At 51.7% G+C, this 115343-nt stretch carries 111 protein-coding genes and 1 tRNA gene (2 of these 112 cut by a window edge); 60 read left to right on the top strand and 52 right to left on the bottom strand.

The window, feature by feature from the left end; all coding sequences use genetic code 11:
* From ftsY to trmB, 6 genes are all read left to right on the top strand, one after another.
* Positions 1-659, top strand: partial view of a signal recognition particle-docking protein FtsY gene (gene ftsY / locus ACJJIM_RS19805; protein WP_282934620.1) — the 3' portion only. The gene continues 292 nt to the left of window position 1, outside the view; 659 of the gene's 951 nt are visible here — the last part of the coding sequence; its start codon lies beyond the left edge, outside the window; the stop codon is at positions 657-659.
* Between the two features lie 36 nt (positions 660-695).
* Entirely contained in the window at positions 696-1382 is a 687-nt protein-coding gene (gene ftsE, locus ACJJIM_RS19800; RefSeq protein WP_282930649.1) for a cell division ATP-binding protein FtsE, read from the top strand.
* Positions 1363-2379 (top strand): permease-like cell division protein FtsX, encoded by a 1017-nt coding sequence (ftsX, locus tag ACJJIM_RS19795; RefSeq protein ID WP_444911806.1) that lies wholly within the window; start codon positions 1363-1365, stop codon positions 2377-2379. The genes ftsE and ftsX overlap by 20 nt, the downstream gene beginning before the upstream one ends.
* Positions 2380-2601: 222 nt before the next feature.
* Entirely contained in the window at positions 2602-3456 is an 855-nt protein-coding gene (gene rpoH / locus ACJJIM_RS19790) for an RNA polymerase sigma factor RpoH (RefSeq protein ID WP_282930650.1), read from the top strand.
* A gap of 108 nt (positions 3457-3564) precedes the next feature.
* Complete coding sequence (locus ACJJIM_RS19785; protein ID WP_444911805.1) at positions 3565-3942, top strand: DUF423 domain-containing protein; 378 nt, start codon at positions 3565-3567, stop codon at positions 3940-3942.
* Positions 3943-4026: 84 nt separating this feature from the next.
* A complete protein-coding gene (trmB, locus tag ACJJIM_RS19780) occupies positions 4027-4812 on the top strand; it encodes a tRNA (guanosine(46)-N7)-methyltransferase TrmB (RefSeq protein ID WP_444906859.1) in 786 nt (261 codons plus the stop codon).
* A gap of 73 nt (positions 4813-4885) precedes the next feature.
* Here trmB and ACJJIM_RS19775 read toward each other — a convergent pair whose 3' ends face one another.
* Entirely contained in the window at positions 4886-5896 is a 1011-nt protein-coding gene (locus ACJJIM_RS19775) for a hypothetical protein (RefSeq protein WP_444911804.1), read from the bottom strand.
* Between the two features lie 203 nt (positions 5897-6099).
* On the opposite strand from ACJJIM_RS19775, the gene ACJJIM_RS19770 reads away from it, so the two are divergent.
* A complete protein-coding gene (locus ACJJIM_RS19770; RefSeq protein WP_282930654.1) occupies positions 6100-7038 on the top strand; it encodes an outer membrane beta-barrel protein in 939 nt (312 codons plus the stop codon).
* 86 nt (positions 7039-7124) lie between these two features.
* Here ACJJIM_RS19770 and ACJJIM_RS19765 read toward each other — a convergent pair whose 3' ends face one another.
* Positions 7125-9044 carry an ATP-binding cassette domain-containing protein gene (locus ACJJIM_RS19765; RefSeq protein ID WP_444911803.1) on the bottom strand — a complete coding sequence of 640 codons (1920 nt, stop codon included), beginning with the start codon at positions 9042-9044 and terminating at the stop codon, positions 7125-7127.
* 108 nt (positions 9045-9152) lie between these two features.
* On the opposite strand from ACJJIM_RS19765, the gene ACJJIM_RS19760 reads away from it, so the two are divergent.
* Complete coding sequence (locus ACJJIM_RS19760; protein WP_413663807.1) at positions 9153-9647, top strand: TIGR02444 family protein; 495 nt, start codon at positions 9153-9155, stop codon at positions 9645-9647.
* A gap of 115 nt (positions 9648-9762) precedes the next feature.
* Here the strand turns inward: ACJJIM_RS19760 and ACJJIM_RS19755 are convergent, their stop codons facing one another.
* A complete protein-coding gene (locus ACJJIM_RS19755) occupies positions 9763-10725 on the bottom strand; it encodes a histidine kinase (RefSeq protein WP_444911802.1) in 963 nt (320 codons plus the stop codon).
* A 457-nt stretch (positions 10726-11182) separates the two neighbouring features.
* Here ACJJIM_RS19755 and ACJJIM_RS19750 point away from each other — a divergent pair, with 457 nt between their 5' ends.
* On the top strand, positions 11183-11971 hold the full coding sequence (locus ACJJIM_RS19750; RefSeq protein ID WP_444906864.1) for an FKBP-type peptidyl-prolyl cis-trans isomerase: 789 nt from the start codon (positions 11183-11185) through the stop codon (positions 11969-11971).
* A gap of 134 nt (positions 11972-12105) precedes the next feature.
* Here ACJJIM_RS19750 and rsd read toward each other — a convergent pair whose 3' ends face one another.
* The 9 genes from rsd to rpmE form a co-directional block, all read right to left on the bottom strand.
* Complete coding sequence (gene rsd, locus ACJJIM_RS19745; protein WP_413663804.1) at positions 12106-12573, bottom strand: sigma D regulator; 468 nt, start codon at positions 12571-12573, stop codon at positions 12106-12108.
* 169 nt (positions 12574-12742) lie between these two features.
* Positions 12743-13429: an LrgB family protein gene (locus ACJJIM_RS19740; protein WP_413663803.1), complete on the bottom strand. Its 687-nt coding sequence runs from the start codon at positions 13427-13429 to the stop codon at positions 12743-12745.
* Positions 13426-13812 (bottom strand): CidA/LrgA family protein, encoded by a 387-nt coding sequence (locus tag ACJJIM_RS19735; RefSeq protein ID WP_413663802.1) that lies wholly within the window; start codon positions 13810-13812, stop codon positions 13426-13428. The genes ACJJIM_RS19740 and ACJJIM_RS19735 overlap by 4 nt, the downstream gene beginning before the upstream one ends.
* Before the next feature lie 36 nt (positions 13813-13848).
* Positions 13849-14340, bottom strand: coding sequence for a disulfide bond formation protein B (locus ACJJIM_RS19730; RefSeq protein ID WP_282930663.1), 492 nt, complete (start codon positions 14338-14340; stop codon positions 13849-13851).
* The gene (locus ACJJIM_RS19725) at positions 14337-14939 is read right to left on the bottom strand and encodes an acyl carrier protein phosphodiesterase (protein ID WP_413663801.1); all 603 of its coding nucleotides are present in this window, start codon (positions 14937-14939) and stop codon (positions 14337-14339) included. The genes ACJJIM_RS19730 and ACJJIM_RS19725 overlap by 4 nt, the downstream gene beginning before the upstream one ends.
* A gap of 34 nt (positions 14940-14973) precedes the next feature.
* A complete protein-coding gene (gene gshA / locus ACJJIM_RS19720) occupies positions 14974-16602 on the bottom strand; it encodes a glutamate--cysteine ligase (protein WP_413663800.1) in 1629 nt (542 codons plus the stop codon).
* A gap of 40 nt (positions 16603-16642) precedes the next feature.
* Positions 16643-17074, bottom strand: a complete 432-nt coding sequence (locus ACJJIM_RS19715; protein ID WP_444911801.1) for a hypothetical protein — start codon at positions 17072-17074, stop codon at positions 16643-16645.
* A gap of 130 nt (positions 17075-17204) precedes the next feature.
* A complete protein-coding gene (locus ACJJIM_RS19710; RefSeq protein ID WP_108734997.1) occupies positions 17205-18458 on the bottom strand; it encodes a malic enzyme-like NAD(P)-binding protein in 1254 nt (417 codons plus the stop codon).
* Between the two features lie 382 nt (positions 18459-18840).
* Positions 18841-19053 (bottom strand): 50S ribosomal protein L31, encoded by a 213-nt coding sequence (rpmE, locus tag ACJJIM_RS19705; protein WP_108734996.1) that lies wholly within the window; start codon positions 19051-19053, stop codon positions 18841-18843.
* Between the two features lie 597 nt (positions 19054-19650).
* On the opposite strand from rpmE, the gene ACJJIM_RS19700 reads away from it, so the two are divergent.
* From ACJJIM_RS19700 to ACJJIM_RS19670, 7 genes are all read left to right on the top strand, one after another.
* Entirely contained in the window at positions 19651-21864 is a 2214-nt protein-coding gene (locus ACJJIM_RS19700) for a primosomal protein N' (RefSeq protein WP_444911800.1), read from the top strand.
* An 82-nt stretch (positions 21865-21946) separates the two neighbouring features.
* A complete protein-coding gene (locus ACJJIM_RS19695) occupies positions 21947-22525 on the top strand; it encodes an SPOR domain-containing protein (RefSeq protein WP_413663797.1) in 579 nt (192 codons plus the stop codon).
* A gap of 165 nt (positions 22526-22690) precedes the next feature.
* The gene (gene hslV, locus ACJJIM_RS19690) at positions 22691-23230 is read left to right on the top strand and encodes an ATP-dependent protease subunit HslV (protein ID WP_108734993.1); all 540 of its coding nucleotides are present in this window, start codon (positions 22691-22693) and stop codon (positions 23228-23230) included.
* Positions 23231-23303: 73 nt separating this feature from the next.
* Positions 23304-24620, top strand: a complete 1317-nt coding sequence (gene hslU / locus ACJJIM_RS19685; RefSeq protein WP_282930670.1) for an ATP-dependent protease ATPase subunit HslU — start codon at positions 23304-23306, stop codon at positions 24618-24620.
* A 5-nt stretch (positions 24621-24625) separates the two neighbouring features.
* On the top strand, positions 24626-25000 hold the full coding sequence (locus ACJJIM_RS19680; RefSeq protein WP_413663796.1) for a gamma-butyrobetaine hydroxylase-like domain-containing protein: 375 nt from the start codon (positions 24626-24628) through the stop codon (positions 24998-25000).
* 265 nt (positions 25001-25265) lie between these two features.
* Complete coding sequence (locus ACJJIM_RS19675; RefSeq protein WP_413663795.1) at positions 25266-26801, top strand: alkaline phosphatase; 1536 nt, start codon at positions 25266-25268, stop codon at positions 26799-26801.
* 16 nt (positions 26802-26817) lie between these two features.
* Complete coding sequence (locus tag ACJJIM_RS19670; RefSeq protein WP_444911799.1) at positions 26818-28380, top strand: alkaline phosphatase; 1563 nt, start codon at positions 26818-26820, stop codon at positions 28378-28380.
* A gap of 55 nt (positions 28381-28435) precedes the next feature.
* On the opposite strand, the gene ACJJIM_RS19665 is transcribed toward ACJJIM_RS19670, so the two are convergent.
* Complete coding sequence (locus tag ACJJIM_RS19665; protein WP_444911798.1) at positions 28436-29248, bottom strand: CHAD domain-containing protein; 813 nt, start codon at positions 29246-29248, stop codon at positions 28436-28438.
* A 123-nt stretch (positions 29249-29371) separates the two neighbouring features.
* Between ACJJIM_RS19665 and ubiE the strand changes: the two genes are divergently transcribed.
* From ubiE to tatC, 8 genes are all read left to right on the top strand, one after another.
* The gene (gene ubiE / locus ACJJIM_RS19660) at positions 29372-30121 is read left to right on the top strand and encodes a bifunctional demethylmenaquinone methyltransferase/2-methoxy-6-polyprenyl-1,4-benzoquinol methylase UbiE (protein ID WP_108734987.1); all 750 of its coding nucleotides are present in this window, start codon (positions 29372-29374) and stop codon (positions 30119-30121) included.
* 55 nt (positions 30122-30176) lie between these two features.
* On the top strand, positions 30177-30806 hold the full coding sequence (locus ACJJIM_RS19655) for a ubiquinone biosynthesis accessory factor UbiJ (protein ID WP_444911797.1): 630 nt from the start codon (positions 30177-30179) through the stop codon (positions 30804-30806).
* 2 nt (positions 30807-30808) lie between these two features.
* A complete protein-coding gene (gene ubiB / locus ACJJIM_RS19650) occupies positions 30809-32419 on the top strand; it encodes a ubiquinone biosynthesis regulatory protein kinase UbiB (RefSeq protein ID WP_444911796.1) in 1611 nt (536 codons plus the stop codon).
* Between the two features lie 51 nt (positions 32420-32470).
* Complete coding sequence (gene hisI / locus ACJJIM_RS19645) at positions 32471-32863, top strand: phosphoribosyl-AMP cyclohydrolase (protein ID WP_282934621.1); 393 nt, start codon at positions 32471-32473, stop codon at positions 32861-32863.
* 7 nt (positions 32864-32870) lie between these two features.
* Positions 32871-33203 carry a phosphoribosyl-ATP diphosphatase gene (locus ACJJIM_RS19640; protein WP_282930677.1) on the top strand — a complete coding sequence of 111 codons (333 nt, stop codon included), beginning with the start codon at positions 32871-32873 and terminating at the stop codon, positions 33201-33203.
* An 88-nt stretch (positions 33204-33291) separates the two neighbouring features.
* Positions 33292-33555 carry a Sec-independent protein translocase subunit TatA gene (gene tatA, locus ACJJIM_RS19635; RefSeq protein WP_444892350.1) on the top strand — a complete coding sequence of 88 codons (264 nt, stop codon included), beginning with the start codon at positions 33292-33294 and terminating at the stop codon, positions 33553-33555.
* Between the two features lie 29 nt (positions 33556-33584).
* Positions 33585-34172 (top strand): Sec-independent protein translocase protein TatB, encoded by a 588-nt coding sequence (tatB, locus tag ACJJIM_RS19630; protein ID WP_444911795.1) that lies wholly within the window; start codon positions 33585-33587, stop codon positions 34170-34172.
* A complete protein-coding gene (gene tatC, locus ACJJIM_RS19625) occupies positions 34169-34918 on the top strand; it encodes a twin-arginine translocase subunit TatC (RefSeq protein ID WP_413663789.1) in 750 nt (249 codons plus the stop codon). The genes tatB and tatC overlap by 4 nt, the downstream gene beginning before the upstream one ends.
* A gap of 311 nt (positions 34919-35229) precedes the next feature.
* Here the strand turns inward: tatC and ACJJIM_RS19620 are convergent, their stop codons facing one another.
* Both ACJJIM_RS19620 and ACJJIM_RS19615 read right to left on the bottom strand, forming a co-directional pair.
* Positions 35230-35403 (bottom strand): DUF3149 domain-containing protein, encoded by a 174-nt coding sequence (locus ACJJIM_RS19620; RefSeq protein WP_282930681.1) that lies wholly within the window; start codon positions 35401-35403, stop codon positions 35230-35232.
* A 110-nt stretch (positions 35404-35513) separates the two neighbouring features.
* Positions 35514-35747: a hypothetical protein gene (locus ACJJIM_RS19615; RefSeq protein ID WP_413663788.1), complete on the bottom strand. Its 234-nt coding sequence runs from the start codon at positions 35745-35747 to the stop codon at positions 35514-35516.
* A gap of 71 nt (positions 35748-35818) precedes the next feature.
* Here ACJJIM_RS19615 and ACJJIM_RS19610 point away from each other — a divergent pair, with 71 nt between their 5' ends.
* Together ACJJIM_RS19610 and ACJJIM_RS19605 are read left to right on the top strand one after the other, a co-directional pair.
* The gene (locus tag ACJJIM_RS19610) at positions 35819-36958 is read left to right on the top strand and encodes an aminopeptidase (protein ID WP_444911794.1); all 1140 of its coding nucleotides are present in this window, start codon (positions 35819-35821) and stop codon (positions 36956-36958) included.
* A gap of 302 nt (positions 36959-37260) precedes the next feature.
* Positions 37261-39246 (top strand): hypothetical protein, encoded by a 1986-nt coding sequence (locus tag ACJJIM_RS19605; protein ID WP_444911793.1) that lies wholly within the window; start codon positions 37261-37263, stop codon positions 39244-39246.
* Between the two features lie 125 nt (positions 39247-39371).
* On the opposite strand, the gene gap is transcribed toward ACJJIM_RS19605, so the two are convergent.
* Together gap and tkt are read right to left on the bottom strand one after the other, a co-directional pair.
* Complete coding sequence (gap, locus tag ACJJIM_RS19600) at positions 39372-40382, bottom strand: type I glyceraldehyde-3-phosphate dehydrogenase (protein WP_444911792.1); 1011 nt, start codon at positions 40380-40382, stop codon at positions 39372-39374.
* Between the two features lie 109 nt (positions 40383-40491).
* Positions 40492-42492: a transketolase gene (gene tkt / locus ACJJIM_RS19595; RefSeq protein WP_444911791.1), complete on the bottom strand. Its 2001-nt coding sequence runs from the start codon at positions 42490-42492 to the stop codon at positions 40492-40494.
* A 258-nt stretch (positions 42493-42750) separates the two neighbouring features.
* Between tkt and ACJJIM_RS19590 the strand changes: the two genes are divergently transcribed.
* The 4 genes from ACJJIM_RS19590 to metF all read left to right on the top strand — a co-directional run bounded on the left by ACJJIM_RS19590 (position 42751) and on the right by metF (position 47388).
* A complete protein-coding gene (locus tag ACJJIM_RS19590) occupies positions 42751-43707 on the top strand; it encodes a metalloregulator ArsR/SmtB family transcription factor (protein WP_444911790.1) in 957 nt (318 codons plus the stop codon).
* A gap of 72 nt (positions 43708-43779) precedes the next feature.
* Positions 43780-45000, top strand: a complete 1221-nt coding sequence (gene metK / locus ACJJIM_RS19585; RefSeq protein WP_282930687.1) for a methionine adenosyltransferase — start codon at positions 43780-43782, stop codon at positions 44998-45000.
* Between the two features lie 107 nt (positions 45001-45107).
* Positions 45108-46484, top strand: coding sequence for an adenosylhomocysteinase (gene ahcY, locus ACJJIM_RS19580; protein ID WP_369974263.1), 1377 nt, complete (start codon positions 45108-45110; stop codon positions 46482-46484).
* Positions 46485-46548: 64 nt separating this feature from the next.
* Positions 46549-47388 carry a methylenetetrahydrofolate reductase [NAD(P)H] gene (metF, locus tag ACJJIM_RS19575; protein ID WP_413663783.1) on the top strand — a complete coding sequence of 280 codons (840 nt, stop codon included), beginning with the start codon at positions 46549-46551 and terminating at the stop codon, positions 47386-47388.
* 538 nt (positions 47389-47926) lie between these two features.
* Here the strand turns inward: metF and ACJJIM_RS19570 are convergent.
* Together ACJJIM_RS19570 and ACJJIM_RS19565 are read right to left on the bottom strand one after the other, a co-directional pair.
* A complete protein-coding gene (locus ACJJIM_RS19570) occupies positions 47927-49888 on the bottom strand; it encodes an alpha/beta hydrolase family protein (RefSeq protein ID WP_413663782.1) in 1962 nt (653 codons plus the stop codon).
* Between the two features lie 64 nt (positions 49889-49952).
* On the bottom strand, positions 49953-53186 hold the full coding sequence (locus tag ACJJIM_RS19565) for a TonB-dependent receptor domain-containing protein (RefSeq protein WP_413663781.1): 3234 nt from the start codon (positions 53184-53186) through the stop codon (positions 49953-49955).
* Between the two features lie 605 nt (positions 53187-53791).
* On the opposite strand from ACJJIM_RS19565, the gene ACJJIM_RS19560 reads away from it, so the two are divergent.
* Entirely contained in the window at positions 53792-54457 is a 666-nt protein-coding gene (locus ACJJIM_RS19560; RefSeq protein WP_444911789.1) for a pseudouridine synthase, read from the top strand.
* A 64-nt stretch (positions 54458-54521) separates the two neighbouring features.
* Here ACJJIM_RS19560 and ACJJIM_RS19555 read toward each other — a convergent pair whose 3' ends face one another.
* Positions 54522-56876 carry a Tex family protein gene (locus tag ACJJIM_RS19555; protein WP_444913407.1) on the bottom strand — a complete coding sequence of 785 codons (2355 nt, stop codon included), beginning with the start codon at positions 56874-56876 and terminating at the stop codon, positions 54522-54524.
* A gap of 294 nt (positions 56877-57170) precedes the next feature.
* Between ACJJIM_RS19555 and ACJJIM_RS19550 the strand changes: the two genes are divergently transcribed.
* The 6 genes from ACJJIM_RS19550 to ACJJIM_RS19525 all read left to right on the top strand — a co-directional run bounded on the left by ACJJIM_RS19550 (position 57171) and on the right by ACJJIM_RS19525 (position 64163).
* Positions 57171-58421 (top strand): efflux RND transporter periplasmic adaptor subunit, encoded by a 1251-nt coding sequence (locus ACJJIM_RS19550; protein ID WP_444911788.1) that lies wholly within the window; start codon positions 57171-57173, stop codon positions 58419-58421.
* The gene (locus tag ACJJIM_RS19545; protein ID WP_444911787.1) at positions 58421-61552 is read left to right on the top strand and encodes an efflux RND transporter permease subunit; all 3132 of its coding nucleotides are present in this window, start codon (positions 58421-58423) and stop codon (positions 61550-61552) included. The genes ACJJIM_RS19550 and ACJJIM_RS19545 overlap by 1 nt, the downstream gene beginning before the upstream one ends.
* A gap of 131 nt (positions 61553-61683) precedes the next feature.
* Positions 61684-62430: a 16S rRNA (uracil(1498)-N(3))-methyltransferase gene (locus tag ACJJIM_RS19540; RefSeq protein WP_444911786.1), complete on the top strand. Its 747-nt coding sequence runs from the start codon at positions 61684-61686 to the stop codon at positions 62428-62430.
* 43 nt (positions 62431-62473) lie between these two features.
* Positions 62474-62839 carry a hypothetical protein gene (locus ACJJIM_RS19535; RefSeq protein ID WP_282930692.1) on the top strand — a complete coding sequence of 122 codons (366 nt, stop codon included), beginning with the start codon at positions 62474-62476 and terminating at the stop codon, positions 62837-62839.
* Between the two features lie 14 nt (positions 62840-62853).
* A complete protein-coding gene (locus tag ACJJIM_RS19530) occupies positions 62854-63501 on the top strand; it encodes an HAD family hydrolase (RefSeq protein WP_282930693.1) in 648 nt (215 codons plus the stop codon).
* Between the two features lie 86 nt (positions 63502-63587).
* Complete coding sequence (locus tag ACJJIM_RS19525; protein WP_413663775.1) at positions 63588-64163, top strand: OmpA family protein; 576 nt, start codon at positions 63588-63590, stop codon at positions 64161-64163.
* 43 nt (positions 64164-64206) lie between these two features.
* On the opposite strand, the gene ACJJIM_RS19520 is transcribed toward ACJJIM_RS19525, so the two are convergent.
* On the bottom strand, positions 64207-65910 hold the full coding sequence (locus tag ACJJIM_RS19520; RefSeq protein ID WP_413663774.1) for a phytoene desaturase family protein: 1704 nt from the start codon (positions 65908-65910) through the stop codon (positions 64207-64209).
* Positions 65911-66061: 151 nt separating this feature from the next.
* On the opposite strand from ACJJIM_RS19520, the gene ACJJIM_RS19515 reads away from it, so the two are divergent.
* Together ACJJIM_RS19515 and map are read left to right on the top strand one after the other, a co-directional pair.
* Positions 66062-66268, top strand: a complete 207-nt coding sequence (locus ACJJIM_RS19515; protein WP_413663773.1) for a ParD-like family protein — start codon at positions 66062-66064, stop codon at positions 66266-66268.
* Complete coding sequence (gene map / locus ACJJIM_RS19510; RefSeq protein WP_444892341.1) at positions 66261-67046, top strand: type I methionyl aminopeptidase; 786 nt, start codon at positions 66261-66263, stop codon at positions 67044-67046. Before ACJJIM_RS19515 ends, map begins: the two co-directional genes overlap by 8 nt.
* An 84-nt stretch (positions 67047-67130) precedes the next feature.
* Here map and ACJJIM_RS19505 read toward each other — a convergent pair whose 3' ends face one another.
* On the bottom strand, positions 67131-68093 hold the full coding sequence (locus ACJJIM_RS19505; protein ID WP_444911785.1) for a right-handed parallel beta-helix repeat-containing protein: 963 nt from the start codon (positions 68091-68093) through the stop codon (positions 67131-67133).
* 303 nt (positions 68094-68396) lie between these two features.
* On the opposite strand from ACJJIM_RS19505, the gene ACJJIM_RS19500 reads away from it, so the two are divergent.
* Positions 68397-68645, top strand: coding sequence for a hypothetical protein (locus ACJJIM_RS19500; RefSeq protein ID WP_444911784.1), 249 nt, complete (start codon positions 68397-68399; stop codon positions 68643-68645).
* 14 nt (positions 68646-68659) lie between these two features.
* Positions 68660-69307 carry an SOS response-associated peptidase family protein gene (locus tag ACJJIM_RS19495; RefSeq protein ID WP_444911783.1) on the top strand — a complete coding sequence of 216 codons (648 nt, stop codon included), beginning with the start codon at positions 68660-68662 and terminating at the stop codon, positions 69305-69307.
* Here the strand turns inward: ACJJIM_RS19495 and ACJJIM_RS19490 are convergent, their stop codons facing one another.
* From ACJJIM_RS19490 to ACJJIM_RS19475, 4 genes are all read right to left on the bottom strand, one after another.
* Entirely contained in the window at positions 69308-69961 is a 654-nt protein-coding gene (locus ACJJIM_RS19490) for a DUF6058 family natural product biosynthesis protein (RefSeq protein ID WP_444911782.1), read from the bottom strand.
* 106 nt (positions 69962-70067) lie between these two features.
* The gene (locus ACJJIM_RS19485; RefSeq protein ID WP_444911781.1) at positions 70068-70865 is read right to left on the bottom strand and encodes a prolyl hydroxylase family protein; all 798 of its coding nucleotides are present in this window, start codon (positions 70863-70865) and stop codon (positions 70068-70070) included.
* A 34-nt stretch (positions 70866-70899) separates the two neighbouring features.
* Positions 70900-72231 (bottom strand): aldehyde dehydrogenase family protein, encoded by a 1332-nt coding sequence (locus ACJJIM_RS19480; RefSeq protein WP_444911780.1) that lies wholly within the window; start codon positions 72229-72231, stop codon positions 70900-70902.
* Positions 72232-72296: 65 nt separating this feature from the next.
* Positions 72297-73211 carry a CmcJ/NvfI family oxidoreductase gene (locus tag ACJJIM_RS19475; protein ID WP_444911779.1) on the bottom strand — a complete coding sequence of 305 codons (915 nt, stop codon included), beginning with the start codon at positions 73209-73211 and terminating at the stop codon, positions 72297-72299.
* 1 nt (position 73212) lies between these two features.
* Here ACJJIM_RS19475 and ACJJIM_RS19470 point away from each other — a divergent pair, with 1 nt between their 5' ends.
* The 3 genes from ACJJIM_RS19470 to ACJJIM_RS19460 all read left to right on the top strand — a co-directional run bounded on the left by ACJJIM_RS19470 (position 73213) and on the right by ACJJIM_RS19460 (position 76820).
* On the top strand, positions 73213-74244 hold the full coding sequence (locus ACJJIM_RS19470; RefSeq protein ID WP_444911778.1) for a LysR family transcriptional regulator: 1032 nt from the start codon (positions 73213-73215) through the stop codon (positions 74242-74244).
* Positions 74202-75293: a YHYH protein gene (locus ACJJIM_RS19465; RefSeq protein ID WP_444911777.1), complete on the top strand. Its 1092-nt coding sequence runs from the start codon at positions 74202-74204 to the stop codon at positions 75291-75293. The genes ACJJIM_RS19470 and ACJJIM_RS19465 overlap by 43 nt, the downstream gene beginning before the upstream one ends.
* Positions 75294-75482: 189 nt before the next feature.
* Positions 75483-76820, top strand: coding sequence for a dicarboxylate/amino acid:cation symporter (locus tag ACJJIM_RS19460; RefSeq protein WP_444911776.1), 1338 nt, complete (start codon positions 75483-75485; stop codon positions 76818-76820).
* A 37-nt stretch (positions 76821-76857) separates the two neighbouring features.
* Here ACJJIM_RS19460 and ACJJIM_RS19455 read toward each other — a convergent pair whose 3' ends face one another.
* The 12 genes from ACJJIM_RS19455 to ACJJIM_RS19400 form a co-directional block, all read right to left on the bottom strand.
* On the bottom strand, positions 76858-76986 hold the full coding sequence (locus ACJJIM_RS19455) for a DUF1810 family protein (RefSeq protein ID WP_444911775.1): 129 nt from the start codon (positions 76984-76986) through the stop codon (positions 76858-76860).
* A 172-nt stretch (positions 76987-77158) separates the two neighbouring features.
* Positions 77159-77782, bottom strand: coding sequence for a GDSL-type esterase/lipase family protein (locus tag ACJJIM_RS19450; RefSeq protein ID WP_444911774.1), 624 nt, complete (start codon positions 77780-77782; stop codon positions 77159-77161).
* Between the two features lie 378 nt (positions 77783-78160).
* Positions 78161-78598 (bottom strand): DUF1810 domain-containing protein, encoded by a 438-nt coding sequence (locus tag ACJJIM_RS19445; protein WP_413663762.1) that lies wholly within the window; start codon positions 78596-78598, stop codon positions 78161-78163.
* Between the two features lie 419 nt (positions 78599-79017).
* Positions 79018-79377, bottom strand: coding sequence for a hypothetical protein (locus tag ACJJIM_RS19440; protein WP_444911773.1), 360 nt, complete (start codon positions 79375-79377; stop codon positions 79018-79020).
* 333 nt (positions 79378-79710) lie between these two features.
* Positions 79711-80136, bottom strand: coding sequence for a hypothetical protein (locus ACJJIM_RS19435; RefSeq protein WP_444911772.1), 426 nt, complete (start codon positions 80134-80136; stop codon positions 79711-79713).
* Positions 80137-80153: 17 nt separating this feature from the next.
* Positions 80154-80639 carry a hypothetical protein gene (locus tag ACJJIM_RS19430; RefSeq protein WP_444911771.1) on the bottom strand — a complete coding sequence of 162 codons (486 nt, stop codon included), beginning with the start codon at positions 80637-80639 and terminating at the stop codon, positions 80154-80156.
* A gap of 619 nt (positions 80640-81258) precedes the next feature.
* Positions 81259-81334, bottom strand: a tRNA-Phe gene (locus tag ACJJIM_RS19425).
* A gap of 126 nt (positions 81335-81460) precedes the next feature.
* The gene (locus ACJJIM_RS19420; protein ID WP_282930759.1) at positions 81461-81736 is read right to left on the bottom strand and encodes an oxidative damage protection protein; all 276 of its coding nucleotides are present in this window, start codon (positions 81734-81736) and stop codon (positions 81461-81463) included.
* A 15-nt stretch (positions 81737-81751) separates the two neighbouring features.
* Positions 81752-82837: an A/G-specific adenine glycosylase gene (mutY, locus tag ACJJIM_RS19415; protein ID WP_413665899.1), complete on the bottom strand. Its 1086-nt coding sequence runs from the start codon at positions 82835-82837 to the stop codon at positions 81752-81754.
* Between the two features lie 79 nt (positions 82838-82916).
* Positions 82917-85076 (bottom strand): AsmA family protein, encoded by a 2160-nt coding sequence (locus tag ACJJIM_RS19410; RefSeq protein WP_444911770.1) that lies wholly within the window; start codon positions 85074-85076, stop codon positions 82917-82919.
* 165 nt (positions 85077-85241) lie between these two features.
* Positions 85242-87347, bottom strand: coding sequence for a TonB-dependent receptor (locus tag ACJJIM_RS19405; RefSeq protein ID WP_444911769.1), 2106 nt, complete (start codon positions 87345-87347; stop codon positions 85242-85244).
* Positions 87348-87430: 83 nt separating this feature from the next.
* Positions 87431-87745, bottom strand: coding sequence for a hypothetical protein (locus tag ACJJIM_RS19400; RefSeq protein WP_444892326.1), 315 nt, complete (start codon positions 87743-87745; stop codon positions 87431-87433).
* 100 nt (positions 87746-87845) lie between these two features.
* Here ACJJIM_RS19400 and hisB point away from each other — a divergent pair, with 100 nt between their 5' ends.
* The 4 genes from hisB to hisF are packed head-to-tail and all read left to right on the top strand — an operon-like array spanning position 87846 to position 90627.
* Complete coding sequence (hisB, locus tag ACJJIM_RS19395; protein ID WP_282930763.1) at positions 87846-88433, top strand: imidazoleglycerol-phosphate dehydratase HisB; 588 nt, start codon at positions 87846-87848, stop codon at positions 88431-88433.
* Positions 88433-89086 (top strand): imidazole glycerol phosphate synthase subunit HisH, encoded by a 654-nt coding sequence (gene hisH, locus ACJJIM_RS19390; RefSeq protein WP_444911768.1) that lies wholly within the window; start codon positions 88433-88435, stop codon positions 89084-89086. The genes hisB and hisH overlap by 1 nt, the downstream gene beginning before the upstream one ends.
* Before the next feature lie 48 nt (positions 89087-89134).
* Complete coding sequence (gene hisA / locus ACJJIM_RS19385; protein ID WP_413663754.1) at positions 89135-89866, top strand: 1-(5-phosphoribosyl)-5-[(5-phosphoribosylamino)methylideneamino]imidazole-4-carboxamide isomerase; 732 nt, start codon at positions 89135-89137, stop codon at positions 89864-89866.
* Entirely contained in the window at positions 89866-90627 is a 762-nt protein-coding gene (gene hisF / locus ACJJIM_RS19380) for an imidazole glycerol phosphate synthase subunit HisF (RefSeq protein ID WP_282930766.1), read from the top strand. The genes hisA and hisF overlap by 1 nt, the downstream gene beginning before the upstream one ends.
* A 46-nt stretch (positions 90628-90673) precedes the next feature.
* On the opposite strand, the gene ACJJIM_RS19375 is transcribed toward hisF, so the two are convergent.
* From ACJJIM_RS19375 to gpmI, 3 genes are all read right to left on the bottom strand, one after another.
* Positions 90674-92032, bottom strand: coding sequence for a S41 family peptidase (locus tag ACJJIM_RS19375; protein WP_444911767.1), 1359 nt, complete (start codon positions 92030-92032; stop codon positions 90674-90676).
* Between the two features lie 372 nt (positions 92033-92404).
* Positions 92405-93532, bottom strand: a complete 1128-nt coding sequence (locus ACJJIM_RS19370) for a murein hydrolase activator EnvC family protein (RefSeq protein WP_444911766.1) — start codon at positions 93530-93532, stop codon at positions 92405-92407.
* Complete coding sequence (gpmI, locus tag ACJJIM_RS19365) at positions 93532-95079, bottom strand: 2,3-bisphosphoglycerate-independent phosphoglycerate mutase (protein ID WP_444911765.1); 1548 nt, start codon at positions 95077-95079, stop codon at positions 93532-93534. Before gpmI ends, ACJJIM_RS19370 begins: the two co-directional genes overlap by 1 nt.
* Positions 95080-95295: 216 nt before the next feature.
* Between gpmI and ACJJIM_RS19360 the strand changes: the two genes are divergently transcribed.
* The 6 genes from ACJJIM_RS19360 (at position 95296) to smrA (ending at position 98703) form a co-directional block, all read left to right on the top strand.
* Entirely contained in the window at positions 95296-95712 is a 417-nt protein-coding gene (locus tag ACJJIM_RS19360) for a rhodanese-like domain-containing protein (protein ID WP_282930770.1), read from the top strand.
* A 30-nt stretch (positions 95713-95742) separates the two neighbouring features.
* Entirely contained in the window at positions 95743-96003 is a 261-nt protein-coding gene (gene grxC, locus ACJJIM_RS19355; protein WP_282930771.1) for a glutaredoxin 3, read from the top strand.
* Positions 96004-96163: 160 nt separating this feature from the next.
* Complete coding sequence (gene secB, locus ACJJIM_RS19350; RefSeq protein ID WP_282930772.1) at positions 96164-96655, top strand: protein-export chaperone SecB; 492 nt, start codon at positions 96164-96166, stop codon at positions 96653-96655.
* Positions 96656-96788: 133 nt separating this feature from the next.
* Positions 96789-97241, top strand: coding sequence for an acyl-CoA thioesterase (locus tag ACJJIM_RS19345; protein ID WP_444911764.1), 453 nt, complete (start codon positions 96789-96791; stop codon positions 97239-97241).
* The gene (locus ACJJIM_RS19340) at positions 97234-98097 is read left to right on the top strand and encodes an SDR family oxidoreductase (protein WP_444911763.1); all 864 of its coding nucleotides are present in this window, start codon (positions 97234-97236) and stop codon (positions 98095-98097) included. Before ACJJIM_RS19345 ends, ACJJIM_RS19340 begins: the two co-directional genes overlap by 8 nt.
* An 18-nt stretch (positions 98098-98115) precedes the next feature.
* On the top strand, positions 98116-98703 hold the full coding sequence (gene smrA, locus ACJJIM_RS19335) for a DNA endonuclease SmrA (RefSeq protein WP_444892318.1): 588 nt from the start codon (positions 98116-98118) through the stop codon (positions 98701-98703).
* Between the two features lie 90 nt (positions 98704-98793).
* Here smrA and ACJJIM_RS19330 read toward each other — a convergent pair whose 3' ends face one another.
* Together ACJJIM_RS19330 and ACJJIM_RS19325 are read right to left on the bottom strand one after the other, a co-directional pair.
* Positions 98794-99354 carry an META domain-containing protein gene (locus ACJJIM_RS19330; RefSeq protein ID WP_282930776.1) on the bottom strand — a complete coding sequence of 187 codons (561 nt, stop codon included), beginning with the start codon at positions 99352-99354 and terminating at the stop codon, positions 98794-98796.
* Between the two features lie 64 nt (positions 99355-99418).
* Positions 99419-99892, bottom strand: coding sequence for an META domain-containing protein (locus tag ACJJIM_RS19325; protein ID WP_413663749.1), 474 nt, complete (start codon positions 99890-99892; stop codon positions 99419-99421).
* A gap of 177 nt (positions 99893-100069) precedes the next feature.
* Between ACJJIM_RS19325 and pyk the strand changes: the two genes are divergently transcribed.
* Positions 100070-101506, top strand: coding sequence for a pyruvate kinase (gene pyk / locus ACJJIM_RS19320; RefSeq protein ID WP_444911762.1), 1437 nt, complete (start codon positions 100070-100072; stop codon positions 101504-101506).
* Positions 101507-101546: 40 nt separating this feature from the next.
* Here pyk and ACJJIM_RS19315 read toward each other — a convergent pair whose 3' ends face one another.
* The 6 genes from ACJJIM_RS19315 to hutC form a co-directional block, all read right to left on the bottom strand.
* Complete coding sequence (locus ACJJIM_RS19315) at positions 101547-101723, bottom strand: hypothetical protein (RefSeq protein ID WP_413663747.1); 177 nt, start codon at positions 101721-101723, stop codon at positions 101547-101549.
* A gap of 240 nt (positions 101724-101963) precedes the next feature.
* Positions 101964-102464 (bottom strand): hypothetical protein, encoded by a 501-nt coding sequence (locus ACJJIM_RS19310; RefSeq protein WP_282930780.1) that lies wholly within the window; start codon positions 102462-102464, stop codon positions 101964-101966.
* A 95-nt stretch (positions 102465-102559) separates the two neighbouring features.
* A complete protein-coding gene (locus ACJJIM_RS19305; RefSeq protein ID WP_444911761.1) occupies positions 102560-102892 on the bottom strand; it encodes a hypothetical protein in 333 nt (110 codons plus the stop codon).
* Positions 102893-103172: 280 nt separating this feature from the next.
* Positions 103173-104843 (bottom strand): histidine ammonia-lyase, encoded by a 1671-nt coding sequence (gene hutH, locus ACJJIM_RS19300; RefSeq protein ID WP_444911760.1) that lies wholly within the window; start codon positions 104841-104843, stop codon positions 103173-103175.
* Between the two features lie 147 nt (positions 104844-104990).
* Positions 104991-106667, bottom strand: coding sequence for a urocanate hydratase (gene hutU / locus ACJJIM_RS19295; RefSeq protein WP_413663745.1), 1677 nt, complete (start codon positions 106665-106667; stop codon positions 104991-104993).
* Positions 106668-106756: 89 nt separating this feature from the next.
* Positions 106757-107467: a histidine utilization repressor gene (gene hutC, locus ACJJIM_RS19290; protein ID WP_108734924.1), complete on the bottom strand. Its 711-nt coding sequence runs from the start codon at positions 107465-107467 to the stop codon at positions 106757-106759.
* 187 nt (positions 107468-107654) lie between these two features.
* Here hutC and hutI point away from each other — a divergent pair, with 187 nt between their 5' ends.
* From hutI to ACJJIM_RS19265, 5 genes are all read left to right on the top strand, one after another.
* A complete protein-coding gene (gene hutI, locus ACJJIM_RS19285) occupies positions 107655-108884 on the top strand; it encodes an imidazolonepropionase (protein WP_413663744.1) in 1230 nt (409 codons plus the stop codon).
* A gap of 481 nt (positions 108885-109365) precedes the next feature.
* Entirely contained in the window at positions 109366-110481 is a 1116-nt protein-coding gene (locus ACJJIM_RS19280) for a heparan-alpha-glucosaminide N-acetyltransferase domain-containing protein (RefSeq protein WP_444911759.1), read from the top strand.
* Between the two features lie 287 nt (positions 110482-110768).
* A complete protein-coding gene (gene hutG, locus ACJJIM_RS19275) occupies positions 110769-111731 on the top strand; it encodes a formimidoylglutamase (protein WP_108734921.1) in 963 nt (320 codons plus the stop codon).
* Positions 111732-111861: 130 nt separating this feature from the next.
* Positions 111862-112761, top strand: a complete 900-nt coding sequence (locus tag ACJJIM_RS19270) for a LysR family transcriptional regulator (RefSeq protein ID WP_444911758.1) — start codon at positions 111862-111864, stop codon at positions 112759-112761.
* A 91-nt stretch (positions 112762-112852) separates the two neighbouring features.
* The gene (locus ACJJIM_RS19265; protein ID WP_282930788.1) at positions 112853-113254 is read left to right on the top strand and encodes a RidA family protein; all 402 of its coding nucleotides are present in this window, start codon (positions 112853-112855) and stop codon (positions 113252-113254) included.
* A 43-nt stretch (positions 113255-113297) separates the two neighbouring features.
* On the opposite strand, the gene ACJJIM_RS19260 is transcribed toward ACJJIM_RS19265, so the two are convergent.
* The 3 genes from ACJJIM_RS19260 to ACJJIM_RS19250 all read right to left on the bottom strand — a co-directional run.
* On the bottom strand, positions 113298-114317 hold the full coding sequence (locus ACJJIM_RS19260; RefSeq protein WP_444911757.1) for an alpha/beta hydrolase: 1020 nt from the start codon (positions 114315-114317) through the stop codon (positions 113298-113300).
* 30 nt (positions 114318-114347) lie between these two features.
* The gene (locus ACJJIM_RS19255) at positions 114348-114770 is read right to left on the bottom strand and encodes an organic hydroperoxide resistance protein (protein WP_444911756.1); all 423 of its coding nucleotides are present in this window, start codon (positions 114768-114770) and stop codon (positions 114348-114350) included.
* 266 nt (positions 114771-115036) lie between these two features.
* On the bottom strand, positions 115037-115343 hold the 3' portion of the coding sequence (locus ACJJIM_RS19250) for a MarR family winged helix-turn-helix transcriptional regulator (RefSeq protein ID WP_444911755.1). Its footprint extends 137 nt past the window's final position; the window shows 307 of its 444 coding nt (coding positions 138-444); the start codon falls outside the window, past its right edge; it ends in the stop codon at positions 115037-115039.

Raw genomic sequence — 115343 nt, 5'->3', positions numbered from 1 at the left:
GTGTTGATGCTCCTCTGGAAATCGATATCAGCAAAAAGCCTTACGTCATCCTGGTAGTGGGCGTAAACGGTGTGGGTAAAACCACAACAATCGGCAAGCTGGCCCACCGCTTTCTCGGTGAAGGTAAGTCGGTGATGTTGGCTGCCGGTGATACATTCCGTGCCGCAGCAGTTGAGCAGCTGCAGGTTTGGGGGCAGCGCCACGATGTACCGGTTGTAGCGCAGCATACCGGTGCCGATAGTGCGTCAGTTATTTTCGATGCGGTTCAGTCTGCCCAGGCGCGCGGCGTCGATGTGGTAATTGCCGATACCGCCGGGCGCCTGCACACCAAATCCAACTTGATGGAGGAGTTGTCCAAGGTGCGCCGGGTGATGGGCAAACTGGACCCCAGCGCGCCCCACGAGGTGCTGTTGGTTCTGGATGCTGGCACTGGCCAAAATGCGATTAACCAGGCCTCTCAGTTCCGTGAGGCGGCCGGCGTTACTGGCTTGGTGCTGACCAAATTGGATGGTACTGCCAAAGGCGGCGTTATCTTTGCCCTGGCTCGTCGTTTCGGCATCCCGGTGCGTTTTATCGGTGTGGGTGAGCAGGCGGAAGATCTACAGCCATTCCGCGCTCGCGAGTTCGTATCCGCCCTGTTTGGCCGCGATAAGGCCTGATAGTTCGCCTAGGAAATAACAAGAACAACAGAAGCCGTGATCACTTTCGATAATGTGAACAAGCGTTACGCATCGGGGCAGGATGCCCTGGTGCGAGTCAGCCTGGAAATCCCCCGTGGCGATATGGTGTTTCTCACCGGTCACTCCGGTGCGGGTAAAAGTACTTTACTGAGACTCCTGACCGCGATTGAGCGCCCTACTAAGGGCAGTATTCTTGTCGCCGGACAGAATCTCAACCGCCTGCGCAATGGCCAGATCCCCTACTACCGCCGCAACCTGGGTATTGTCTTCCAGAATCACCAGCTGCTATTCGACCGCAGCGTTTTTGACAATATTGCCCTGCCCCTGTCTGTTGCTGGTTGCAATAAGCGCGAGGTGGGGCGTCGGGTTCGCGCAGCTCTGGATAAGGTCGGCTTGCTGCACAAGGAAAAACAAAACCCCATTATGTTGTCTGGTGGTGAGCAGCAGCGGGTAGGGATTGCCCGCGCAGTCGTTAACAAACCCGCGATATTGGTTGCCGATGAGCCCACCGGCAACCTGGACCCAACACTCTCGCAGGAAATCATGCAGTTATTCGCCGACTTTAACGCAGTGGGAGTTACGGTGCTGGTGGCGAGCCACGACTTGGAACTGATTGCAAGGATGCGCCGACGGGTATTGACCCTACAGGCTGGCCAACTGATATACGACGGAGTTCCGAGCCGTGAAGTACACCCAAGCTAAAGCGCAACGGCAGGCCAACCCTGCCGCCGACAAACGCGTGCGCAGCACCGGTGCTGTTGTTGCGCAAACAGGGCTGGGCGATCGATGGAATAGCTGGTTGGGGCATCACCGTGAGATGGCTGCCGACTCTGTCAATCGATTTTTTAGCGCACCCATGGCCAGTGCAATGACGGCGCTGGTGATTGCTATTGCCCTGGCCCTGCCGGCGGCATTGCAATTGGGATTGTTGAATTTCCAGCGCGCGGTGGCCGGTTGGGATGGGCAGCCACAAATTTCTGTTTTTCTACACAAAGATGCGAGACAGGCTGCGGTTAATTCCCTGGCCGACAAATTGCGCAGTGACCCCGCTATCGCGGAGGTAACTTATGTCTCCCCGGAAGATGCACTGGCAGAGTTTGAACAGGCCTCGGGGCTTGGGGATGTATTGGTTGGCCTGGATGCCAACCCCCTGCCGGCAGTGCTGTTGCTGCGGCCAAGGGATGCGAAGGACGGCGATAAACTTCAGGCTTTGGTGGAGAACCTGAGAGCCCAGGCACTGACGGATTCAGTGGTCTTGGATCTCGCCTGGGTCCAGCGCCTCGCCCAGATCACCGAACTGGGACAGCGTCTCTCCGCAGGTCTAGCCCTGTTATTGGCACTGGGAGTGGTATTGGTGGTGATCAATACCATACGACTGCATATCGAAAGTCGCCGGGAGGAGATCCTGGTAGTAAAGCTCGTCGGCGGCACTAACGCGTTTGTGCGGCGGCCGTTCCTTTACAGTGGCATTTGTTATGGACTATTTGGCGGGCTGTTGGCGTGGCTGTTGCTTGCAGGTGGTGTGGCTATGTTGTCTGGGCCAGTTGAGAGTCTGTCATCAAGTTATGGCAGCAGCTTCGAGCTGAGAGGGCCGGGCGCCAGCTACTTCTTTCAATTAACTTTGGGGGCCTCCTCGCTGGGCCTATTAGGGGCTTGGCTTGCGGTAGCGCGACACACTCGCAAGATAGAACCCCGCTGACCGTTCAGTCTGATCAAGAAGGGTAAAGTGTTCTGGCAAAGGGAACCTGAGGCGTAAAAAGCCCCTCTAATTCCGCGAAATACAACAGAATACGGTAGTTGTTGGCGGGCTTTCTTATCTGCCCGTGCAAGTGCTACACTGAGTCCAGCTTGTCGCCGGATACAGTATCCGCCGGCAGCGGCCGGTAAGATCGGCCGACTAATAATGACAGGAGAGACCTGAATGGGAACCAGCCTACAGCCAGTGCATACGCTGTCTCCGGGCGCCAACCTGGGAGCTTATATCCAGACCGTCAGTGGTTTTGACGTACTGACCGCTGAACAGGAAAAGCACCTGGCAGAAGACCTCTATTACCGCGAAAATCTCGATGCTGCACGCCAGCTGGTCATGTCACACCTGCGCTTTGTAGTGCATATCGCCAAATCTTATTCCGGCTACGGGCTCAATGAAGCCGACCTGATTCAGGAAGGTAATGTCGGTTTGATGAAGGCCGTCAAACGCTTCAATCCCGAAAAGGGAGTGCGCCTGGTATCCTTTGCGGTACATTGGATTAAAGCTGAAATCCACGAATTTATTCTGCGTAACTGGCGTATTGTCAAAATTGCCACCACCAAGGCGCAGCGCAAATTATTCTTCAACCTGCGCGGTCAGAAGAAAAAACTCGCTTGGTTGACCAATGCAGAAGCTAAGGCCGTCGCCAAAGACCTGAATGTGGATGTCACCCAGGTCCATGAAATGGAAGGCCGCCTGGCTGCACACGATGCGGCTTTTGATGCGGGTGTCGATGACGATGACGATACCGCCTGGCAGGCTCCGGCTCACTATCTGGAAGACCGCAGTTTTGATCCGGCCGCCCAGCTTGAGCGGGATAACTGGCAGGAAACCAACTTGACCAGCCTCGCCAGTGCCATGGCACAACTGGATGATCGCAGCCGCGATATTATTCAGGCCCGCTGGCTCAGTGAGGAGAAATCCACATTGCATGAGTTGGCTGATAAGTATGGTGTTTCCGCTGAGCGAATTCGCCAGCTGGAAAAAAATGCCATGAAGAAAGTGCGTGCTGCTATGGAAGCCTAAATCGGCGTTCTGGTACACGGGTAGAAAACCGCGCAGTAGCGCGGTTTTTTTTGTCCCGCCTGTTACAGGCATACCTGTCACCACTGGGTAAAACAAAAAGGGAAGGTAATGGCCAAACTCTATCTGCTGCTGTGCGCACTCTTTGGCGCCAGTGGTGTGGCTCTGGGGGCGTTTGGGGCTCACGGCCTGCGCGGTAAAGTGGCAGAGAACCTGCTAGAGGCCTATAAAACCGGAGTCCAGTACCAGATGATCCACGCCCTGGCGCTGTTTGGTGTGGTACTACTCATGCAAAACTGGGGAAACCGTTTATCGCTGACCCTGAGCGGTGCTCTTTTTACTTTCGGTATTATCTTCTTCTCCGGCAGTCTCTATGCCCTGGTACTGGGAGGCCCCCGATGGTTAGGTCCAATCACCCCTCTCGGTGGGCTGATGATGATTGCCGGTTGGGTAGTCCTGTTTTTTGCCGCATTTAATTTCTCTAAGTAGCCAGCTTTTCAGGGCTTACACTCAGATACCGAGCCCGAACAAAACATCAAGATATAAACCGTTTCGCATAAGAGGTCGCGAACAATGCAAGACGAATCTGCGGAAGATTTTCCCTACCGCACAGAATTTAAGAAGAAATCTATCCGCAGCTATGTGATTCGCGCGGGGCGAATGACAGAGGGGCAGCGCAATGCCTTTGACAATTATTGGGGGCAGTATGGACTCTCCCTATTTGATGGACCTCTGGATCGCCAACAGGTCTTTGGCCGCGAGGCGCCACTGGCGTTAGAGATCGGTTTCGGTATGGGGGATTCCCTGTTGGCCATGGCTGAAGCCGAGCCAGATAAGGATTTTATTGGTATTGAAGTACACCCGCCGGGGGTTGGCCGGTTGATCAATAATGCCGGCAAGGCAGGTATCAAAAACCTGCGTGTTTACATGGCCGATGCGGTCGATGTCCTAAACGATTGTATTGCCGATGGGAGCCTGGATCGTTTCCAGCTGTACTTCCCTGACCCCTGGCACAAGAAGAAGCACCACAAGCGCCGGATAGTGCAGCCGGAATTTGTTCGCCTGATTTGCAGCAAGTTAAAAACCGGCGGCCTTATGCATATGGCGACAGATTGGGAGAATTATGCCGAGCATATGCTGGAAGTATTGCAGGGTGAAAACCTGCTAGAAAATACCGCCGGTGAGGGTGATTATGTTGCCCGGCCAGAATGGCGCCCAGAGACCAAGTTTGAGCGTCGAGGGCAGAGGCTGGGGCACGGTGTTTGGGATCTGGTATACCGCAGGTTACCTGGTGAAGCGCTGCCGCTAACTACCACTGACCTAGATGCGTCAACTGTTGAAGAGTCCAAAGGCGAATAATTCGCACTGACGATCGATGTTTGCCACCGGTGCTAACATGGCACCAGTGGTATGCAACAGCCCACCTCTATTGTTAGAAAAACTCATTCCAGTTTTTCTTGGCCGCTTCCCATCGGCGCTTGTCTTCGACAACATTCAGGTTGCGGATGGTGTTACTGTCATAGGGCATCCAGTCCGACAGTTCAATATTATTTTGGGTGCCCGCAAAATAACGCATGCGAAAGCGGCGAATAAATTGGTTGGGAATAGCCATAAAGGCAACTTCACGTCCCTGGGTGACAGTGGAAACCTCTACGCATTGGTGGTTTCTTTTATCGAGCTCATAGATAAAACCGGTAGTGGCTAAGTCACCCTCATTTGTTCCATGCACAAAATAATACCTTTTTGGGCAATAAGTTTTGTTGTGCCAGGCAAAGCGCGCAACAATATTTGCATTGGTAGTGGTTGAGATGACTTGGTTAGATGCTCCGGTACCCAGGTGCGGATCAAAGCGGCCATTTTGATTCATCCAGGGAAAGAATCCCCCGGCTTGCCACAGCTTCTGTGGTGGGCGGGTATCGCCACGGTATAACAGTGTTGTCACTGTGTGCAGGTTAAAACCACTGCGGCTAAATCGGTAATTAAATAGTGAGAAAGGGACGTCCAAGTGGGCCTCGATGTTGGATATTGCTCTCCTCTCAGAGCTGAAAGCTTCACTGGCCTGTCGATACCAGCAGTAAGCTCCACCGAGTAAAGCTAAAACGGCATCTTTACGGCGTGTTATTCCATCGCTATCGAGTAGCTTGGTGGGTGTAGAGGGATCAAATCCAGTAAGCCAGGTATATAGGGTTTCTACTAGTACTTTGGCGACACGGGTAATCCTTCCATAATCATTTGTTTGAATTTGTACTGCCTGGCTTACTAATTGGTCGATCCGGGTTAGTCCATCTCTACTGCGCTTGTGATACCACTTACTGTTGCTATTGGAATTATTTTGGAAATCCTGTGCGTACTCACGGATACTTTTGGGGACATAGCAGGTGGTTTGTATGTTTTGTGGGTGAACCAAGTTCCTAACATAGTTATCGATATTGGGTGCCAGCAAGGGTTAACTCTCCTGTCTTTATTACTGTTTTTCGCCACTAGCCGTCTATGCTTCTAGTGGTGCTGTGATTATCGAATTTTATTTCCAATAAGAACCGGATTCAGGAAGCATCGCGAAAACAAAACCGAATTATTTTTATTAATAGATATTGATGTTAATAATAATTTGGGGGGTTGATCAAGGAAGGAATCTTGGTGTTTCTAATGAGAAGGCGTGACCCTCTGCTTTCATTTCTCTATAGCCTGCCGTTTATCTTACTCTTTACAGTTTCTGAAGTCCGTGCTGATTTTGTTGGAACTTTAAACCTCTATGTTAATGGGGGTAAGCATTGGTTTGATGGTGACCGCCTACAAGGCACGCCATTTCGCGGTTTTGAAATGCGAGATACCTCAGGTGTCGGTGCCGGTTTTGGCTTTAACATGACAAATCATTGGGCGATGGAAGGGGTTGTCGACTATTTCGTCGTGAGTGTTGCGGATACGCCCGAGAAAGTAGATGTGTATAACTACCGCATAGATCTCCTATATCAATTTGGAGGGCAGTTCTGCGGTAATTTTTGTTGGCAGCCCTATGTCGCGTTTGGCCTGGGTGAAATGCGTATTAATTACGACCGGCGTTACCGTAAAAAACACTGGCATCCAGATGACCCAAAGTATGTCTATGATCCGGATCATCCCTACGACCCATACTATCCCTATCCTTGGGATTGTCGTAAGAAATTCTATGTCCCTGAGGATCGGCCAGACGGCCACCATTATCCCTACCCGCCTTACCATTGTGACTGGCATGACCGGCAAAATATGGTGAATGTGGGAATGGGAATTAAATATCACCTGGGGCCCCGTTGGCAGGCCCGCGCAGATATACGGCTTTTCCAGGGGGTCGAAGAAGGTGGTGTCGATGGTTTTGCCAGCTTGGCGGTCGGCTATCAATGGCTTGAATATCCGGATTTTTGGTATGACGAAGATGCCGATGGTGTTATTGATGCCACTGATCAATGTCCGCAGACCCCAGTGGGAATCGATGTGCAATTAGATGGCTGCCCGCTGGATACAGATTTTGATGGTGTACCCAGCTATATCGATCAATGCCCAAATACACCGATTGGTATTGCAGTGGATGAATACGGTTGTATTCGTTAAGGGCAACTAAAATCGATTTCTTCAGCGGGCGGCAGAAAAGTTCTGAAGCCCGCTGAAGATATTGTTTAAAATGATTTTCTATAAAATTACTCGCTGCGAATTTCTTCGAGCTTCTCAGAAATTTCCAGCCATTCCATTTCCAGTTCTTCCATTAATTCCTGCTGCTCCGACTGCTCTTTATTAAGTCGAGCTATTTCTTCCTGCTGGCCGCCGCTATATAGCGCTTCATCGGCAAGTTTTTCCTGTACTGCGGCCAATGCCTTTTCTGCCGTAGCCATCTGTCGCTCAATATTCTTGAGTTTGTTGGTCAGGGGCTTCAGTTGTTCGCGTAGAGCGGCGGCGGCGCGCCTTTGGGCCTTCTTATCCTCAGGGGCTTTTTCCTCTGTGCCAGTAACAGTGGAGGGGCTCTCCTCTTTGCGTTTCTTTTCCCGGTTAAAGCCGAGCAGCCACTGTTTGTAGTCATCAAGGTCGCCGCTATAGGGTTCGGCGCGGCCATTGGCCACCAGAATAAATTCGTCGGCAGTATTGGCCAGTAGATGACGATCGTGGGAAACCAATATGACGGCACCGGGAAACTCCGCCAGCGCCAGGGTCAGGGCGTGGCGCATTTCCAAATCAAGGTGGTTTGTCGGTTCATCGAGAAGCAACAGGTTAGGTTTTTGCCAGGCCAGTAGTGCCAGGGCTAAACGGGCTTTTTCACCGCCGGAAAAGCCCCCTACCGTTTCGAAAACCCGATCGCCGATAAAACCGTAGCCGCCGAGAAAATCCCGCAGCGATTGCTCCGAGGCATCGGGGCTCAGCCTTTGCAGGTGCAGCAATGGGGAACCGTTGCTATCCAGTGCTTCCAGCTGATGCTGGGCGAAGTAGCCGATGGCCAAGTGTTCGCCACATTGGCGCTCGCCGCTGAGGGGGGCGAGTGTGCCAGCCAGGGTTTTGATTAGAGAAGACTTGCCCGCACCATTGGGGCCGAGCAGGCCGATACGGCGTCCCGGTTGAATGCCCAGCTGAACGTTCTTCACCACTATTTTTTCGGCATAGCCGATATCCGCCTCGCGCAGGTCGATTAACGGATTAGAGGTTTTCTCGGAAGATGGCAAGGTGAAATGAAAAGGGGAATCCACATGGGCCGGGGCAATCAGAGCCATCCGGTCCAGGGCTTTCAGGCGGCTTTGTGCCTGCTTGGCCTTGCTCGCCTTGGCGCGAAAGCGCCGCACAAAGTCTTCCATATGTGCGCGTTCGGCCTGCTGTTTTTCAAACTGTATTTGCTGCTGGGCCAGGCGCTCAGCGCGAGCGCGCTCGAAGGCACTGTAATTGCCGCTGTACAAGACCAGTTTTTGCTGTTCAAAACTGACAATGCCGTCGACCACTGCATCGAGAAAGTCGCGGTCGTGGGAAATAATCAGCAAGGTACCGGGGAAGCGTTGCAGCCACTGTTCCAGCCAAAGGGTGGCATCCAGATCCAAGTGGTTGGTGGGCTCGTCCAACAGCATAAGATCTGCGGGGCACATCAGGGCGCGGCCCAAATTGAGGCGAATACGCCAGCCACCTGAGAAGCTGCGAACGGGGCGCTGTTGCTCTTCGTGGGAAAAGCCGAGCCCGTCGAGGAGTTGCGCGGCGCGCGCAGGGCCACTGTAGCCATCAATACTGGCCATGCGTTCGTGCAGTTCTGCCAGTTTGTGACCGTCGGTATCGTCGCTTGTTTCGGCCTCTGCCAGTTGCTTTTGCAATAGTCGCAACTCGCTATCGCCGTCTAAAACGTAATCCAGTGCTGACTGCTCACTAGCTACTACCTCTTGAGCCATATGGGAGATACGCCAGGTGCTGGGGAGGTCTACCTGCCCTGCATCGGTTTCCAGTTGTCCAAGCAGCAGTTTGAACAGAGTTGACTTGCCACAGCCGTTGGCGCCGATAATTCCCACTTTGTGGCCGGGGAAGATTCTGCAATCTGCGCTGTCAAGCAAGTCGCGCTCACCTCGGTGCAGAGAAACCCCTTGTAAATTGATCACTGGAAAAACCTCATATGAATAGGCCGATGAATGCTAGGCTATTGAACAGGCCCGGACTCCACAGAGACTGGGGCACTATGCCGATCAGCAAAGGGTCGGGATTTTAACGTGACAAATACTTCACCTCCATCTTCCCCCAAGGAAAACCCCCTCTGGCAGTTCAGCTTGGACTTTTATGCCTACCAGGATGTTGAGAAGTTCCTACTCGACTGCCAAGACAGAAATGGCGCTGACGTGTGTCTTCTGCTGTGGGCGAGCTATACAGCCGTTTGTGGCAAGGAAATCAGTGAAGAGGGATGGAGAGTCGCAGATCGAGGCGTTGCGCCGCGCAGGCGAATGATTCGCAGTGTGCGACACCTGCGTCGTTGGTTGGGGAGTTTGCGCCCCCATACCCAGCGGGCCTACGCACTGTGTAAACGCTATGAATTGAAGCTGGAGCAGTTACAGTTGGCTGCGCTGTGGAAAATTTATGCTGAGGACTGGCCGGGGGATCGTTCTGCACTGGAGCTAGCATCCCAGCAATATGGTTTGCAGCAAAAAGATCAGGCCCGCTGGGCGGGCCTGATCGAAAGCTACTTGGCTCACAGGGGGGCAGCGGGTTAAGCCACTGTTACACCCCTCTGGGCACTGTACTTTTCTGGGGTCGCCGGTAATACAGTCGTGAAAAGTACAGAGCTCAATTAAGCAGCAGCGTATTTGGCTGCGAGGAGTCCCGAGACTACTCGCCGCTGGGTTGCTCCGAAGAAAACAGGCTGTTTGCCGGGGTGCTAGGAGTAATCGTTGCTGCTGGGCGCGGAGTATCCATCGGTTTCTGCTGTTCAGCTGGAGCCATGGTTTTTGAATCGTCTTTGGGCTTCTCTACGGTTTCTGGCTTGCTGGCAGCCTTCACCTTCGGAGTTTCTGCGCTTGGCTTGACTGTTGCAGGCTTGGCTTCCGTAGATGGTTTGCTCGCCGCTGGTTTTTTGGCAGCAGTAGTTTTAGCTGGAGCTTTCTTCGCTGGAGTTTTTTTCTCGGCAGTAGAAGCTTTCTTGGCTGGTGCTTTTTTCGCAGCAGTGGAGGCTTTCTTTGCGGGAGTTTTCTTTACAGCTTTAGTGGCGGCGGCGGTTTTTGCCGGCGCTTTCTTGGCACTAGTTTTCTTTTCTGTGGCTTTTTTTGCCACTGTTTTTTTTGCTGTTTTGGTGGTGCTGGTAGTGCTTGCTTTAGTGCGGCTCTTTGCTGCGGTTGCTTTAGGAGCGGCTACTTTTTTTGAGGTGGTAGCTTTACGGGCTTTTGGCTTGGATTTGTTTAGCAGTTTTTCTGCTTTTACACCGGCCTTACGTACAGCTTCGGCAGCTTTCAGCTCGGCTTTTGCCTGGGACTCAGTACCCTTTGCTTCGGCGTGTGATGCCTTTGCTTGCTGGAGTACTTCGTTATGCTTTTCTACATTGGCCTTGGCGGTTTCTACACGCTTTTGAGTGGCAGCTGTCTTTCGTGTCTTGGCTGCAGTTCTAGCGTCTACTAGTTTGGTTTTCGCTTTAGCTAATTTTTCTTTTGCGGAAGTCAGTGCTTTTCCGGCTTTTAAAACACTTTTGCCGGCATCGGTAACTTTCTTGTTGCGGGCTTTGTCCAGCTTGACGGTTAGCTTGGAAATTTGTGCTTCCAGTTCTGCGACTGAATTGACAGCTCTTTGTTTGGCAGCCATGAGTAAATGTCCTGACGTTTATTATCAATTGGAACATCCGGACAGTGTACGGATCAGATCTATATGTAATAGACATATTTAAATCGGGGATCTGAACACTGTAAATTGTTCTGAAACTGAAAAGCACCTCAAACAGTCCGGAACAATAACCGGCGACTGGTCGATAATAGCGCTGTTTTTAAAAAAAATGTATGCCGTAAGCAGCGAAAATAGTGCTGTAAATGTATTTTTTTCTCGCTGGTCCCTGGAACCTTAAGGTGGAATGTGGTGTCCTGCACAGTGTGCGCGTCATCGGTATGCACTTGCAGTCGCCTTAGGTTAGACTTGAGCGGACTGGCGGAAAAGGTGCGCCTGGAGGCTAAGGGCCGAGTCAGGATTACTTGATAAGCCGCCGCAGGCATTGACCCAGGGTCAAGCGCGAATCATTCAACGCAATACGGACAAAGAGACAACACCCATGAATAAATACCCTTTGGCTGCAGCAATTGCCCTTGGCCTGGCGCTGACCGGCTGTAACGAACAGGGATCTAAGCAGGAAAAAGAAGTTGCCCTGGACACCCAGGAGAAGAAGGTCAGCTACATCATTGCCGAAGATATGGCGAAGCGCCTTGAAGCTCAGGATGTGAAATTAGATCCCCAAGTGGTGATGATGGCTCTTAAGGATGTCTCCAGCGGCCATGAATCCCGTTTGACTGAAGAAGAAAAGCAGCAAACTATCGCTGCCTTCCAAGAGCAAATGCAGAAGAAGCAGCAGGAAATGCTGGCTCAGCAAGAGAAAGAATTCAAAGAGACTGCTGATAAAAACCTGCAGGAAGGAAAAGCCTTCCTCGAAGAGAATGCCAAGAAAGATGGTGTTGTTACCACTGATTCCGGCCTGCAGTACAAAGTGATTACTGAGGGTTCCGGCGGCCAGCCCAGTGAGAACAGCACTGTTGAAGTGGACTACAAGGGTACCCTGATTAATGGTGAAGAGTTTGATAGCTCTTACGCCCGTGGTGAGCCGGTCCAGTTCCCGGTTAATGGTGTTATCAAGGGTTGGACCGAAGCGTTGCAACTGATGAAAGAGGGTTCCAAGTGGGAGCTTTACATCCCCTCCGAGCTGGCATATGGCCCGGGTGGTGCAGGCGGTAAGATCGGCCCTAACGCAACGCTGATTTTTGAAGTGGAGCTGCACAAAGCCAATGTTGGCAAGGAAGATGGCGCCGAGAAAAAAGAAGAGAAAAAAGAAGAGCCCAAAAGTGAGTAATTAAATTTACTACTTTGGATTCAATAAAGGCGCCCAATGGGCGCCTTTATTTTTTACCTTGAAAAATCAACAGCAAAAATATTCGATTAAAGGCGCCGGCTTCCCATCGCCTTTACAGTGATGAATTCAGTTTTTTAGACCAGCTGGTTTTTATGGGCTGTGTGCAAAAGTGCGATCATTCGATCCTCGGAACTAAAGCGGGTTTCCAGTGCTTCCCCCAGCTGTGACAAATCCGGGTTCAGGCTGGATAGATCGTCGGTTTCCTGGTACTTATCATTGAAATCGACAGCGACATCAGTGGTCACATCAATATCCCGATAGAGTTCCCGCGCTTGTTGCAGCCCCTGTTTATCATCAAAAGCCTGGCCTTCCAGTATGAGCTGTTCGTATACCTCAAAGTGTCCCGCAGAGACGTAGTCCACCAGCAACTGGCAAAGATGACGAACACCGTTCTCGGTCTCCGAATCCCCATCGTTAAATTCTTTTTTCTCAGATAGATGGTAGTAACTTACCAGCAGGATTTGTCGGGACTGTAGCCAGCGGTCAATGATTTCACTGACGCCACCCCAGCGCTCGCGCGCAGATTTACAATTTTCCAGCATCTCCAAGAATCCTTTGGTTACTGTTGCCGTGATAGCCAGCTTTATTGCTGATCCCGAAGGCCCTAAGAAGATAGGAGATTCCCCCGCCGACGGCAAGGTGCAGAGTGTGATCTACGCCAGAATACAACGATGCCTGCGGCGATCTTTGGTGGAGCAAATCTAGGGTGTTTTATCCTCTGATAATGAGCGGCAAAATCAGCGCGGTGAGCGTACCGCAGGTACCCATGGCCAATGCTGCACAGGCGCCGCACAGGGCGCTGATTTCTAATGCTCGTGCGGTCCCCACCGCGTGGGCATTGATGCCGAGTACGATACCGACAATGCGCTCATCGTGAATATTGAGCCTACTCATTAGAGCTGGGCCAGCGATAGCACCGACCACCCCGGTCAAGACCACAATAGCTGCAGTGAGGCTGAGAGAAGCGTGGATTGTTTCCGCCAGGGCCAATGCGATGGGTGTGGTAATAGATTTGCCGCTCAACGCCAGTAGTACTGACTTGCCCGCGCCAAATACCAAGGCGATTAATACCGCTATAACTGGGGCCAAAATCGCACCCACAAAAATAGTGACAAGTAGCGGCCAGCCGGCTTTGCGGATAATCACTAGATTTTGTTTGAGAGGGACAGCCAGGGCAACAACTGCTGGCCCTAGCAAGCTGTACAGTAATGCACTGGAGCCCTGGTAACTCTCATAGGGGATATGGAGAACACTCAATGTTATTGCGGTCAAAATGCTAGCGCTGATGATAGGGTGCAGCAGAACAGTCTTGTAGCGCCGGTAAAGGGTAACGCCGACAAGAAAAGCTATGACATTCAAGGGCAATACAAAGATTGGGCTCGCCAGAAATTCATTCACTCTCTATTACCCCCAGAGCGAATCAGCAATTTCTTTAGTAGCTGTGCGCAAATAGCGATACTGATCAGTGTGCCAATCACAATAGCGGCGATTAAGGCTAGCCAGTCGGATAGAGTCAGGCCCTGGAAAAAAAATACCCCGACAGCCGCCGGTAGCAATAACAGCGGCAATAGGTAAAGCAGTTGTGAGCTGACTTTGGCAAGGCCTGCGGGAGCCCCACCATTGAACACGAGAATCACCAGTAGCATCAGCATCCCTATGACAGATCCCGGAATGGGTAGTGACAGGCTTGAGCTGGTGAAATTGCCCAGCCAGGTACAGGCAACCAGAATGGCAGCTCCCCCCAGCCAGCGGAGTATGTTGTGCAGCGTGGATTTTGACATGTAGGAAATGGCGGCCGGTAAAGCCGCCGGAGATTGTTAAGCTCTGCGGAATGCTTGCCAGCCACCGAACAGGATCAGACCGGCAAAACCGATAGCGGCCCAACCGGGGATACTCAGGCCCATCATGGTCCACTGTACTTCAGCACAATTGCCATCGCCGCTCAGCAGCGCCTTGAGCACATCGGCCATCGGGAAAACTTCAATCATATAGCTGACGCTTGGACCACAGGCCGGCACTTGGTCTTCCGGCAGGCTTTGCAGCCAAAGCTGGCGACCGGCAAAGTAGAGACCACCCATTGCCCATAGGGATACCAGCAGGCCGTAGACACGACGGCCAATGGTGGCAGGGTTGTGCAGGAATGCGATCAACGAAACTACGCCAACACCCAATAGCATTACCCGCTGGGTAATACACAATTTGCAAGGCTCCAGCCCCTGCACGTACTCGAGATAAAAGGCGGAGCCGAGTAAAAAGGCCACCATTAGGAAGACCAGAAGAAAAGTGATGCGCGGGTTGGGTAAGGTCATGGTAATTCGGGTCCTGAATAGTGCTGTCGAAAGCGGTTCGCTTCGAGATTCAAGTCGGTTAATAGTTTATTGAAATTGCTTTCCAGTTTGTTCCGCCCGGCGATAAGTTCAGGCAGTAGCTCCTGCAGTGCTACCGGGCGGCGCAACCGCTGTCCAACCCGCTCCAGGGTCAGCTCGATTACCCGCTCCTCGCGGTAACTTTGCAGCAGCTTAATTTGCTCGGCGCGCTCAATAAATGCCATTGCGCGTGGCGGAATATACCGGCTGTCGAAATGAAAGTCTCTCCAACAGCGCCGGCAAAACTCATCCAGCGCCTCAGAGTGCCACTGCTGCCAGTTTTCTGCCAACAGGTGATCAAACCATATATCCAGTGCGATACCGGCATAGCGACGCCAGCGCGGGTCCAGTTGTGACAGGGCATCCCGGTAGGCCGGGTGAGCATCGGTGATGGCATCGATGCGACGGTGCAGGCGAATACCATGCTCAATATCCGTTGGCCAACTGTCATCCAGGGGGCCTTTAACAAAGTCCCCCAGGAGCCCGCCCAGTCGCCAGCGCGGATTGGGCCCGGACAGTAACAGGTGTGCCAGATAGTTCATAAGCCTCGCTCAGGCTGCGGCACTGTATCAGCCGCTAGTCCTGGCAGCAGTTGTATTGGGCATAGTAACGGCTCAGGAATGTTTCAAAAGTACCGCTATCCTGCGCTTCAATTTCTTTTTGCTTGAGCAGTGAGGTTTCTGCCTGCTGTAAGAAGTCTTGCAGATAGTCGCTGTCCAGAGGGCGTTCCAGGAAGTAGCGGCGGTGCTGTTCGGCTTTATCCATAGCCCACTGGGAAAAGGTAATGTTTTGTTCGCGCATCTCTGCCAGTATCTGCTGTGCCGGTGTGAGGATATCCCCTTTCACCTTGGCCTTCTGCACGCCCACTGAGCCGCGGTATTGCGAGCCGCCCCAGGCGTTATCCAGCAGTTCTGCCACTGAGTCGACCTCTTCCAATAATTGGGTGGCCCAGTCGCTCAGTTTACGCTCGCCACCGTTATCCAGCAGTGTTAGTTCCGGTTCGTGACCCCGGTAGACGATACGCTGTTGGTTCTCCTGGGTACTGCGGTAATCGGCATCACTGGTTTTGGGGCTGTCAGTGAGCAGGCAGTGCAGCAGGAAGCTATCGAGAAAGCGCATCTGCTGGGCGTCAATTCCCAGGGGGGCGAAGGGGTTCAGGTCGAGACAGCGCACTTCAACATATTCAACACCGCGATTATCCAGGGCAGACAGCGCTGTTTCGCCGCGTTTGGCGGGGTTTTTGGGACGGATCGGTGAGTAAAACTCATTCTCGATTTGCAGTATGCCTGTGGACAATTGCTGGTAGTCGCCGCCTTCATTTTTAACCCCCATTTCCTGGTAGGGGCCGTAGGAACTGCTGATCGCTGAACAGAGCGTCGATAAATAGCTGCGCAGGTCGTTGTAGCAAACCACCAGTGACTGCTGCACGTTGCTGTTGTAGCCCAGGTCGCCCATACGCAGGGACGTAGCGTGGGGCACGTGCAGAGTGTGGTCATCCCCATTGAAGGGCTCAAGACTGTGCTCGCGGCCATCGACAAAAGAAGCGCATACCGCAGGTGCGGCGCCAAACAGGTAAATCAGCAACCAGTAATTGCGGCGGAAATTGCGAATTAGATCGAAGTAGCGACGGGTTTTAAAACTCTTTAAATCCTCACTGCTGCCTTCGATTTCATGCAGCCACAGCCAGAACTCTTCAGGAAGCGAAAAGTTGTAGTGGATACCGGCAATGGTCTGCATGGCTCGGCCGTAGCGCAGCCCCAGGCCCAGCCGGTAAATAGTTTTCATTGTGCCGCTGTGAGAGCTGCCGTAGCGGGCAACGGGAATATCTTTATCTTCGCCAATCGCACAGGGCATGCTGTTAACCCACAGGCGCTCGTCACCGATCTGGTTGTAGGTGTAGCGGTGGATACGGTCCAAGACCTGTAACGCTTCCTCTGGGGTTGCTACTGGTGGCGTAATAAATTCCAGTAGGGCCTCAGAGAAGTCGGTAGTAATACTTTCATGGGTAAGTGCGGAGCCCAGTGCTGTGGTATGCGGCGTTTGCGCAAGGGCACCATCGGGAGCGACACGCAGGCTCTCTTTCTCGACACCGCGGAGGATGCCTTTGAGCAGTTGGGCTGGTTTGGCTTGCGATAGCGCGGCCAGGTGGGAAATGGGCACTCGAATCTCCTTGGTACTACCGGAACGCTTCTTTATCGCTGCCATCTCGGGCGACTCTCTGTGCCGGTGCTGAATGTTCTGGCGCTCAGGCGGCGGATTCAGATTTGTTTTCGTCAGGCTGTGCGGGCGTTTCAGCGGGCGCTGGTTCCGGGGCAACCTCAGGCGCTTCTTCCGGTGCGACTTCAGGCGCAGGCTGGGGTTCTATCTCCGGGTTGGCCTGCTCTGGCAGTTCCTCAGGTGTTGAGGGGGTGATTTCAGGGTCACCCTGACTCTCATCACTGGATACCGGTGCCAGAGCTTCCTCGGGGATCTGGGGCTGCCCCTTAATGCTGAGTTCGCACAGCAGCAATTCAATGCGTAGGCTCACATTGCGAGTATTGGCCTCAAACATCTGGTTGATAGCAACGTCTTTATGCTCGCTGCGAAACAGTTTGTTTGGCTCGCGGCCATCGGTCCATTCGCCGCTTTTACTCAGGAACTGCTGGTGCTGATTGGTCAGCACGTACACATGACTCATTATGTTGGGCAACTTTGATGCTGTGACAGAAAGGCAGTTTAGCGACGGGGGCTTTATGGCTCAAGAACTCCGTTAGAGCGAAAGCGGTAAATGCCTGCTCTAACGGGTTAAGTGAGGAAATCTGTGATCTTTACAGGGTTTCCAAGGGATAGTTGTCTGGGTAGGGCAGGCGCGCACAGCCACTGTCTACGGCGGCTCGAGCTACGGCCGAAGCCACCTCAGGCAGTAAACGCGGGTCGGTTGGCTTGGGCAGGATATAGTTGGGCCCGAAGCTGAGCTCGATACCGCCATAACCTTCGCGCACTGAATCCGGTACCGGCAGGTGGGCAATTTTGCGGATCGCCTCGATCGCTGCCAGCTTCATCTCTTCATTAATGCGCGCAGCGCGAACATCCAGGGCACCCCGGAAAATAAACGGGAAGCAGAGGACGTTGTTAACCTGGTTTGGGTAGTCGGAACGGCCTGTGGCCATAATCAGGTCGTCGCGCACACTGTGAGCCAGCTCGGGTTTAATCTCCGGGTTGGGGTTGGAGCAGGCGAAGACCACCGGTTTTGGGGCCATGCGCTGTAGCTGTTCGGCGGAGAGCAGGTCCGGGCCGGACACACCGAGGAATACATCTGCACCGGCGATGGCATCGTCGAGGGTGCGCATATCGGTATCCCGCGCCCACTCACCTTTGTAGGCGTTAATATCCGTCCGCCCCGAGTGGATAACCCCACGGCTGTCGAGCATGGTGATCTGCTCTTTGCGCGCTCCGGCAGCCAGCAGCAGTTTGCAGCAGGCGGTCGCAGCGGCACCTGCGCCCAGGCAGACCATATGCACTTCACTGATTTTCTTACCCTGAATCTCCAGAGCATTGAGCATACCGGCAACGGTCACAATGGCGGTGCCGTGCTGATCGTCGTGAAAAACCGGTACCGGGCAGCGCTCGATCAGGGTCTCTTCAATATGGAAGCACTCTGGCGCCTTAATATCTTCGAGGTTGATACCGCCGAAGGTGTTGGCGATTGAGGCCACAGTCTGAATAAACTGCTCCGGGCTGCTGGCATCAACTTCGATATCTACTGAGTTGATATCGGCAAAGCGTTTAAACAGCAGTGACTTGCCTTCCATCACGGGTTTTGAGGCCAGCGGGCCCAGATTGCCGAGACCGAGAATGGCGCTGCCATTGGAAATGACTGCTACCAGATTACCTTTGCCGGTATATCGATAGGCTGCTTCTGGGTCCTTGGCGATTTCTCGCACCGGTTCGGCGACGCCGGGACTGTAAGCCAGGGACAGGTCTTCCTGGGTTTCGGCAGGGGTCGTCAGTTCTACTGAAAGTTTGCCGGGACTGGGGAGCGCGTGGTAATCGAGCGCTGCCTGGCGCAATGAATCCGTCATTTGGGGGCTTTTCTCTCGAATACTGTGGACAACACTTAAGTGTTATCCCGGTTACTGCGGGGGCCAGAGAATAACCGAGGGAAGCTTGGCGCTACAAGCGTGAAAATCTGCAATATATGGTACGGACTTCTATTTTTATCGTGCTTGTCGACGATTTTCGGGATAAATAGCCGCAATATTTTGATTTATAAGGATAAAATGGTCGCCAATAGCGGTAAGGTTAAGCGATTCAAGTCGATTTTGATTTTGTACACAGACGCTTACGGCTGCTGGATATGATGGGGAATGAATAGATACAAAAAAGGCACCATCACAGTGTGAGGTGCCTTTTTGGAATGGACCCTGCCGCAAGCGGCGGGCCCACTCGAGCGAAGAGCCCGGATTATTTGCCGATACGGCTGCCGAAACGCTTCTTGAAACGGTCAACACGACCACCAGTGGTAGCCTGCTTCTGCTTGCCAGTGTAGAAAGGGTGGCACTGGGAGCAAACGTCGATTTGCAGGTCTTTGCCCAGAGTGGAACGGGTTTTTACAACATTGCCGCAGGAACAGGTAGCGGAGATGTCGGTGTAGTTAGGATGGATATCTGCTTTCATGATTGCCTCTTTTCGAAACCGCCACTCGATCTTTTGCCGAGCACGGCATCGTCATTGGTGCAGGAACCAGTATGGTTCCAGGCTGTTTAAAAAGTCGGCGCATACTATCAGATTAATGTCGCGGTTCAAGCACAATTGGGTGGCGAAATAACTGAGGATGGCCACTTGTTAGCATTGCACAACAGCTTTGATAACAATTGACCTCACTAATTCCTCTGTGACGCCTAAGTCGCCAATTCGGCCTTAAGGAGCCTCTGAATAACTCCGTAATGCCTCTGCGGGTCTTGAAGGCTGCAGATGTTAGGCGCAGCTCGCCGCGAATGGCCGTAGCCCTTGGCAAGAGCTGCAACGCAGCAGCTGTGGCCTTCAAGGCCCGCCCTTCGGGGCGTGCAGAGCGATTCACACTCCGCGTTGCGACTTCTTGAAAGGTCTAGACATTCCAGCGAAGCCGCGCCTTGATTGTGAACCGCTCTGCATGCCAGAGGTATCACGGAGTTATTCAGAGGCTCCTTAACAGTCATTATCCCCGACGAAGCCCTGCAACTTGCCACATCTGCCATTACACTAGCGCCTTTTGCTTGAGTGAGTGGGGGCCAGGTGCAGGAGTCAGTCCAACAGAGAGTCATTTTAAGGCTGGCAGTGCCCGTGCCCCTGAGGCGCTTGTTTGACTATTTGCCGCCGGAGGGACTTTCGCCGGAGTCATTGCGGCCCGGCCAGCGCCTCTGGGTGCCCTTTGCCGGGCGCAAGTTAGTGGCAGTACTGTTGGATATAGTGCAGGAGTCGCCGCACAGCAGTTTGAAGCCAGCGCTGGAACTGGTGGATTCGGAGGTTCTGTTTGGTGATGGCAGCCGCAAGCTGCTGTCCTGGATTGCCGACTATTACCAGGCGCCCCTCGGCGAGGTCTACGCCGCTGCCCTGCCCGTGGCGCTGCGCAAAGGTAAGCCGTCTGATCATTGGGCGGAGCAGTGGCTTCAGCTCACGACAGAGGGAAAGGGCTTACCGGAAACTGCACTGGCGCGCGCGCCCAAGCAGCAGGCTCTGTTCCAGTTGCTGTTGAGTGATGGCAAGCAGAGCCGAACCCACCTTAAGGCCCTCGGCCACAATACCCCCGTGATTCGCGCCCTGCAGGATCGCGGCCTGGTGGAGTGGATTCCAGGCCCTACCGTACCTGCGCCATTGCCCGCTGCAGAGAGCACAGCGGCCCCGGAGCTGAACAGCGAACAGCAACAGGTGCTCGACAGTATCGATTGCAGCAGCTTTTCTGCTTCATTACTGGAGGGCACCACCGGCAGTGGCAAGACCGAAGTTTATCTGCGCCTGATGCAGCGGGTTCTGGATAGCGGTCGCCAGGCATTGTTATTGGTGCCGGAGATTGGACTTACGCCGCAAACGCTGAGGCGTATTGCCGCTCGCTTCCCCAAGCACAGTATCGCAGCGCTGCACTCCGGGCTGGCCGATGGCGAGCGCGCTCAATCCTGGTTGGCGGCCGCAGGTGGGCAGGCAGATATTGTGATCGGCACCCGCTCAGCCATTATGACGCCCCTGCCCAGGCTCGGCGTTGTGATTGTCGATGAAGAGCACGATGCCTCTTTTAAACAGCAGGACGGTGTGCGCTATTCGGCCCGGGACTTGGCCGTGGTTTTGGGCCGCAACAATAATGTACCGGTGGTTTTGGGTTCGGCCACGCCCTCTCTGGAAACCTTGCACAACGCTTTGAATGGGCGCTATCAACACCTGCGTATGCGCTATCGCGCCGGTGATGCCAAGCCGCCGCAAATTCACGTAGTACCGACACTGCGGGAGCCTTTGGAAGAGGGGTTTTCTCCCCAGGTGTTGCGCCATATCGGCGATACCCTCGCTCGGGGTGAGCAGGCCCTGGTGTTTATCAATCGGCGCGGCTTTGCCCCCGCGCTGACTTGTGATGATTGCGGCTGGCTGGCGGACTGCCCGCACTGCTCGAGCAAGCTGACTATGCACCGGCGGCAACGCCAGTTGCGCTGCCATCACTGCGATTACCGCCGCCAGCTGGTTGATAGCTGTCCACAATGTCACAGCCGTTCGATCTCGGCCCTGGGTGCCGGCACGGAACGCAGCGAGGAACTGTTGGCCCGTCGCTTTGCCGACTACCCGGTGATACGTGTGGACCGGGATACCACGGCGAGCAAACAGGCGCTGGATAAATTGTTAGCACCGGCGCGGGAGGGCGAGCCCTGCCTGTTGTTAGGAACCCAGATGCTGGCCAAGGGGCACCATTTGCCCAAGGTCACTTTGGTAGTGATCCAGGATGCCGATGGCGGCTTGTTCAGTGCAGATTTCCGTGCGCCAGAGCGTACCGGCCAGTTATTGGAACAGGTGGCGGGTCGTGCGGGGCGCGGCAGTCTCAGTGGGCGGGTATTGGTTCAGAGCCGCTTCCCCGAGCACCCGCTTTTACAATTGCTGCTGGAAAAAGGCTATGGCGCTTTTGCGCGCCAGTTGCTGAGGGATCGCACGGTTGCACAGTTGCCTCCCGCGAGTGCTATGGCACTGGTGAGAGCGGAGTGTGAAGAGCCTGGTTGGGCTGAAGAGTTTCTACAAAATGCGCGACTCTTTATGCAGTCCCTGGCACCCCCATCGCCGCAGATCCAATATCTGGGGCCGGTGCCGGCACTACTGGAGCGCAAATCCGGGCGCTTCCGGTTTTATATTCAGGTCACCGCACAAAACCGAGCCCACTTACAGCCGCTGCTGGCGCGAGTGTGTGCCTGGGCGGAGGGCAATAAAAATCGCCGCCTGCGCTGGGCTGTGGATATGGATGCGCAGGAATTATCGTGAATATGCGCTGGGTTACGCGCCTGGCACTAAATTGGCGGTACAATTCACAAACCGCTAAAACCTTGCAGGGAAGAAATTTTCGATGAGCCGTCGCACCAGTAATCGCCGCAGTAAAAAAGCCGCAGGCAAACCCGCATGGGTTTGGTTTGTCCTGGGGAATTTTGTCGGTGGCTTTGCGGTGGCCGTACTGTTTCTTCAGGGCATGGACAAGGACAGCCGGGGAATAAGCAGCATTAAGCCAAAGGCGGTGCAGCAGCGAGAGGAAACATCGCCTCAACCGCGTTTTGATTTTTATACAAAATTAAAAGAAAACGAAGTCACGGTACCCCCGCCCAAAGTGGCACAACCGGCGCGCCGCAGTGACTCCACCAACAGTTCCCAGAACAGTAGCTCATCGGAACCCGATCGCAGCACCCCGGCACAGGTATATATCCTGCAGGCGGCATCGTTTCGCGATGCCTCTGAAGCGGAGCGCTTGCGCGTTGAGCTGACCCTGGCCAACCTGGATGTCAAAGTGGAATCGGCCACCGATAGCCGGGGTACCTGGCACCGGGTATTGGTGGGCCCTTACAGCAACCGCTCCCGGATGGCCAAAGCGCGCCAAACATTGGCTGAGCATCGCCTGATGCCGCTGGTGCTAAAACGCCCGGCGACCCAGTGACCATCAATTCCGTTTATTAAGGTGTGTTGCCCCACTCAGTAATTGTGACCTCTCTTATTGAAATCGGCGCGTACCGTCCTCACTTACCTAGTCTGAAGACAATTCCCCGGCGCGGGCACTTCGATGCCCGCTGCCAGAGTACACGCGCAATCCGAGAGGTCTCCATTGGAACAGTATCGCGGAACTACTATTTTATCCTGTCGCCGCAACGGCAAAGTTGTGATTGGCGGCGACGGCCAGGTGTCCATGGGCAACACCGTTATGAAAGGCAATGCGCGCAAGGTGCGTCGCCTGTACAAAGATAAGGTTATTGCCGGTTTTGCCGGTGGTACTGCAGACGCTTTCACCCTGTTCGAACGTTTTGAAGCCAAGCTTGAGGCCCACGGTGGCCAGCTGACCCGCGCCGCTGTGGAGTTGGCCAAAGATTGGCGTACCGACCGCGCCCTGCGCCGCTTGGAGGCCCTGCTGGCGGTTGCCGATTCCACTGCCAGTTTGATTGTGACCGGTAATGGCGACGTGATTCAGCCGGAAGACGACCTGATTGCTATCGGTTCCGGTGGCCCCTTCGCCCAGTCGGCAGCCCGCGCGCTGCTGGACAATACCGATATGGATGCCCGCTCTATTGTGGAGCAGGGACTGAAGATCGCCGGTGATATCTGTGTTTACACCAACCAGAACCACACCATCGAAGAACTGGCTTATTGATTACCGGGTACACCCTAGAGTGACCGGCTGGCGGGCTGTTTAAGCCCCCGCAAGAATTTTTGCAGGAATTTGTATGTCCCAGATGACACCCAGAGAAATTGTCCACGAACTCGACCGCCATATTGTCGGCCAGCAGGAGGCCAAGCGTGCGGTAGCCATTGCGCTGCGCAACCGCTGGCGCCGTATGCAGGTTAGTGAAGACCTGCGCGCCGAGATCACGCCGAAAAATATTTTGATGATTGGCCCTACCGGCGTGGGTAAGACGGAAATTGCCCGCCGCCTGGCTAAACTGGCGAACGCGCCCTTTATCAAGGTAGAGGCGACTAAATTTACCGAAGTGGGCTATGTCGGTCGGGATGTAGAGTCGATTGTCCGCGATCTTGTCGAGATGGCAGTGAAGCAGGAACGCGAGCAGGCCATGGCTGGTGTTGAGCAGCGCGCTATGGACGCAGCAGAAGAGCGCATCCTCGATGCCCTGCTGCCGCCGGCGCGCTCCACCGAGCCCACCGATAAGGATTCCAGCACTCGCCAGCTATTCCGCAAGAAGTTGCGCGAAGGTGATCTCGATGACAAAGAGGTTGAGGTGGATCTGGCCGCTGCGCCTATGGGCGTTGAGATTATGGCCCCTCCCGGTATGGAGGAAATGACTAACCAGCTTCAGGGCATGTTCTCCAATATGTCCCAGGGCAAGACCCGCAAGAGCAAGCTGCCGGTGAAACAGGCCCTCAAGCAGCTTACCGACGAGGAAGCGGCCAAGCTGGTCAATGACGAAGACGTTAAGACCCGTGCGATCCGCGCTGCTGAGCAGAATGGCATCGTATTTATCGATGAAATCGATAAAGTCGCCAAGCGCCAGGAGAGCGGCGGTGCCGATGTTTCCCGCGAAGGGGTACAGCGCGACCTGCTGCCACTGATTGAAGGCAGCACGGTTAACACCAAGTACGGCATGATTAAAACCGATCACATCCTGTTTATTGCCTCCGGCGCCTTCCACCTGTCCAAGCCCTCGGACCTGATTCCCGAGTTGCAGGGTCGCCTGCCCATTCGCGTGGAATTGAATTCGCTGAGCTCCGCAGATTTTGAGCGTATCCTCACCGAGCCGTCCGCTTCCCTTACCGAGCAGCAAAAAGCATTGCTGGCCACTGAGGGGCTGGAACTGCAATTTAGTGAAGACGGTATTCGCCGCATCGCGGAAGTGGCCTTCGAGGTGAATGAGCGCACCGAGAATATCGGTGCACGCCGTCTGCACACGGTATTGGAGCGCTTGCTGGAGGAAATTTCCTTTGATGCGGGCGATGGCAATACTTCGCTGAACATTGATGCCGCCTATGTGGACAGCCATCTGGGCGAGTTGAGCCAGAACGAAGACCTGTCGCGTTTTATTTTGTAAATATAATGAAACCGCAAAAAATCCGATTAAATCGCGCAGAGAAAAGCCTGCATCTGGTATTTGGCGATGCTGAATTTACCTTGCCGGCAGAGTACCTGCGCGTCTACTCCCCCAGCGCCGAAGTGCGTGGCCACGGTGCCAGCGAACCGGTGCTGGTCAGTGGCAAAATGCATGTGGGTATCGATACGGTGGAGGCGGCTGGCCGCTATGCGCTAAAAATCGATTTCGACGATGGCCACGACACCGGTATTTTTACCTGGGAGTATTTGCACGAACTAGCTGAAAACTATTCGTCCAACTGGGAGGCTTACCTACAGCGTCTGCGCGATGCTGGTCAGGGCCGCGACCCGGATGAGAGTGTGGTGAAGTTTATCGGCTAGTGGCAAATTGATCGGTAATGACAACCGCTCCCCAGGGGGCGGTTCCACCCTTCTCTCTCTCAATATCTCCCCACTCTTCTCAATAATTTATTACCGAAATAATTAATTTTTGGTACGTCTTTGCCAAATATTGTCAAGTTTACGTAATTCTTTGATATTCATTGATTTTCAGAGCAAAGATATTAACAACGTAACCGGCGCGTAATTCTTTTGTCACATTTTGGAACTCTAATGCTCGCCAAATTAACGAGTTTCGGAGGCCCCCATGGCAAAAACAATTGTCCGCGCACTGAGCGCCTTTTGTCTGATTCCTCTCGCTTCCGCTGTTTCAGCGGCAACCCTGCCCGACTACCAAACCAATAGTGCCTGGTACACGGAAAGTGCTGACCGATTGGAAGAGCGCGCTTCGCTTTCCCGAGAGGCAAAAACTGCGAAGAATGTAATTCTGTTCGTCGGCGATGGAATGGGCATTTCCACACTAACCGCCGCCCGTATTCTTGAAGGCCAGCTAGTCGGTGAGAGCGGCGAAGAAAATGCACTCTCTTTTGAAGAGTTTCCGCATACCGCACTGATCAAAACCTACAACACCAATCAGCAGACCCCGGATTCTGCCGGTACCATGACCGCTATGATGACCGGTGTAAAAACCCGCGCCGGTGTAATTAATATCGACGGCGATGCACTGCGAGCTGATTGCGCCAGCACTGAGGGTAAGGAGTTAAACACCTTCCTGGAAATGGTGGAGAGCCGTGGCAAGGCCACCGGCATTGTTTCCACTGCGCGCCTGACTCACGCCACGCCCGCAGCCACTTACTCGCGCAGCCCGGAGCGCAACTGGGAGTATTCCGCCGAGGGTGATTGTTCCGATATCGCCTCGCAGATGGTTGAGATGTCTGCCGGCGACGGTATCGATGTCATGCTCGGCGGTGGCCGCCGCAACTTTGTTACCACCGACAACGATGGCAAGCGAGAAGATGGCCGCGACCTGACCAGTGAATGGCTGGAGCGCTATGACGGCGAGCAGACTGCTGTGTACGTGGAGAGTGGGTCCGAGCTGGAAGGCGTCGACATTGCCTCCACCGATAAGTTATTGGGGCTCTTCACCAGCAGCCACATGAGTTACGATGCGGATCGCATCGCCAAGGACAGCGATGAGCCGAGCATTGCCGAGATGACTGATACCGCCATCGAGCTGTTGGAAAAAGACAGCGATGGCTACTTCCTGATGGTAGAGTCCGGGCGTATCGACCACGGCCACCATGCCGGTAATGCCTATAACGCCTTGCACGATGCCATCGCCTTTGCGGATGCGGTACAGGTTGCTTTGGATAAAGTGGATCTTGAGGACACCTTGATCCTCGTGACCGCCGACCACAGCCATGTGATGACTATCGCCGGCTATCCGACTCGCGGTAACCCGATACTCGGTAAAGTGGTTGAGAATGACAGCAGCGGTGCCGCAGAAGCGGAAGAAGGTCTCGCTGCGGACGGTAAACCTTACACCACCCTGAGCTATGCCAATGGCCTGGGTTATGCCGATTTAGGTGAAAATACCGACGCGGATGAGCGCTACGATATCGCCGCCGATACCGGACGCAAAGATCTCTCCGGCGTGGATACCGAGGCGCCGGGCTTCCACCAGGAAGCAATGGTGCACCTGGAGTCTGAGAGCCATGCGGGCGAGGATATCAGCTTGCACGCTATCGGCGCCGGCGCCGAGCGGGTACAAGGTAGCCTGGAGCAGAGTGCAGTCTTCCACGTGATGACTGCTGCGACCGACCTGTCGCTGACAGAAGAATAACTGGGGGTAATTCACCATGAGACATTTTAAGAAAACAGTACTGGCTTTCTCTGTCGCCCTACTGGCCACCGCCTGTAGCGACGACAACTCAAACTCTGACGACGTAGTGGAATTACCCGAAGAGGAGCATGTCGGTGTTTCCTCTGCGCAGAGCAACAGCAGCTGGTTCCAGGAAGCCCAGCAGGCGATCGAAGAAGCGAGCGCTGTAGAAATCAACAACACCCCCGGTGCCGCCAAGAACATTATCCTGTTCGTTGGCGATGGTATGGGTATCTCCACAGTGACCGCCGCCCGTATCCTGGCGGGTCAGCAGCAGGGCCTCGATGGTGAGGAATACCAGCTGAGCTTTGAGAAGATGCCATTTGCCGGTCTGGTTAAAACCTACAACACCAACCAGCAAACCCCGGACTCTGCCGGCACCATGACCGCGCTGGTAACCGGTGTTAAAACCAAGGCCGGTGTATTGAGTGTTGCCGAAAATGTTGCGCGCGGCGATTGTGCTGCCAGCCTCGAGTACCCGCTGACGACGGCAATTGAGCTGGCTGAAGACCTGGGCAAGAGCACCGGTATTATCAGCACCGCGCGTATCACCCACGCCACTCCGGCGGCTACTTATGCCAAGGTGCCTGAGCGCGGCTGGGAAGAAGCAGCCCCGGATGGCTGCACCGATATCGCCGCTCAACTGATTGAGCTTGAAGCCGGTGATGGTATCGATGTGGTGATGGGCGGTGGCCGTCGCAACTTCCTGCCCAGCGATATTACCGATATCGAAGGTGAAGCGGGGCGCCGTGAAGATGGGCGCAACCTGGTGGATGAATGGAAGGCCCGTTACGACGACGGTGTAAATAATATTGCTTACGTTGAAGACACCACTGCTTTTGAAGCCGTAGACGCTTCTGCAACTGACAAGTTGTTCGGCCTGTTTAATTCCTCACATATGGAATTCGAGGCTGTTCGCGAGGACGACAAAGCCGGTGAGCCCTCCCTGTCAGAGATGACCGCCAAAGGTCTCGAGATGCTGCAGAAAAATGAGGGCGGCTACTTCCTGATGGTGGAATCCGGTCGTATCGACCACGGTCACCACGCCGGCAACGCCTATCGCGCCCTGACCGATGCGGTGGAATTTGCAGAAGCGATTCAGTACGCCATGGATAATACCAGTGCAGAAGACACCCTGATTGTTGTTACTGCGGACCACAGCCACGTGATGACTATCGCCGGCTACCCCACTCGCGGTAACCCCATTCTCGGAAAAGTGATTGGCAATGACGGCCATGGCGAAGCGGAAACCTCTCATGCCCTGGCGGAAGATGGCCTGCCCTACACGACTCTGAGCTATGCCAATGGCCCGGGCTACAGTGCCGGTGATAGCGGAGCGCGTCCGAGCCTGGTGAGCACAGACACTGCCGCCCTGGATTACCAGCAGGATGCCCTGATTCCCATGAGCAGTGAATCCCACGCCGGTGAGGATGTGGGTGTTTGGGCGCGCGGACCGGGTGCGCACCTGGTGAGCGGCACCAACGAACAAAACTTCCTGTTTCACGTAATGGCACGCGCTGGCGGATTATTGGAACAGTAATTCCATCAGCTGTCGGTGTGGATGGCATGTTCATCCACACCGACACTTTCCCCGGTTAGATCTTGAATTGAGGCTTGGAGAAAAGCGCCCCACAGAGTGCTTCGGTCTTTTTCATTAGTAGGCTTTGTCGGTGCCGGATAATTTTTAGCACCGTGCCAAACTCACTTTGCAGCTTGTCTCCCTGAGTGATTACCAGCCGTGCCAGCAAATGGAGATCACGCCAGTTACCCAGAACTTCTCCCAACTCCTTTAGTGACTTACAGCGCTCGCCCACAGTGAGCGGATAACGCTTCCTCAATAAGCGGCTCTGGTACCAGTGATCCTTGGCTCTTTTACGCAATAGATGCAGGCGGTTTGCATTTTTGTGCCTGCGCACTTTACGCCATGCGCTTGCGGCTTTTCGGTAGCCGCGCAGGTAACCGGCTTCCGCATCATGCCAGCCGAGCTGTTCAAGCGGCCACGATGGAATTCTTATTTGACCTTTATCGAGGAGTTTCAATGCCGCTTGAACCGCTGAGTGGTTTTGCTCTGCCTGGATCAGTTCGTCGAGGAGATGGTGTAACCGGTGAAAGTGATGTGGCGGTGCCAATCCCAGTAAAGCGATGCGCAGTGCTGTGAGGTCGCGGGTGTGGGCGAGAGTGTTTGCCAATTTTCTGTAGTGGGTATTTTCGCGCTGAAAAGTGCTACCGATTTGTGGGCGGACCAGGCGCAGTAGCGCGCGAATTTTCTTGCAGCGTTTGCGCAGTTCGTGGACGGCAGTTTCCCCTCCGTTGCGGAGCAAGTATCCGTTTGCCGCCGTTACTTCTGCCTGGGCGATAGATTTGATTTGCTCGGGAAAAGGAGAGTCACATTGGAATTGGTAGCTCATAGAACAGTCCCGGGTGATCCCATTAAATTTTAGTGGTTTCCGCTCTGCTTGATTTCAAGCGGTGCCCCACTGGCTCCGGCAATGTACAATGGCCTTTTAAAGTTTTCGCTCAGCAGGCATAGCATGAAGGATCGCAAGACCACCCACTTCGGCTACCAGGAAGTGCCGGTGGAAGAAAAGGCCGGTCGTGTGGCAGAAGTGTTCCACTCTGTAGCAGCCCGTTACGATGTAATGAACGACTTGATGTCTGGAGGTGTTCACCGCCTCTGGAAGCGCTTCACCATCGAATTGTCCGGGGCCCGACGGGGCCAAAGTATTCTCGATATCGCCGGGGGTACCGGTGACCTCACCGCGCGCTTCTCCCGTATTGTGGGTGCCAGCGGCCAGGTAGTATTGGCGGACATCAACGAATCGATGTTGCGAGTGGGTCGCGATCGCCTGCTCGACCGGGGAATCGCCGGCAACGTGGTGCCGGTGCAGGCGGATGCCCAGTACCTGCCCTTCCCGGACAATACCTTTGATTGCATCACGATCGCTTTCGGCCTGCGCAATGTCACCGATAAGGACCTGGCACTGCGCTCCATGTTGCGCGTGTTGAAACCCGGTGGCCGATTGTTAGTGCTGGAGTTTTCCAAGCCCCAGTCGAAGCTGTTGGAGAAAGTCTACGATCAGTACTCTTTCCGCCTGTTGCCATTTATGGGCAAACTGGTTGCCAATGATGCGGACAGCTATCGCTACCTGGCGGAGAGTATCCGCATGCATCCAGATCAGGAAACCCTCAAGGGGATGATGGCGGATGCCGGTTTTGTCGATTGTGAATTCCACAATATGACCGGCGGAATTGTCGCTTTGCACCGGGGCATCAAGCCCTGAAAAACTGCATAAGCCTATTTTTTCTCTGAGCGCAGGCACGAGGCCGTAAACCGCCATGAGCGACCCCACTTTTCGCGCGGGCTTTGATGCCGCGCTGGAAACCACAATTAATGCTGCCCTCCAGTATGACCCGGCGACACGCGAGCGCCTTTCCGCACTGGATGGAAAGACCATGGCGCTGGATTTAACCGCCCCGCAGCTACAGTTTTGCCTGTGTATCGAGGGTGACCAGGTGCGGGTGCGCCAGCACTGGGAGGGGGAAGTTACCACCCAATTGGGCGGCTCAGCGCTGTCTTTTGTACGCCTGATCAAAGACCCGGATGCAACTCCTGCCGGACTGGGGGTGTCTGTGAGCGGCTCAAGTGCCCTGCTGGCAGAACTGCAATGGATCTTGAGTGACCTGGATATCGATTGGGAAGCGCCGTTGGCGCAAGTGGTTGGCGATATTCCCGCCCACTCAATTGGCAATGTCCTGCGCGATGCTGCCCGCTGGTTGGGAGGTAACCTGAATCGGGCGCCTGAAGTGGCGGCAGAGGCTATCAGTGAGGAGTGGCAGCTGACCCCGCCCCAGGCCCAGTTCGAAGCATTTGTCGAAGACCTGGCTGAGACCTCCCTGGCTACAGAGCGGCTCGAAGCGCGCGTGCGCTTGCTGGAAGAACAGTTTTCCCGCAGGGAGGCCGAGTAGTTTTGCCCGTTCGTCGCAGTCTCACAATTGCGCGGGTTTTTCTGCGCTATCGTCTCGATCAATTATTGCCAGCCGAGGAGCGCCCACTGTGGTTGCGGGGATTACTGCTTCCGGTGAAGTTGCTGCCGCAGTCCAAGATGCCACGGGGCGAAAGGCTGCGCCGAGCCTTGGAAGAGCTGGGCCCCATTTTCGTTAAATTTGGCCAACTTCTCTCCACTCGTCCCGACCTGCTACCGCCAGATATTGTCGAGCAATTAGATTATTTACAGGACAAGGTGCCGCCCTTCCCCAGTGACCAGTGCACGGCTCTGATCGAAGAAGCCCTTGGTGCCAAGGTGGATGAGGTCTTCGCCAAATTTGATCAGCAGCCACTGGCAGCGGCTTCAGTTGCACAGGTGCATGCGGCTGAATTAAAGAGCGGCGAATCGGTAGTCGTCAAAGTACTGCGCCCGGGCATTGATGAGGTAATCCAGGAAGACTTGAAGCTCCTGGGGGTGATCGCTCGTGGAATTGAACGCTTTGTGCCCGAAGGGCGCCGCATGCGCCCGGTGGAGGTGGTTGAGGACTATCGGCACACGATTGAAGGTGAATTGGACCTAACTCGTGAAGCGGCCAACGGCACCCAGCTCCGCCGCAACTTTACCAACTCCCCGCTGTTGTATATCCCCGAAGTGCACTGGGATTACACCCGTGAAAATGTCCTGGTGTTGGAGCGTATCGACGGTATCCCCGTCACCGACCTGGCCCAGCTTCGCGCCCAGGACACCAATATGCAGCTGCTGGCTGAGCGCGGTGTTGAGATCTTCTTTAAGCAGGTATTCGAGTACAACTTCTTCCATGCGGATATGCACCCGGGCAACATTTTCGTTTCCAGGGAGCACCCGCAACGCCCGCAATATATTGCGATTGATACCGCAATCGTCGGTAGCCTGACACGGGAAGACCAGTACTATTTGGCGCGCAATCTCCTGGCGATGTTCCGCCGCGATTACCGTATGGTGGCGGAGCTGCACGTGCAAAGTGGTTGGGTTCGCTCCGATACGCCGATCAATGCCTTTGAGTCCGCTATTCGCTCGGTCTGTGAGCCCATTTTTGAAAAACCCCTGGGAGAGATTTCCTTCGCTCGGGTGTTGATCAGTCTGTTCCAGACCGCGCGCCGATTCGATATGGCGGTACAGCCACAGCTGGTACTGTTACAAAAGACCCTGTTGAATATCGAAGGTTTGGGTCGACAGCTTTATCCGCAGCTGGATCTGTGGAAGACTGCTCATCCATTTTTAGAGCGCTGGATGCGCGATCGAATCCACCCCAAAACAATTGTGGGTGAGATAAAGCGCTACGGTCCGGAGTGGCTTGAGAAATTCCCGCAGATGCCACAGCTGGTGTACTCAGCTCTGGAGCAGTCGCGGGAACTGGCGCCCAAGTTAGAGGTAATTGGCGAGCAGTTGGCGGGCTCGCAACGCCGAGGCTTGCGCCAATATATTCGGCGGGTCGCCGGAGTTGTGTTGGGCGTTGGCGCCATCGCTGTCAGTAAGCCGGAATGGCTGGCTCAGTTGCCGCCGACCGGTTGGGTACTGGGCGTTGCTGCACTAGTGCTACTGCTGTGGCCCTAGGGCGCTTCGGCCTACACTGGAACTTCTAAGGATTGTTAGACATTGACTCAAATTCAAGCAAAGGCCGGTTTTCTCGATAAAGTCAGCTGGAACAGTGATGGCCTGGTTCCTGCGATTGCGCAGGATTTCAAAACCGGGCGGGTGTTGATGATGGCCTGGATGAACCGCGAATCGCTGGCGCTCACTGCCAGTGAGGGTTACGCAGTCTATTGGTCCCGATCCCGCAAGGGCCTGTGGCGCAAAGGAGAAACCTCCGGCTTCCTACAGAAGGTGCGTGAATTGCGTCTGGATTGTGACGGGGACACCGTATTAATGTTGGTCGAGCAGGAAGGTGGAATCGCCTGTCATACCGGACGCAGTAGTTGTTTCTATCACCTCCTTCAAGATGAAGAGTGGCAGGTGAATCAGCCGGTGATTCAGGACCCGAAGTCCATTTATAAGTGAAACAATTATGAAAGATGTGCTGCAACAGCTCGATGCGGTATTGGAAAGCCGTAAAAATAGCAGTGATGCTTCTGAATCCTATGTGGCCAGTCTACATAGCAAAGGCCTGAACAAGATTTTGGAAAAAGTCGGTGAAGAAGCCACTGAAGCTATTCTTGCAGCAAAAGACGCACAGAGTAGTGGCGATAATCGAGACCTGGTTGCCGAGACAGCGGACCTATGGTTTCACTCGCTGGTCATGCTATCTCACTTGGGCGCTGATTCTCAGGACGTGGTTCGAGAGCTTGGGCGCCGATTTGGTCTTTCTGGCCTGGAAGAGAAAGCTGCGCGAACTAAGTAAAATTTGAATCACTTGTGGCACCACCCCTGATGGCGGGAGTGCCCGGTAAGAAACTCAAGCCATCCTATTGAATGTAATGGAGACAATTATGGGATTCGGTGGAATTAGTATCTGGCAGTTGTTGATTGTCCTGGTCATAGTCTTGCTACTGTTCGGAACCAAGCGTTTGAAAAACCTCGGAGGCGATCTGGGTGGCGCAATTAAGGGTTTCCGCAAAGCAGTTAAGGATGAAGACAAATCCAAGGATGCTGATGAAGACAAAGATGTCGAGCGTCTCAAGCACGATGAGGAAGAGAAGCCAGGCCAAGACAGTACTGTCAAAAATAAAGATAAACAGTCTCAGGACAAATAATCGGCAACGACTAAGGCGAGTGTCACTCTGTGTTTGATATCGGCTTTTTAGAACTATTGGTAGTTGCTGCCGTGGCCCTGTTGGTGGTTGGCCCTGAGCGACTGCCCGATGCGGTGCGTACCACTTCCCGCTGGTGGTCCGGTTTGAAGCGGACCTTACATAGTGCTCGCGAAGAATTGGAGCGAGAGGTTGGAGCCGATGATATACGGCGTGAACTTCACAACGAGCGCATTATGCGTGAGATTGAGGAGAGTCGTCGTGAGATGGAGCAAACCTTTAGCGAAGCCAATAAGGAAGTTCACGACGCGCTTAATCAGCCTGAAAAACCACAAGTTGCAGGGACACCAGTAGAAAAACAGGCAGCTGGAGTAAATCATCCTGAGGCACCAAAGCCTGAAAAGGCGATAGAAGAACCTGCTCATCCTCGTGCAGAGCAGGAGGATTATTTGCCAGAACAGGATGAAACTGCCGAGGAGTTACAGGATCCGGAATACCCGGAGCATTGGCATGATTTTGGGGACCCGGATTTAAACCCGGACCACCCTGAAAACATCGATGAAGAAGAAAAACAAGGCGAGAAGAAAACATCGCAACAGGAAAAAGATAGCCAGTCATGAGCGATCAGTCCCAAGATAAACATCAGCCTTTTATCGACCACCTGATCGAACTGCGTGATCGCCTACTGCGAATCCTCTTAGTCGTATTGGTCTTATTTGTCTGCTTGATGCCGTTTGCGTCTGAAATTTATAATTTTATTGCCCACCCACTACAGGAGCGTTTGGCGGGTGATGTTGGAATGATCGCTACAGAGGTGACTTCCACGTTCCTTACTCCGTTCAAAACGACCTTTATAGTTTCTTTTTTTATTGCAATCCCTTTTGTGCTTTACCAAGTTTGGTCATTTATTGCCCCGGGACTGTATAAAAATGAAAAACGTATTGCTATTCCATTATTAATTAGTAGCGTCGCACTTTTTTATATCGGCATTGCATTTGCGTATTTTGTGGTCTTTCCCCTTCTTTTTGATTTCTTTGTTGGAACTGCTCCAGAAGATATTAAGGTAATGCCAGATATGCGCAGTTATCTGGATCTGGTGCTGAAGCTTTTTTTTGCTTTTGGTTTTGCTTTTGAAATTCCTATTGCGACAGTCCTACTGATCTGGAGTGGGGTAGTGGATGCCAAGACCCTGGCAAGTAAGCGCCCTTATGTGATTGTGGGATGCTTTTTAATTGGGATGCTACTGACACCGCCGGATATAATTTCCCAATCCTTATTGGCCTTCCCCATGTGGCTATTGTTTGAGATTGGCATTTTATTTGGGCGTTGGATGAAGTCTTCACCCAAAGATAAGCCTGCTACCTGAGATATAAAAAAGTCACCACTGGGTTTTCAGCGGTTAGCTTCACAGGCAGCGCTTGAGGTATTGCAGTTGCGCTCTCGATAGGGTTACTCACCTGAGAGCGCTAGCTATACGGGTACAACGCCGCACTCTCTTCTCAGTAGCATCAACTCCATCTCTTCCATGACAAGAAGCTTGATGACACGGTTATTTCCCAGCTGCAGGGAGGTTGACCACCCTACCGGCTGTAGAAAGCCCGCTATTAGATACCAGGTCGAGAGATAAACGCTAAACTAGCTTGTGCTTGGTTGCTTACAACAACGATGGAAGCCTAGTTATTTATTGGAACCGGTTGCTTGTGCTGCGATGCGTTCCTGCTCGGCAACAGCTTTTTCAACATTGTTGCGAACCAAGCGAACGAAAAACGCTGCCATCAGGAATATAAAGGCAATAACGGCCAAGCTGAGAAGGCCAGAAAAGCTGGTAAACAGGTCAATTAAAGCATCCATTTTTCTCTCCAAATAGGCTAATGCTTCACCTATGCAGTCTAGGGAGCTGTAATGGAAATCTCTTGACCTAAATCAAGCTGGATCGACTTATTGTAAGAACGACGGGTTGGTCAACGCAGGGTCAGGGCTGCTAGCAGGCAGAGTAAGGACGCGCCACATAAAGAATAAAGATCACTATTTTCTCGCCTGTCAGGCAGAAGCAGCAAAAGCGCCAAAGGTGGCATAAATAGTGCTATCAGCCCCGACAAGGGGTCGCGACTAAAACCAATAAATAGCAGTCGCAACCAGGCAACAGCACCTAAAACCAGGGCAAATACTGTTAAGACGGCTGCCACTGGTGACATGGAATAACCTTTTGCACATGGAATCGTTTGACTGGTGGGTTTCTCTAAGAAAAATACTAATAGGAAAAAGAGTGTATATCAGTATTTCTGATCTTAGGTTTTTAGCGCGCCCCAGAGTTTGGCTGCTCGTATTAGTATTGTTAGGGCTCTACGGGTGCGAGACTGCGGGCTATTACTTCCAGGCTGCAAGCGGTCAATTGCGGATACTCTCTGCCCGGCAGCCGATTGAAGAGCTGGTTCAAGACGGCAATGCCAGTGATCAACTCCAGAAGCAATTACAGCTCGTTCAGGAAATCCGTGCCTATGCAGCACAGGAGTTAAAACTACCAGTGGGGCAAGCCTATAGCTCCTATGTGCAGCTCGATGATGAGTACCCGATATGGAATGTCTTGGCCGCACCAGAGTTTTCCCTGAGCCCCAAACGATGGTGTTACCCCATAGCCGGTTGCGCTAGCTATAGGGGCTACTTCCGCAAATCAGCGGCTATTGCCAAAGCAAACAGCCTGCGGAACCAGGGTTACGATGTCTACCTGGGAGCCGTTCCGGCCTACAGCACCCTGGGTTGGTTTAATGACCCTGTGTTATCAAGCTTTGTGAATTGGACACCGGAGAGACTAGCCGGACTCTTATTTCATGAGTTGGCCCACAGAAGAGTTTATGTGCCGGGTGATACCCGCTTTAATGAGAGCTTTGCTACAGCAGTGTCCGAAATTGCCCTACCTGATTGGCTTCGTAGCCAAGGTCTCTCGAGTTCTGCTGAGGAGACTAAGGCTCAGGCACTGGCGGTACGACAGTTAATGACAGCGATGCGTAAAGAGCTTCAACCAGTTTACCAATCCAACTTGCCAGACGAGGAAAAGCGCCAAGAAAAGGAGGAAGTTCTGAGTCGATTGAGGCGTTGCTATTGGCGTATGGCAGCAGAGTGGTCTTACCCAGCGCGCTACCAGGCCTATATAGAGAAAACCAATAATGCTACTTTGGCTTTGGCTGCAGAATATGAATCTTTAGTTCCAGCTTTTCGTCAGCTTTATATTGATAGTAATGGTTGGGAGGATTTTTATAATGCAGCTGAAAGATTGGGTGAGCTTGACAAGGAAGATAGAGAGCAGGGGCTGTTAAGGCTGGCTACTGAATATAGGCAGAAAAATAACAAACCTAAGAAAGCAATTGTTTTTGATGTCGAAGCTTGTATAAACAACAACGAGTTTTAAAGAAATTGATTTTCTACACTTTATCAAAATCTATAGTTTCAGGTCGTTTTTAATAAATTTTTCGCTGCTTGAAAAATAGTTGTCCTTGGGGTTGCTTACCAAGTGGGGCTTTATAGGTGTGGCGAATCTGAAATTTTGTAATTTATTAATATATTTGCCTTTTGAGGTCTGGCTCTTCTATTTTGGTTAGGCTGGTTGGTTTTTCTATGGGTTTTTAATATGCTAGCGCATCTGTGTAAATCTGATTTACATTTTTCTTTTAGACTCCCCCTTAATTAATCTTCCTCAGTCAATAAATTAGTATGATGTACCCTAAGTTACTCCATAAATTGTTTCCTTTGGTTGTTTTCCTATGCATCTCTGCTTGTAGTGGCGGGTCATCTAGTAATAAAAAAGACACTATAGATGATGATCCTGAAATTACTATGAACTTAACTATCCAAGGTTATGTTGAGGTTGGTGACTATACCGGGGTGGAAGTCGTATTCCAAATTGAAGATGAAGTTTTTAATGCTGACTTGGATATGTATGGGAATTACACAGTAGAATTGGAGGTCTCTGAGTTAGGGGCTGATTCCTTTGTTCAGGCTGAGGCTATTTTTCCTGCTGGTAGCGGCGTGAAGCTCGTCAGTGCACTGGGCTCATTTGAAGGCTTGCTAGAAAAATCTGGGGATGACGCTATTTTAGTTCGTTCTGAATTATTAAGCGTAAATATTACCAGTGTTACTACGGCACTCTCTGCTCTGTTAGAGGTTGAGAATAATGGTACGTTAATATCTGAATCTCAGTATGAGGCAGCATATCAACAGCTAAATCCCTATACAGTATTTGATGTAGCTGCATATATTAATTTATTGGTCAATAATCCACAGGAAGATAGATTTGCCGTACCTGATGAGTTTGATGACGTATATGAGTTCGCCACAAACTTTAGCCTGATGGCTTTATATATTTCGCAAATTAAAGAAAACTTTTTGGAAGAATTTGAATCGACGAAAACTTCTATTTCCAAGAATCAAAATCTTGTTAGCGCTTCACCATCAATTCTATCCAGTATTGAAGATACTTATTATCTTTTGGGGGATAATTTAAAATTAACACTTCGAGCTGATGGAACAGGAGAAATGATTGGTGCCATGGATAGTGCCATGATTACTTGGGCACAATCCGATGATGGACTTGTTCTTGAAGGGGCAGATCTAGTTACAAGTTATTATTATCATGAGTATGATTTAGCCTTTGTAGAAACTCATATCAGAGTTACCAAATTAAATTGGGTTTCAAATGCGGCTTCTGTCGATTCAGTTATTCTTAATTCTGTTCAATATGAGCACTACCCTGGTGGAGAATATCAAGGTAGTTACTTCATAGAGAAAACTTTAATGAGTTTAGCATTGAGGCCTTCCGCAGAATTAGCTGTATCCAATGTTATTGAGTTGGGGAAAACATATAGTTTGCCTATTGCATCAACAGTTAGTGATATTGTCGACTCCGATAAAGAATTATCGCCAGTTAATGCGGTAATGGTATTGGATATGTCTTTTCATGGTGACTACGAGAATGGCGGAAGGGTTGACATTATTGTTCCTGAACTCTACATCGATGGAACTTCATTTGAAACTGAATTGTCAGGAATTTGGTTTGTAAATGATCATAATCAACTTACGGTTGAAGTCACAAATAAGAAAATCCTTACCTATACTTTTTTCGATTATAACTCCGATGATTATAATCGAGTCTTTGTTGTGGATGAGTCCTATGAAATAAAACTAACAAAGTTCAGTTCTTTATTTGGCCGGGAGCTAGAGGGTTGGGAAGGACAAGAGGTGCCCGGAATGTATTATATTCCTAATCTTAGCAGGCCTTTCTTCACCGTATTAGAGCACTACTGGGTTGAATTAAATACCGATGGATCAGTGAATACAGTACGAGGGCTGGATTTAAATCTTGATGGGCAATTTGACGAAAGCGAGATTAATCTAACACCAGGCCTCTGGAGGCTAGAGGAAAATGGTGAGCTAACCATTAGGCATTACTCTCAAGGATCAGAGAGCTGTATCCCGGGCTTATGGGACCCTGTTACTATTTCAGAGTGTCAACTCGCTAGAGAGTATAAGTGGGATCTCTATCGAGTTGATGGTGAAAATAGGTTTTATATGAAAAAAACGTTAAAGCACTTTTCTGATATATCAAGTATAAATGGGCAGTTGTCAGTAGAAAATGCTTATATTTATAATTCAAAGATGGAAAAAATATCCGAAAGACCATTCGAAGTTCCGGGAATATAAAGCCCTTTAAATAAAAGTGTATGTAAAAAGTCAGGCGGTAGCTGTTAGCGTTACCGCCTCTGGGGCTGGTTTAATTGCATTTAAGTTTGGAGGAATTAGATTTCCCCATCTACTATATAATTAGTTTAGTGAGAAAGCAGTTTCGCCACATCCAACATCCGATTGGCAAATCCCCATTCATTATCAAACCAAATCAAAATCTTGGCTAAGCGATTCCCCGCTACACGAGTTTGGCCTGCATCAATAATCCCCGAACGCGGGTCGTGATTAAAATCACAGGATGCGAGGGGTTCTTGGGTGAAGCCAAGTACACCATTAAACTCAGACTCAGAAGCTGATTTTAATAAAGCATTAATATCTTCCCGACTTACTTCTCTTTGTAGTGAGACTGATAAATCGATAGCAGAAACATTGACTGTGGGAACGCGCAGGGCCTGGGCTTCAAATTTACCTGCCAGATTGGGTAGTATTCTCTCAATACCGCGTGCCAAAGCCGTATCAACTGGGATAACAGAGGTTATCGCTGAACGCGTTTTTCTCAAATCAGTATGGTGATAGGCATCACTTACCGGTTGATCGTTCATCGCAGAGTGAATAGTGGTAATGACCCCGGCCTCAATGCCGAAGGCTTTATCCAGGGCGGCGATAACTGGAACACTGCAATTAGTCGTGCAGGAGGCTGCCGAAATTACCCGTTCCTTGTCCGTCAAAATATGGTCGTTCACCCCGTAAACAATCGTGGCATCGACATCCCGGCTGGCGGGTTGGGAAAACAATACTTTCTTGGCTCCTGCGGCAAGGTGCAACTCCGCGCCTTGTCGCTGCTTAAAGCTGCCGGTGCATTCCAGTACGATATCTACTTGATCCCGTCGCCAATCCAGATCTTCTAAGCGCTCGCAATGAGTTACGGCAATAGAATCTCCGTTAACCACGAGGACATCTTTATGCACGGAAACTTCGCCTGAGAAGCGGCCGTGGACAGAATCGTATTTTGTCAGGTGTGCAATGGTGTCGCAGTCAGCCAGTTCATTGATGGCGACTATTTGTAAGTTATCGCGGGCGCCAGACTCATAGAGTGCGCGTAAAACGGAGCGGCCGATACGGCCGTAGCCATTGATGGCAATTCTAGTGGTCATAGCACAACTTTAGGCAGGAGAAAAAATGTCAGCTCAGCGCCCCCGTGCGGCGCTGAGCCAGTGCCGCACGGGGTTGATACCTAAATGATATTCAGTGGAAAGAACAGTATTACTTCAGCAGTTTTTCTACCGCTTCAGCCACATTGTCCACAGTGAAACCAAAGTAGCGCATCAAGTCGCCGGCAGGGGCAGATTCGCCAAAGGTTTCCATACCGATAATAGCGCCATCGAAACCGACAAACTTATACCAGTAGTCTTTGTGGCTCGCTTCTACCGCTACTCGTGCACGTACAGAAGAAGGCAGTACGGACTCACGATAAGCCTCTTCCTGCTCCATAAACAACTCGGCACAGGGCATGGAAACAACGCGAACTTTCTTGCCAACCAGTTTTTCCTGGGCCGCCATCGCCAGCTCTACCTCGGAGCCAGTGGCAATAATAATGGCTTCAGGAGCACCTTCGCAGTCGGACAGTACGTATCCACCGCGCTCAATCTGAGCCAGCTGTGCGCTGTCGCGATCTTGAGGAGCCAGGCCCTGGCGGCTAAAGACCATGGTGCTGGGGCCCTCTTTGCGCGCGATAGCCATCTTCCAGCTCACTGCAGATTCAGTGGCGTCACAGGGGCGCCAAGTGTGCAGGTTCGGAGTGGCGCGCAAGGCGCTGAGCTGTTCTACCGGCTGGTGAGTCGGGCCGTCTTCGCCGAGGCCAATAGAGTCGTGGGTGTAGACAAAGACCACACGCTGCTTCATCAGTGCAGCCATGCGCACAGCGTTGCGGGCGTATTCCATAAACATCAGGAAGGTAGCGCCGTAGGGCACGAAGCCACCGTGCAGAGCGATACCATTCATAATGGCGCTCATACCGAATTCGCGCACACCGTAATAGATGTAGTTGCCGGAGGCATCCTCGGCGCTAACACCTTTGGAGCCTGACCAGATAGTGAGGTTGGAGCCAGCCAGGTCGGCGGAGCCGCCGAGGAATTCGGGCAGCAGCGGGCCGTAAGCGTTCAGAGCGTTTTGGCTGGCTTTACGGGAGGCGATCTTCTCTGCATTTTCCTGGCAGGCTTTGATGTACTCATCTGCTTTGCTGAGGAAATCTGCGGGCAATTCACCGCTCATGCGGCGCTCAAATTCGGCTGCCAGCTCCGGGAATTCTTCGCGGTAATCGGCGAGGATATCTTTCCACTCGTCTTCCTGGGCTTCACCTTTGGCTTTGGCATCCCAGCCAGCGTAGATATCTTCGGGGATTTCAAATGGGCCGTGGGCCCAACCGAGGGTTTCGCGAACCAGGGCAATCTCTTCGTCACCCAGCGGTGCACCGTGACACTCTTCGCGCCCCTGTTTGTTCGGGGAGCCGAAGCCGATTACGGTTTTGCAGCAAATAATGGTGGGCTTATCAGTAACAGAGCGAGCTTCTTCAATAGCGGCTTTGATAGCGGCGGAATCGTGGCCATCCACATTGGGAATTACGTGCCAGCCGTAGGATTCAAAGCGCTTGGGCGTGTCGTCGGTGAACCAGCCTTCCACTTCACCATCGATGGAGATGCCGTTGTCGTCATAGAAGGCGACCAGCTTACCCAGGCCCAGAGTGCCGGCCAGGGAGCAGGCTTCGTGGGAGATACCTTCCATCAGGCAGCCATCGCCCAGGAATACATAGGTGTGATGGTCTACCAGCTCATAGCCGGGGCGATTGAACTGGGCAGCCATTATCTTTTCTGCCATTGCCATACCAACAGCGTTGGTGATGCCCTGGCCCAGTGGGCCGGTGGTGGTTTCTACACCAGGGGCATAACCGTATTCGGGGTGGCCCGGAGTTTTGGAATGCAGTTGGCGGAAGTTCTGCAGCTCTTCAATCGGCAGGTCATAGCCGGACAGGTGCAGCAGGGAATAAAGCAGCATGGAGCCGTGACCGTTGGACAGTACAAAGCGGTCGCGATCGGCCCAGCTGGGGTTGGCCGGGTTGTGCTTTAAGTAGTCATTCCACAGCACCTCGGCGATATCCGCCATACCCATGGGCGCACCGGGGTGGCCGCTTTTGGCTTTCTGGACCGCGTCCATGGACAGGGCGCGAATGGCGTTGGCCTTTTCAGCGCGAGAGGGAGTAGAAGACATAAGAAGAGCTCTCTGGTTTCTTAGCTAGGGTGCGGCGCTGCTCTGCCGGCAGATTCCCGCAACAACAAAATGGTGGCGTATTTTCCCGTAAAGGGCGGCCCCGCGCAAAGCTTTGGTGGGGGATTTGTTGTTGAGTGCAGCAACAAACTTCCAATTCTATGCATTAGGCGGCGCCATTAACATCTATATCAAAAATATTTAATAAAGCTATATCAAAACATTTTGATATAGATGTGCTCCCCTGCTAGACTTCGCCCCATGTCTGAAAATGAGCCAGCACCCGAACTGAGCCCAGCCGAGGCAATTCCTCAGCTGGCCTTGACCCTGAAAGCCGCCGGAGATCCCCTGCGGCTCGAAATATTGCGCCTGCTCAGCCAGGATTCTTACAGTGTTTTAGAGCTGTGCCGAATCTTCGATTTGCGCCAACCTGCCTTGAGTCATCACTTGAAAGTGCTCGCCCAGGCAGGTCTGGTAAACAAGCACCGCGAAGGTAATAACCTTTTCTACCGGCGCACAGCAGCTACTCCACTGCTGGCACAGCTTTTTAACAACCTGGATCATTTGCCTCTGGCCGATGTGCGTGTGCAAGCGGTATCCCGGATTTCTGAGGAGAGAGCGGAAGCATCGCGACGTTTCTTTGCCGATTACGGCAACCGCTTTCGCGAGCAGCAGGAATTGATCGCCAGCTATGACGTATACGGACCACAAGTGGCTCAGCTGCTCAAACCTGGTCGTCATGCCTTGGAAGTTGGGCCTGGAGAAGGTGAATTTCTACAGGAGTTGGCTCAGCGTTTCGCGACAGTGACAGCACTGGATCTGTCTTCTGCAATGTTGGAGCGGGCCCAATCTTTTGCCGATGAACAGGGTATTAAAAATATCGAGTTTGTCTGTAGCGATACTCGCGCTGCTGCGGCACGGCCGGCCAGTGCCGACACCATCGTGGTGAACATGGTGCTGCACCACACTCCTGACCCGGCACAAATTTTTCACGATTTGCACGGCGCCCTAAAAAAGGGCGGGCAGCTTTTAATTGCAGAATTGCAAGAACACAGCCAGGACTGGGCCAGAGAGGCCTGCGGAGATTTATGGCTGGGCTTTGCTCCAGAGCAGTTGAGTGACTGGGCCGCGACTGCCGGCCTGCAAGATGGGCGTAGTATTTATAGCGCCCTGCGCAATGGCTTTCAGATCCAGATAAGAGAGTTTATTAAGCCCTGACGAGGGTTTGTCAGGCACAGCCTGAAGTTAAAAGATATTCAACCGCTGCGGCGGGACAATGGAGACCTCAAAATGAGTGAATACAGACTGTTTACCTCAGAATCCGTATCTGAGGGACACCCGGATAAAATTGCCGACCAGATTTCCGATGCTGTATTGGATGCTCTACTGGCCCGTGACAAGCAGGCGCGGGTTGCCTGTGAAACCCTGGTGAAAACCGGTATTGCTGTTATTGCCGGCGAGATTTCCACCTCTGCCTGGGTGGACTTGGAAGAGCTGGTGCGTAAAGTGATTACCGATATTGGCTACACCTCTTCTGACGTGGGTTATGACGGCGAGACCTGTGGTGTTATCAATGTAATCGGTAAACAATCTGTGGATATCGCACAGGGTGTAGACCGCGCTAAGCCGGAAGACCAGGGTGCTGGGGACCAGGGGTTAATGTTTGGTTATGCGACCAATGAAACTCCCACCTTTATGCCTGCGCCGATCTACTATTCCCACCGTCTGGTTGAGCGCCAGGCTGAAGTGCGTAAATCCGGTCTGCTCCCTTGGTTGCGTCCTGATGCAAAAAGCCAGCTGACCTTCCGTTACGACGAACAGGGCCGCCCCTGCGCGATCGATGCGGTTGTTCTTTCAACCCAGCACAACCCGGATGTCAGCCAAAAAGATCTGCGCGATGCAGTGATGGAGCTGATTGTTCACAACACCTTGCCGCTGGAATGGCTGCATAAAGACACCAAGTTCCATATCAACCCGACGGGCAACTTTGTTATTGGCGGGCCAGTTGGGGACTGCGGTCTCACCGGGCGCAAGATTATCGTCGATACTTACGGTGGCTCCGCTCGCCATGGCGGCGGTGCGTTTTCCGGTAAGGACCCCTCTAAGGTTGACCGCTCTGCCGCTTACGCAGGTCGCTATGTGGCTAAGAACATTGTCGCTGCAGGCTTGGCCAAGCGCTGTGAGATTCAGGTTTCCTACGCCATCGGTGTCGCCGAGCCGACTTCCGTAGCAATTAATACTTTTGGAACCGGTTTGGTACCAGAGGATAAGCTGGTAGAGCTGGTGCGTGAAAACTTTGACCTGCGTCCTTACGCCATCTCCAAATCCCTCGACCTGTTGCACCCGATGTATCAGTTGACCGCAGCTTATGGTCACTTTGGTCGCGATCCGTTTACCCACACTTACAACTGGATCGACAGCAATGGCCAGGAACGCAGTGAGAGCTTTACTGCTTTCCCATGGGAAAAAACCGACAAGGCGGATGCGCTTCGCTCCCAAGCCGGCCTCTAAGTTTCAGAAATAAATATTCATGCCTGCGCCAAAAGCGCGGGCACACAAAATATGCTGGGTACCACTCGGCAAGCAGATAATTTTTGGACTCAAAAACGATGAATCAAATGAGCACTGAATTTAAAGATTACAAAATCGCAGACATTTCCCTGGCCGAGTGGGGGCGCCGTGAAATTGAAATTGCAGAAGGTGAAATGCCGGCACTGATGACCCTGCGTGAGAAATACCGCGCAGAGCAGCCGCTGGCGGGTGCCCGTATCATGGGCTGTATCCACATGACAATCCAGACTGCAGTGCTGATTGAAACTCTGGTCGCACTGGGGGCTGAAGTTCGCTGGTCCTCCTGTAATATTTTCTCCACCCAGGACCACGCCGCTGCTGCCATTGCTGCGCGCGGAATCCCCGTATTTGCCTGGAAAGGTGAAACTGAAGAAGAATACGAGTGGTGCCTTGAGCGCACTATTGGTGCCGATGTTGCCGGCTGGCAACCCAATATTATTTTGGATGACGGTGGCGACCTCACCGAATTGCTGCACCGCGAATACCCGCAACTTCTCGATGCTTGCCACGGTGTGAGTGAAGAGACCACCACTGGCGTACACCGCCTGCAGGATATGCTGCGCGAAGGCACCCTGAAGATTCCTGCGATCAACGTCAATGACGCTGTGACCAAGAGCAAGAACGACAACAAATATGGCTGTCGCCACAGTCTCAACGACGCCATCAAGCGCGCCACTGACCACTTGCTCTCTGGTAAGCGAGCGCTGGTTATTGGTTACGGCGACGTAGGTAAAGGTTCCGCAGCATCCCTGCGCCAGGAAGGCATGATCGTACGAGTTTCTGAAGTGGACCCGATCTGTGCGATGCAGGCTTGTATGGACGGCTTCGAGCTGGTTTCCCCCTACATCGACGGCGTTAATACTGGTACCGCTGAGGGTATTAACAAACAGCTGCTGGCCAATACAGACCTGATCGTTACTACAACTGGCAACGTAAACGTTTGCGATGCCCACATGCTTTCCGCCCTGAAGAGTGGCGCGGTGGTTTGTAATATTGGTCACTTCGATAATGAAATCGACACCGCCTTTATGCGTGAAAACTGGGAGTGGCAGGAAGTTAAGCCGCAGGTACATAAGGTGGTTCGCAATAGCGAAACCAATGATCACTTGCTGCTGCTGTCTGAAGGCCGCCTGGTAAACCTCGGCAACGCTACTGGCCATCCGAGTCGCATCATGGATGGCTCTTTTGCCAACCAGGTTCTCGCCCAGATCCATTTGTTCAAAGAAAAGTTTGCTGACTTACCGGCAGATCAAAAAACTTCAGCGCTGTATGTAAAAGTGCTGCCTAAGCACCTGGATGAAGAAGTTGCACGCTATATGGTTGAGGGTTTTAGTGGTGTTATTACCCGTATGACCGAGCAACAAGCTAACTATATCGGTGTTTCAGTTGAAGGTCCGTTCAAACCTGAAAGTTATAAGTACTAATCACCCCTAACTAAAAGGTGCCGGTATCGCCGGCACCTGAATTGTGCGGGGTTGGAGAAATATAATGAAAGACTCCATTCGCATAAGTTTCGAATTTTTCCCTCCAAAAACGCCAGAGGGTCGCGAGAAGCTATACAAAACTCGCGAAGCGCTCCAGGCATTTAATCCTGAATTTTTTTCTGTTACCTATGGTGCTGGTGGCACCACGAGAGATACAACGTCGAGTATTGTGACCAATATGCGACGTGATGGTATTTCCATTGCCCCTCATTTATCGTTTGGTGGTGACAATGAAGAGACCATACTGGGTTTGTTAAATGAATATGAAGAGGCGGGAATTAATCGAATAGTTGCACTGCGTGGTGATATGCCATCGGGCATGGGGGCGGTGGCGCAACTGGTTTATGCGAATGAATTAGTCGCTTTTATTCGCCGACATACTGGTGATCAATTTCATCTTGAAGTAGCTGCATACCCTGAGATACACCCTGAGTCGAACAGCTATGATGATGATATACGTTATCTTAAAGGCAAGTTCGAGGCGGGGGCCAATAGTGCTCTTACCCAGTATTTCTATAATCCAGATTCTTATTTTTATTTCATTGATCAGTGTGAGAAGGCTGGCATAGACGCGCCTATTTACCCCGGTATTATGCCTATAGCTAATTTTGCTAACCTTGTGCGTTTCTCTCGCAATTGTGGTGCAGAAATCCCAAGATGGTTGGTTAAACGTATGGAAAGCTATCGTAATTCTGATGATATTCGAAAGCTTGGATTGGAAGTAGTGACTGATCTCTGCGAAACTTTGTTAGAGGGAGGAGCGCCAGGCCTGCACTTCTATACCATGAATCAGGCTGGTATGAGCGCTGAAATTTTAAGGGCGTTGAGCATTTCTTTAGAATAAAATATAGATTTAGGCCCGATAAAATTCGGGCAAAAATCTAAAAAACTATCAAAATACTAGAGGTCTTGAGGGCCTTATTTATCCTTAAAGTAAGAGATCATTGACTCAAACAGTTTATTTTGATGCTCGAAGAAAAAAGTATCTGAAAGCGATCTGCACCATCTAGTTCAATATATTTTGAGTCTTTACTATATATTTTTCTAGCGCCTTGCGGTATTTTTCGCGTGAATTGGTGGCGCGTACTGGTCTACACAGAAATGGATTAGTAGAAGTGGGATGTTTACATATTTTGCATGTTCCAGTAGCGAAATGCAGTCTACCCACATTTCGTACGTATACGATAGCGATATTAGTTCATTTGCATTAAGGTGGCTGGAACAGCTGCTCCAGCTATTGTGCAATGATGGATTTTATCTTTTCGACTTAAAATAATTTAATTATTTGAGACTAGGCTTTATCATCAATTGTAATGAGATCGGTTTCGTATATCTAAAAAAGAGGAGGCCACTAGATAATGAGTGGCCTCGTATCTACGAATTTATTTTTTTGCTAAATTACAATCCTCATTTAAGTAGCTAATCATTGACTCAAAAAGATCTTTTTGATGGTTAAAGAAAAGTGTATTTGAGAAATGATCGGCACCTTCTAGTACAAGGTACTTATAATCTTTTTCGTGCTTATCTAGGGCCTTTCTATACTTCTCTGCATGAATCAATGGTACGCGCTGATCTACACTTCCATGAATAATTAGCAAGGGAATATTTACATCGGCAGCGTGTTCTATCGGGGATATACTATCTCCCCACATGGTGAGCTGTTCCTCTTTCTGAGCTCCTCGCATACGATAGCGATAGTAATTCACTTGCATTTGAGGGTCTGAAACTGCTGCTCCAGCAATGGCACACTGGTATATTTGATCCTCTCTACTCGCAGCAATAAGAGCTGCATAACCACCATATGACCAACCAAAAATTGCCATTCGTTTAGGGTCTGCAAGTCCTTCATCGACTAAATAGAGCATCCCATCATCTTTGTCATCCTGCATTTTGTGGCCACCCTGACCGCCATCCTTAAATGCAGATTTGTAGTGCTCCATTCCATACCCCATTGAGCCTCGGTATTGTGGTTGGAGCACTAAGTAGCCGTTGTTAGCCAACATTTGCGCCCACTCGTCATAAATTACCACTTCGGATACAAAAGGTCCTCCATGTGGCATTACGACAGCAGGGAAAGGAGGTTCTCCATTTGGTATGGTCAGGTATGCAGGTATATTTTTACCATCACGGGATTTATACTCAATATAACGTACTTCTGAAAGCTGGTCTGCTTCGAGTAGAGGTTGGCGGCTACCAATTTTTCTCAGTTTTCCTTTATGTAATAAATAGAATGAACCGGGATCATGAGAACCAGTGTTTGTAATAATCAGAGAGTTTCCGGATCGATCTCTGCTAGTTATTCTTGTGAATTCTGAATTAGGTATAACTCCTTGTATTTGGTTGGCCATTGCAGAACTGATGGGGTCTAAATATTCAGTTTTCACCCCATCTTTATAGTAATATACACCCGCTATAGTATCTGGATTTGTCCATTTATTACTATGGTAAGTAACTCCAGCGATATCTACATCGTTTCTTAAGTATATTGCTTCAGAAAATTTCTTTTTGGCAATATTGAATTCCCAAAGGCCTACTTTATCTTTTCCGTTATTTGCTCTTACGAAAAAAATTTCTGGATTTTTTTCGTCGAAGCCATTTACTTCAAATGTCTCAAAACTGTCTTCACTAAGCCTATAAATTTCTTGCCATTCTTTTTTATTTGTTACTCTTTCATACCAAACATATTCACCCTCGGAAATATCAAAGCCCCTAGCTAGCCAGGGGTTTCCCTTCCCATCAAATTCTACCGCCCCTAGAGCAAGCTTTCCGCGCAAAATAAGTTTTTTACTTCCAGTTTTTAGATCTAATTCATAATATGTTTGTGGTCTAAATGCCTCTTTTATCTTATTGTTATCCCCGCCCGGAAAAAATGAATATATAATTTTATTTTTCTTTTCTGGTAGTAGATGCTCTACTCTTGCCCCCATGTGATCATATTTTTTCAATTTTTTCTTTTTAATATCCAGAGATGCAATAATTCCTTCATAGACCCCCTGGTTAAATCCATCGATTTTTTTTCTGACTTGTTGTCGGAGGTTCATGATTATTACGTCATTTGAGGCCCAATAGAATCGTGTGATTTCCATTGGGTCAGAATTGACTCTATAGGGCGTTTTCTCCATTGAATTTGTATCATAGATTTCAATTATTGGAGATCCGTCCTTAGTTGGTATTTTAATTAATGCCAGGTGCTTTCCGTCAGGAGATATTTCTACATTTCTTATTACATCTCGAAGTGCCCAATACTCTAGAGGGTAGGGGGAGTTGGCCTGAGAGACCGATGAAAATAAGAGTGTTGTTAGTAGTGAGAAATATATACAAATATTGTAATTAAGTTTATTCATCTGGTGTTTACTCGAAATACAAATAAAAAAGGCCCGCATAGCGGGCCTAAAAAACTAAAGCAAATTAGAAATTCATTTGCATATTCATAAATATGGTGCGGCCCTGTAAATCATAGCCATAACCAATTGGTGAATTGTTGATGGATAGAATTTCGTCGCCATCTACTTCAGGAGGTGCTTCATTAAATATGTTGTTAACACCAATGCCTGCTGTCCAGGTGTCTGCGTAATAATATAGTGATGCATTATGAACTATGTAATCATCAGCATAACCAACATCACGACAGTCAGTACCACCATTCGCTTCACCAATACAGGTATCAGAGCTATAACCTGTTTCATTGGTATCATAGATATCACTAAACTCATCCAAATATAATGCGTTTTGCTCTACAGAGCTGATATAGCGTGAGCTCCAGGTGAAGCGGAAATCATCATATTCTGCTTGTAGCTGACTGCTGCCAGTCCACTTAGCATAACCAAATCCACCGGAGTAGTCTTCAAAGTCCTCAATGCCTTGATCATTGATGTAGGTAAATGATCTTTCCAGCATGCGGTTAACATTAATGCTGGCAGATAGCTCGATAGGAGCGCCAAAGATTGTTACTGGTTGCTCATAGCGGATGTTATAGTCGATGCCTCTGGACACCTCTATATCGCGATTAATAAAGCCAGCATCAATAGAAGTTATAAAGCCTTCGTCATTGCGCTCTATCAGACCACAGAATGAGCTTTGAACTGCACTTGTATAACAGTCGTTTACAAGATATTGATGAGATGGCTCAACAATTGCGTTCTCAATTTCAATATCATAATAAGTCATGCCAATAGTTAGACCAAAGGCATCAAAGAAAGGCTGCTCCCAAGAGAATCCAAGCGTATAAGACTCAGAAGTTTCGGCTTCTAGCTCCAGTGAGCCACCTGAAATAATTTCAGATGAATAGGTGGCAAGGCCGTTATTGTCTAGTGCCGTGGGGTCCACACCATTAGCAATACAATTTGCCAGAACTTCTGGTGCGCGTGTATCCAAGTCAGCGTTATAGCCGTTACCAGTTACGTTATCAATTGCTGCCTCTGGAATAACACAGGGGTCTGTAACGTCATTAAACCCTGTTTGTCCTTTGAGGAAGTTCTCGCGTAAGTTTGGAGCGCGGTATGAAGTACCAAAAGTACCCCGTAAGAGCAAGGAGTTAACAGGGCGATACCCTAACTTAACAGATTCTGTCCAGTCGCCGCCATAGTACTCATCATCGGTGAAACGAGCAGACAAATTAGCTGTAAGCTCTTCAGCCATGAATTTACCCGCTAGCAAAGGAATTTCTAACTCTGCGTAAGCTTCACGAGTATCTTTGTGACCGGTAGCACCCTTATCAGATGTATAGCCAAAGAATAAACCCTCAGCTGCTACATCGTTCGGAATTGACTTAATACGGTCATTACGGAACTCAAGTCCGAGAACCAAAGCCATATCGCCAGCTGGAAGGCTTAAAATATTACCTGATGCAAAGGCGGATAAAATAGTCTGATAGTACTCGGTACGGAACTTCCGCTCTCCAAATACGTAATCTCTTTCTTCTTGGGTAGCAAAATCCCCAATAACCCCGTCGTATAGTGAACCTGCATAGAGGTTAACGGGTACGCAGCCATCAGTGCCATCACCACAAATATAGTTTCCAGGATTATTTGGATCTTCTACAGTTGTGTTCAATGAATGCATCAAGCGGTCTTCACGTATCCCCCAAGTCGTGGATCTACCATCGGACTTACTAAATGAAGCATAAGTTTCAAACGACCAGTCTGACATAGTGCCAATATTAAGCATTGGCAGGTCTCCACGAAGACCGGTCACAAAACGAAGGCTTTCCAGGCTTACTTCAGTTTTATTTCTGTCTCCACGCACCGCAACGATAGGCGTTGTTGACTGAGCACCGAGTGCACCATTTAAAAGACCAAAGTCACTTGGTGAGCCACCGTAGTATGCAGCAAAGTCGTCTACGATATTTGGGTTAGTAAGTAGGGCATCATAAGCTAGGCCGCAGTCAACTCCATTTACCCCATCAGGATTACAGATGTTGTAGGGATTCTCAGCTGGAACATCAGGGAATAGTTGGGAGGCTCCAGTATTAACAAAGGTATTTCTTTGAGAGTATAGGGTTTCAAAAAATGGAGTAAGGTTCATTTCTCCATCGAAAGTGTACTCACCGAAGGCCATGAAGCTTGCACGATCTTGTTCTGGGTAGAGATGTGCAAAGTTTTCGCGACCGTTCAAGCTATAGTCCAGGAAGGAAACGTCAGTAACGCCATCCCCATTGCCATCAGCCCCTACTGCATAAAGGTTAGACTCAGAGAAGTTACTCCAACCTCCATTGCTTTGGCCTGGTGTATAGTAGATGCTGCCTGCACCCGGTACACTTACACGACCGGCGAGAAGCCCGACATTACAGCCGCCTTGCCAGTCCATTCCATAATTAGTGCTGTAATAAGCATCACTTTTATAGATGTTTCCGTCACGACCTACTTCAATATTCTGTTCACAACCTGATGTCCATTCACGATCAGCATAAGTAACAGCATCGCTTTCGAAATATTCAGCACCGAAGCCTATAAAACCGCGATCGTAATTTTTACCCCAGCTAAGGCTGAAAGTGTTTTCTTCGCCGCTGTCCTGGGTAGGATTAGTCGAGAAAAACTCGAAATCAAAGCCATCAAAATCTTTCTTCAGGATGACATTTGTTACACCGGCAACCGCATCTGAGCCATAAACAGAGGAGGCGCCATCAAGCAACATGTCATATTGCTGAACTAAGGAAGAGGGGATCAGATTTAAGTCTGGAGCACTAGGAGCACCACCTACACCTGAAGGGGCTAAGCGTCTACCATTGAGCAAGACAAGGGTACGTCCAGAACCAAGGCCTCTAAGGCTTACAGTTGATGAACCTGGCCCGTTATCAAGTACATACCCAGAAAAAGTTAAGTCAATTTGCTGGCCTGAAGCGGCCTGACTGTTTTGCAAGATAGACGAAGCATCAATTAAGCCCGCTGCTCTAGTCCCTTCTGTATCAATAATCTGAAGGGGGGACACACTGGAAAAGGTATCACGAGAGATACGTGATCCAGTAACCATAACCTCTTCAACTTCATTCTGAGAACTGGACTCTGCAATTTCAACTTCTTTTGCAGAAACATCTTCTTGAGTTAACTTATCTTCCCCCTCTTGAGCAAAACTTGGAAATGCTGTTAAAGAAAAAGTACCAGCGATTGCTAGACTTAAAAAGCTCTTTTTAAACTTGTGTTCCACTTAACCCTCCAAAGAAACGTGCCTAATATTTTAAATATAATGTTGTGACTTTTTTGCCACTTATTATTAGTGGAGGATAGATATTAACTGTTAGATTCGATAGTCTCGAGTAGTTTAATATAAATTAAACAAAACAAACTAAGCATCATTTACTTTACCTTTCGGTGAAATATTTATCACTAATTTGCCGGTCCGAATAGGATGGATTTCCTGTTTTTTTGACCTTCATAGTGTTTTTTTAACGGAAAGAACGTTCTTTTTGATCTACCCGGCAGTTTTTTTGTGCCAAGTTGACTGTTAATTGATCTGTTTTTGGCAGCAGTACTAGGACAAAATAGGATATTGATTCTTTTCTGACATTTGTGACTGTTGTAGATTCTCTTTCGTCAGACTTTTGCATAGAGAAGCATCTCTTGAGATTAAAGAGTATCCAGTTAAAAACGGGGAGTAATTGGCTTGGGTATAATTCTTTATTATATTTGAATATAACATCTACTTTCTGAAAGTAACTGTATTGCATATTAAGTCTTCCAATTCTCTAAGCAGAAGAAAGACTCTTTTAACTGGCTATGAACTTAATTTATTGAGGGTATTAGGTACGAATAATGCGGGATTATAATCCTCCAGCAGACCCGTTTATTTCAGTGCTGTATAAGGATGAAGCACTACTCATCTTAGAAAAACCCAGTGGACTTCTTAGTGTTCCGGGAAGGAGTGCTGATCACCAAGACAGTTTGGCCAGCCGAGCGCAAGCACAATATCCAGATGCACTCACTGTTCATAGACTGGATATGGATACTTCAGGACTAATCGTAATGGCGCGCAGTGTTGAGGTACATAAGGCGCTGAGTACTTTATTTCAAAATCGTAAGGTTGAGAAAACCTACTATGCGCGAGTATGGGGTGTACCGGAAAATGCAAATGGTGAAGTGAATTTACCCCTTATTTGTGACTGGCCAAATAGGCCAAGGCAAAAAGTAGATTTTGCCGAGGGCAAGCCATCTCTAACCCGCTGGGAGAAAGTCTCCAGCTCTGAAAACAGTAGTTTGATTCGACTTATGCCAGTTACTGGACGCTCTCACCAACTCCGGGTGCATATGCAGGCAATAGGACATCCAATATTGGGGGACCCTTTTTATGCCCACCCTGGTGCGTTGAAGGGGGCTTCGAGGCTACTGTTACATGCTAGCGAGCTGAAATTTTCTCATCCTGTAAGTGGAGAAGCTTTGCATTTTACTAGCGAGTTGCCCGGAGAGTTTTTAATTGAATAATATGGCAAGAGGGGCTGTCAGAGGGATATAACAAGGGCGGCCATTTGGCCGCCCTTTTTATCGGTTATTTTTTATTCTTCATCGCCGCCATCAAAATATCACCCATGCTACCACGGCCATTACCTTGACCCCCTTTCTGGGAGCGGTTGCCCTGCTGCTTATTGTAGCGCTGGGCTTGGCGGTTTTCGCGCTGGTCACCCTTTTTGATACCGCCACTACCCTGCTCACCAGGCTCGTCAGATAAGCGCATGGAAAGGCCAATACGTTTGCGGGCAACGTCCACTTCCATCACTTTAACTTTGACAATATCACCGGCTTTTACGACTTCGTGAGGGTCTTTAACGAACTTCTCTGAAAGTGCAGAGATATGTACCAGGCCATCCTGGTGAACACCGATATCCACAAAAGCCCCGAAGTTGGTGACGTTGGTGACTGTCCCCTCGAGTACCATTGCCGGGCGCAGGTCTTTAATTTCCTCTACGCCCTCTTCAAATTTGGCCGTGCGGAATTCCGGGCGCGGGTCGCGACCAGGTTTTTCCAGTTCGGTGATAATATCGGTAACGGTAGGTACACCGAATTTTTCGTCGGTATAGTCTGCCGGATTCAGTCGGCGCAGGAAGCCTGAGTCGCCGATAAGGCTGTTAATTTCACGGCTATTTTTCTCGGCAATGCGTTTAACCACGATATAGGACTCGGGGTGCACCCCGGATTTATCCAGCGGATTTTCACCGTTATTAATACGCAGGAAGCCGGCGGCCTGTTCAAATGCCTTGGGCCCTAAGCGCGGAACTTCCATCAGTTGCTTGCGATTTTTGAAAGCGCCGTTCTGGTCGCGGTAGCTGACAATATTGTTGGCAATAGATGCAGTCAGGCCGGAAACCCGAGCCAGCAGCGGTGCAGAGGCGGAGTTCAGCTCAGCGCCGACACCGTTTACACAGTCCTCAACCACGGCGTCCAGTGAGCGGGCCAGTTGAGTCTGGGAAACGTCGTGCTGATACTGGCCAACACCAATGGATTTGGGTTCGATTTTCACCAATTCTGCCAGCGGGTCCTGCAGGCGGCGGGCGATGGAGATAGCTCCACGGATAGTCACATCAAGATCTGGGAATTCCCGCGCAGCAAATTCAGAGGCGGAGTAAACGGAAGCACCGGCTTCGTTAACCACAACTTTTTGAGCCGTCAGCTTATATTGCTTAATAGTTTCCCCGACGAATTTGTCGGTCTCGCGGCTGGCGGTGCCGTTGCCAATGGCGATCAGGCCCACATTGTATTTATTACACAGGGCGGCAATAACCGCTGCAGACTCCTGATGACGATTCTGTGGCGGGTTGGGGAAGATAGCGGTGTGATCGAGTATCTTGCCAGTGGCATCGACTACGGCGACTTTGACCCCGGTGCGCAGACCCGGGTCCAGGCCGATGGTGGCCTTTTGCCCGGCCGGAGCTGCCAGTAGCAGGTCTTTCAGGTTGCGGGAGAATACCTTGATGGCTTCCTCTTCTGCCTTCTCGCGCAGTTCACCCATCAGGTCAGTTTCCAGTGCGGTCAGAAGCTTGATTCGCCAGGTCCAGCGCACTACTTCGCCGAGCCATTTGTCTGCAGGACGACCTTCATCGGTGATATCCACATGGCGGGCGATCATGGCTTCGCAGGGGTGGCTGGAGGTTGGGGAGGTCCCCTCTTCTTCGGCGAGGCCCACACTGATGGCGAGCACGCCCTCGTTGCGGCCGCGGAAAATAGCCAGGGCGCGGTGGGAGGGCACCTTGGACCAATCTTCGGCGTATTCAAAATAGTCGCGGAACTTGGCCCCTTCCTCTTCTTTGCCTTCGAGCAGTTTGGATTTCACCTGTCCGTCGCGCTTGAGGAATTCACGCAGCTTGCCCAGCAGCTCGGCGTCTTCGGCAAAGCGCTCCATCAGGATAAATTTGGCTCCATCCAGAGCGGCTTTGATGTCTTTGACGTGAAGGGAGGCGTCTTCGTTGTCGGTATTGAGGTATTGCTCTGCTTCAGCTGCAGGGTCGAGGGAGGGGTTGTTGGTCAGTGCATCGGCCAGTGGCTCCAGTCCAGCCTCAATGGCGATTTGTCCTTTGGTGCGGCGCTTGGGTTTGTAGGGGAGGTAGAGGTCTTCGAGGCGGTTCTTGGTGTCGGCACTGTTGATTTGTTGTGACAACTCCGGGGTCAGCTTGCCCTGCTCATCGATACTTTTCAGGATGGCAGCGCGGCGCTCTTCCAGTTCGCGCAGATAGCGCAGCCGATCTTCCAGGGTGCGCAGCTGGGTGTCGTCCAGGGCCCCTGTCACCTCTTTCCGGTAGCGCGCAATAAATGGGACTGTGGCTCCTTCATCGAGCAGGGATACTGCGGCGGTAACCTGTTGTGGTCTGACATTGAGTTCTTCGGCGATGCGAACGTTGATATCCAGCATTTGATGTTTACATCCGTTTTCCGGGAAATTTCGTACCGTTAAGGGCGATGTTGGACCAGTAAGTAGCCTTTCAGTTTCCGTGGTATTTGGCGGGTAAACGAGAGGGCCCTTACAGGAGTAATTTGGGGTCGGCATTATGCGTTACCCGAGCGCAGCGAGGAAGGTTTGCGGCAGGACACAAAGTTGTGCGGCAGTCTGCATCCAAATTGCCTCTTATGTGCGTCGAACTCCAGTAGAATGCGTACTAACTAAAATTTGACCAATTCAGGTCAGGGAACGGGGTAGAGGGTACCTGTGAAAGTCTCGAGTAAAAACAAGCTGTTATTCATTGTATTGTTAGTCGGGGTGGCTGTTATTGCTGCGGTGGTTGTATTGAAGCCGAAGCCGGAGGAAAAACCGCCAGAGGTGGTGGTACCGCCAATGGCCGATGTTCTCTATATAGAACCCCGTCGCCAGACACTATTGGTACCCAGCCAGGGAACCGTTCATGCCCGCCATGAAATCGATGTGATCGCGCGAGTTGGCGGTGTGATCGAAAGCGTGGATGAGGCATTTGTTCCCGGTGGCTTCTTCAATAAAGACGCCCGTTTATTACAGCTTGAGCAAGCAGACTATCGCTACCAGGTCACTCGCGCAGAATCGCAACTGGCAAATGCCAAGTCCGCCCTGGCTCAGGAGCAGGGCCATGCCAAGCAAGCTAAGCGCGAGTGGCGTGACCTGGGATCTGAAGCGGCCAATGCCCTGTTCCTGCGCAAACCCCATCTCGAAGCTGCCCAGGCTGCAGTGGAAGCCGCGAGAGCTGACCGCGACCAGGCCAAGCTGGATTTGGAGCGCACATCACTCAAAGCCCCCTTTGCAGGTCGTGTAGTTGAGACTTTTGTCGACCTGGGACAGTACATTACCCCCGGCACCCCTCTGGCAAAAATTCACAGCACCGGTATCGCTGAAGTCCGCCTCCCTCTGACCGACCAGCAACTGGCGTTGCTCGATCTTCCCCTGGGTAAAACTATTGAGAATGGCCCCGCTGTGCGTCTGAAAGCTGTTGTAGCTGGACGTGAACACGAGTGGCGTGCGCAATTGGTACGAACCGAAGCGAGTATTGATCCCAACAGCCGCTTTATTTTTGCTGTTGCCCAGGTGCAGAAGCCCTATGAAGGGGATGTACCGCTGATGAATGGCCTGTTTGTTGAGGCGGATATTGCCGGTAGAACCTTTGATGATGTTGTGGAGCTGCCCCGTCAGGCACTACATGAAGGAGATCACTTGTTGGTGCTGAATGACGAGAGCCAGCTGATCTACAAAACTGTTGAGCTGTTACAAACCATCGGTGACAGAATCTGGCTCCGCGGGGATATTGCTATGGGTGACCGAGTGATTGTTTCAAGCTTGGGCTACTCCCGTGAGGGTATGGTACTTACCGCTAACCCCCTCAATGAGCGGCCAGCGGGCCTGGGGAGTCTTCCTGAGGATTCAGCAGATCCCTCTACAGTATCCGCTGCTGGTGATGCCGGTGGTGTTAGCAATGCTTCCCAGGGAGGCAAGTGATGAGCGGAATCATCCCGTGGTTTGCGCGCAATAGCAAAGCCGCAAACCTGCTGATGATTATGATAATCATCGGCGGAATCTTTGGCCTTATGAGTATCGACCGGGAGGTGTTTCCCACGCTGCAGCTGGGGATTGTAGAGGTTAATATCTCTTACCCCGGCGCCGGTCCGGCAGAGGTGGAGCAGCAGGTAACCGTTCGGGTTGAGGAGGCTATCTCCGAAGTAAAGGGTATTAAGGAGGTAAATTCTGCTTCCCGACGGGGTAGTGCCTCTATTGAAATCCAGGCGATGGATGGCTACGACGAGCTGCGATTGCTCAACGATATTAAGGTTCAGGTGGATAGTATCAACACCTTTCCCGACGGTATTGAGCGTCCCGTTATTCGCTTGATTGAAGCCAACGCTGAGTTAATGATGATCGCCATCGGTGGGCCAGTTTCTGAGCGTCAGCTCAAGGAAACCACCCTGGATTTGCGCGATAAGCTCAACCTGATTTCCGGTGTGCGCAGAGTTGATGTTTGGGGTGATCGACCAGACGAGTTATCCATTGAAGTTTCCGAGCTGGATTTACGCCGTTACAACCTGAGCTTTAACCAGGTTGCCGACGCGGTGCGCCGCTCCTCCCTGGATTTGCCTGCCGGTATGGTGCGCTCGGATCGCGGTGATATTCAGGTGCAAACTCGTGGCCAGGCCTATACCGCTGAAGACTTCGAGCGTATCCCCGTAGTTAGCCGTGCCGATGGCTCTGTATTGTTGCTGCGCGATGTAGCGACAGTGCGCGATGGCTTTGAGGAATATAACAACGTCATCCGCTTTAATGGCAATCCTGCCATGAACCTCCGCATTATTCAGGGCGAGCCCCTGGATGTGGTGAAAACTGCAGAGCGAATCAAAGATTTCCTGGAAGAGACTCGCGAGCAATTGCCTCCGGGCATGGAACTGGATGTCTGGTTCGACTTCTCCAAGGCATTTGAAGGCCGCATGAATCTGCTGACTACCAATGCCCTGAGCGGTTTTGCCATGGTGTTTGTCATGCTGATGCTGTTCCTGCGCCCGGCACTGGCCATGTGGGTAACCGTGGGCATTGTTGTCGCTTTCCTGGGTGCTTTCTGGCTGTTGCCGGTGACCGGCGTCAGCCTAAATATGCTGTCACTGTTCGCCTTCCTGTTAATACTCGGGATTGTGGTGGACGATGCCATCATTGTGGGGGAGGCAGTGCATGCTGCCCACGATAGAGGTGAATCTGGCTTAGCTGCAGCTGAGCAAGGGGTGAAGCAGGTAGCTTCCCCGGTAATTTTCGCCGTGACCTCCACCATGGTGTTCTTTATCCCCATGCTGTTTCTACCCGGCATTACTGCACAGATGATGCTGGCCTTGCCGGTGGTGGTACTGCTGTGTCTGGTCTTCTCCCTGGTGGAATCCCTGTTGATCCTGCCGGCTCACTTGGTGGGCATGAAGCCAGAGAAACCTGCCAAATCGACTTTGGGAATTAAATTACAAAACGTACGTAGAAGTTTTGCCGGTGCGATGAAGACGGCCGGAGATAAGTACTACCTACCTTTGCTGGAAAAGTCCCTTAGCAATAGCCGCACCACAGTGATGAGCTTTATGTTGGCACTGGGTTTGTCGATCGCTGTTTTCCAGAGTGGTTATGTGGGCTCTTCATTCTCACCCCAGGTCCCCTCTGATTTATTGCAATTGCGAATTTCTATGGCCTCAGGTGAACCCTTCAGTGAAGCTGAACGGGTAATGGAGCAGGTACTCACTGCCGCTGATAAGTTGGAAACCGATGAGGGAATGCTGGAGCAGAACAAGGGTGAGTCTTTCTTGCAAAACTCCCTGGTTTTCAATTGGCGTGGCAATATTTATGTAACCTTGCAGCTTACCGATGGAGAGATGCGCGATGTCACCTCCGAGTCTCTAGCGTTGCGCTGGCGCGAATTGATTGGCGAGCTGCCGGCTAGCGTCGAGGACATGAATATTGATGCGAGCATCAACAATAGCAGTAATGGTATGAGCCTGAACCTGAGCACTGCCTCAGGGGATATGGGTGAACTGCGCGCTGCTGCTGATTTGGTTAAGGAAAAACTGGATAGTTATGTCGGTGTCTACGATGTGCGGGATAACCTGACCAGTGCCCGTCGCGATATTGAGATCCAGCTGAAACCCTATGCCACTACGATGGGTATTAACTTGGCAGACGTGGCCAGGCAGGTTCGTCAGGGTTTCTACGGTGAGGAGGTTCAACGTATCCCACGTGGTCGTGAGGATGTTCGCGTAATGGTTCGCTACCCCATGGAGGAGCGCGCCAGCGAAGAGCAGATGGACCGCATCCGTATTCGTACCAACGATGGGGAAGTACCCTTCTCAGCGGTGGCCGAGGCAGTTTACGTGCCGGGCTATACCACGATTCGCCGCAACGATCGCGAGCGCACCGTGCGGGTATTTGCCGAAATAACGCCGAATACTTCCAGCGCGCAGGATATCCTTAAGGATATGCGCGAGACCCTGGTACCTGAGCTGGAGCGCCAGTTCCCCGGTTTCTCCCTGAGAACCGCTGGGGAAATGCAGGAAGAGGAAGAGTTTAACGGTGCTATCCTGGCCTTCTTCGTATTGTCCCTGTTCGGCATTTATGCGCTGCTGGCGATTGCTTTCCGCTCCTACTCTCAGCCGCTGCTGATCCTTACTGCTGTGCCGTTTGGGTTCTTCGGTGCTTTAGTTGGCCACCTGTTGATGGGACACAACATCAGCATTATGTCGATGCTCGGCTTCCTCGCAGCGGCGGGCGTGGTTGTGAACGACAACCTGGTATTGATGGATCGTATTAATCAGCTGCGCGCTCAGGGTATGGCGGTGATGGATGCGGTAGTACACGCGGGCCGGGATCGTTTCCGCCCGATTATCCTGACCTCGATTACTACCTTTATCGGTCTGGTACCGATTATGTTCGAACGTTCAATCCAGGCCCAGTTCCTGATCCCGATGGTGATCAGCCTGGCATTCGGTGTACTGTTTGCAACGGCAGTGACTTTGATCTTGGTTCCCAACCTGTACAAAGTTATTGAGAAGTTACGCCCGAAGCACAAAGTTGCAGTAGAAGACGATACCCCGGTCTCATTGGAGACTGTGTAGCGCAGGTATTCAGGCGCAGTGGTGGATCGCCTTCACCATTGCGCCTTTGGGGTATAAATGCCTAAACTAACTGCCAGCAAAATGCCGACATTCCTGTCGGCTTTTTTATGGTGTTTGAATAGGATTCTCCCATGCGCATCCCGCGTATTTTTTCCAAGCAGCCTCTGGCTTCCGATCAAGAAGTAGACCTGGATGAGCTGGCTTCCCGTCACCTGGTAAAAGTACTTCGCTTGAATGCGGGCCACCCTTTAGTTCTTTTTGACGGCAATGGTGGTGAGTATACGGCGGAGTTGATCGAGACCGGCAAACGAGCGCGCGCACGCACGGGAGAGTACTGCGCAGGGGATCGCCAGTCACCGTTGGCACTGACCCTGGCGATCGGTATTTCTCGTGGCGATCGCTTCGATTGGGTGATTCAGAAAGCCACTGAGCTGGGAGTGGCGGCGATACAGCCGCTGTTTACCGAACGTTGTGAAGTGAAGCTGTCCGGGGACCGCTTACAGAAAAAACTGGGTCACTGGCGCCAGATTGCTATCAGTGCCTGTGAGCAGTGTGAGCGCAACCGGGTGCCGGAGATTGCCGAACCGATAAAGCTGGCGCAGTATTTACAGAGTGAATCTGCTGAAGCTGAGCCCCAAGCCAAGTTGGTATTGCATCACCGCACCGAGCTGGATTTGCGCCAATGGCAGGCGGAGCGCGGTACACCGGAGTCCGCCCTGCTACTGGTAGGTCCAGAAGGCGGGCTATCGCAGGTGGAAATCGATGCGGCACTGGCGCAGGATTTTATGCCTCTGCGCTTGGGACCAAGGGTGATGCGCACTGAGACAGCGCCGATAGCAGCATTGTCGGTATTGCAATTTCAATGGGGTGACTTGTAGTCGCTGAAGGAATGGACTCGAGAGTATTCAGGGAGAGAAGAGCATGATAAAAGCATTTATCTGGTTGTTGGGCATTGTCATCGTTGTGTTATCACTGGCGATTATTGCCAAGCCGAAACTGGCACAAAGCCTCAGCGAACGGCTTAACGAAACCGGATATGCCCTCTCCGCCTGGGCGCGAATTATTATTGGCCTGATCCTGTTACTAATTGCAGACACTCGCCACTGGTATATTTTGTTCAATGCCCTCGGCGTACTGGTGCTATTGAGTGGTGCCTATATGCTGCAAATTGGTTTTGAGCGGGGCAAAGAATTAGCGGTTAAAATTTCCCGTGGCAATGAAAATTTCCTGCGTATTAGCGGCGTCATCGGTGTCATCCTCGGCCTGATGCTGCTCTCTGCGCGTTAACGATGTAGGTTCCCATGTCTTCTACCGATTTAATTATTTTTGACTGTGATGGTGTGCTGGTAGACAGCGAGAGCATCGTCTGTCGCATATTGGCAGAAGAAATGAATCGCCTGGGCTTGCAGACCACCGCCGAGGAACTGGACGAGCAATTCAGCGGTCGCCCGGCCAGGGACTGCTTGGTGGAAATCGAGAAGCGCTTTGGCGGACCACTACCGGATAATTATTTTGGCAATACGGAGCGGCGTATCCGCGAGGCTTTCCAGCAGGAATTACAGCCGGTTGTGGGTATTGAAGGCCTGCTCGACCAACTGCAACAGCTGGGTCTGCGCAGCTGCGTGGCCTCCTCGGGCTCTCACCAGAAAATGCAGCTGACACTGAATAAGACCGGCTTGTACGATTATTTCGACGGGCGTATTTTCAGTGCCGACGATGTATCCCGGGGCAAGCCCTGGCCAGAGCTGTTCCTGCACGCGGCAGATGCCATGGGGGTGGCACCGGAGCGCTGTCTAGTGGTGGAGGACTCCATTGCCGGTGTCTCTGCGGCCGTCTCTGCAGGTATGCGCGTGGTTGGCTACAGCGCTCACCCAGTGCGGGGCCCCCAGCTGGAACAGCAGGGTGCCCGGGTAGTCACAGATATGATGGCAGTTCTCAACTTTATTTAATGGCCACAGCGGCCGGGGCTTCCGGTTGATCAGCGCTTTTGCTGTTCTACACTGAATTTGACGTCGAGAAACCGGAAGCTGTACCTATGGCGGGTAAATTCTTGTCTGCCAATTGCCTATTCTTATTGGCCTTTACTCTGGTGGGCTGTGACCAGTCCGAATCCCCAAAGAAATATACGCTCGAGCCTGTCGATGGAATACAGTCAGGTGACAGTGAGAAGACTGCCCGAGAAGCGGCCCCCTTTGCCGATGAGCTGGTGAGGTTTTTACGGGGAAATAATCGCTCCATCGGAGACACGTTCCGCCTGCGCCTGGAGTTCGATCCCGGTGGTTTTGCCCCCCGCATAGAAACCATTGCCGATCTGGAAGCCTTGCTGGTGATCATGCGCGATTTTTCAGAGATGCGAATTTCCATTGAGGGGCATACAGACAGTGGCGGCGATGCGAGGAAGAATCTCAGCCTGTCCCAGCGCAGAGCGGATTGGGTAAAGCATTTCCTGATAGAGCGGGGCGTCTCCGCTGACCGTATGGAAGCCCAGGGCTACGGCGATACTGATCCGATTGCGGATAATGAGACAGAGAAAGGCAAGCGGGAGAACCGCCGCCTGATGATCCGGGTACTAAATTTTGATCGTGTTCCCAGCAAACTGCCGAGGCGCTAACCCCGAACAGCTTGCAGGTGAAGAGCTAGCTTAGGATAGTGTCTCAGCTAGAGGCATTACCCAGTTCCTCACTGGAATTTACCGGCGCCTTTGGGGCTTGGTTGGAAAATATTTTCTTCATCAACTTTCCGGTTTGACGCAATCCAATAATACTCTGCGCTGTGAGCATACCGGAGATCATCGCACCGGCTACGCCGCAGCTCATCACATCCTGCCCTGTAAGGTAGAGCCCTTTGACCCGGCTTTTGGGTCTCAGCCAGGATTGCTCAAAGCGGTTGGGATCGTGATCCAGTCCGTAGATCTCTCCCCGTGGGTAGAAGCAGAAATAATCCGTGGATAACGGGGTTGAAAGCTCGTAGTAATCGATTTCCCCACGCAACTGCGGCATATGCTTATACAAATGCTCCAGCAGGCGCTGGCTAAATGCCTCCTTCAGGTCCTCGTAATCATCTCCCCGCTTGCCCCAAGGCTTGTCGTGCCACTGGGCAAACCAATCGTAGTTGGCTGGTGCCACAATTTCGATAGTGGCGCGGCCCGGGTAGCGCTGAGTAAAGGTGGGGTCTTTCGCAGACGGGAACGAAATATAGACTAGCGGTATTTCCTTATCCTGATCGTCGATAAAGGCCTGCATATCCTCTTCGTACTGATCGCTGGAATAGATCCAGTAATTGGTCTTGGGCAGGTTTAATTCTTCCGCTGTTTTCTCCAAGCCAATATACAGACACAGGTGAGACATGGAGCGGTTGACGGTGTCCAGGTCGCGGATATATCCCATGCGCTCACTGGTACTGCGCGGTAACAGCTTCTCGAAGGTATTAAATACCCCTGCGCCGGAGACAACTAATGGCGCTTCGATTTCATGTCCGTCAGACATTCTTACACCGCGAACCTGATCTCCATTCATCAGGATGGTTTCCACCTTGGCATAGGTAAATACATCTCCACCACTGGCCTGGATTTGGGGAATAATCGTTTCGGAGATTTTGCTGGCGCCGCCGACAGGATAGTAACCGCCATAGAGATAATGTTTGGCGATCAGGGCGTGAATAATAAAGCTGCCCTCGGATGGGGTCATGCCATTATCACCCCACTGCCCTGTCAGCACAGAGATCAGCTTTTCATTGCTGGTGATTCCACTGAGAACTTCGCGGGTGGTTTTATTGAGCCAGGCGGGTTCGCGCAGTTTTCTCCACAGGCGAATAAAAGGTCCACACCAGGAGGGCAGCATTTTTTCCATTGCCAGTCGCTGCATGGCTTTGGCAACCACATTCAGCCGCTGCAGGTACTCCTCGATATTCGCGCGCTCATCGGGGAAGTGGCTGACCAACTCATCGATAAATTGCTGGCGGCCGGCTTTCAGGTCGTATTGTTTATCGCCAATACAGATGCGGTCATAGGTGCTGTCCATTGGCGCCCAGTGCAACTGGTTATTGGAAATAAAGTCGAAGATCTTGCGGGTCATGGTGGGGTGTTCGCCCACATCGCCGATATAGTGGACGCCGACATCCCACTCATAACCATTGCGGTCATAGGCGTGGGTGTATCCCCCGGCAGTGTAGTGTTGCTCAAGGACAAGGGCTTTCTTGCCCATGGCACTGAGCATCGCAGCACAAGTCAGACCGCCAATGCCTGAGCCAATGATAATGGCGTCGTAATTGCCTTCTAGGCGGCTCGGGCGATAGCGCCGACCAATACGCAGCCGGCTTGGTTTTGGGGCACTGCGCTTCTTCTCAGGGGTCTCTGTCATGATGGCCTCGCCACTATTGTTTTTATTCCTCAACCATAGCGCCCCCTATCGAGCTATGCAATAAGTTGCATATTAATATTCTGTATATCTATTGTGCACCTTTATATATCGCGTATACAATTTGTATATAAAGCATATCAAGGTAATAGTTATGGGCATCGTCAAGATATCCGATGAGCTACACGATGAGATTCGCAAGGCCAGTACGGTGATGGCCCGTTCAATTAATTCCCAGGCGGAGTACTGGATCAAGATTGGGATGCTGGCGGAGCTGAACCCGGAATTAAGCTACAGCGACTTGTGTAAGAAGTTGTTGCGCAATCAGGCATTAACCCTGGAAGAGCTGACACGTGAGTGAAATAAAAATAAAGACTCCGGATGAGCAGGAGTTAATGCGCCAATCGGGTCAATTGTTGAGCCGTGTATTTGCCATGCTGGACTCCTTTATTGAACCGGGGGTCTCGACAATGCAAATTAATGAGCGGGTAGAAGAATTTATTGTCAATGAACTCAATGCCCGCCCCGCCAGCAAGGGGCAATATGATTATCCCTACGCCCTGAACACCTCAGTCAATGAAGTAGTCTGTCACGGCATGCCGAGCGATAAGCAGCTACTGCGGGAGGGAGATATCATCAATGTGGATATTACCCTGGAGAAATCTGGCTATATTGCGGATTCCAGCAAAATGTATAGCATCGGTACCGTGACCCCTATTGCCAGAAAACTGGTAACCACCTGCTATGAAGCTATGTGGGCCGGTATTGCCACGGTAAAGCCGGGAGTTACTTTTGGTGATATCGGCAATGCAATCCAGCGCCATACCGAGCGCAACGGATTCAGTGTCGTACGGGAATATTGTGGTCATGGTATTGGCCGGGAAATGCACGAGGCCCCGCAGGTTCTTCACTTTGGGCGGCCTGGTTCCGGTGAAGTTTTGCAGGAGGGAATGACATTTACCATTGAGCCCATGATCAATCAGGGAAATCGTAAAACTAAACTTAAGAAAGATGGCTGGACTGTAGTAACTAAGGATAAAAAGCTATCGGCTCAATGGGAGCATACGATTTTGGTAACCGGTGACGGCTATGAAGTGTTAACGCTTAGGGATGAAGAGAGATCTTCTAAGATTAAATAGCGGCCAATTAGTGATTGTTAGGTAGATAGCAATGGGTAGTGAGACACTTTATATTTTCGCTACCCACTGTTTTCAATAGATATTTTAATCCAGGCATGCAGGTTCTGCTGCGGTAAACGTGTTAAAGACCCAAGTATTGGTGCCGCTGCAATCGCCCGGATCGGTATCATCTTCCAAATCGTAAGGTGAGTTATTGAGAGAGGTATTTCGAACAATCTTGTTAAATTCACTACCCTCAACAAAGATACCGATACCTCCTTCGCCATTACTCTCTACGGTATTTTGAGTTACTAGAGTATTTGAGGAAAGCCTAATCGGAATACCTAAACCAGAATTTCCTGAGACGTTATTTAGTGAGATGGTAGAAAAATCAGCATTGTCAGATTCATCTCCTTCCCCTACGGCAATACCATCATTTAATCCGTTGGTCACTATATTAGAGAAGACATTGGTAAATTGCCCATTTACTTCGATTCCCTGATTGCCACTTCCACTTATCTCATTAAAACTAATATTGTTAAAGGATCCTCTTAATTCAATGCCCGAGTTATCAATACCCGTTATGGTATTTCGAGTTACGGTATTAGTGTTACCATTTAATTCTATGCCATCGCCGCGATCGCTGTTGGTGATAATATTTTCCCTGGCAATACTGTTATTGGATTCTATGTAGATGGCATCGAATATCGTATCAATGATTTCCATAGAATAAATACTGTGTGAGCCTTCCCCTTCCGCATTGACCCCGTCTCGACAGGCCGCAATGATCCCACCATATACCTGGGCTCCAATACCAGTTAACAGTATTCCGGCCTGCCCCGTTGCCTCTTCATCATCACAGGTAAGCTGAAAGCCGTCCATATTCAGGCTTCCACTAGGACCCTCTATGGTTAAAGCGACTTCATTTTGTTCCGTTATCACACAGAGCAAATCCCTATCCAGAGTGGTTGGTGTTGTAATAATATCTCCACAGTCAATAGCCCAAACAGAAAATGGACTCAATAATCCTGAAAATAAAACTGTTGCGTAAATGTTACGTATTTTCATTATGTGTACCTTTTAAGTGGAGAGTATTCCTATGACATTCGTTATGTTCCAATTGCGAATTTATAGGAATTAATTCCACTTTTGTAATATATAATTGGAATCTATTTTCTTTTTTATATCAGAATTTTAGATTTGTTTATTTTTTTGTTTGGTGGCTGGCGCGCCAATTATTTATGTCGAATTCCTAAGGAAAGTATTGCGTTCGTGTAATGGTGACAGTGACGTCAGTCTTCTGTTTCCTTGACAGGTTCACGTCAAATGAAGATATACTGTATTTTTGTACAGTATTGTAGGTGTTTAATTATGCGCCCCAGATTTATAGTTTTTGATAGTGAACCGATTCGTATCTGCCGCTATAGGTCCAGTTATGACAATCGCCCTATGTACGCGATTAGTATTTTGAACTATGAAAAGTACGTACGTCGGTTTTCTGTTGCTGTGGGAGTGGATTTGCGCAAGGAATTGGAGTTAACCTTGTGCCAGATGAGAGGGATCGAGAGTAATTTAAGGTGGCTGTCCGAATATACTGAAAAAACCAGTTCAGCGGGATAAGTGGGAGGCTCTGGATGTGTAGTGTCTTTGATGTCAGTGATCATGCGGGTATGGAGCGCTTTCTCGATACCTATGGTATTCGGGGTGCCGGACATATGATTTACGGTAGACGCCGGAGGCCCACCCAGCAGGTGTCTATTGTAACTACACGGAATGGTGCTGCTGAAATAGAAAATGCCATTTGGCATCTCTACCTTGAGAGGCATGGTGATACTTGGCGGCCCCATAAAAAATACTGGTCCATTAACAGTAATTGGAAAAAACTGGACTCCAGGCCGGAATATCGCAAGTCCCGCTGCTTAATTCCCGCTACAGCCTGGGTGGAAAGCCAAGGTGGCAAGCACCCGGTGGAATTCAGTTATGGTGAGCCTTTTTTCTTTTGTGGTTTGTATAAAATCTGGGGAAATTTACTCAGTTGCTCAATCATTACTTTGGACTCCCACCCAGCCACTAAGCGCTACCATGAAAAGTCACTTCCCATGATTGCGCCCAATCGCCCAGATTTTGTAGCGTCCTGGTTAAATTGTTCGGGGGTGACAGAAGATTTTAGCCCTTTCTTAAAACCATCCATTGAGTACTCGGGGAAAATATTGACAGCCCACCCTTTGCTGCGGGCAACTTCGACTGAGTATATCGATGATCCTATCCCCGTAATTGGATAATTATTTACTTTTTGATACAGAGCAATCTAAATTATATTTCCTGCGCAGCGTATCAATTAGCTTCTGCCTTGAACTTATACTTCTTTCGTGAGGCGCAAAATATGCGCTGGTTTCATCTAGAAGATCTACAAAGCGATTAAGCCGATGTATTTGTTTTTGGTTTAAATTATCTTGAGCAAGAAGTGCATTGATTTCTGTGCTAGCCAGCTCCTTTGCTGCTATATCTTCTGGCAGGCCACTGCGAGTACATAATCCATAAGTCCCCTCAATAAAGTGTTGCCATTCCTCTTCGATATGTTGAGAAATTCCGGATGAAAATTTTGGGTTGCTGGATTCGTATCTTAAATTTTGCAATTGAGCTATTTTAGCCATATATCGATCACCAAAGCACTGGTAAATAGAGTTAAAGTCTTGCTTAGCCTCTATGATACCAATCCAGCTGGCGTAGCCTTTTGCAAAGTACTCAACTGCCTGTTTTTCGGAGTGGGGTCCAAAAAAGGATTCACACTCCCATTGAATATTAAGCTTATAAGAGGGCTTTGGCATAACACCCTCATCCTGGTAGCGCTGCAATTGTAGTTCGCTGATTTGAGTAGCCTGAATAAGCTGTTCTTTGGTTAGGAAGTGTTTATCCAGATAATTAAGCAATTTCACTGAATGTGCTCCAAGGTAGAAATCGAATGAAATTCTAGCGCCTGGAGCACTTAATACTTCGATGTGAGCCGAAGCATCTTTTCCCTTTTAACAGGTCTTGGAGAATTTATTCCTGCAGGAAGAGAATATCCGTTCTAATAATATATTTGATTCCTCGGGTGATTGGAGTAGAGCTGTGAATCCTGTGTAAGGGATGCATTCCATGGGGGAAGCACAGTATGGCTCCGGCAGGTGTGCGGACATCGATGTCTAATAAAGAGTCCCGACTGGGTTGTTTTAGGGGGGCGTCTGCATTCACCCTGAATCGGGTTGCACCACCTGCAAAATCTTCACTCAGCAGTACTAAAAACGTCATTTCACTATAGCGATCGGGGTAGCCATTGGTGATCAACTGGTTGTTGTCAATGCGGCTACCGGGCCAGGCGCCATCGGTGTGGAACTGGAAGAAATCTCCTTCACCATAGCGATAAAAGCGGAAACGCCGATTGATGCCGACAGCCTCTCTTCCACCAAAGTTACCATTTAAGTCCTGCGCCAGGTCTCGGCATCGCTGCCAGATCTGCCGCTCTGTAACCTCGTCAACCACCCAGGTCAGGTTGTCGTTATGGCGGACCTCCCGGGGCAGGGAGACGGCTGCATCCGGTAAATAACCCACCGCTTCAGTGATATCAATCAGCCGTTGGCATTCGTCTTTTGAAAAGACATTGAGCAATTGGAAGGCTCCGGGTACCTCGGCGATATCTCGTCGTGAAACCGGTTGCGGTGCTTGCTCGGCCAGCGCCGCCGGGTTTTTACTGCGTGTAGCCCAGGTGGGTAGAGCCGGGTGTTCTGCTCCGGGTTCGCGGGCGATAACAAAGAAGTCATCCAAGTGGGTGACAGTATCAATACTTTCAGTCGTGGACATCTGCTGTACTTCTATAGAAAAACTTTTAAAAGACTTAGCGGTTTAAAACGGTAATTTGGGCAAACTGCCGGTGCCCTTCAGCTCCGCCGTGGAAGCCAAAGCCACTTTGCTTGGCGCCCACCCAAGGTGAGCCGCCGGCGCCCTGGTTGATGCCAATCATTCCCGCTTGCAGCTGGCTGGCGACTTGCTCGGCCTGTTTGCTTTCACCAAACACAACCGCACCGAGACCGTAAACAGAGTTATTGGCCCGCTCGACCACATCGTCTACTGAGCTAAAGCGGTCGATGGCTACGATAGGCCCAAAAGTCTCATCATCTTCCACCAGCATGCCCGGTCGAATACCGCTGATAACTGTGGGCGGAATAAACGGCACCTGTGGATCGCGCTCCCCTAAAAGAAGCTTTGCGCCTTTATTCAGGGCATCGTGGATATGCTCCACCACCTTTTGGTGTTGGCGGTGATTAACCAAGGGGCCGATATCCACCTGTGGCTCCTGCCACCCGCCGACACGATATTGCTTCGCCAATGCCACCACGGCATTTTCGAATTTATCGGCAATTTTTTCGTCCACATAAATACGCTCTGTGGAGGTGCACATCTGGCCAGAATTCTCAAAACTGGAGCCAACGGCAAATTGTGCCGCCTGGGGAATATTGGCGCTCTGCAACACGATCATCGGGTCATTGCCACCCAACTCCATAACCAGGCGTTTCAATGCCGGAGCGGCATTGGCCATAATTTTCTGGCCCGTTATTCGCGACCCGGTAAAGGCGACCATATTGATGGGGGATTTCACCAGGGCTTCACCGGTTGCGCCATCGCCGTGAGCAATTTGTAAAATGTCCTGAGGCAGGGTTTGATTGAGTGTTTTCACCAATAAGTCAGCGACCAATGGCGATTCTTCTGAAGGTTTTAAAATCACAGCGTTGCCGGCGACCAGGGCGGGAACAATCAGGTTATTGGCCATGGCCAGTGGATAGTTCCAGGGGGAGATAACCGCAACAACGCCCAGTGGCCGATATTGAATTTCGCTGCCGCCACTGCGTTTTGCCCGCAGGGCTTCTCCGGCATCCCCCGCTAACCAGGCACCGCCTTGGACTACGCCGCCGGCTTCATACTGTGCACGCCGGGCATCTTTGCCCATTTCGCGGCTGATAAGTTGTGCCAGCTCTCCCTCTTCCGCATCCAGTTTTGTGTACGCCTGCTGAAGTAGTTGTACCCGCTCCTGAAGAGATTTACTCGACCACACTCGCTGCGCTTTGTGGGCTTTCTCCACCATGTCCTGAATATCTTGGGGCTTGCTGACAGGTAGCGATCCGATGGCCTCTCCGGTTAGTGGATCAATCGATCGAAGTATATTTTCCATAATGAGGTCTCACTCAATCCGGCCACTTTATTGAGTGGCCGGGTGTTTTCTTTAAAGCGTTGGTGTTATTGGTCAAACAGGGCAATAGTGCGAATTTCCAGGCTGGTTCTGCGTGGTGCCCCTGCACTTCCCGGTAGGTCGAAAGCGCAGTGGGGAACACCGGTTACATCGCCTCGATGCTGGCTATCGAAGACCCGCAGTAAAATGCCTTCGCCGGGCTGCATATCGCTAAACCAAATCCAGCGGTGAACCGGGTTGAAACTCAACACCGAAATCTGCCCTTTTCGCTCTGGGTAAATTAATCGCATATTGTGGAAATCACTGGCGGCGACAGTGCGCAGGTCCACCATTGCCAACGGTGACTCCTGCACCGGGCGCAATAGGGGTAGCCAGAGATTAATAAATTGGTAGCGCGGATAATCTGATGGCTTGTACCCCCGGGCCTCCAGGGTTTCCTTTAGCTGGCGCTCTGCGGACCAGGGTGTGTAGTCGTTGTGCACCAATTTCACAGGGGATCGGCGACTGCGGCTCAGCTCCGGTGTCGCATCAGTCGATGGTTGGGCTCGCAACGTGTGGTCAAAGGTCAGTACCTTTGCTGCACCCAGGTGAGCGCCTATCCAGGATTCAATAGCTGGATACCATTGGGTGCGAATCAACTGGTCGCGCTCCTCAGGGCTGGGGCTACTCCCTGAGGGTTGGTCCAGCGCGTGTAGCGCATCATCCAGCTGGCGCAGGTTTATGCCGAGCATAGGGCGTACAAGCTCAAATCCCTGGGTATCGAGACGAAAACGCTCCCCGGCGGTTTTCAGGGCGCGACCATCGTAGATGTGAACCTGCTGGGAAATAACATTCTCGACCAGATTGGCGGGCCCGGGGCCCTCTGAACGCTTGTCGTACACCAGATCGCTACTGGGATCAGCGTAGTGAATAATCGCGGTAACTAATTGATCCTGAAAGGAGGATCGGGCTGCGGTTTGCATAGTGAACTCTCCCCCCACCGAAGTGGATGCCATACGGGCCAATCTACTCACAATGCTAGGGTTACGTGGATACAATGAAAACCAAGTAACAGTTGTGAGTGATACAGGTTTGAGCAGAAATCATCGGGCGAACCCACTGGAGAGGCTGGAGTTACGTCAACTTCGCTTAATGAACGCTATCTTGCGGGAACTGAACTTATCCCGGGTGGCTGACCAACTGGGTGTGAGCCAGCAAACAGTCAGTGAACAATTGAAACGCCTGCGGGAAATCTTTGATGACCGGCTTTTTATTCGCACCAGTAACGGTGTTATTCCCACCCCCCTGGCCGAGCGCCTGGCCCCCAAATTGGATGAGATCCTGAACAATGTCGCGGCGCTGCTGCGTACGGATGAATTTGATCCGGCACAGCATCGGGGCATCTTTACCATCAGTGCAACGGACTTTGAGCAGCGGGTGGTACTGCCGGTTCTCCTCAAGCAACTACGTCAGCAGGCTCCAGATATAAAAGTCGTGGTGCTTAAGTTGGAGATTGATCGCATGGCCCAGCAACTGCAAACCGGTGAAGTGGATCTCGTGTTTAGCACGCCGGGATTTGTGCCGGATAACAGCCCCAGCATGTTGTTGTATCGAGAGCACTACGTCTGTGTATGCTGCCAGCACACCGATATGCTGCACAGCGCCAATCAGCCTTTGGAAATGGAAGAGTTGGCGGCTTTGCCACAGCTGGTGGTATCACCTTCCAGGGGAGATCTGCGGGGCATGGCGGATAGTTGGTTTGAGCAGTTTGGTTTGGAGCGCAATGTGGTGCTGTCTGTCCCCTCTTTTGCCGCCGCAGCCGAGTGCATTGCCTCTACCAATACCGTTGCCTTTTTGCCCTCGCGACTGTTGCCTGATCCCCGACTAAAAACACTGCCTATTGTCGAACAGCCCCCGGGGTTTGATGTGATTGCCGCCTGGCATACTCGCAGCAGTCAGGACCCATTGCACAAGTGGATTCGCACCCTATTGGCACAACAATTTCCCAGCAGTTAGTAAGAGAGGTAGCGCTGCTAAACTTGAGCATTCCAAGTGTTCCGGTAGTGGTCGCCATGCGTGTAGCATTTTTTCTGCTGATATTTTTGAGCGCTTCTGTTTACGCTCATACCGATTTTACCGAGCAAATGGGTATCCCCCACTTATTTGCCAAAGACGCACTGGTTGAGGAAATAAAAAAAGTGGATTGCACCCTCTCTGAGGGGCGCAAGACCCAATGCTGGATGATCGTGGTAAAGGCAGAGCCCAAGCATAAAATGGGGCCTTGGTGTCCACGCAATGTTGTCGACCCAATTACGTCTGGCGGCATGATGTTTATCAAGCAGCAGATAGTGCCGATTGATGGACCTTTCGTTAAAAATGCTGCGACCTTTTTCTCTGATCCAAAATGGAGCCTATATGATCCTAAAACTGGGGCGATAAAGGTTACCGATTCGAAGCAGGCTTGCGAGATGGCCGCGCGGCCTGATGTGGCACCGCAATACAACAATTACTGCGTGGAGTGCCTGGCCAGCTATATGGGCCCGGATTTTCATACCCGCTACCTGATCCCCGTACAGCCTGCCAAGGCCAAGGCCAAGGCCAAGTCAAAGCAGAATCCCGATGGTTTTTCCGGCTATGGGGTTGCTTTTAATGGGGTTAAATTTGATATCGCCGCGCCCATCGGTGCAATTTTAGGTGCACATACCTTAGCGCCAGTGGATGCCTGCGGTGGTCATGTAAACCCCCATGTGGGCTATCACTACCACGCTGCCCTGGGTTGCAGCCAAGCCTACCCGTCTGCCGCAAGTCATGCTGCGATTGTCGGTGTCGCCATAGATGGCTACCTGATCTATGCGCGGGAGAATGCCGATGGCCGCGAGCCCGGTGACCTGGATGAATGTCGTGGCCATGAGTTTGCAGACCTGGGCTACCACTACCACGCCAACCTCGCTGCAGAAAACGATATCCTGCATTGCCTAAAAGGGGAGAGAGGTTGTGCCCTGGCCGGCAATCAAAGCCAGTGCGATTTCTCCCACCGGGGACCTCCCGGATCACCCAGGCGTTAACTCAGGCCCAATTGTTGCTTCAAATAGTGAAAGACGAAGAGAATCTCAGCGCTCTTTTTGGTATTGATATCAATAAATGGCGTTGAATAACTGTCTTAAAAGCCCAGGACTTGATCTGACCGTCAGGTTTCCTTAATGGCCCTGGGACATAATGCCTCTAACTATTTCAGGTAATCCGGAATACCAACAATGAGCAATGGTACAAATTTCTATCTGATCCGAATGGTGGAATCCCTCGGTGTGCTGGTGCGCACTCGTCTATGGATGCAGATAGTGGTCGCCATGATCCTCGGGCTAACTGTCGGCCTGCTGCTATCTCCTGAAGGGGCCGCGCTGGTGAGCCAGGATCTCAGTGCGGCATTGGCCAGCTGGTTTAAGCTGCCGGGCTCCATCTTTCTGAATATGATCCAGATGGTGGTGATACCGCTGATTATGTCTTCAATCATCCTGGGGCTCAGTGGCAGCGGGAATGTCAGTCAGCTTAAACGGGTCGGGCTGCGCATCGCTCCCTACTTTGTCGGCACTACCACTGTTGCGGTGATTATCGGCATTATCCTGGTCCAGTTGATCCAACCCGGCGACTATATCGATGAGTCCCTGCTCAGCGCCGCCACTGAGTTACAGATTGCGAGCGCCCCCCAGGTGATGGAGACCAAACCGCTTCCCGAGCGTATTGCTGAATTGATTCCCGCCAACCTCAATGAAAGTATCGCCATGCGCAATATGTTGCAGCTGGTGGTCTACGCGATTTTTATTGGTGTTGCAGTGATGCTGTTGCCGCAAAAGCAGCGGGAAACCGCAGTATACGCTTTTGGCATTATTCAGGAGGTCGCACTTAAAGTGGTTGGCTGGGCCATGCTGTTTGCGCCCCTGGCCGTATTTGGCCTCCTGGCAGATATTGCTATTCGCGTGGGTCTCACTGCAATTCTGGGAATGTCTGTGTATGTGGGCACCGTGATTCTGGGACTACTTATTCTTCTCAGCTTTTACCTGATAATTGTTTCCCTGGTGACCTCCGTCGGCCCGATCACATTTTTGCAGAGAATTAGCGGAGTGCAGCTGCTGGCATTCTCCACATCCAGCTCTGCTGCGGTAATGCCGCTGTCAATGAAAGTTGCAGAAAGTCCTCTGGGAGTAAAACCATCCATCGCCAAATTTATTGTGCCCCTGGGCGCTACTGTGAATATGGATGGCACGGCGCTCTATCAGGTAATCGCTGCGGTATTTTTAACCCAGGTATATGGCATTGACCTGACAACTGCGCAGCTAGTGGGCCTAACTGTGACCACCGTTGGCGCCTCAATTGGTTCTCCCAGTACGCCGGGCGTCGGTATCGTAATCCTGGCGACAATTCTGGCCGGTATTGGTGTCCCACCGGAAGGTATTGCACTGATTCTGGGGGTGGATCGGATTCTCGATATGTGCCGTACAGCAGTCAATGTGACCGGGGATCTGACAGCCTGTCTGGTGATGGACCGCTTGTTAGGCAGCGACAACCTGGAGGAGGAAGCCGCCCAAACGGCCTGACTGTTAAAGTGATGGCTTAAATGAGGGTTCCCGGTTTCTATTGCTGCATAACTAGAATTTCCAGAGTACGAGGGTCTTTTTGACCTTCGTAGTATTTCTCCAGGACTGCATCAAATAAAGTTCTGCTCTCTTCTACCAATGCGGATAAGGCCATAGAAGATTGCATCTTAAAATCTTAATTACTTATAGTGTATCTAAAGGAAGCTTGAAATAGAAAAAAGTGGCATATGTAAAGTATGGGTGATCTTTACAATATAAAAAAACAAATATAAATTATTTAATATCGTTCCAGTCTTTATATTTTTATAATTTATCTGATTGAAAAACATGTAGAAATACTAAAAGTAATTTTTAGAGATAAAATCCCAAGTCTGTTCATACAGTAATTGATGTCCCTTGGGATTTGCATGGAGGCCATCCTCTGAGAGAAGGGTAATAAATTCCTGATCTCGCCATAAATTGTCAAACTCCAGTATGGGGATTATTTCGGCAGTGGCAGATTCTCTCATAGCTTGGTTATAAAGGTCCGCATCAGCCTGATAGAAATAGCTATCACTATTCCGAAAGGGGGTAGTTCGTTGCTCATCGAACGGAATGCCTGTCATTAGGAAGGATGGCGCGATGGTTTTAGACGCTTGTAATATCTGTCGCACTGTTTGACGGAAAGAGTCCAGCGCTACAGAGTTCTCAGCCTTTGGCCCCCCGATGCGGCAAATATCATTGAAACCAGGATATATCCCGATTAAGTGTGGCCTTCTTGGAGGCAGTTCTTGGGAAAGTCTTATGGCTAAAGAGTTCGCGTTCTCTCCGAATATTCCCAGAGCGTAAACTATATTATGGGGATCTAAAGTTTCGAACCGAAACCGGAATCGTTGAACAAATCCGCCTATTTCTGTATCACCTTTTCCATAGATAGAACTGGAGCCAATAAAGACAATTTTTTTGGGGGCTCTTCGTGCCATAGAAAGTCACTGATTTGACTGAACTTTGGATTTTATTTGCCGTTACCATTATAGACAGCGACTAGGTCACGGGTTGTATGCATTAATATCAAATTGTGAATTCGAAAAGTTGAGAGTCCAAGGCTGGGGTAGGAATAGCCTTGTTAAAAAATAATTAGAAATTGAATGGAGAGAGTTCTAAGGTGGGCAGCAGATTTACAGTTTCTTTGGGGGAAAAGAGGTGCTGATCTGTTCGGCTTAAAATGGTGGGGACAATTTAATACGGGTAGAGTGGTAGATTCTGTGAGTATGGATACTACAGTTTGTACGCCAATATAATGGTTCAGATCATAATTGCCATCCAGCCTTCCGATCAAAAAGTCCCACCCTTGCAGGTAACTAATGTTGGACAGGAACTTTCAGTATCTCGAAAGTACGAAGGTCCTTCTGTCCTTCATAGTATTTTTCCAGCACCTCTTCAAATAGCTTGTCTTTGGGATCAGCGATAGAAAATAGCGTCATGGATGACTTAAGTTTTACATCATCCGGTGAGCCAAATATCTGGTAAGCGGAGTAATTATTCAGTTGCAATAACTCCTTGCAGCACTCTTTGAGTCTGGGGCCGAGCACAGGGTGCTCCAGGTAAGCCCGGGCTTCATCCAGGTTTTTAATTGCAAAATGTTCGGATGTCGCGCTGTGCCCCAGGCCGGAGATCTGGGGGAATATATACCACATCCAGTGGGAGCGCTTATGGCCGCTATGCAACTCACTCAGGGCACTTTCATAAGAGCTTTCTTGTGCCGTCACAAAACGCTCAAGGTGAAATGGTTGGGCCATGCTTTGAATCTCCTTATTCTTATTCCTTAGCAGGCTCAAGGTTAGCAGTAATAAGGATGAATGCGAGAGGATGAACTGCCTGACGGCTGAACTTCAACCAATTAATTGATATTCATCATGATCTCAGCAAGGGCGGGCTCCTTGGCTCCCACAGGAGAATCTCCCAATAGGTTCTTCATATCAGCATAGGAAAGTTGAATTAGGCGATGTATGTCATTGGAAGTGTCAGCAGTGCAAGGAAAACTACCGCTGACAAAGACGGAAATTGAATTTGTTCGCTGAGTATTAAATACGAATTTCCCGCCTGAAAAAATCATTGCCGCGACAGGATGCCGCTCTTCCTGATGGAATACTATTACCTGCGGGAACGCTTAGCAGTACATCTTTGGATCTTTCTTCAAAGGAGTCACGTCTATAGATCAACATTTCTCGTAGTCCTTTAGACACAGGATGTTAAACTCCAGACCGCTAATTTCGTCGATAATCTGCAAGCTTTCAACATCGTAGTAGCTGTGAGCTTGCCGATCGAATGGGACCTTTAACCCATAGAGAAGCTCCCGCAAACGTCGGGAGACTTGCGACTTGACGGGCTGCTTTTCAATCTCTCCAATAAGTTCAGGATCGGTCGGCAAATAGAAATTACCAAATTCCTTTAATAGGGCCTTGGATTCACGACTTGCTTCCTCATTTTGGAACAGCTTATCGAGTAAGGCTCGAATTGAAACTGATTGGTTGTTATCATCAATTTGTAGTTCCAGCTCATTGTTTCCTATTTTCACCCGTAGGGAACCATTACTTTCACTTTTATAGAGTAAAAAACAAAAGCTCAACACAATAAGAGCAATGATACTTCCATAAATAAAATGAACACCCTTATTCGGCTTCCCTGCTGGCATATATACCTCTGAAACTTAGCTATAACTTTTTTGTGGTTCACTGCTTAGGTGCAAAAAGCCGCGCATTCTACAGTAGGTAGGGTGTTGGTCCAATTAAATATCTATCTTACGCTTGATATTTGTGATTGAAATGGTATTGGCCGAAAAGTTACAGGCTGAGATGATTAGGAAAGGGAAGTGAAATGGTTCAAAATACTGTTAAGCTGATATTTATCTTTAAAAAATACAATTAATATCAGGGTGCCTCCTTATTGCAGAAAGTTTAACTTCGTTGAATGTTACAGCGTAGTGGCGCGATTTTTCTGGGGTGTATTTTAATTGTTGAATTTTTTCAGGTTCTGTAAGATTAGGCTCAAAGTCAGCATTGTCTTTATAAAATTTCAAGCTTACTAAAGTGGATAAGCAGTTTAGATATTTTTCTTCATCTAAACCTGGGATATTCGCTATTTTGCTTTCCATGTAGCTTTCTGCCATCAAGGTTAAATTGTTATTTTTTAATTCATTGGTTGCATGTTCTTGAGCTAGTGCTCGGGCTTCATTGAGGATGTTGTCATTGCCTTCTTTTCCGTATAGAAAGCTGTAAATTGATGAGAATAAAATAAGCATTAAAGAGGCTGTGCCAACTAGTATATAGTTCTTCATGTTGTATTCTTTTGTGGTTACAATTCTCTTGGTAAAAGACCAACGGATGTATGCATATATTCTGGCTTGCCAAGAAACCTGATAGATTCTTCGGCCTCTTTAAGAGGGATTAGTATTGGGTTTTTATTTTTCTCAAAGATAGCTACATATCTTGAGTTTGCTTCTATTTTTTCCGGTTTTCCACAGCTTGATCCTTGCCGATGAATGCTAATGAATTTAGGCTGTGGATCTCCCCATCCATATAAAACTATAAAGCCAGTTTGTGCGTCGTATGGATGGTTGGTGTAATGATGATCAACATGGATTTCAACAATAGCGATATTACTAGAATTTTCAATTTTCTGAATAAAATAATCTTTTTCAGGTTTTGGGTATACGTATGTAAATTCTTTATCTGGAGACAGTGGGGGAATAGCGATCTTCTTTTGAATGGTTGGCGCACATGCAGTAGATAAAGAGGGGGAAGTGACAAATATAAGGAGAAATATTTCTTTGAGTGTCATTGTTCTGATCCATCCCGTCTAATTGTTGAAATATAGAGGTTGGTATAAAGGCTAAGTTACTATTCTTCAGATATTTTTCTAGTTGAAAATTGATTCATTGTTAATGGTCAAAATAGGTAATATTTTCTCACAGTTTCTATTTTCAAGAGCGGAGATAATTAAACATTAATTTGCCCAGATAATACTTATTATAGATGCTCCTTAAGTTAGATGTCACTTAGCGCTAAGGCGTGGTAGGGCCTTACTAACAAAAATAATTGTCAGAATAGATGAAAAGGGGAGGGTTTCCATCAAGCATAATCCAATAATTAATGAGGTCGAGAAGAAATAAAGCAATCTCTTAAAAAGCTGCACTTTGAGGTAGAAGGGGTGAAAGGACTCATGAAGAGGGTGGGGGAAATGGGTCGAGGGGTGAGCTTTCTAGTCCTAATGAGTTAAAAGCAAAAAGAATTTTTAAGGTGAAATGGGGATTGGTGGGGTTAACAGGGCTGGATGAAAAGCAGGCAAGCGTAGCAGAAGGGTGGGTGATTAATAAGTATGCCCTAGATTTGAAAGCTGGAGTTTCATTGTGAATCAAGCATAAAAAAAGCCCCATCCTTGCGGATGAGGCTTTTGGATATGGTGCCCGGAGGCGGAATCGAACCACCGACACGGGGATTTTCAATCCCCTGCTCTACCGACTGAGCTATCCGGGCTTTGCGATCTTGCTGGGCTTCCCCTGCGTCGCGAGGCGCGTATTAAAGCCCTTCCCCGGGTCAGAGTCAACCCCTTGATTATAAAAAAGTTTTTTTTCTTTGCCGGGGAAGCTTCAGGGCCTTGTGTTACTGCTGTTCCGGCGGAACATAACCGTCGGCTGCGTCGTATTCCTCGCCGCTCAAGAACTTCATCATCTGCTCGCTCAAGTAGGCGCGGCTTGAGGGTTCCATCATGTTCAGGTGCTTTTCGTTAATCAGCATGGTCTGGTGGGACATCCACTCCAGCCAGGCTTTTTTGGAAACGTTCTCGAAGATATCCATGCCTTTGGGGCCGGGAAAGGGCGGTGCATCCAGACCTTCCAATTCCTCTTGGTACTTGCGGCAGAATACGGTTCTGGACATGGACTCCTCCTGGTTTTAGTCGGCAGTGGTCGGCGTGAGCAGGGGAGCCTGCAGCGCCAGTAGTTGTTTTGCCAGCTTGACGATAGGGGCGGGTAGCCCCAGTTCCTGGGCCGCACGAGGGCGGTTTAAACGCCGCAGTTTATACCAGCCAGCGCCGCTCTCCGCCACCTGTGCTGGGACTTTGCTCAGTTGTACCCACACCGGGGAAATATCCAGGTGAAAGTGAGTGAAGGTGTGTCGCAGGGTCGGCAGGGTTTGGACGTCACTGGCACGCCAGCGCTTTGCCTTGAGCCAGTCGCTGGTATTGTCGGCTTCAGGTGGGCTCCAGAGTCCTCCCCAGATACCGCTGGGCGGACGCTGTTCCAGATAGATTTCACCTTTGTGTTCAAGCAAGAGCAGGGTGGCACTGCGCACCGGCTTTTCCTTGCGCGGTTTCTTGCCGGGGAAATCCTGTGGATTGCCCTGGGCGTGAGCCACACAGGATTTTTTTACCGGGCACTCCTCGCAGCGTGGTTTCGAGCGGGTGCACAGGGTGGCACCCAGGTCCATCATCACCTGGGTGTAGTCGTTAACGCGTTGGTTTGGGGTGTAAGTCTCGGCCAGTTGCCACAGTTGATTGGCAACTGCGGTCTGTCCGGGCCAGCCCTCCACTGCGTGAAAACGGGCCAGCACCCGTTTGACGTTGCCATCGAGGATCGGCGCCCTGAGTCCCATACTGATACTGGCAATAGCGCCAGCGGTGGAGCGGCCTATGCCGCTCAATTCGGTCAGTTCCTCTACGTCCTGGGGAAACTCCCCGCCGTATTCCTCCAGCACCGTCTGGGCGCACTTGTGCAGGTTGCGGGCGCGGGCGTAGTAGCCGAGGCCGCTCCAGTGAGCCAGGACTTTGTCCTGAGGCGCGCGGGCGAGGCTTTCCAGGGTGGGGAAGCTCTGCATAAAGCGCTCAAAGTAGGGAATCACCGTGGTGACCTGGGTCTGTTGCAGCATGATTTCGGACACCCAAACCCGATAGGGGTTGATGTCCTGCTGCCAGGGCAGGTCTTTGCGCCCGTGTTTGTCGAACCATTTCAGGACGGCATTTTGGAACTGCTTTGGGGTCATGGGGATACTGCGGGCTGGAATCTGTGGTTGAACGCTGGAGTTGTGCACCGGGTGGACCCCGGTGCACTTTAGCGGGGCCTTAGCGGCCGAAGAGATTTTTCAATTTTTCTTTCAGTTCGTCGACCTTTTCTTCAACTTTATCGCCATATTTCTTTTCGGCTTTGTGCTTCAGTTCTTCCCGCAGCAAGTCGTCGAGGCGGCGGCTGTCGGGTTTACAAGTGCTGATGTTCACATCGTCGAAGTCGCCCTTGCAGCGCAGTGGCAGCGGGCGGTTGCGCCAGCGCTTGTTGCGCACGGTACAGCCGTCGGCGGAGGTGCTTTCGCCAACCAGGGCCAGGCCGAGCTTGAAATCGAAGCCCTGTTTCTTCAGGTCCACCTCTCCGTCACCGGTCAGGGCGATATTTTCGATACCGGCGAGAATTTCGCTCACATCTACCTGGTCGCCTTTCACCGCGATGGTGGCGCGAAGGTCCTGCAGTCCGGTGCTGTTGGGCCAGTCCCGGGTGGGCATTTCGGTATTTTCCGCGTAGCTAAACAGCTGGCACATGTTTTTCTCCAGATTGAATGGAGAAATCGACATTTCCTTGCTGGAAACCTCAACGGAGGCGCGCAGGTTTTTCTCTAAGGCTTTGGATGTTTTACCTTTGGTGCTGGCACTCCAGTTAACGCTGGCTTCCCCAGCCAGCTGGACGTCTTCACTGGGGAAGAGGGCAGCTTGGACCTTGCCGATATCCACATTGGTGAGACCGCCGCGCATTTGCGCCTCGGCGGACTGGGCGCGAGCGTTGAGCTGGCCATTCGTGTTCAGCTGGCCACCATAGATATCGGCGCTCAATTTTTGCAGTCGGTAGAGGCCGTTATCCACAGTGAGTTGGATTTCCGGGCTGTCCATTTGCAGGTCAGCGGCTTGCAGTTGGTCCAGTGCCAGGCTGATATTGGCGTTGAAGCCGCGCAGGTCGCTCAGTGGCAGGGGTTCTGCCGCAGGCGGTTTGGCAGCTACTGTTCTCTTTGGTTTTCCTGCGATTTCAGTTTGATCGCTCTGTGCCGCCTGCTCTCCCTGCTTTTTGCCTTCAGCGGCGGGTGCCTGCGCACTCTGTGCTTCCACTCCCTCGGTTTGTTCCGCCGAAGCGGCTCCAGCCTCATCTTCGTTCGAAGGGGGCAGATAGTTATCCAGGTTAAAGGCGCCGCCGCGCAGGTTCAGGTCCAGCCCGGGCATTTCTGCGTTGCGCAACTGGGCGTTGCCACTAAAGGTGACGTCGTCCAGTTTCAGTTGCAGCGGTGTCAGGTCGAGTTTTTGCTCGGTACCTTCCACACTCGCTTCGATACTCAGCTTTTGCAGTGCCGCTTTATCGCGGGTATCGATTTCGGTGCCCGTCAGTTCAAACCAGGGGCGCAGAGGGTCGGCATTGGCGTTGACGTTTAGTTGTATACGCCAGGGTTGAATGTTGCTGTCCCTGCGCAGGTAGCCGCGCATATGCAGGCTGGCCTTGGCGCTGTTCTCAGAAGTGAGGTCTACTTGTAGCGGCTGCAGGCGCAGCCCATTGAGGCCCTCATCCAGGGCGAGGGTGCTGTCAATTTTTAGCTTCAGCGGGTGTTTGAGGTCGCTGCCGGTAAGGTCTGCTGCGGCGGTGAGTTTGCCTGGCTCGCCACCCGGCACCAGGTTGATAACGCTTACCTGCAGGTCTTGGACTTTGTACTCTTTGTTAGTCTGGGCATCGCTGTAAAGCACCACGCCCTTCTCGATACGCAGCTTTTGCAGGCTCAGGTCGACCTGTTGTTGTGAAGGTTCTTCCTGTTCCTTGGGGATGGAGAGTTTGGGAGGTTGCTTGCTCTGAGCTTCCAGGGCCTCGCTGATCAGCTCCCAGTTGCCGCGCCCTTCTTTGTCGACGGTGAGCTCAATTTGCGGAGCTACCAGGACTATCTCCTCAGCCTCTACTTTGCGTTGCAGTAGTGGCTTGAGGGCCACGCCGATGGCAATTTTTTCTGCTTTCACCAGAGTTTGTTTTGGTAGCTTTAATGGTGCCAGCTGTACATCTTCAAGTTGCAGGCCGAGCTTGGGCCACAGCTGCCAGCCGATATCACCTTCCAGTTGCAGGGAGACGCCCTGCTTGGCAGCGAGTTTTTCTAACTGGGGTTTGTATTGGTTGATGTCGAGTCCTGCTAACAGCCAGGCGACGGCGCCAGCGAGTAGCAGGAAAACGATTAAAAGTGCGATAAAAGTGCGCTTTATCCAGGCCATGGAGAGCATTGTCCCTGTGTATTTGTCGTGTGGTGTCACGCATATGACGCCGCAGCGCGGCTCGATGTTCCCGCGCACTTCTACAAATAGGTTATGCCGGAATTGTAGGAGATGCAGCCCCGCGAGGCTGGGAAAGCACTGCGGGGCCATTGAAGCAGGTGTTTATTAGAAAATAAACCGCACACCGGCTTCGACGCTGCGACCAGCTTCAGGAGCGTAGTCGCGCAGTAGTGAGGTGGAGTTGCGAATTTCTTCGTCGAGCAGGTTGCGGGCGCTGGCGAAGATCACCGCGTCGCTGCTGCCGATGTTGAAGTTGTAGTGGGCACTCAGGTCCATGCGGGTATAGCCGTCGGTTTCCTCTTCGTAGGCGCCGGCGCGGTCCTGGTCCGCAGCTTCGACTGTGCGCCATTCCCAACCCCACTGGTCGTACTCTGCTCCCAGGGCGAGGCCCAGGCGCAGGGGAGGCATGCGCGGCACATCGGAACTCTCACCGGCGATATCTTCGTCGAAGCTCGCGCGTACAACATCGCCAAACAGAGTCAGATAGAAGTTGCTGCGCAGGGGAAATTTCACCGAGGCTTCAGCACCGTAGAAGGTGGCATCGCGATTGGCATAGGCGTAGATGGGCAGCTCTTCTTCGTACTCAAGACCGGTATTCTGCGAATAGATGTAGTCGCCGATGCGGTTGTAGAAGACGCTGGCTTCAATCTGCGCTGCATGCCAGCCGCTGGCTGCTTCGTTGTGGTGGTGATAGCCCAGTTCCAGGTTTAAAGAGCGTTCTTTGTCCAGGTCGCTGTTACCGATCAGGTAGCGCGACTCGGCCAGGTGCTCACCGTCGGCGAACAGCTCTTCGGCTACCGGGGCGCGCTCGGAGTGGGTGGCGCCGACGCTGATATGTTGGTGCTCTTGCAGGAAGTACTGCAGAGTGGCACTGGTGCTGAACAGATTGAAGTCGCGATCCTCTGAGGTCTCCGGATCGACATCGACAAGCTCAATACGCGCGCCCAGGTCCAGGTGCCAGTTGCCCCACTCGCGTTCCTTCATGGTGAAGAGGCCGGCGCTGCGGGTGCGGGAGGGCTGGATAAAGGCTTCGTCGCCCACTGCAGCAAAGTCTTTGTCGGACAATTGCAGGCCGTAGGCACCACGCCACTCACTATCGTTGTCGTGGGTGATCTCCAAGCGACTTTCCCAGGCTTCATTGGTAAAGCGGGTACCGGGTTCACCTTCTTCCAGCTCTACGTGCTCATAGTCGTTATAGCCGATACGCAGGCGCAGCTTGTCCCAATAGTTGCTGTTGAAGCGGTGCTCGCCTTTGAGGTCGTAGCGAGTCTGCGCCATATCGATACGCACAGCTTCGACTTCGCTCTCCTCCTCATGCTCTTCATGTTCCTCGTGATCGTCCTCGTCGTGCTCCTCATCATCGTGGTGGTGCTCGTGAGTGCCGAGGGGGATACCGTAGTTGTTTTCCAGCTTGTTTACTGACAGGCCGATGTAGCCACTTTCAGTAATCCAGGAAACACCGCCGCTGTAGCTGTGGGCGCGGGCATTGGTGTTGCCGACGTAGCCGTCGGTGTTGAATTCTTCCTCGTGCTCGCCTTCGTCCTCGTCGTGCTCTTCGTGTTCCTCGTGCTCGACAATAGCGAGGCCGGGGATTTCCGTGTCGTCATTTTCGCGGTAGACACCGTCGAAGTACCAGGCCAGCTGCCCGGCACCGCCGGTAAAGCGGAATACCGAGGCATCCTGGCTGTTGGCAGTGTCGTGGCGCATCTCAACCGCGCCTTCAACTTCCTCGGGTACCTCAGTGGGGATGCGACCGTCGATAATATTTACCACCCCACCGATAGCGCCGCTGCCGTAACGCAGTGCCGCCGGTCCGCGCAGTATTTCGATGCGCTCCGCCAGTAGAGGTTCGATACTGGCAGCGTGATCGGCGCTGGTGTTGGAGGCGTCAGAGACATCCAGGTTGTCGTTCAGGATCTTCACCCGGTTGGCGCTCTGGCCGCGAATAACCGGCAGGCCCACGCCACTGCCGAAGGAGGCGTTGGCCACTCCCGGCTGGTTCTTCAGGGTTTCGCCCAGGGTGGCGGAAGCGGCTTTGCGCAGGGTCTCGCCGGAGAGCACCGATACCGGCGCAGCTACTGCGTCGGCGGGCTTATCCAGGGGAGATACGGTGACGTTAACTTCTTCCAGTTTGTTGCTGTCTTCTGCGGCGCAAATAGCGGGCACGGCCAAGCTGGCAATAGCCAGGGCCAAAGTATTGAACTTAGTCATTGTTTTTTATTCCTGTCACAGGCGGACAATGCCATACGCGCTCCAGCGCGGGCATTCATTAAATAAATATCGGTTTTTGGGTGTTAGCTGAGTGACAGGAAGAAGGGAGGGGCGCGCGCACTCTGGCGCTCTGGCTGGCAATCGCGCGCGGTTGGCGCAGAGGGCCGTTCGTAGTGACTTTGGGGCTCAGCCTGTACGAGCAATGGCTCGCTGCCGAGTGCTGCAGGTGAATGCATGCAACACAGGTCACACATCTCTACCTGGGTATTGCCCAGGTGGAAGTGCTCCGCCCACAGCGGCTGAGCTGCTACTACGGCGAGTAACAGGAACAGGCTGGCCCAGTAATGGGATTTTCGGCGCTTTAGAGTAACCATGCGGTGCATGATAGGGCTAAACAATTACGAATCAAGTTTCATCTGACACTAGAGAGCCACAGGGGTGTCATTCATCCTATAATTTGCGCCCTCTGTCTTATCGTGCAAATAAGGATCGCTTTCGATGCGTACAGCTAGCGTCACCCGTGACACCCTGGAAACCAAGATTCAAGTCAGCGTTAACCTGGACGGCCAAGGTCATGGCAAGTTCGCGACTGGGGTTCCTTTCCTGGAGCATATGCTCGATCAAATTGCCCGCCACGGCATGATCGACATGGACATTAGCTGCGATGGCGATATTCATATCGATGACCATCATACGGTGGAAGATATCGGCATTACCCTGGGCAAAGCCATTACTGAAGCGCTGGGGGATAAAAAGGGGATGACCCGTTACGGCCACAGCTATGTCCCATTGGATGAGGCGCTCTCCCGGGTCGTAATCGACTTCTCCGGCCGGCCAGGCCTGGTTATGGATGTGCCTTTCACCCAGAAGCGGATCGGCAACTTTGATACCGAACTGTTTTTTGAGTTCTTCCAGGGCTTCGTCAATCACGCGCTGGTAACAGTACATATTGACTGCCTGCGTGGCCACAACGCTCACCATCAGGTGGAAACTGTATTTAAAGCCTTTGGCCGCGCCCTGCGTATGGCGTTGACCCCGGACCCCCGTATGGCCGGCACCATGCCCTCCACCAAAGGAGTCTTGTGATGGGTAAGATTGCGGTACTCGATTACGGTATGGGCAACCTGCACTCGGTGGCCAGCGCCCTGAACAAGGTGGCGCCGGAGGCCGAGGTGGTGCTGGCGCAGACGCCTGAGCAGGCCGAGGACGCAGAGCGCTTGGTGGTGCCCGGTGTGGGTGCCATTCGGGATTGTATGGCAGGGTTTGTCGAGGCGGGTTTTTCGCCGCTGCTTCGCGAGGCCATCAGTGTGGGTACCCCGGTGCTGGGTATCTGTGTGGGTATGCAGATTATGATGCACCACAGCGAGGAGAATAATGGCGTTGATTGCCTGGGGATTTTCCCGGAGCCGGTGAAATTCTTCGGCGACAACATTCCCCCGGCGCAGAGTGCTGAACGGCTCAAGGTGCCCCATATGGGCTGGAACAGTGTTCAGCAGCGGCAGCCGCACCCCCTGTGGGCCGATATTGCCGATGGCAGCCGTTTTTACTTTGTCCACAGTTACTATGTGCCGGCTGCTGAAAATCCGGATATTGCCGGGCAAGCCGAATACGGCATTCCCCTGGCTGCCGCAGTTGCCAGGGAGAATATCTTCGCCACCCAGTTCCACCCGGAGAAGAGTGCCGAGGTTGGCTTGCAGCTGCTAAAGAACTTTGTCCACTGGAACGGCCGGGCCCAATAGGCCCAGCTCACCGATCACACAGAAATTACTGCCGACGTAAGAAAAGACATGATTGTAATTCCCGCGATAGATTTAAAAGACGGCCAATGCGTGCGCCTGCGCCAGGGCGAGATGGATGACGCCACTGTATTTTCCGATGATCCCCTGGCTACAGCTCAGCATTGGGTGAACGAGGGAGCCAAGCGACTGCACCTGGTGGATTTGAACGGCGCCTTCGCCGGCAACCCGGTGAACGGTGAAGCGGTAACTGCTATCGCCAAACAGTTTCCCGATTTACCGGTGCAAATTGGCGGAGGCATTCGCGATTTGCACACTATCGAGCGCTATCTGGATGCCGGTGTGCAGTGGGGGATTATCGGCACTGCGGCGGTAAAAAATCCCAAGCTGGTGGAAGAGGCGTGTCGCGAGTTTGAGGGCCATATTATTGTCGGGCTCGATGCCAAAGATGGCTTGGTGGCTACTGAGGGCTGGGCTGAGGTCTCCGAGCTGAAGGCGACAGAACTGGCCAAGCGCTTTGCCGATTGTGGCGTCAGCTCTATTGTTTATACAGATATTGCCCGCGACGGGATGATGCAAGGCGTCAATATTGAGGCGACCCTGGAAATGGCCCGCGCAGTGCAGGTGCCTATTATTGCCTCCGGCGGTGTCAGCAGCATTGAGGACATTGAACAGCTGTTGGATGCCGGTGAAATCTACGGTGCGATTACCGGCCGGGCGATCTACGAAGACAAGTTGAACCTGCGCGAAGCGCAGCAGCTTTGCGACCAACGGAACAAATAATGGCTCTGGCGAAACGTATTATTCCCTGTCTGGATGTGGACAACGGCCGCGTGGTGAAGGGTGTTAACTTTGTCGATATCCGCGATGCCGGCGACCCGGTGGAAATTGCCCGCCGCTACAACGAAGCGGGCGCGGATGAAGTCACTTTCCTCGATATCACCGCCACCCATGAGCAGCGCGATACCATCCTGCACACCGTGGAGAAAATGGCCCACGAGGTGTTTATCCCCCTCACTGTCGGCGGCGGTGTGCGCACCTTGCAAGATATCCGCAATCTGCTGAATGCCGGTGCGGACAAGACTGCAATCAATTCAGCGGCGGTGAAAAATCCCGAGTTTGTACGCGAGGCCGCCGAGCGCTTTGGCAGCCAGTGTATTGTGGTGGCCATTGATGCCAAACAGGTGGGAGAGGGCCGCTGGGAGATCTTCACTCATGGCGGGCGCCAGCCCACTGGCATTGATGCAGTGGCCTGGGCTCGGCAGATGGCCGAATACGGTGCCGGCGAAATTCTGCTGACCAGTATGGATCGCGACGGCACCAAGAACGGTTTTGACCTGGCCCTGACCCGGGCGGTTACTGAGGCGGTTCAAGTGCCAGTCATTGCTTCTGGTGGTGTGGGAGATCTACAGCACCTGGCGGATGGCGTATTGCACGGCGGTGCGGATGCGGTATTGGCTGCGAGTATTTTTCACTTTGGCGAATACACCATTGCCGAGGCGAAAGCGTTTATGCACAGCGCAGGGATTGAAATGCGCTTGTAGGTCGGTGTAGGTCTTGCACGGCGGGCCCTGGGCCCGCCGCACTCTGCTACTGCTGTTCGTCTGCGCGGGCAAGGCGCTCGCGCAAACCCCTGTCCCTGTGAGCGTAGAGATTGAGGCCCTTGAGTACATTGAGGGCTTCGAAGATTTGGTTGTCGCGATCCATCCAGTCTTCCCGTTCTTCCTGTTCTCTCGAGCGGTCTTCAGAAGTCCGGTCGGCACCACCGTTACCGTTGTCCAGATGCCCTGCCAAATCCGCTTCAGTGGGTCTGGGAGAGTCGTCCAAGCGGGTGACTTTCACCCGCTCTACCACGATATCCGGTGTGATGCCCTGGGCCTGGATTGAGCGGCCATTGGGGGTGAAGTAGAGCGCGGTTGTCAGCTTGATGGCGCGCTCATTATTGATAGGGATTACCGTTTGTACCGATCCCTTGCCGAAGCTGTCGGTGCCCATCACCACTGCGCGGCGGTGGTCCTGCAGGGCGCCGGCGACAATTTCCGCTGCAGAGGCGGAGCCCGCGTTGATTAATACAACCAGCGGAGCGCCTTCGGTTAAATCGCCCGGCTCGGCGGAATAGCTCAGGTTGGCGGCTTCATTGCGACCTTCGGTGTAGACCACCAGGCCCTCTTCCAAAAATGCATCCGCTACTTCCACCGAGGATTGCAGCACGCCACCGGGGTTGTTGCGCAGGTCGATAACCAGCCCTTTCAGTGCGCCTTTCTTCTGCAACTTGATCAGCTCGTCGGCCACATCGGCGCCGGTGTCCAGCTGGAACTGGCTGATGCGCAGATAACCGTAGCCATCGTCGAGGACTTTGCTGCGCACACTGCGCACGCGCACGGTGTCCCGCTTGAGAGTGACATCGAAAGGTTCTTTAAAACCTTTGCGAGCGATGGTCAGGGTGACACTGCTTCCTTTGGGCCCGCGCATCCACTCCACCGCTTCATCCAGGCTCACGCCCTTCATGGATTTGCCCGACAGGCGCAGTATGACATCGCCGGCCTTGAGGCCAGCGCGGGAGGCGGGGGTGTCGTCCATGGGGGTGACGACGGTGATATGGTCGTTTTCGATGCCCACCTCGATCCCGAGGCCGGCAAACTCACCGGTGGTGTTGGCTTGTAAATCGTCAAAGGATCGGCGATCGAGGTAGGAGGAGTGGGGGTCTAGGCCCTGCAGCATGCCCTTGATGGCGTATTCCAATAGGGTGCGGTCGTCCACTTCCTCGATATAGCCCTGGCGAATTTGCTCGAAAACTTTGGCAAAGCTGCGCAGATCTTCCAGCGGCAGGCGGGCTTCAGTGTCTGTAGCCACCTGGGAATGGCTATCGCCGTCGGTCAAACCCATTAAAGGCAGGGCTGTCAGAGCGGCTGCGCCGATCAAGGTTGTCAGCGCCTTGGGGATAAACATGTTGTTGTGACCTCTGCCTTATTTCTTCGCTGCTTTGCGAAAGTGTAGACCGCAGAGATTGGCAGGGATTCTAAGCGGACGCCAAATTCTACAGTGTCACGATCTTAGTCGTCATAAGCCCAGGGGTCTTACACCTGGGTTGGCTCCCGCTCTTATTCTCTTTTGGCGATAAAAAAGCCGATACTCCGCAGCTTTTCGTCGTGGTGCTTTCTCATTTAATTAGCACAGCGGCCGGAGTCGTGAGATGAAGTGGGGAGCATTAGGCGGGTGTGTAATCCCGATCGCTGTGATTTGCGAGGGGGCTCTATAACGGGTGCGTGGAAAATGCCCGGGATTTTACGCCTCGTATTATGCCCTCTGTGCCAGCTCCGATCAGGAGCGGCACCAAACTGTAGGGTCCTGCGCTTTACCCCGGTGGCGAATTTCGAAGTAAACACCGCTATGGCTGAGTCCACCGCTATTGCCAACCCGAGCGATGGTGTCACCACTTTCCACCCACTCGCCAATATTGCGGGTGAGGGACTGGTTGTGGGCGTAGAGACTCATGTACTCCTCTCCATGATCCAGGATAACCAGCATGCCGTGGCCGCGCAGGTAATCGGAGAAAACCACGCGGCCGCGGTGGATTGCCCGCACCGGCTCCCCTTCATTGGCGCGCAAGGTGACACCTTTCCAAGTGATGCCATTGGCGCGGCGCTGTCCATAGGCATTGGCGCGGCGGCCATCAACAGGCCACTGCATCTTGCCCCGCTGGCGCGCAAAGGGCTTTTGCTCGCTGGGGTTTACCAGTGAGGCGATGGCGCGACCTACTTCGTCGACCAATTTTTGTAGGCGTGTGCGATCTCCTTGGAGCTGCTTGAGTTCACCGCTGCCATCGGAGAGCCGCGCCGCAAGTTTATCCAGCGTGTCCTTGCGATTCTGCTGTGCGACGCGCAGTTTGCTCTGGCGTTTCTGCAGCTGCTCTCGCTCCGCTTTCAGGGTCTCGCGCTCGCGCTCAATGGAGGCGGATACGGTTTTCAGTGAGGTGAGGGTTTCAAGGTAAGTGTCTATGATGCGGCTGCGTTCTTGGAGGAAGTAATCGTGGTAGCGGAGATGGCGGGCGACGTTCTGTGGATCTTGCTGGTTGAGCAGGAGCTTGATCTGCTCCTGTCGGCCTAGTCGGTATGCGGCGGCGATCTCCTGCTCGACCCGCCGCTGCATACTTCGTCGCGACTCTTGCAGTTGCTGTTGTTCCTGCTGGAGTTCGTGCAACTTGTCCGAGCGGCTGCGCATATCCTGTTTGATCTTGTCTATGCGCTGGTGCAGCCCGGAAATATCTTTCTCGTTCTCTTCCAAATCCTTGAGCAATTGGTCGCGCTGGCCCCGCACCTGATTGAGTTCCTGTTGCAGGGACTCAATGCGTTGCTTGATTTGCGCCAGGCGCGCCTGCTCATCTCCCTCTGCCTGGCTCCAGGCGGGTAGGGAAATCAGTGTGATCAGGAAGAGTACGAGAGTTTTCATCAGTCCATTTTTACCAAACTTTGGCCGGTCATTTCCGTCGGCTGTGGCAGATCCATCAACGCTAACATGGTTGGTGCTACATCCGCCAGACTACCTCCGTCACACATTTGCACATTGCGCTCGCCGATATAAACAAAAGGCACCGGCAGAGTGGAGTGCTGGGTGCTGACCTGGCCGGAGTTGGCGTCGAACATCTCTTCCACATTGCCGTGGTCGGCAGTTATCAGCACTTCGCCGCCGGCAGCCAGAGCGGCGTTTACGACGCGCTCTACACACTGGTCCAGGGCTTCGACGGCTTTTACTGCCGCCTCGAAAACACCGGTATGGCCGACCATATCGCCGTTGGCGTAGTTGCAGATAATGGCGTCGTACTCGCCGCTCTCAATCGCCGCTACCAGTTTGTCAGTGACAATTGGCGCATTCATTTCCGGTTGCAGATCGTAGGTGGCCACATCCGGTGACTTGATCAGTTCGCGGGTTTCGCCGTTGTAGGGCTCTTCGCGGCCGCCGCTGAAGAAGAAGGTAACGTGGGCGTACTTCTCTGTCTCGGCGATGCGCAGCTGGGTTTTGCCCTCTGCAGACAAGTACTCGCCGAGGGAGTTGACCAGGTTTTCTGGCGGGAAGGCACAGCTGGCGTGGATATTGGCAGCATATTCGGTCGTCATGACGAAGTCCGCCAGCTGCGGTTTGGCTTTGCGCTCGAAGCCGCTGAAGTCCTGCTCGGTAAAAGCGCGGGTTAACTGGCGCGCGCGATCCGGGCGGAAATTCATAAAGATAAGGGCATCGCCGTCTTGGATAGGAGCGGGCTCGCCAATCACCGTTGGCGCGACAAACTCATCGTTTTCACCGCGCTCATAGGCCGAGGCCAGTCCTGCCAGGGCGTCACTGGCACTGTGCTCTGCTGTACCCAGGGTCAGCATGTCGTAAACGGACTCGGTGCGCTCCCAGCGCTGGTCGCGATCCATGGCGAAGTAGCGCCCGGCCAGGGTAGCCATATGGGCATTGCCGACGGAGTCACACACCTGCATCAGGCGCGCCAGGGAGGGTTCGGCACTGCGCGGTGGGGTGTCGCGGCCATCGAGAAATGCGTGTACATAAATAGCGCGGGCGCCGCGCTGTGCCGCCAGGGTTATCATGGCGACAATATGATCTTCGTGGCTGTGTACGCCGCCTTCGGACAGGAGTCCCATAATATGGACGGCGCCGTTGTTGGCGATAGCCTTATCGACCGCAGTGGTGTAAGCGGTATTGCGGAAGAAGTCGCCGTCCTGAATGGCTTTGTTGATCCGGGTGAAGTTCTGGTAGACCACTCGACCGGCGCCCAGTGTCATATGGCCGACTTCCGAGTTGCCCATTTGTCCATCGGGCAGGCCCACCGCCATCCCGGATGTCTGGATCAGGGTTTTTGGGCGGGTTGCCCAGATATTGTCCCAAACCGGAGACTTGGCTGCGTGAATCGCATTGTGCTTGGGATTGTCGCTGTGGCCGAAGCCGTCCAGAATCAGCAGGACCAGGGGGCGTTTTTGCGGGGCTTGCGTAGCGGCCATAGCGACAGTATTCCTCTTCCAAGGGTTAAATTGCGGACGCGGATTTTAACCTGTGGGGCTGGTATTTCACCATGTTATTTAGCTTAAGCCGGATTACAAAGAGGCTGGGGCGGAGGGATTTGGTTGATTAGAATTTCGCCATGATCGTGTATACTCCCGCCGGCATTGGGCGCCGTAGTGCCCTATTGATTACCACTTGAGGATTTTGGGGGCGAAGTGGATTTTCTCGACTTTTTAGCTGAGCAGTGGCTGTTGGTCGGCCTGCTTGTGGCATTGCTTTACGCATTTGTTTTGACTGAGCGATTCAAGTCTGGCGAGCCGGCATCACTTCATGAAGTGACCAAGCTGATCAATAGCGACGGGGCCAAGGTGCTGGATATTCGCGATCGCAGCGAGTTCACTGCCGGTCATATTGTCGACTCCCTGCATATTCCCCACGGGGATGTGGCTGAGCGCATTGCCGAGCTGGAACCGTTTAAAGATAAGACCATTATTGTCGCTGACAAGATGGGGCAGCACGCAGGTCCGGTGGGGCGCATGCTGAAACAGAAAGGTTTCCAAGTGCGTCGCCTGCAGGGCGGAATGAGCGAGTGGGCTAACCAGAACCTGCCTGTCGTTAAAGGCAAAGGTTAACCTGAAGTATAAGTTTGACGGAGTTTTGTCATGCAGAATGTTGTCATTTATACCACCCGTTTCTGCCCCTACTGTATTCGCGCCAAGCAGCTACTGGATAGCAAGGGTGTCGCTTATCGCGAAATCCCTGTGGACAATAATCCCGGCTTGCGCGCAGAAATGGCTGACAAGGCGGGGCGCCGCTCGGTGCCGCAGATTTGGATTGGCGATAAGCATGTAGGTGGTTGCGACGACCTGATGGCGTTGGAGCGCGGTGGCCGACTCGACAAATTGCTGAAAGCAGCGGGATAAGCGGAAAACTGACGCGGCCGCCAACATGCGGTCCCCAATTTTTGCTATTTATCCGGTCTGGGCCTTGAAACGTTTTATCGAGGCCCCAACTGTTGAGTTATTACCGGAGTCTTTCTCACGGAAGGCATCAATAAACTTTTTATAATGAACAGGCTGTAACATGGCTGAAGAATTAAATGGCGCAGCGGCAAACGCAGAGGCTCCACAAGTACAATTTGCGATGCAACGCATCTACCTGAAAGACCTCTCCTTCGAAACCCCGATGGGTGCCGAGGTCTTCAAAAAGCAGTGGAAGCCCCAGGTTAATCAGGAGCTGAACACCAAGACCGCGAAGATCGAAGACGATCTGTACGAAGTGGCTCTGACCCTGACTATCACCGTAAAACTGGAAGAAGACACCGCTTTCCTGGTAGAAGTAAAACAAGCTGGCCTGTTCGGTATCAAAGGCCTTGAAGGTCAACAGCTGGCCCAGGCCCTGAATACTGCCTGCCCGCAAATTCTGTTCCCCTACGCTCGCGAAGTGATCGATAACGCTGTAGTTAAAGGTTCTTTCCCGGCACTGATGTTGCCGCCGGTGAACTTCGACGCTCTGTTCGCTGCTGCCCTCGATAAGGCACAGAAAGAAGCAGAGGGCGCTCAAGCGAACGCTTAATTCGCTTTAGCCCAGCTGGCACGATAAAAAGGTCCCTTAGCGGGGCCTTTTTTTATATCTGTAATCTCCCCGGGGATAGCGTCCATTTTACTGACTATCCCTCCGCAACCGCAGCACAAACCTGGAGCCGCTTATGCAGTGGGATCTGCCAAACCCATTTATCACCACAGTGACGGTTGGCGCCGAACATGTGGATGGTCTGAGTCATGCCAACAATGCGGAATATGTGCGCTGGTGTGAGGCTACCGCCTGGGCGCACAGCGCAGCCCTGGGTCTGGATGTCACGAATTATCAGCAGCTTGACCGGGGAATGGCAATTCGTCATGGCGAGTATGACTATATACTGGCGGCCAGAGAGGGGGAGGAATTGCTGTTTGGCACCTGGCTCACTGAGGTGGACGGGCGTCTGAATATGACTCGCCGCTTTCAGGTGTTTCGCGCCGCCGATAAGACATTGGTATTGCGGGCCGAATGGCGGATGGTGTGCATTGAGCTTTCCACTGGCAAGCCAAAACGTATGCCGGCGATCTTCAAGGAAATTTACAGTCCGGCAGTGACTGCCCCGGAGGCTGAAAAAAATGAGTGAAGAGTTTGTATCCCTGACCAACAATTCAGGGGCGCTTAAGGACAAGACCATCTTTATCACTGGTGCCAGTCGCGGCATCGGCCGGGCGATTGCCCTCAAATGCGCGGCGGATGGTGCCAATATCGTGATTGCCGCTAAGTCAGCAGAACCACATCCCAAGCTCCCGGGAACCATCTTCTCGGTGGCGGAGGAAGTGGAGAAAGCCGGCGGCAATGCCCTGGCCCTGCAGGTGGATGTGCGCGATGAGCAGCGAGTAGAGCAGGCTATGTTGGAGGCTGCCGAAAAATTTGGCGGCATCGACGCTGTGATTAATAATGCGGGCGCGATCAACCTGACCAATGTTGAGTCGACACCACCCAAGCGCTACGACCTGATGCAGAGTATCAACAGTCGCGCGGTGTATCTCACCGCCCACTTGGCGACTCCCTACCTGAAAAAAGCTGACAACGCCCATATCCTCAGCCTGTGCCCACCGCTGAATATCCAGCCCAAGTGGTTGGGGCCCTTCGCTCCTTACGCCCTGTCAAAGTTTGGTATGACCATTCTCAGCCTGGGTTTGGCGGAAGAGCTGCGTGAGGCGGGGATCAGCGTGAACACCTTGTGGCCGCGCACGCTGGTGGCCACCGCTGCGATTGAGTTTGCGGTGGGTAGTCGCGATATGTTTGAGCAGAGCCGCAAGCCCTCGATTATGGCCGATGCGGCCTACGAGATACTGACGACTAAAGATGTCGCCTTGAGCGGTCGCCAGCTAATCGATGAAGAGCTGTTGGCAGAGCGCGGTGTGAAGGATTTCACCGGTTATGCCCACAATCCAGCCAATGCAGACAATTTAACCAAGGATTTATTTCTCGACTGACGCTGGCAGGGGGTATTTGTGAGCAGCGACAGCAAATTATTTAAAGACGCTCTCGGTGAAATGGGAGACGTTAAACCGCTGGCGCAGGAGCGCCGCGTCAATTTGCGCAAGGAGCCGAAGCAATCTGAGTCTATGTTGCGGGAGCGCCGCGCCGCTGCCACGCGCCTGACAGAGCGGGAAATGAACCCCCTGTCCGGTGAATATATTGATCTGGTAGAGCCATGGGATCCGTTGGAATTCAAGCGCGATGGTGTGCAAAACGGGGTCTATCGCAATTTGCGCCTGGGCAAATACAGCATAGATGCGCGCCTAGATTTACATCGCCACTCTGTGGAGATGGCGCGCAGGGCCGTGATGGAATTTATCCGTGATTGTGTTGAAGCGGATGTGCGCTGTGCCCTGATTACCCACGGTAAGGGTGAGGGGCGTAAGCAGCCGGCGTTATTGAAAAGCTGTATCAATCACTGGTTGCCGCAGCTGCATGAAGTATTGGCTTTTCACAGTGCGCAACCCCAACACGGGGGCTTGGGAGCGACTTATCTGCTGCTGAGAAAGAGTGAACGCAAGCGGCAGGAGAATCTGGAGATACATCAAAAACGCCGTTAAGGTTCTTTTGTAACTTTTCTGTCACTTATGCAAATTAAGATGCGCCGCTGAGGCTTTCCCCTCAAGAGTGCTTTTTTAGACTCCTAAAGCTCATCTTTTTGATTCTTCTTGATTGTCATTCTGGCGACCCAATGGGTCGCCTTTTTTATAGGGTTGGGCCTGGCGATAGCTGCGGTCTACTTGTTCAAACTCAATATAGGCACTGCCATCGGTATTGCTGATCATCATCTTGTTACCCACAATAACAATCAAATCAGACTTTCTCAGGGCATTGAGGTAATCGATCTCCAGTTCATCGCTGGGGTGTGCTCCCCCCATGCGCGCAATAGCGGGAATCCGCTCCCAGGTGAAAGCACCGCTGCTAGTGAGAGAAAATCGCCCCAGGTACGGATTGGTGCCACTGTTGCCCCTAACATAACCAAATTGATCGCATTTGAAAAAGGGTCTATCCCGCCAAAACCTGCTCCAGCTCAGGGTTGAGTCATAAGTGCGCCCGGAGTAATACAAGCTCGATAGCACCCACTCGTGCTCACAGGCAGACCAAGCTGATCGTTGGAGTTGGGGAATAGGGGGATTGGGGGTGCTGCAGCCTGCAAGCACCAGGTTGCATACGATAATACTCAGTAGTAAGTAAAAAGCACGACGTGGCATGATGTCGTTCTCATTGATTTTGCGACATTTAACCTAAAAATTTACAGGTCTTCTGTGGCGGCGTTCAAGGTCCGGCCTTTACGTATTCTATATAGATATCACCGGAGGGGTCACGAAGTATCAAACGATTCCCGCGCGATTTGGTAAATGCCTGGCGAGTGGCGGCGAGGGCACCGAGGTAGGCATGCTCTTGCCGCAGCAAGGGTTCGGGGCCGCCCATCTTGGTAGAGACAAAGCTGGAGGTATCCCAAAGTAACTGCCCGTTATCGGTTACCTGCACCTCTCCCCGATAGGTGTTTATGCCACTCCTCCCCATGACATTGCCTTGGAGATTGCACACAAAGGTAAAGTCCGCAGGCCTCTGGATGTCGACCACCCCACCATTGACGCGCAGGCGCACCAGCTGCCACTTCTTACCACAGACTGCTCCCATACTGCCTGAGGATTGAACAACTTGGGCTTCTTCTATTCGGTTTGTTAGACATCCGCCGACAACTAATAGGGCTCCCAGAAGCCATATTTGTACCAACCTACTCATCGACGAATAACTCCCAAACACAAACCCTTCTCCAGCCCACACCCAAGCCAGCCACTTTTCGGCTTTCACAAAAGCTTAGTTGTTGGCTGCCGTGACGAGACGACAGCAGTGACAAGCTATGCTTGCACTGATGTAAAAAAATAGTATTTGGCCATCGATTAAAGGACGGTCGTCGATATGATCAGGCGCACCAAAATTGTTGCCACCCTGGGTCCAGCTACCGATAAAGAAGAAACACTTCGGCAATTAATCAAGGCCGGTGTGGATATGGTTCGCCTGAATTTCTCTCACGGAAAAATCGATGATCACCGGCGCCGGGCAAAATTTGTCCGTGATGAAGCCGAGCGTCAGTGCAGACATATTGCCCTGCTGGGAGATTTGCAGGGGCCAAAAATTCGTGTCGGAAAATTCACTGATGGGCGTATATATCTACGCAAAGGTGAAGAATTTATTTTGGACCCGGATTGGGATAAAGAAAGTGGCAGCCCTGAAGGTGTCTGGGTTGATTATGAAGCACTCGCAGAAGATTGTAATGAGGGAGACTGCCTGTTACTGGATGACGGCCGATTGAGTTTGCGCATTAAAAAAATTATTGGTCTGTCGTTAAAAACTGAAGTTGAAAATGGTGGCTGGCTATCTGATAGAAAGGGAATAAATAAGCAGGGAGGTGGCCTTACTGCGCCGGCACTGACAGAAAAAGACCATCGGGATATCAAAGTTGCCGCCGAGTTACAGGTAGATTATTTAGCCGTTTCTTTCCCTCGCGATGCTCGCGATATTCACAAAGCGAGAAAGTTACTCAGAGAGGCGGGTGGCACCGCACATATTATTGCAAAAATTGAAAGGGCTGAAGCGGTATCCAATGATGCTCGACTTGAGAAGCTTATCTTGGCCAGTGATGCCATTATGGTAGCGCGCGGTGATCTCGCCGTGGAGATTGGTGATGCAGAATTAATGGGAGTACAAAAACATTTAATCAGCTATGCCCGCTATCTCAATCGGGTAGTTATTACTGCGACACAAATGATGGAGTCGATGATTTCGAGTCCGGTACCTACTCGAGCAGAAGTCTGCGATGTGGCCAATGCAGTACTGGATGGTACTGATGCGGTAATGTTATCTGCTGAGACAGCGGCAGGTGAATATCCTACTGAAACCGTTAAGCATATGGCTGAAGTGATTCTTGGGGCAGAAAAACACCGTAAAATTTATTCCACGCCGGAAAGCCTTCGCGGCGATTACCCTGCGGGTGATGCGTGTATCGCCATGGCCGCCATGATCATAGCGAATCATTGCCGAGAAATTAAAGCCATTATTTGCCAGACCGAAACTGGAAATACTGCGTTATTGATGTCGAGAGTATGTGCATTAATTCCTATCTACGCTTTTTGTCGGCACCAAAAGTGCTGCAATCGTGTAGCCCTCTACAGCGGCGTTGACCCCGTATTAATGGATGTCTCCAATATGGACGGCCCGCGGCGAGATCAAAAAGCAATTTCTTATTTGCTGGATCAGGAACTGCTAATTTCCGGGGACTTCGTGTTGATATCCCGGGGCTATCAACAGGATATTGGTGGTCACACCGATACCCTGCGTATTGTCCGCGTGCCCTGATACAAATGATTAAATTACAAATTCTCACAGTGTAAATAACTTACCCCGCACGAACACATCTAACCAGTACCTTGGTCTCCAATTCCTGCTCAACACAGCGAAACTTCTGACCGTCAAGGGTTAATGACTTTGGGCTTCCCTGGGGCGCGGTTGTCGAACAACCGGCAACTCCTGTCGCCAGGGCCACGGCAAGCAGAATAAGTAGTATTTTCTGCACCGCAGTTACCTCTTTGAGTAGTGTGAGTGACGCATTCCCGAATAACTTGTTTATTCAGGGTAGAGGTAATAGCCGTCATTGAGATGTATAGCGCGCCAATTTGTTAAAAGTGGCGACAGTGATATTGGAGGGAGAAGGCTAATTAAACGGACGGTTGTATTGAGGTTGGCGATTAACTAACCCCGCTGCGTCTTTTGATGGTTTGCTACAGCGGGGTTAGTTACCTAATAAAGCTTGGAGTTAGCGTCTACCGCGATGGTGTCCACCGCGAACACGATAGTGGCCTCTATGGCCCCGGTAGCCGCGATAACCGCCGCGGTGATAACTTCTATAGCCTCGGTGATGGGCCCGGTAGCGGGCGTGGGGTGACCGAGGATAATAGAAACGGTTGTAGTAGGGCATTCCGCGATAGTAATAGCGAGCCCGGTAGCGAGGGTGGCCGCGGAATGATGCGGATCGGTAACTGGCGTAGCCACCGCGGTAATAATAGGTATTCACCGGAGTGAAACCAACGGTTTGGTAAACCGGTGTCCTGTAGGAAGTTAAATAGACATTACTCGAAGCGTAATAGTTGGGCGTGGCATAGGGATAAGCGTAGGAGGAGGTGTAAGCGACTTGCCCTCCACTTGGGCCACCGTAACTGGTGTAGGTGGTGTAGTAACCATCGGTGGCACAGGCACCCAGGGCTAGGGCTGTGCACACCGTGGCGGTGAGAATCACCGTTTTTACAGCTCTATTCATAGTGCTTTCTCCGGTAAGTGGAATTTCCCCCCGGAGAGGCCCGGCAGGGGCCAAGCCCCTAGGCGCGCCAACTAGGCGAGCACAGAATCTCAGACTTAGTAAGGTCTTGCGCGCGGCGGTGGATCGACAATTTGATACTGGGTATTTACAACCGCAGGCGGTCTCAGGCGATAAAAGTTGCCGTCCCAGTAGAAGTTACAGTGCTGCATATTGTGACAGGTGCCATCCGGGTGGCAGTGGGCATAGCGGCCACGCAGGTTATAATACGTCTTGTTGTAATAAGGGCTGTATCCGTAATAACTGGCGGAACAATCGTTGCCTCCGCAGGGATAGCCGGATGTTCCATTACAGGCCGATAGAGCCAGTCCTGCTGCGATGGCGAGCACACAACCTGAGCCTCGCAGCAATCTAGTGGGCAGTGGTTTCATCAAGACCTCCACACCTATTGGCGGGTAACACTTCTACATTCAGCCTAGCATTTTTGTCGCGTGAATCATCACGGGGCAGAGTAAATGTTCTAGCAAAGCTGAATACCGAGGCAGGTCTGTATTGGTTGATGGAAACTCTTCAGTTTCGATTTGATAGACCCACTTGTTCGGAGTCAAAAAAGGTAAGGTCGGCAGGCGGGTGAAACCACTAAAAATTCGCACATTGTGAGAAAAATGGTTCTCTCGCAATGCGCGAATCAAGCCATGAAGGTTTTTTAACCTAGTGACTGCTGGGCAGGAGGTTGGGGTTTATTGACTCTAAGTAGGCGCCGCTGCTCAGCAACTGCTTTGCCTCTTCAATATCCGGGGCAAAGTAGCGGTCCTTGTCATAGAAAGGTACTCGGGCGCGAAGTTTTGCCTTGGCGGCCTCCAGTTTTTCCGTGGATTTTAACGGCGCGCGGAAATCCAGTCCCTGACAGGCAGCGAGTAGCTCCACCGCCAGGATGCCACAGGTATTGTCGGCCATATCCCGCAGGCGACGGCCGGCAAAGGTGGCCATGGATACATGGTCTTCCTGGTTGGCGGAGGTGGGCAGTGAGTCCACGCAGGCTGGGTGCGCCATGGATTTGTTCTCACTGGCAAGCGCCGCTGAGGTGACCTGGGCGATCATAAAGCCGGAGTTCACCCCGCCATTTTCCACCAGGAAGGGAGGCAGGCCGGATAGGTTGCTGTCGATCAACAGCGCCATGCGACGCTCGGACAGGGAGCCGATTTCTGCCAATGCCAGCGCCAGGTTGTCGGCGACCATAGCAACAGGCTCCGCGTGGAAGTTACCGCCGGAAATAATGTCGGAGTTATCCGGATTTTCCTCGTCGGTAAATACCAGCGGGTTATCGGAAACACCATTTGACTCGGCCAACAATACTTCGGCAGCGAAGCGCATCTGCTGCAGACAGGCACCCATTACCTGGGGCTGACAGCGCAGGGAGTAGGGGTCCTGCACTTTTTCGCAGAACTGGTGGGAATCACCGATCTGGCTGGTTTCACCGAGCAGGTCCCGATAAATTGCTGCTACGTCGCGCTGAGCCTGTTGGCCGCGGGCGTTGTGAATACGATCATCGAAAGGGCGGCGTGAGCCCTTGGCGGCTTCCAGAGTAATGGCACCGGTTACCAGGGCGCCGGCGAACAGGTCTTCACTGGCGAACAGGCCGAGCAGGGCAAAGGCGGTAGAAGCCTGGGTGCCATTTAGCAGGGCGAGCCCCTCTTTGGGAGCCAGGGTAATGGGCTCTAGCCCCGCAGCTTTGAGGCCTTCGTGAGCACTCTTGCGCTCGCCCTTGATAAATACTTCCCCTTCACCGAGAAGTACCACGCTCATATGAGCCAGCGGCGCCAAATCGCCAGAAGCGCCGACAGAACCCTTCTCAGGAATAGCGGGGTAGACACCGGCATTGACCAGTTGCATTAAAGCTTCGATAACCTGCGGGCGCACGCCGGAGAAGCCGCGCGCAAGCGAGTTGATTTTCAACACCATCAGCAGACGCACGGTGGCTTCACTCATAAAGTTGCCGGTACCGGCGGCATGGCTCAGTACGATAGCGCGTTGCAGGTTTTCCAGGTCGTGCTTTTCAATACGGGTGTTGGCCAATAAACCAAAACCGGTATTAATTCCGTATACCGTGCGCCCTTCGGTAATAACTTGGGCAACAGTGTGGGCAGAGGCTTCAATAGCGGGGTAGGCGCTTTTCGCCAGGGACAGCTGCACCGACTCGCGGGCTACGCGGCGCAGTTGCGCAAGGCTCAATTGACCGGGATCGATTTCCAATTGATACATAAATTCATTCACCAAAAAATATTTACTGCTTAGCAGGCTGTTGAAAAACAGCCTGCGCGGGCGGTGCGAAAGCGCCTGCCGCAAAATCAAGCACTGCAATTGCTTGATTTGAGTGCCCATCTTTGTGTACATGTGCCGCAAAGATGGCTTGAAAAAGTCGCTTGTTGGCTTTTTCAACACCCTGTTAGGCGCCGGCGGCGCAGCCCGATAAAAATTATTCGGGCTGTAAAAGATTTCCGCCGGCGGTATTTTTATTGCGGTAAAAAATCAGTCGTTCAGCATGGGCAGGTCCAAGCCCTGCTCTTTTGCACATTTTTTTGCGATCTCGTAACCGGCATCGGCGTGGCGCATTACGCCGGTGGCGGGATCATTCCAGAGAACCCGTTCGATACGTTTGCGCGCAGCTTCGGTACCGTCACAGACAATGACCACACCAGAGTGCTGGGAGAAGCCCATGCCTACGCCACCACCGTGATGCAGGGATACCCAGGTAGCGCCGGAGGCAGTGTTCAGCAGGGCATTCATCAGCGGCCAGTCGGAGACAGCGTCGGAACCATCTATCATGGCTTCAGTTTCGCGGTTGGGGCTGGCTACAGAGCCGCTGTCGAGGTGGTCGCGGCCGATCACTACCGGTGCTTCCAATTCACCGTTGGCTACCATTTCGTTAAATGCCAGTGCCAGACGCGCGCGATCTTTCAGGCCCACCCAGCAGATACGTGCGGGCAGTCCCTGGAAGTGAATCCGCTCGCGGGCCATATCGAGCCAGTTGTGCAGCTGCGGATTGTCGGGAATCAGTTCCTTAACCTTGGCATCGGTCTTGTAGATATCTTCCGGGTTGCCGGACAGGGCCGCCCAGCGGAAAGGACCGACACCTTCGCAGAACAGAGGGCGAATATAAGCGGGTACAAAGCCGGGGAAATCGAAGGCATTTTCCACACCTTCCTCGAGAGCCATCTGACGAATATTGTTGCCGTAGTCGAGGGTTGCGGCTCCGCGCTTTTGCAGCTCCAGCATGGCTTCAACCTGGACCGCCATAGACTGTTTGGCTGCCTTTACTACTGCGGCTTCATCTTTCTTGCGCATCTCCGCAGCGTATTCCATGGTCCAGCCCTGGGGCAGGTAGCCATTTAAAGGATCGTGAGCGGAAGTCTGGTCGGTAACCGAATCTGGCAGAATATTGCGTTTTACAATTTCCGGGAAAATATCTGCTGCGTTGCCCAGCAGGCCAACGGAAATGGCTTCGCCTTTTTCCATTGCGGCTTCAATCATTTGCAGGGCTTCGTCGAGGCTGGTGGCTTTTTTGTCTACATAGCCAGTGCGCAGACGGAAATCGATACGGGTTTCGTCGCACTCTACTGCGATCATGCTGAAACCGGCCATGGTCGCCGCCAGTGGCTGAGCGCCACCCATGCCGCCGAGGCCACCGGTAAGAATCCATTTGCCTTTCGCTTCGCCATTAAAGTGTTTGCGTGCGACGGCGGCAAAGGTTTCATAGGTACCCTGGACGATGCCTTGGGAGCCGATATAAATCCAAGAGCCGGCAGTCATCTGGCCGTACATGGCCAGGCCTTTTTTATCCAGCTCGTTAAAGTGTTCCCAGTTGGCCCAGTGGGGTACCAGGTTGGAGTTGGCAATTAATACCCGGGGTGCATCGGCGTGGGTTTTAAAGACTCCGACAGGCTTGCCGGACTGCACCAGCAGGGTTTCGTCGTCTTCCAGGCGCTTCAGCACTTCGACAATCTTGTCGTAGCACTCCCAATCCCGCGCGGCGCGGCCGATACCACCGTACACCACCAGGTCCTCCGGGCGTTCAGCTACCTCGGCGTCCAGGTTGTTCATCAACATGCGCAGGGGAGCTTCGGTGAGCCAGCTTTTGGCATTGAGCTCACTGCCGCGAGGCGCGCGGATTTTGCGGCTGGGATCGTGGCGTTTGTCGGTAGACATAGCTTCCTCGTCAATTTTTCTCGTAAAAAAATTCACACGTCCCGGATTTGATTGTTTCTTTTCCCAGGGCGCGCGGGATAAATCAATAACTAGAATCTCAGTTGTGCACCGAGGCGGTATCGATTGCCTGGGTGAACCAGGCGCGCGAAGCTCACGGTGCCGGCACTGCATTTAGTGCGCCGCCAAACCTGGAGGCACGCATCTCCGGGGGCAATTTCCAGAGCGTGGGCGATAGCGGCTTCCGCAGCTATGGCCTCGACGGTTGTATCGGCCTCGGTCAGTGGTGCGACTTTGGAAAGATAGGCGTTGGGGGTGGTGTGGGCGAAGTCCTGGTCCAGGTAATCCGGAGCCAGGGCTGGATTGGTAAATCGCTCTTCCCACTGCACCGGCAAACCGTTGTCACAGTGCACAATAATGGAGTGAAACACTTTTGCCTGTTCGGGCACTTCCAGTGCCAGGGCTACATCGGCGCTGGCGACACAGGGTTGAGCCAACAGGATGCGGTTGCTGTAACTGTGCCCTCGCGCCGAGATCTCGTCGGCGATATTGCGCACTTCCAACAGTGAGCTGGCGGGCACCGGCTCGGCGACAAAAGTACCCAGCCCCTGGGAGCGCATCAGAACGCGCTCATCGGTTAGCTCGGTGAGTGCCCGTCTTGCGGTCATCCGGCTCACACTGAATTGCTGTGCCAGTTGGTTCTCCGAGGGCACCTGGGAATGAACTGGCCACTCGCCGGACTCAATTTGTTGGCGGATATGGCGCTTGATGGCCGCGTATCGGGGTTCACTTGCAGTATTCATAGACTCAGGTACAGTGCTTCCGTGGCTTGTATATTGTTGTATATACAAGAATAGTTACGGCTACTATGGTTTCCCTGCTGCGGGCTGTCAAGTCGAAGAGGGGAGCTGTATCCTGCCCGTTACTGGTTTGTCGGTCATCGGGCCGAGCATCTATGGTTTAAAAGGAAAAGCGTGCCGCTAAAAGCTTATGTCAGAACGCTGTGATTTGCTGATTACCAATTTGAATGCCGCCACAATGGACCCATCCATTGCCGGTGGTTACGGTGTTATCGAGGATGCTGCAATTGCGGTAACCAAAGGTCGGATCGTTTGGATTGGTCCCCGCCGGGATCTGCCCGAGTGCACCCCAGACCGCATTGTTGATGGAGAAGGTCAATGGGCAACTCCGGGCCTGATCGATTGCCACACGCATCTCGTATATGGAGGCCATCGCGCAGGGGAGTTTGCCCGTCGCCTGGGGGGAGAGAGTTACGAAGAAGTGGCTCGCTCTGGCGGGGGTATTATTTCTACCGTGCGGGCGACACGGGGTGCCAGTGCCGAGAACCTGTATAAGTTGGCTGAGCCCCGTCTGCACGCCCTGATGGCCGAAGGCGTTACAACCGTGGAAATTAAATCCGGTTATGGCCTGGACCTGGATACTGAACTAAAGCAATTGCGCACCGCGAGACGCCTGGCGCAACACAACTCAGTGGAAATAGTAACGACCTGTCTGGCAGCTCACGCTCTGCCACCGGAATACGACGGTCGTGCCGATGAATATATCGACCTTATCTGCGAGCAGATATTGCCCGCTGTAGCCCGCGAGCAACTGGCCGATGCCGTGGATATGTTTTGCGAGACGATTGGATTTACTGTCGATCAGTGCCAGAGAGTTATCGATGCAGCGAAAAAACTGGACCTGCCAGTAAAAGTGCACGCCGAGCAGTTGGCGCGTACAGGGGCTACTGAAATGGCGGCAAAGTCCGGGGCATTATCGGTAGATCATATTGAATACATCAGCGATGCGGATGTCCGGGCCATGGCGGAAAGCGGCACCGTGGCCGTCCTCCTGCCGGGTGCTTTTTATACGCTGCACGAAACCCAGGTTCCGCCCATTGAAAAATTACGCGAGGCGGGGGTTTGTATGGCATTGGCTACAGACCTTAATCCCGGGAGTTGTCCAATCGCTTCCCTGCGTTTGATGATGAATATGGGTTGTCAGCTGTTTGGCTTAACTCCGGCAGAAGCTCTCGCAGGTGTTACCCGTGCAGCCGCTCGGGCATTGGGTTTGTGCTGTTCTCGCGGTGTACTGCGCGAAGGGCTGCGAGCAGATATTGTTCTTTGGCCGATGGATACCCCAGATCAACTCGCTTATGAAGTGGGCGCCTTAAAGCCTGCAAGAATTTTCCTGGAGGGGCGCGATGTTACAGCTTGCTGAGATGCAACTGAGAATCGGGTATGTTGATTCTTAGGGTGGATGTACATCGGAATTGAGGATAAGTTGGTGCTAAATGAGCAACAATATTATCAACAATTTTTATAAGGTTTTTGCGCCCATTATTATCTGATATTTGGAATGTTGATCTCTACTTAGCATCTATCGTGGGCTTTATTTTTAGTTTATGAGTGCCGCTTTGTATTTACACTGGGCGGCACTTTTTAAAACTGCTAGCCAATGTCACAGCGTTGGCTGATAAATAGGGCATACTTATAAACTGTAAGCCTCTTTAGATTTACAATCGGAATAAATAAACGGTCCCCTCTTAACATTAATGATCAGGGGGCTGTAACCGATAAATAAGTAATAAGGATTTTTGTATACCTTACATTTTCACAGGAAGTGCATCTTGCCTTTGCAATATCTCTATATCAGTTAATGCACACTAAATTCATTACTCTTCAGCTAGGAGCTCTTGAAAATGAGTAATTCCAGTCTTTCAGGAGCAGTGGTGCTCCCGCAAGAAAATCCTCGTATTTTGGCCTTTGATCTGACCCGAGGCATTGCCGTACTATTTATGATTGCTATTCACGTCTTATATCATTATGGACGAACAGACGTGGCAGACAGTGCTATTGGTGTTGCTATCCAGGTATCTGCGGGAACTCCGGCAGCTTCAGCGTTTATGCTGATTATGGGTATTTTCATTGGCTATAGTTCGAAGCCGAGTCTGAAACAGGATTTGTTTCGTGCTGCTGGTCTTTTTGCAATAGGGTATTTACTTAATTTCGCCCGTGGCACAGTGCCTATGTGGCTTTCTTTACAGTTTGGCCTTGTCACACAAGAGCAACTGGGAGAATACACACCGCTGAGTGAATTTCTTATGGTAGATATTTTCCAGTTTGCTGGCCTTGCGCTTGCTATTTGTGCACTAGTCAGGCACTTCTTGCCTCATCCTATATACTGGCTCGCTGCGGCAGCTATCGTAGCATTCGGCTCCTCACTCGTCTGGGATATCGGCAGTAACTCCGTTGTTATTGACGAAATTTTACAGTTGTTTTTTGGCAATAAGCGCGAAGGGGTAATGTTCCCGTTATTTTCCTGGCTTGCCTATCCCCTCGCAGGCATGGCAGTTGGCTACTGGTTTAAAAATACAAAAAATATAGATGCATTGTTCTCACGCAGCATATGGATTGGCTTAGCCCTAATGAGCATAGGTGGCCTTCTAATTATGTTGAATACGCAATACTTCTTTGCCGAAAACTTGAGAGGTGGCCCAGGTCTAATTATTCTGCTTATTGGCTATACTTTCCTTTGGCTTTGGATTAGTAATTTTCTCTTAAACAAAGTAAAGAACAGAAAGCTCATTGACGTAATGGTGTTTTGGGGTAAAAACATAACTCCGTTCTATATTGCTCAGTGGTTGATAATTGGATGGGGGTTAATGTTAGTTGGTTCCCAGCAGCTTGGTATGGCCAGTACGTTAACAGCAATGTTTATCGTACTTCTGCTTTCTCATTTTGGGACTCGAGCTTGGGTTAATTTCCGTTCCCATAAAGGGAAAGCTATGGAGCAGCCTGCAGCGTCTGCGGTATAGTACCGACATGCAACACGTGCTGTTGAAAAACGCGGCACGTTAGTGTTGTAGAAGCGCAACTTAAATGCTTCTTTTTCGTGACATATTTTAAGGTACTCGCAGAGGGCATTGCTTGATCGTCTACTTCCAAAAGTATCGGCAGCTCTCGCGTTGGGGCTTTACAGTTCCCACAGCCCACTGTGCGAAGGTTTGCGCGCGCATATTGCGCACGGCCAATGGATATTCCGGTTCAACTTGCCTACAAAGTGGGGGCTTGAAGCCAATAAAGATCTTCCTCGGAGGTATTGATGTTACAGCTTGCTGATATGCAGTTATGGAGTGGTCGCACCGACTCTGAGGATGGACGTGCAGGTGAGCGTTGGCACCAGCGGATTTCTCCTTTGCAATTGGATGACCCTCCCGGCCTGACTATTCTCGGCTTCGCTTCTGATGAGGGTGTGCGTCGAAATAAAGGGCGAATTGGCGCGGCCAAGGGACCGAGAATATTGCGTTTGGCCATGGCGAACTTGCCGGCAACTTTTGATGCGCCCTTATACGATGCGGGTAACGTCAGGGTCGAACGGGAAGACTTGGAGTCTGCCCAATCGCTATTGGGTGCCCGTATCAATGAGTTGCTCGGTGCCGGTCACTTTCCTCTGGTATTGGGAGGCGGCCATGAAATTGCTTTTGGCAGTTATCAGGGGATTGCCCGCTGGATGCGTGAGCATCACCGCGAGAGCAGTCTGGGTATTATCAATTTTGATGCGCATTTGGATTTACGCACACCTGCGCCAAAGGGGTCATCGGGTACGCCATTTTTCCAGATTGCAGAGCAGTGCAGGATAAATGGCCGCGAATTTAATTATCTCTGTGTGGGTGCGGCGGATAACGCCAACACACCTGCTCTCTACCAGAGAGCTGATGAGCTGGGTGCCCAGGTTATTCGGGATCGTGAAATCAGTAGCTGGAATCTGAATACGGTTCAGGCGCGAATCCGCGACTTTATTGAGAAGGTGGATTTTGTCTATCTGACGGTATGTCTGGATGTATTGCCGGCAGCAGTTATGCCAGCGGTGAGTGCCCCCTCTGGCAGGGGGGTTTCCATGGAGTTTCTGGAAGTCTTGCTGGATACCGTTTTGGAATCCAATAAAGTTTGTTTGGCGGATATCGCTGAATTTAATCCCTATTTCGATATTGAGGATCATGGTGCGCGTACCGCGGCCCGCCTGGGATTTCAAATTGCAAATCGTGCGGCCAGAAAAATCCCCTGAGTATTTTTAATAATACAGCGCGGCCACTATGGCTTTGGGGGTCGCGTTAACTTCAGTATTAGAAACCACTATTTTAATCTTTATCTACAGTCGTAAGTGACTGGCAGAGAGCTCCGCTCTTGTAGTTGATATGATCAAAGATCTTGAAATTAATCACTTAAAAACCCTGGAAATACTATTCAGGGTTGAAAGTATCTCCCTTGCAGCAGAGCATCTGCAGGTTTCGCAGCAAGCTGTCAGTTTGCAGCTGAAGAAGATTAGAAAAATAGTTGGGGATGATCTATTTGTGCGCACTGGGCATGGGATGGCTCCCACCAGTTATGCAAAATTTATAGAGCCACAGATTCGACAGGTGCTGACGTTACTCAGTGAGATTCCCGCCCCGGGTTCTCTTGATTCAAGCCAGACTTCCCGGACCCTGGTGATCTCTGCTACAGATTACGCGCAAAAAGTGGTTGTTGCCGAGTTGATCCAAAGGGTCAGGCAATATGCGCCGAAAGTGAAATTTATTGTCACTAATATTGAAAGCGTCTCGCTCACCCAGAAAATGCATCAGGGAGAAATTGACTTAGCTTTCACATCAACGGGGTATGTGCCTGATGGAATTAATACACAGGTGCTCTTTAATGAGTGTTATGTCTGTGTATCGGCTAATCCTATGTATAGTTTAGATGAGTTGGTCCCTATTGATCAGTTGATGCAATCTGATTTTGTGATTACATCGCCAGGGGTTGGAGGCTTGCGCGGTTCAGCCGATCGTTGGCTAGAGGGGCAAGGTCTAAAAAGAGAGATTGTTGTTTCGGCGCCCTCTTTTTATATAGCCCAGGAGTTCTTGAAAAGGACGAATACCCTGGCCTTTATTCCCTCTAGGTTGATGCCTTGTGAGGGCTTGGTGGAAATTACCTTGGACAAGTATCCACCTGGCTACGAAGTTGTAGCCGCTTTTCATCCCCGAGTGGAAAATGATCCATTGGTAAGTTGGATTCTCAATGATCTGCACCAACGGTTTTCTAAGTCAATGGCTTCCTGATTGTATCCGTAACAAGCTTTACTCCATAGCTTTGGCAAAGCTGCCTTTCTACTATGATTTTTTCAAAAGCTAGAAAGCGTACAGGTCTGTTATGAGTATTCTGAATATTAATCCTTCTTCACTTTATGATGGCAGTTCTTCCTGCCTATCCCACGCCCGAGTCGATACCAAAACAGGCTTGGTATTTGTATCGGGTCAGGTGGATTGGGATAGTAATTGTGAAGTTAAAAACATAGGGGTTGGTGCTCAGGCGGAAAGCGCCATGCAAAACTTATTGACAGTATTGGATGAGGCCGGATCGTCGGTAGAGAATCTTTTGCAGTTACGTATCTATGTGCGTGGAGAAGTTAGTGAGCATCTGGGGGAAATAGTCCCCGTGCTATCTAAATATTTGGGTACTACTCGCCCGGCAATCACGGGAGTGGGAGTCACATCCCTGGCGTCGCCAGAGACATTGATAGAAATTGAGGCAGTGGCTAAAACGCTGCTTTAAGTACCTGAATAAAAAAAGCCCCGCATTGCAGGGCTTTTAAGTTTTACTTGAGGTGTTCCCTAAGCTCGGAGCCTGCTTGATCAAGAGCATCCTGCACCGCGGGCACGTCACTCAGGGCATTTAGTAGGCCGTAGTCGTGAATCATGCCGTTATAGCGAACAGCGGTTACGGTCACACCAGCTTCGTTAAGTTTGCGGGCGTAAGCTTCGCCTTCATCTCTCAGCACATCCATCTCAGCAGTCTGCACCAGAGCGGGAGGCAAGCCGACCAACTGGGATTTGCTTGCGCGCAGAGGTGAAGCATAGATCTCGTTGCGCTGTTTGGGGTCGGTAGTGTAGTTATCCCAGAACCACTTCATCATATCCCGTGTCAGGAAGTGATCCTGGGCGAACTGCTTGTAAGAAGCGTTGTTGAAGTTGGCATCGGTAACCGGCCAGAGCAGCAGTTGGAATTGCAGATCCGGTGTTCCTTTCTCTTTCGCCATCAAGGCAACCACGGCTGCCATATTGCCACCGACACTGTTACCGGCCACGGCAAGACGGGAACCGTCGACACCGATCTTTTCGCCATTCTCCGCGACCCACTGGGTAGCCGCATAAGCCTGGTTAATTGCAGTCGGGTACTTGGCCTCTGGAGATGGGGTGTAATCCACATATACCGCAGCGGCGCCGGAGCGTTGAACCAGATCGCGGATCAAGCGTTCGTGGGTTGGGTAGTCACCCAAGACCCAGCCTCCGCCGTGGAAATACATAAAGGCGGGAATCTGGCCCCGGGTGGTTTTCGGTTTAACGATAGTCAGTTCCAGCTTTTCGCCATTAACCCTAATGGTTTTCTTGCTGACTTCGGCGGGCGGCAGTTGCGCACCCTCTTGGGCTCCGACCAGGACGGCGCGGGCAGCTTTTGGTGATAGTTGCTCAATGGGTTTGCCGCCACCTTGCGCCAGTGCTTGAAGGAACCCCTGGGTATTTTGCTCAACACCAGGGGAAATAGAAGCAGACGCAGAAGTCATACCAAGAGTAAAGAAAAGGGGTAGTGCCAGCTTGGAAATTTTTAAGCCATTCATAACGGATACCTTCAACTCTCTACCGGTTGCTTAAGCGGATATGTGCAGGCGCACATCAACATTGCCTCGGGTTGCATTGGAATAAGGGCAAACTTCTTCGTGAGCGGTGTTGGCAATTTTTTCTGCCGTCGCCTGATCCAGGCCAGGAAGATCGATGTAGAGGTCAATATCCAGACCGAACCCCTTACCCTGGGGACCGATTCCAACTTCAGCGCGCACAGTGGTTTCTTCCGGGACTTTTACTTTCTCTTTACCGGCGACAAACTTAAGAGCGCCAATAAAGCAGGCAGAGTAACCCGCAGCAAACAGTTGCTCTGGGTTGGTGCCATCGCCACCGGGGCCGCCAAGCTCTTTGGGAATACTGAGCTTGACGCTTAACTTTCCATCTGATGATTGAGCTTCGCCATCACGGCCGCCACTTGCGGTTGCTACTGCGGTGTAAACTGTTTGCATTAACCTGTCCTCATTGATGTGTGTTTGTCTGTCAGAAGCCGCCTGGAATGGAGTCCAGTCCTTTTCCCTCTGGATTTATTGAGCTTGGGGTAGTAGTCCGGATTTCTAAGTCAGCTTCTAAACAGCGCGTCAGCTTGGACGCCAGATAAAGTTATTGCGATAACTATTATTGCGATAATTAAATGTTGCTATAAGGACGATAGCTATAACAAATGGAGCCAAAGCGGGGGCCCCGCTAATGGTGGGGCGATAAAAAGAGGGAAAGATTAGGGGTTCGCTAAATATTGGCGAAGCGCCTCTATTTGCGTCTTTAGCGCCCGTGCAGACTGAGGATTCAAGCCACAGGCATTCAGCACCTGAGTGGGAATTGAAGCAGCTTCTTTTTGCATCGACCTACCGGCATCAGTCAGCTCGATAATGACTCGACGCTCGTCCTCCGGGTCTCGGTGCCGGTTGATCAGCTTTTGATTCTCCAGTCGTTTGATAACTGGCGTTAGGGCACCCTTATCCTGGCCGAGCCGCAGACTCAGCTCCGTAGCGGTGATTCCGTCGTCTTCCCAGAGCACCAGCATC

The sequence above is a fragment of the Microbulbifer maximicatervae (SeqCode) genome (assembly GCF_052467615.1).
Note: the sequence above shows the minus strand (reverse complement) of the source record. Positions and strands in the feature narration are given on the sequence as shown.

Excerpts from the sequence above, each read along its gene's own strand:
- rpoH (WP_282930650.1), top strand. The coding sequence starts at position 2,602 with ATGGGAACCAGCCTACAGCCAGTGCATACGCTGTCTCCGGGCGCCAAC.
- ACJJIM_RS19785 (WP_444911805.1), top strand. The coding sequence starts at position 3,565 with ATGGCCAAACTCTATCTGCTGCTGTGCGCACTCTTTGGCGCCAGTGGT.
- trmB (WP_444906859.1), top strand. The coding sequence starts at position 4,027 with ATGCAAGACGAATCTGCGGAAGATTTTCCCTACCGCACAGAATTTAAG.
- ACJJIM_RS19770 (WP_282930654.1), top strand. The coding sequence starts at position 6,100 with ATGAGAAGGCGTGACCCTCTGCTTTCATTTCTCTATAGCCTGCCGTTT.
- ACJJIM_RS19755 (WP_444911802.1), bottom strand. The coding sequence starts at position 10,725 with ATGGCTGCCAAACAAAGAGCTGTCAATTCAGTCGCAGAACTGGAAGCA.
- ACJJIM_RS19750 (WP_444906864.1), top strand. The coding sequence starts at position 11,183 with ATGAATAAATACCCTTTGGCTGCAGCAATTGCCCTTGGCCTGGCGCTG.
- rsd (WP_413663804.1), bottom strand. The coding sequence starts at position 12,573 with ATGCTGGAAAATTGTAAATCTGCGCGCGAGCGCTGGGGTGGCGTCAGT.
- ACJJIM_RS19735 (WP_413663802.1), bottom strand. The coding sequence starts at position 13,812 with ATGTCAAAATCCACGCTGCACAACATACTCCGCTGGCTGGGGGGAGCT.
- ACJJIM_RS19730 (WP_282930663.1), bottom strand. The coding sequence starts at position 14,340 with ATGACCTTACCCAACCCGCGCATCACTTTTCTTCTGGTCTTCCTAATG.
- ACJJIM_RS19725 (WP_413663801.1), bottom strand. The coding sequence starts at position 14,939 with ATGAACTATCTGGCACACCTGTTACTGTCCGGGCCCAATCCGCGCTGG.
- gshA (WP_413663800.1), bottom strand. The coding sequence starts at position 16,602 with ATGGCAGCGATAAAGAAGCGTTCCGGTAGTACCAAGGAGATTCGAGTG.
- ACJJIM_RS19715 (WP_444911801.1), bottom strand. The coding sequence starts at position 17,074 with ATGAGTCATGTGTACGTGCTGACCAATCAGCACCAGCAGTTCCTGAGT.
- ACJJIM_RS19710 (WP_108734997.1), bottom strand. The coding sequence starts at position 18,458 with ATGACGGATTCATTGCGCCAGGCAGCGCTCGATTACCACGCGCTCCCC.
- rpmE (WP_108734996.1), bottom strand. The coding sequence starts at position 19,053 with ATGAAAGCAGATATCCATCCTAACTACACCGACATCTCCGCTACCTGT.
- ACJJIM_RS19695 (WP_413663797.1), top strand. The coding sequence starts at position 21,947 with ATGAGCCGTCGCACCAGTAATCGCCGCAGTAAAAAAGCCGCAGGCAAA.
- hslU (WP_282930670.1), top strand. The coding sequence starts at position 23,304 with ATGTCCCAGATGACACCCAGAGAAATTGTCCACGAACTCGACCGCCAT.
- ACJJIM_RS19680 (WP_413663796.1), top strand. The coding sequence starts at position 24,626 with ATGAAACCGCAAAAAATCCGATTAAATCGCGCAGAGAAAAGCCTGCAT.
- ACJJIM_RS19675 (WP_413663795.1), top strand. The coding sequence starts at position 25,266 with ATGGCAAAAACAATTGTCCGCGCACTGAGCGCCTTTTGTCTGATTCCT.
- ACJJIM_RS19670 (WP_444911799.1), top strand. The coding sequence starts at position 26,818 with ATGAGACATTTTAAGAAAACAGTACTGGCTTTCTCTGTCGCCCTACTG.
- ACJJIM_RS19665 (WP_444911798.1), bottom strand. The coding sequence starts at position 29,248 with ATGAGCTACCAATTCCAATGTGACTCTCCTTTTCCCGAGCAAATCAAA.
- ubiE (WP_108734987.1), top strand. The coding sequence starts at position 29,372 with ATGAAGGATCGCAAGACCACCCACTTCGGCTACCAGGAAGTGCCGGTG.
- ACJJIM_RS19655 (WP_444911797.1), top strand. The coding sequence starts at position 30,177 with ATGAGCGACCCCACTTTTCGCGCGGGCTTTGATGCCGCGCTGGAAACC.
- ACJJIM_RS19640 (WP_282930677.1), top strand. The coding sequence starts at position 32,871 with ATGAAAGATGTGCTGCAACAGCTCGATGCGGTATTGGAAAGCCGTAAA.
- tatA (WP_444892350.1), top strand. The coding sequence starts at position 33,292 with ATGGGATTCGGTGGAATTAGTATCTGGCAGTTGTTGATTGTCCTGGTC.
- tatC (WP_413663789.1), top strand. The coding sequence starts at position 34,169 with ATGAGCGATCAGTCCCAAGATAAACATCAGCCTTTTATCGACCACCTG.
- ACJJIM_RS19620 (WP_282930681.1), bottom strand. The coding sequence starts at position 35,403 with ATGGATGCTTTAATTGACCTGTTTACCAGCTTTTCTGGCCTTCTCAGC.
- ACJJIM_RS19615 (WP_413663788.1), bottom strand. The coding sequence starts at position 35,747 with ATGTCACCAGTGGCAGCCGTCTTAACAGTATTTGCCCTGGTTTTAGGT.
- ACJJIM_RS19605 (WP_444911793.1), top strand. The coding sequence starts at position 37,261 with ATGATGTACCCTAAGTTACTCCATAAATTGTTTCCTTTGGTTGTTTTC.
- gap (WP_444911792.1), bottom strand. The coding sequence starts at position 40,382 with ATGACCACTAGAATTGCCATCAATGGCTACGGCCGTATCGGCCGCTCC.
- tkt (WP_444911791.1), bottom strand. The coding sequence starts at position 42,492 with ATGTCTTCTACTCCCTCTCGCGCTGAAAAGGCCAACGCCATTCGCGCC.
- ACJJIM_RS19590 (WP_444911790.1), top strand. The coding sequence starts at position 42,751 with ATGTCTGAAAATGAGCCAGCACCCGAACTGAGCCCAGCCGAGGCAATT.
- metK (WP_282930687.1), top strand. The coding sequence starts at position 43,780 with ATGAGTGAATACAGACTGTTTACCTCAGAATCCGTATCTGAGGGACAC.
- ahcY (WP_369974263.1), top strand. The coding sequence starts at position 45,108 with ATGAGCACTGAATTTAAAGATTACAAAATCGCAGACATTTCCCTGGCC.
- metF (WP_413663783.1), top strand. The coding sequence starts at position 46,549 with ATGAAAGACTCCATTCGCATAAGTTTCGAATTTTTCCCTCCAAAAACG.
- ACJJIM_RS19570 (WP_413663782.1), bottom strand. The coding sequence starts at position 49,888 with ATGAATAAACTTAATTACAATATTTGTATATATTTCTCACTACTAACA.
- ACJJIM_RS19560 (WP_444911789.1), top strand. The coding sequence starts at position 53,792 with ATGCGGGATTATAATCCTCCAGCAGACCCGTTTATTTCAGTGCTGTAT.
- ACJJIM_RS19555 (WP_444913407.1), bottom strand. The coding sequence starts at position 56,876 with ATGCTGGATATCAACGTTCGCATCGCCGAAGAACTCAATGTCAGACCA.
- ACJJIM_RS19545 (WP_444911787.1), top strand. The coding sequence starts at position 58,421 with ATGAGCGGAATCATCCCGTGGTTTGCGCGCAATAGCAAAGCCGCAAAC.
- ACJJIM_RS19540 (WP_444911786.1), top strand. The coding sequence starts at position 61,684 with ATGCGCATCCCGCGTATTTTTTCCAAGCAGCCTCTGGCTTCCGATCAA.
- ACJJIM_RS19535 (WP_282930692.1), top strand. The coding sequence starts at position 62,474 with ATGATAAAAGCATTTATCTGGTTGTTGGGCATTGTCATCGTTGTGTTA.
- ACJJIM_RS19530 (WP_282930693.1), top strand. The coding sequence starts at position 62,854 with ATGTCTTCTACCGATTTAATTATTTTTGACTGTGATGGTGTGCTGGTA.
- ACJJIM_RS19525 (WP_413663775.1), top strand. The coding sequence starts at position 63,588 with ATGGCGGGTAAATTCTTGTCTGCCAATTGCCTATTCTTATTGGCCTTT.
- ACJJIM_RS19520 (WP_413663774.1), bottom strand. The coding sequence starts at position 65,910 with ATGACAGAGACCCCTGAGAAGAAGCGCAGTGCCCCAAAACCAAGCCGG.
- ACJJIM_RS19515 (WP_413663773.1), top strand. The coding sequence starts at position 66,062 with ATGGGCATCGTCAAGATATCCGATGAGCTACACGATGAGATTCGCAAG.
- ACJJIM_RS19505 (WP_444911785.1), bottom strand. The coding sequence starts at position 68,093 with ATGAAAATACGTAACATTTACGCAACAGTTTTATTTTCAGGATTATTG.
- ACJJIM_RS19500 (WP_444911784.1), top strand. The coding sequence starts at position 68,397 with ATGCGCCCCAGATTTATAGTTTTTGATAGTGAACCGATTCGTATCTGC.
- ACJJIM_RS19495 (WP_444911783.1), top strand. The coding sequence starts at position 68,660 with ATGTGTAGTGTCTTTGATGTCAGTGATCATGCGGGTATGGAGCGCTTT.
- ACJJIM_RS19485 (WP_444911781.1), bottom strand. The coding sequence starts at position 70,865 with ATGTCCACGACTGAAAGTATTGATACTGTCACCCACTTGGATGACTTC.
- ACJJIM_RS19480 (WP_444911780.1), bottom strand. The coding sequence starts at position 72,231 with ATGGAAAATATACTTCGATCGATTGATCCACTAACCGGAGAGGCCATC.
- ACJJIM_RS19475 (WP_444911779.1), bottom strand. The coding sequence starts at position 73,211 with ATGCAAACCGCAGCCCGATCCTCCTTTCAGGATCAATTAGTTACCGCG.
- ACJJIM_RS19460 (WP_444911776.1), top strand. The coding sequence starts at position 75,483 with ATGAGCAATGGTACAAATTTCTATCTGATCCGAATGGTGGAATCCCTC.
- ACJJIM_RS19455 (WP_444911775.1), bottom strand. The coding sequence starts at position 76,986 with ATGCAATCTTCTATGGCCTTATCCGCATTGGTAGAAGAGAGCAGAACT.
- ACJJIM_RS19450 (WP_444911774.1), bottom strand. The coding sequence starts at position 77,782 with ATGGCACGAAGAGCCCCCAAAAAAATTGTCTTTATTGGCTCCAGTTCT.
- ACJJIM_RS19445 (WP_413663762.1), bottom strand. The coding sequence starts at position 78,598 with ATGGCCCAACCATTTCACCTTGAGCGTTTTGTGACGGCACAAGAAAGC.
- ACJJIM_RS19435 (WP_444911772.1), bottom strand. The coding sequence starts at position 80,136 with ATGAAGAACTATATACTAGTTGGCACAGCCTCTTTAATGCTTATTTTA.
- ACJJIM_RS19430 (WP_444911771.1), bottom strand. The coding sequence starts at position 80,639 with ATGACACTCAAAGAAATATTTCTCCTTATATTTGTCACTTCCCCCTCT.
- ACJJIM_RS19420 (WP_282930759.1), bottom strand. The coding sequence starts at position 81,736 with ATGTCCAGAACCGTATTCTGCCGCAAGTACCAAGAGGAATTGGAAGGT.
- mutY (WP_413665899.1), bottom strand. The coding sequence starts at position 82,837 with ATGACCCCAAAGCAGTTCCAAAATGCCGTCCTGAAATGGTTCGACAAA.
- ACJJIM_RS19410 (WP_444911770.1), bottom strand. The coding sequence starts at position 85,076 with ATGGCCTGGATAAAGCGCACTTTTATCGCACTTTTAATCGTTTTCCTG.
- ACJJIM_RS19405 (WP_444911769.1), bottom strand. The coding sequence starts at position 87,347 with ATGACTAAGTTCAATACTTTGGCCCTGGCTATTGCCAGCTTGGCCGTG.
- hisB (WP_282930763.1), top strand. The coding sequence starts at position 87,846 with ATGCGTACAGCTAGCGTCACCCGTGACACCCTGGAAACCAAGATTCAA.
- hisH (WP_444911768.1), top strand. The coding sequence starts at position 88,433 with ATGGGTAAGATTGCGGTACTCGATTACGGTATGGGCAACCTGCACTCG.
- hisA (WP_413663754.1), top strand. The coding sequence starts at position 89,135 with ATGATTGTAATTCCCGCGATAGATTTAAAAGACGGCCAATGCGTGCGC.
- hisF (WP_282930766.1), top strand. The coding sequence starts at position 89,866 with ATGGCTCTGGCGAAACGTATTATTCCCTGTCTGGATGTGGACAACGGC.
- ACJJIM_RS19375 (WP_444911767.1), bottom strand. The coding sequence starts at position 92,032 with ATGTTTATCCCCAAGGCGCTGACAACCTTGATCGGCGCAGCCGCTCTG.
- ACJJIM_RS19370 (WP_444911766.1), bottom strand. The coding sequence starts at position 93,532 with ATGAAAACTCTCGTACTCTTCCTGATCACACTGATTTCCCTACCCGCC.
- gpmI (WP_444911765.1), bottom strand. The coding sequence starts at position 95,079 with ATGGCCGCTACGCAAGCCCCGCAAAAACGCCCCCTGGTCCTGCTGATT.
- grxC (WP_282930771.1), top strand. The coding sequence starts at position 95,743 with ATGCAGAATGTTGTCATTTATACCACCCGTTTCTGCCCCTACTGTATT.
- secB (WP_282930772.1), top strand. The coding sequence starts at position 96,164 with ATGGCTGAAGAATTAAATGGCGCAGCGGCAAACGCAGAGGCTCCACAA.
- ACJJIM_RS19345 (WP_444911764.1), top strand. The coding sequence starts at position 96,789 with ATGCAGTGGGATCTGCCAAACCCATTTATCACCACAGTGACGGTTGGC.
- ACJJIM_RS19340 (WP_444911763.1), top strand. The coding sequence starts at position 97,234 with ATGAGTGAAGAGTTTGTATCCCTGACCAACAATTCAGGGGCGCTTAAG.
- ACJJIM_RS19330 (WP_282930776.1), bottom strand. The coding sequence starts at position 99,354 with ATGCCACGTCGTGCTTTTTACTTACTACTGAGTATTATCGTATGCAAC.
- ACJJIM_RS19325 (WP_413663749.1), bottom strand. The coding sequence starts at position 99,892 with ATGAGTAGGTTGGTACAAATATGGCTTCTGGGAGCCCTATTAGTTGTC.
- pyk (WP_444911762.1), top strand. The coding sequence starts at position 100,070 with ATGATCAGGCGCACCAAAATTGTTGCCACCCTGGGTCCAGCTACCGAT.
- ACJJIM_RS19310 (WP_282930780.1), bottom strand. The coding sequence starts at position 102,464 with ATGAATAGAGCTGTAAAAACGGTGATTCTCACCGCCACGGTGTGCACA.
- ACJJIM_RS19305 (WP_444911761.1), bottom strand. The coding sequence starts at position 102,892 with ATGAAACCACTGCCCACTAGATTGCTGCGAGGCTCAGGTTGTGTGCTC.
- hutH (WP_444911760.1), bottom strand. The coding sequence starts at position 104,843 with ATGGGCACTCAAATCAAGCAATTGCAGTGCTTGATTTTGCGGCAGGCG.
- hutU (WP_413663745.1), bottom strand. The coding sequence starts at position 106,667 with ATGTCTACCGACAAACGCCACGATCCCAGCCGCAAAATCCGCGCGCCT.
- hutC (WP_108734924.1), bottom strand. The coding sequence starts at position 107,467 with ATGAATACTGCAAGTGAACCCCGATACGCGGCCATCAAGCGCCATATC.
- hutI (WP_413663744.1), top strand. The coding sequence starts at position 107,655 with ATGTCAGAACGCTGTGATTTGCTGATTACCAATTTGAATGCCGCCACA.
- ACJJIM_RS19280 (WP_444911759.1), top strand. The coding sequence starts at position 109,366 with ATGAGTAATTCCAGTCTTTCAGGAGCAGTGGTGCTCCCGCAAGAAAAT.
- hutG (WP_108734921.1), top strand. The coding sequence starts at position 110,769 with ATGTTACAGCTTGCTGATATGCAGTTATGGAGTGGTCGCACCGACTCT.
- ACJJIM_RS19270 (WP_444911758.1), top strand. The coding sequence starts at position 111,862 with ATGATCAAAGATCTTGAAATTAATCACTTAAAAACCCTGGAAATACTA.
- ACJJIM_RS19265 (WP_282930788.1), top strand. The coding sequence starts at position 112,853 with ATGAGTATTCTGAATATTAATCCTTCTTCACTTTATGATGGCAGTTCT.
- ACJJIM_RS19260 (WP_444911757.1), bottom strand. The coding sequence starts at position 114,317 with ATGAATGGCTTAAAAATTTCCAAGCTGGCACTACCCCTTTTCTTTACT.
- ACJJIM_RS19255 (WP_444911756.1), bottom strand. The coding sequence starts at position 114,770 with ATGCAAACAGTTTACACCGCAGTAGCAACCGCAAGTGGCGGCCGTGAT.